Consider the following 113,393-nt stretch of genomic DNA (forward strand, 5'->3'; position numbering starts at 1 on the left):
GGTGGACGTCGCCGCGCTGTTTGGCCATCAGGGTCAGGGCGGCGCTCATGTTGCCGCCGACGGAGTCGCCGGCGACGGCGAGGCGGGTGGCGTCGAGGTTCTTGGTGGCGCCCTGGGTGGTGATCCATTGGGCGACGGTGTAGTTCTGCTCGATGGCGACGGGGTAGCGGGCCTCGGGCGAGAGGTCGTACTCGGGGAAGACCACGGCGGCGTGTGCGCCGGTGGCGAGTTCGCGCACGAGGCGGTCGTGGGTGTGGGCGTTGCCGAAGACCCAGCCGGCGCCGTGCAGGTAGAGGATGACCGGGAGCGGGCCGTGGGTGCCGGCGGGCCGGATGATGCGGGTGCGGACCTGGCCGGTGGGGCCGCCGGGAACGGTGATCCACTCCTCGTCGATCTCGGGCTTGGTGATGTCGCCGGCCTGGACCTCGTCGACGGCCTTGCGGCCCTCGGCGGGCGGCAGGTCGAAGAGGTAGGGCGGGTTCGCGGTCGCCTCGACGAACGCCTGCGCGGCGGGTTCGAGCACCGGCTTGACCGGCGGGGCGACATCGGACATGGGCGTCTCCTGAATCGGTGTGCGGCACGCCGGTGCGTCACCGGCGAAGGCGGTCCGGAGCCCGGGCTCCAGACCTCCGCACGTCACGCTAGATCCGGCTGCCCGGCGTCGATTGCCCCAGCGCGCACCACTGTTGGTCCCACAGCGCACGGGTCCTCGGCCCCGGTCGGAGGCCACCGTCCGCACCGGCATCGACCGGCGTGCGGAATACCCCCGCTGAGTAGGCACGTTGCTTCTACAGGTCGAGGCGTCGCCGGTGAAGGGAACGTGTAGTCGTGGTCGGTCCGCAACCGGACGCGCTGGGCCCCTTGCTGCGCGGCCACAGACACGCGGCAGGGATGACCCTGGAGGAACTCGCCGTCGCCTCCGGTGTCAGCGACCGCGCCATCGGCGACATGGAGCGCGGCCGCAGCCGAGGACCCCAGGCCCGTACCGTCCAGGCCCTCGCCGCCGCCCTCCGGCTCCGCCGGCAGGACACCGACCGACTGCTCACCGCAGCGCGCGACGGCCGCCGCCGCACCCGCCGCGCCCCGCAGGGCCTGTGCGATCTCCCCCCGGCCGTACCGGACTTCGCCGGACGTGACGAGGAGCTCCGCCGGCTCGACTCGGCCGGGACGTCGGGAGCCGCGACTCCGATGATCGTCAGCGGCGCCCCCGGCCTGGGGAAGACGACGCTGGTCGTCCAGGCCGCCCATCGGCAGGCGGCGCGCTACGACGACGGCTGCCTGTTCCTCAACCTGCGCGGCCTGGACCAGGAACCCCTCGACCCGCACGAAGCACTGGCCCGCCTGCTCAAGGCGCTCGGCGTGCCGGAACGCGACCTGCCCGCGGACCTGGAGGAGCGCCAGGTGCTCCATCGGCGCGTCGTCCGGGACAAGAACGTCCTCGTCATCCTCGACAACGCCGCCGACGAGGCCCAACTGCGCCCTCTGCTGCCGGGCGAGGGAAGCTGCGTGTTCTGGGTCACCAGCCGTCGCGCGCTGACCGGCATCGAGCACGCCCGCCGACTCGTGCCGCCCCCGCTCCCGGCCCACGCGGCCACCACCCTGCTGGAGACGATCACCGCCGACCGAACCGACCGACAGGACTCGGCGTCCCTACGACGCATAGCCGATCTCTGCGGCGGGCTGCCGCTGGCTCTGCGCATCGCCGGCAATCGCCTGGTGAGCCGGCCGGCCTGGAGCGCGACCGGTCTGGCCGAGCGGCTCGCGGCCGAGGACCTGCGCCTGGACCGGCTCACCGCCGGAGACCTGCGGGTGAAGTCCGCCTTCACACTCTCCTACGAGCAACTCACCGCCCCCGCACGTCAGTTGTTCCGGCGGCTCTCCCTCGTCCAGGGCCCTGACTTCTCTCCCGCCCACGGCGTCGCTCTCACCTCGTTCACGGCGGCACGTGTCGAGCGGATGACGGACGAGCTCATCGAACTCGGCCTGCTGAACGCCGACAGCGGCGACCGGATCTCCTTCCACGACCTGGTCCGGCTGTACGCCCACCAGCGCCTGTGTGACGAGGAGACGCCCGAGGAACGCGAGGCGGCCCGAGCGGGGTTGGACGGCTGGCTCCTGGACACCGCCCGCGCCGCCGGACAGTGGTTCGAACCCGGTGTCGACCCGCGGCCGGTCTCCGGTCCGCAGGCCGGCCTCCACGACCCGCCCTCCGCGCAGCGCTGGCTCCAGACGGAGAGCGCGCACTGGCTCGCCGCCCTGCGTGCCGCCGCGGCGGCCGGACAGCACCGGCGGGTCGTCGACGTCGCGGAGTCCATGCACTGGTTCTCCGACCGCTGGTCCCACTGGGGCCACTGGCACACCGTCTTCGAGCTGTCGAGGACCGCCGCCCACGCGCTCGGCGACCCCGGCCTCGAAGCCACCCACGCCAACTACCTGTCCTGGGCGGTCGGACACTGCCTCGAACGCCCGGCCGACGCCACGGCGATCGCACTGGAGGCCGCCGAGCTGGCCCGGCAGGCCCACAACCCGGTGCAGGAGGCGTGGTCCCTGACGTATGCCGCGTACGCCGCCCGGGATTCGGGGGAGTTCACGTCGGCCGTGGAACAGACCCGACGGGCGGTCGACCTGTTCGCCGCCGCGGGGGACAAGGAGGGGCACCCGCAGGCGTTGCTGGGTCTCGCCCTCAACCTGCGTGCGGTGGGCCGGCTGGAGGAGGCGGCCGACACCTTCGACGCGGCCGTGGCACGGGTCACCGATCCGGAGACCGCTCCGGCACCACACATCGCCGACTTCACGGCGATGAACGCCCTCAGCGGCAAGGCGCAGGTGCTCCTGGACCTGGAGGACTGGGAGGCCGCGAACACGGTCTGCGACCGTGCCCTGGCGTTCGACGCCCGCGTCGGGGTCGCCCTGAACCGCGGAGTGCCGATGCTGCGCAAGGCCCGGGCCCTGTGGGCCCTGGAGAGGCGGGCGGAGGCGCTCGCGGCGTTGGAGGACGCCCTGCGCTGTTTCACCGGGGCCGGGAGCGACCGATGGCTGGACGAGGCGAAGAGCCTGCGTCGGGAGTGGGCAGCGCCCGACCGCTCGCCAGGGCCGCCGCCTGCCACTCGCGGGGGGAGAGGCCGTACGCGGCCCGGAACACGCGACTGAAGTGCGCGGGACTGACGAAACCCCATCGCTGGGCGATCGCCGCCACGTTGGCTCCCCGGGCGGGCAGCCGGGCGAGGTCGCGCCGGCACCTGGCGAGCCGGCGCGACCGGATCCACTGCGTCAGCGTGGTGTCCTCGGTCTCGAAGAGCTTGTGGAGGTACCGCACCGAGATGTGGTGCGCGGACGCGATCATCCGCGGCGTCAGGCGGGGGTCGGCCAGGTGCTCCAGCGTGAAGCTCTTCACGCGGGCCAGCGTGGCCCGGGCCGCCTCCGGCGCCTCCGGGGCGAGCCGGCCGTGCTGTTCCCGCAGCAGGGTGGCCAGCAGGTCGCAGGCGGTGACACCCAGTTGGTGCGCCGACTCCGGCGCGAGGCCCGCCGCCGAACGGGCCAGCGAGCCCAGGTAGGCCGCCACGACGTCCGCGCACCCGCCGCCGGGCGAGAACACCGTCGCGGTGAGCGCCCGTAACTCCCGGTCGGTGACGTCGAGGGCGGTGCGCGGCAGATGGAACGCCGTGAAACCGAATGTCCCCGGCAGCACCTTCTCGAACGGCCGCGAGGCGTCGGAGAGGGCGAACTGCCCCGGGCCCAGGAACACTTCACGGCGGTCCTGGACGAGCCGTGCCGTCCCGCGGTGCTGGATCGTCAGCGTCAGGTGGCTCTCCCCGTCCCGCGCGATCATCCGGCGATCGCGTACGACGGTCTGCGGCCCCGCCGTGACCGCCGAGACCTGAAGGGGACCGAACCGATGGCTGGTGATGGTCGCCACGGTCGGCTCCCGCTCGTGCAGGACGACGTCCAAGGGGATGAACGTGTGCGACACGGCGTCACGCCAGAACTCCGCACGGTCCGACGGGCGCAGTGGGGAAGTCGACAGGGTCATGCTCACAGATCCATCACACACGGCGCCCATGTCCCGCACCAGGAAGAACACCAGGAAGAACTAGGACCGTCCGGCGGCGGCTCAGGCGGTGGGCGTGAGCAGTTCCCGCAGGGGCTCGGCCGACTCCGCGCCCGAGTGGCCGAAGGGGGCGTCGAAGCTCCACACCAGGAACAGCAGGAAGACGACCAGGGAGCTGAACGCGGTGGCCAGCAGCAACTCGCGTGCCGAGCGCCGGATCTGGAGCGTGAAGAGCAGCCCCAGCGTCACGAAGCCGCCGGCGATCAGACCGAACCACACCACTCCGGGCAGTGTGCTCCCGACACTGTCCAGGCGCTGGTGCCGGGCGTCGTCGGCGGCGGCCACCTGGTCCAGCAGCGGCTGGTAGGCCTGCGCCTGGAGTTCGTCGCCCGGAGCACGGTGGGTGATGTCGGAGCGGATGCCGTCCAGCAGCCGTGCTCCCGTGGCGTCGACGGGCTCGTCGTTCGCCATGGCGGGCCACTCGGAGTCGACGGTGTGGCGGACGTAGGCGTCGATACGTCCCCGCACCTGGTCGCGGAAGACGGCGGGATACACGTCGAGGCGCCGGTCCACCTCGTACAGGGCCTGCGCCTCGCGCTGCACGGTGTCGTCGGCCGCGCCCCGCGCCTCCCACACACCGGCCACCGCCAGACCGAGCACGATGGCGTAGACGACGCCGACCATCATCACCATGTACTCCAGGACATCCGGTGTCTCCGAGGTGTCCTCGTCCTCGGAGACCCGGCGATGCCGCAGCACGGCGATGGTGACGACGAGGGCGCAGACCATCAGCGAGGCCAGCGTGTAGATCATCCATTCGGGCACGACGGAACTCCAGCCATGGGGAGGGTAGGGGTGAGAAAGGGAATCGGGTGAAGGAATGAGAAGGGGCGGCGGCGGCCTCAGCCGCGGCCGCCCCGGCGGCGCGAGCCCGGGCGCAGCGCCGCGGCGGCGAGCACGGCGGGCATCGTCACCACGACCATGGTGAACGTCGTCGGCACACCGCCCGGCGCGGGCCGTTCCGGTCCACCGACGTAGTGGGCGCGCGGCACCCAGCGGAACCCCGGCGGCGCGGGCCGAGGGCGCGGGGCGGGCCGTTCCACCACCGGATTGGCGACCGCACCGCGCGCCACGGGCTCCGGCACCGGCTCCGCGGGGCGCACCGCGGCCGGCCTGACGGGCACCCGGCGGGGCGGCGGCGGGGTCGGCTCGGGACGGCGGGAGGGCGCGGCGACGGGCGCGGGCTTCGTGGACGGCACCGCCGCCCTCGGGGTCAGGGTCGAGGAAGGGGTCGGTGAGACGGACTCCTCGGCGCCGATGGCGATCCAGGCATCGGGAGCACACACCACGACCCGGTCGTGCTCCGGCGCCCTGTCGATCAGGACGGCCGAGCCGCTCAGACCCGGCACCGGACACAGCACGGCCGCCGCCGAAACCCCGATCGTGATCCAGTCGGCCATGAACGCCGCCCCTCTTCCCGATGTCCGGCGCCCCCGCGCACCGGAGCGGGCAGACGCGGGCCGCCAGGACACAGGCGGCACCAGCGAGGCCAACGATCATGCCCCGCCGGGGTCACGGGTCCTGGAGCGCGCCTCGGCCGGACCGTCGGAGTGCGGGCGTCATCCCGTCTCCGGGTTCCCTGTCCCCGCTCCCAGCCGCCCGACTCCGGGGACGAAGCGCCCGGCCGTCGCCCCGTACGCGAGGTAGGCCGGACCGTGCACCGCCCGCAGGTAGGGCTCCTCGACCACCCGCACCTGGAGTTCGACGGCGACGACCAGGGCGGTGAGGGCGGCGAGGGAGAGGGCGTTGGGCACCATCAGCGTGAGTCCGAGGCCGGTGACGCCCATCGCGGTGAACACCGGGTTGCGGACGTGGGCGAAGAGCCCGCCGGTGACCAGGTCGGTGCGCTCGGCGGCGTCCACCCCCACCCGCCAGGACGTTCCCATCGCTCCCTGGGCGGTCAGCGTCGCGGCGATGCCGAGCACGGTGACCGCGGCACCGGCGGCGTGGAGCGCGGGAACGTCCTCGGCGAGGACCGGCAGCCCCAGCAGGGTGGCCACCGGCGCGGCGACGGCACCCAGCAGTGCCGCGGCGAAGAGCACCCCCGCCCACCAGGCGGCCGACCCGGGCCTGCCGGACAGGCCGCGGAACCCGCTGTCACCGGTGCGGCGCAGTTGCAACACGGTGCGCACGCCGAAGGCCGCGAACAGCCACGTCCCGTACAGCGCGAGTGCCGCCCAGGCCCAGCCGGTTATCGTCCGCCCGCCTCCCTCCGTGGCCCACGGCACCAGGAGCCGGGACCACCGTCACGACCGCGCCTCCGCCCGGAGGACGCCTACGACCGGAATAGCGCGGCAACCGCCGACGCGCCATGCCGAGGGGAGCGGGAGACTGCTCAGGGGCGCCGCCGTCCGCTCACCGTTCCGTCGCCCGCAGATACGCGCCCAGACGGGCGATCGCGGACGGGTTGCGCGGGCTCTCGACCAGGTCGACGTAGTCGAGGACGAAGATCCGCCGGTGCTTGACGGCCGAGACGTTCCGCAGCGGCGCGTAGGAGAGCAGGAACTTCTTCTTCTGCTCGGCGCTCACGTCCCCGTAGTCGCAGATCACGATGACGTCCGGGTCCCGCTCGACGACACTCTCCCAGCCGACGGTCGTCCAGGAGTCGTCGACGTCGTGCATGACGTTGACCCCGCCGGCCTCGCTGATGATCTGCTCCGGCGCGGCGTACCGCCCGGACGTGAAGGGCTGGTCCTGCCCGCTGTCGTAGAGGAACACCTTGGGAGGCCGCGCGGGCGCCTTGTCGTGCACGGCGGCGACCTCCTTCCTGAAGCCGGCGATCAGCGCCGCCGCCCGCCGCTCGACACCGAACAGCTTCCCGAGGTTGGTGAGGTCGGTGTAGAGCGCCTCCAGGGGCGGCATGATCCCGCGCGAGGTCTCCGTACGGCCGTTGCGGCAGGACTCGGTGAGCGTGTAGGTGGGGATGCCCAGCTTGTGCAGGGCGGCGGGGGTGAAGCCGCTGTCCTCACGGAAGCCGTAGTTCCAGCCGGCGAAGACCAGGTCGGCGCGCGCGTCGAGGACGTTCTCCTTGGTGAGCTGGTCCTTCGACAGCCACTTCACCTTGTCGTAGCCGTCCTTCCAGGGCACCCCGTTCAGGTCGCCCTTGTCGTCGGGCATCGCGAACCCGGCCATCCGGTTCTCCAGGCCGAGCGCGAACATCAGCTCGGTGATCCCGACGTCGTTGGTGACGACCCGCTCGGGGACCTTGTCGTAGGTGACCTTGCGGCCGCAGTTGGTGAGGGTGACCGCGTGGGACGTCGTGCCCGCGGCCGGCTCGACCGTCGCACCGCAGCCGGAGGCGGTGAGGGTCGCGGCGAGAGCGAGGGCGGCGGAGAGCGGCTTGCGCATGAAGGTCCTTACGGGGTGGGGGTCGGCAGGCGGTCGAAGAGGAGCTGGACGGCACCGGTCTCCGGATGCCGTACGGGGTGCGCGCGGACGCCGAACACCTCGGCCAGCAGGTCCGGTCGGAGCACGTCGTGCGGCGGGCCCGACGCGACGATCCGGCCGGCGGCGAGCACGTACAGCACATCGCAGTGCGCGGCGGCCAGATTGAGGTCGTGCAGGGCCGTCAGCACGGTCAGGCCGCTCGCCCGGACCAGGGACAGCACGTCCAACTGGTGGGCGACGTCGAGGTGGTTGGTGGGCTCGTCGAGGACGAGGACCCGGGGCTGCTGGGCCAGGGCGCGGGCGATGAGGACCCGCTGCCGCTCGCCGCCGGACAGGGCGAGGAACCCGCGCTCCGCCAGGTGCGCGACGCCGGTGCGGTCCATGGCATCGGCGCAGATCTCCCGGTCCGACGCGGCCGTACGGTCCTTGTGGGGCAGCCGTCCCATGGCGACCACCTCGGTGACGGTGAAGTCGAACTCGGCCGACGACTCCTGCGGCAGCGCCGCCAGCACCCGGGCGGCGGCGCGCGGCGGCATCCCCGCGATGTCGTCGCCGTCGAGCCGCACCGCGCCCGCGACCGGCTGCAGCGCGCGGTACACACAGCGCAGCAGGGTCGACTTGCCGCTGCCGTTGGGGCCGACCAGTCCGACGACGGCCCCGCTGTCCACGGTGAGCCGGACTTCGTCCACGAGCCGTGCGCCCGCGGCCTCGACGGACACGCCCTCGATGTGGAGCCGCACGGTCACCGCCCCCCGAAGGCGTAGCCGCCGCGCCGCATCAGCAGCAGGAAGGCCGGCACCCCGACCACCGCGGTGATCACCCCGACGGGTAGTTCGGCGGGCGCGAGGAGCAGCCGGGACAGCAGGTCCGCCCACACCAGCAGGACCGCACCGGCGAGCGGGGCCACGGCCAGCACCCGCCGGTGATCGGAGCCGACCAGCATCCGCACCACGTGCGGCACCATCAGCCCGACGAAGCCGATCGCCCCGCTGACCGCGACCACCGTCCCGGTCACCGCCGCGGTGACGAGGAACAACTCCCTGCGCAGCCGCCCCGGCCGCACCCCCAGCGCGGCCGAGGTCTCGTCGCCCATCGCCAGCGCGTTCAGCGCCTCGGCCCGCCACCGCAGCCACACCCACCCGGCCACCACGGTCACGGCCGCCAGCGGCACCTGGGCCCAGGTGGCGCCCCCGAGGCTGCCCAGCAGCCACATCATGGCCGACCGCGCCGCCTCGCCCCGGGCGGCGCCGAACACCATCACGGTGGTGACGGCCTCGAAGCCGTACGCCAGCGCCGTACCGGTCAGGATCAGCCGCAGCGGGGTCAGCCCGTACGGCGAGCGGGCCACCGCGTACACCAGCGCCATGGCCGTCAGCGCCGAGGCGAAGGCCGACAGGGACAACGCCCACACGCCGAGCCCGGCGAACGCGCCCAGCAGGATGACCGCGTTGGCCCCCACCGCCGCGCCCGAGGAGATGCCCAGCACGAACGGGTCGGCCAGCGCGTTGCGCACCATGGCCTGCACGGCCACACCGACGGAGGCGAGCCCGGCCCCGACGACCGCGCCGAGCACCACCCGCGGCAGCCGGATCTCCCAGACGATGGTGTAGGAGGCTAGGTCGGAGGCCGGCAGGCGCCCGCCGGTCGCCCCGGCCCACAGAAACCCGGCCACCGTACTCGGGCCGATCCCCGCGGCCCCCAGACCCACACCGCCCAGCACCGACACGACGAGCAGCACACCCAGCCCGAGGGCGAGCGGCACAACGGGTATCCGGCCGGGGGGCTTGCTTGGCGGCACCTGGCGGTCCTTCATGTGAGGCCGCCTGAGGAACGCAAGGAGACGGCCCGTACGGCACGAAGACCGCGCGGTCCCCTCTCGCAGTCCACGGCGAGCAGTCGACGGGTCGCAACCTCGCCGTGGGCAATCGGGCTCGCACGAGGGACCACCGGGCCCCTCACGCACACCGCTGCGGGTCAGCGCCGGACTCTCACCGGACTTCCCCCACGGAAGGCTCGGGGAGCGTAGCAAACGCGGCCGCCGGTCATGTCAGGACGGTCTCCCAGGTGTCCACGGCGTAGTGGACGCCCATGCCGTGGCGCGCGTACAGCTCGGGTGCCCCCGTGGCGTTGGAGGTGTCCACGCCGAGCCCGACGGAGTCCCGCCCCCGGGCGGCGAAGGCCGCGAACGCGTGCCGCAGCAGCAGACCGCCGAGCCCGCGGCCGCGGGCCTCGCGCCGGACACCGATGCTCCGGATCCACCCCATGGCCTCGCGGTCGCCACGGGCGATCAGGAAACCGGCATCCCCGAGGTCCTCGGTGGCCACGATCCACACCAGGGACCAGTCGAGCCCGTCCGCGTCCACGTCGTGCAGCCACTGGGGAAGGGCGCGCGGCTGGAAGTCGAAGTGCTCGGCGAAAGAGTCCTGGTACAGCTCGTGCACCCGCGCGCGGTCCGCCGCGTCGACGCAGGGGCGCACCCGCACCCCGGCGGGCACCTCGGGCGCCCGGTCCTCGCCGGGCCGTAGCGCACGCTCCAGCACGTGGTACCGCCGTACGACGGACCAGCCCCGTTCGTGCAGCAGCGCGGTGTCGAGGGTGGGCGCCGCATTGAGCTGGAGGTGCACGACGGCCCTCGCGGCGCCGTTGCCGCGGGCCTTTTCCAGGGCCCGGGCCTCCAGCGCCTCCAGCACGCGCCGGCCGGCCTCCTGGTGGTCGGGGAGCACATAGTGGTCCACGTCGATCCGCTCGCCGTTCGACTCGTCCCACAGCAGCCCGTACGCCACCGGTCGGTCCCCGGCGAAGGCCAGCCAGGAGTCGCGTTCCAAGTCGGTGTCGGGATGCTTCAGGTCGGCCTCGACCGTGGGCAGGTCGGTCTCCGCCCGGCCGATCTCGATCCGGTCGATCTCATTGAGCAGCCCGGTGACGGCCGGCGCGTCGGTGAGGGCGGCGGGGCGCAGGACGTAGGACATGCGGTCAGGGTCGAGGGCGGGGCCCCTCCTCGCAACGTGTTTTCGGCGCGGGGCACCGCTCCGCATGGGATATGCTTGATCCAGAACGCGGCGCCGAACTCCCGGTGGCCGACAGTGCGTTGGTGGTCCAAGGAAAGACGTCCCGCTTCCTGCGGGGAGATGCAGGTGCAAGGCCTGCCCGGCGCTCCAGCGAGAACCCCACCCCGGTGACCCGGGGTGGGGTTCTTCCGTTCCCGGTGCCCGCCGTGTGCCCGGTGTCCGCCGTCAGGGGGCGATCCCCACCCCGTCGATCCGGCTCCACGACCGCTCCTGCCGCGCGGTCATGGCCGGCCAGGACAGGGCGCCGGGCCGGGGCTCGACGCGCGAGGCGTAGGGAGCCGGGCGGAAGTCGGGGGCGTAGAAGCAGCCGGTGGCGTACACGCGGTCGTGGACGGCGCAGGAGGCGGCGATCGAGTGCGGGGTCGGCTTCCTGCCGGTGCGCGCCCAGGTGTCCAGCGCGGCGAGGGAGGTGGCGTACTCGGAGTCGCTCAGCGCGCTGTGCTCGCTCTCCCGGGTGAAGGTCTGCACGAGGTGTCCGTCCCGGCCGGCGCCGCGGAGCGTGGCCCGGTAGGCCGCCTCGTGCTCCACGAACGCGGTCGGGTCGTCGATGGCGTGCAGGGTGAGCACCGGCAGGGACACCTTGCCGGTGAGGTCACTGTCGTACGACAGATCGCGCCGGGCGGCCGGATCGGCGGAGAACCGCTCGACCCCGGCGTTCAGAGCCGCGTCGTCGTGCGAACCGGAGTACCGGACACCGGTGTTGGTGAACGGATTGCGGCCGCCGAGACGGTGGGTGACGATGTCGCGGAACGTGAACGTCGCGAACCGCAGATGCGACTCCAGGCTGCGCTCGGGCACACGCGTGACGGCGAGGATGTCGTCCAGATTGCGCTGCTGCGCCGCCGTGCGGTCCTGCGGGGCCGAGGCGAGGCCGGTGCACTCCTGGAGACGGGCGCGCAGTCCGGCGCTCGTCATCGTCGAATCGGCGCGCAGCCCCTTCCAGAGCGGATACGACGGCTCGGTGGGACGGGGATGGTTGCGGCAGTAGTACTGGTACACCACGCGCAGGTCGACGCGGTAGTCGTAGCCGCGTGAACCGCCGCCGAGCACGCCGTTGGTGAGCAGCACCCCGTCGTACGTGCCGCCCTTCCTGCCGTGGACCTCCGCGACCTTGGCGGCCACGTTCCCGCCCCAGGACTGGCCGTGGACGTAGGTGCGCCGCGGTCTGCCGAACCCGGAGACGAACAGACGGCGTACGGACTCGGTGTCGGCGGCGGCCATGCGGGTGCCGTAGCCGCCGCGGCGGTAGGAGGATCCGGCCCACGCGTAGCCCTCCTCGACCACCACCTTCCACCGGCCGAGGTCCTCCGGGCCGCGGGCGGGGTCGGAGGTGTCGCCGAGGTCGGGGCCGCCGTGGGCGTGCACGACGAGCGAGCCGTTCCAGCGCGTGGGCACGGCGATCGTGTAGAAGGCGCCGTTGGTGTCGCGGCCCGTGTAGCAGGCCGCCTTCCCGGTCAGGGCGGAGGGACACGGGGCAGGCTCCGGCCGGGTGGTGTCCGACCGGGCGGGGGAGGCCTGGGTGAGGGAACCGACCAGCAGGGCGGCCAGACAGGCGGCCACCCCGACCGGGCGGCGCAGGACGCGTGCGGGAGTTCCGGATCTGTACAAGGCGCTCCTCCTCGACCTCGGGCGACGCCACGGTGCGCCGCGGCCGAGATGCTAGGGAGCGGGCCGACCGGGCACCATCGCTGCGATCGTTGCGTTCATAGAGTTCACCGGCTCCGGCACCGGCCGCCCGCACCGGCCGCGGTCCCGACTCCGCTTGCGGGCGTCCGCTCCGGCACGGCAGGGTGCGGGACGTGCCCACTCTGCTGATCGTGCATCACACGCCCTCGCCCCACTGCCAGGCCATGTTCGAGGCCGTCGTCTCCGGCGCGACGGCGCCGGAGATCGAGGGCGTCCAGGTCGTCCGGCGCGCGGCACTGTCCGCGACAGCCTCGGACGTGCTGGCGGCCGACGGCTGTCTCCTCGGTACTCCGGCGAACCTCGGCTACATGTCCGGTGCCCTCAAGCACTTCTTCGACCAGGTGTACTACCCCTGCCTGGACGCCACCCGCGGCAGGCCGTTCGGCTGCTATGTGCACGGCGGGAACGACGTGACCGGCGCCCTGCGCGCGATCGACGCGATCACGACCGGCCTCGGCTGGCGCCGCGCGGCCGAGCCGGTGGCCGTCACCGGTGAACCGTCCAAGGCCGACATCGAGGCGTGCTGGGAACTGGGCGCGACGGTCGCCGCCGGGCTGATGGAGTGACCCGGTCCGCGAGTGACCTGGTCCGCGGGCGACGCGTCACCCCGGGTCGCCCGGGGTGACCAGGCCGGTCTCGTAGGCGAGGACGACGGCCTGCACACGGTCGCGGAGATCCAGCTTCGACAGGATCCGGCCGATGTGTGTCTTGACCGTCGTCGGGCTGAGGAACAGCCGCTCCGCCAACTCGGCGTTGCTCAACCCCGTCCCGAGCAGGCGCAGCACCTCCAGCTCGCGCGGTGTCAGCCCCGACAGATCGCGGTGCGGGGCGGCCGGCCGGGCCTCCTCACGATGGGCGAAGCGCTCGATCAGACGCCGCGTGATCGTGGGCGCGAGCAGGGCGTCGCCGGACCGCACCAGCCGTACGGCGGCCACCAGGTGCTCGGGGGTGACGTCCTTCAGCAGGAAGCCGCTGGCCCCGGCGGTGAGCGCGGCGTACACGTAGTGGTCGAGGTCGTAGGTGGTCAGGATGATGATGCGGGTACCGGCCGACTCCTTGTCGGCGAGGATCCGGCCGGTGGCCTCGATGCCGTCCATGCCGGGCATCCGGATGTCCATCAGGACGACGTCCGGCCGGGTGCGCCGGACCGCGGCGACCGCCTCCGCCCCGTCCGCCGCCTCGGCCGTCACCTCGATGCCGTCCGCGGCGAGGATCATCCCGAAGCCGGTGCGGACCAGGGCCTGGTCGTCGGCGATGACGGCGCGCAGCCCGGGCCCGTTCACTCGCTCCGCCAGGGGACGGTGGCCGCGATCCGGTAGCCGCCGGTGGGCGTCGATCCGGCTGTGAGCTCGCCGCCGTAGACCGCCAGGCGCTCGCGCAGCCCGATCAGCCCGCGGCCGTTGCCGTCCCCCCGCGTGGAACCACGGACCGCGCCGGTGTCGGTGACCTCGATCTCCAGCCGGTCGCCGGAGCAGCCGACGCGGACGCTGGCGTCGGCGCCGGGAGCGTGCTTGATCGTGTTGGTGAGGGCCTCCTGCACCACGCGGTACGCGGCGAGGTCCACACCGGCGGGCAGCCCCTCCGGCGGCAGTGTGATCGTGACGTCGACCGCCGTGCCCGTGGCACGGACCCGCGCGACCAGGGCGTCCAACTGCCCCAGCCCCGGCTGCGGTTCCAGACCGTCGGCGGTGCCGTCGGGCCGCCCGGCGTCCGAGGCCGCCAACAGGCCCATCACATGCCGCAGTTCGGCCATCGCGGCGCGGCCTCCGGCCTCGACCGCCAGCAGTGCCTGCTTGGACCGCTCCGGCGCGGAGTCCATCACCTTGCGGGCCGCGCCCGCCTGAATGACCATCACGCTCACATTGTGGGTGACGACGTCGTGCAACTCGGCCGCGATCCGGGCGCGTTCCTCCTCCACCGCCCGGCGCGTCGCCTCCTCCTGGGCCCGCTCCAACTCCGCGAACCGTTCGCGCCCGGCCGCCAGTCGCCGCCGCCCGAAGCGGACGACGGCCGCCAGCACGCCGGCGACCAGCAGCACCACCGCGGGACTCGACCATCCCGGGAGTACCGGGTCCGTCCGCCGGAACGCGAACCCGGCGAACACGGCGGCCACGACCAACGCGGCCATCGCGCCCACCCGGTGACGGCTGTACATCACCGCGCTGTAGGCCCCGATGACGCAGGTCAGCACATTGATCCAGGAGGCGCGGTCACCGATGCCCAGCGCCCCGACCATCACCACGGCGAACGCGGCCAGCGGATGACGCCGCCGGACGGCGAGCGGCAGCGCCGACAGCACGACCAGCGGCCAGGGCGGGGAGGAGTCCTGCTCCGCCAGGATCACCCCCGGTACCGGGGGACGGGGCACCTCCGGTATCCCGTACTCGACCCTCGGCCCGACGTGGACCGGCCCGTCGCCCGGGAAACGCGCCGCCACGACCAGCGCGACGAACGTCAGCAGCACGGCGAGCACCACGTCGGCCCCCAACGCCCGCCGCGACAGCGGCCCCCTCCTCGCCTCCGGCCGCAGTGTGTCCAGCAACTGCCGGTGCCACCCGCGCCGGTCCTCCGTCTCCATCCGCACATTGTGGGCCGCCCCGCCCTGCCCGGCGTCCGCCTGCGCGGCCGATCCGCCGTCCGTGAGGCGTACGTCGCGGGGAGGACCCCGGCGCTGCCTCCTCCCCGCGAAGGGCCGCAGGTCGGTGTTGCGGCCGACGCGCCTCTCGGGCGTCCGCCCGTACCTTCGCCGGGCCGGCACCGAAACGGGCCCCTCGATCCCCAAGGACGGACCTTCCCATGACGCATGTGATCGAACTGACGGGCGTGGCCAAGCGCTACGACAGTGCCGGCGCCCCCGCGCTCGGACCGCTCGACCTCCGTGTCGCCCAGGGCGAGGCCCTCGCCGTGACCGGGCCCTCCGGCAGCGGCAAGTCCACGCTCCTCAACCTCGTCGCCGGGCTCGACAAGCCGACCGAGGGCGCCGTGACCGTGTCCGGACAGCGGATCGACCGGATGGGCGAGCACGCCCTGGCCCGGTTCCGCCGGGAACGGATCGGCATGGTCTTCCAGTTCTTCAACCTGCTCGACGACCTCACCGTCGCCGACAACATCCGACTCCCCGCCCAACTCACCGGAACCCCACGGCGCCGGGCCGCCGAACGCGCCGGGGAGCTCATGGAACTGCTGGGCATCCACCGGCACGCCCGCGCCTACCCGGGCCGGCTCTCCGGCGGCGAACGCCAGCGGGTCGCCGTGGCCCGGGCCCTGGTCAACCGGCCCGCGCTGCTGCTGGCCGACGAGCCGACCGGGGCCCTCGACAGTGCCTCCGGCCAGGACGTGCGCGAGCTGCTCGTGGACCTGCACCGCGGGGGACAGACCCTCGTGCTGGTCACCCACGACCTGGCGCTGGCCGAGGCGTGCGCGAGCCGCACGATTCATCTGGTCGACGGACGCCTCGCCCTCGACACGCGGACGGAGGCCGTCCGATGAGGGGCTCCGGTGCCGGTGCGCTCGGCCGGGTCGTACGGTCCGGAGTGGGCCGGAGACGGGTGCAGACCGTGGTGATCGCCGTGGCCACGATGATGGCGGTGGCGGCGGCCGTGGTCGCCGGGTCCCTGATGGTCGCCGCGGAAGCTCCCTTCGACCGCGCCTTCGCGCAGCAGCGCGGGGCGCACCTGACCGCCGAGTTGGATCCGGTCAAGGCGAGTACGGCCCGGATCGAGGACACCGCGCGCCTGGACGGTGTGACCGCGACCGCGGGCCCGTACCCCGCGACGCGGATCCATGTGGTCGACGCGGAGGGCAGGCGGACACCGGAACTGCTGCTGGCCGGCAGGTCCGGACCGCGGGCCGACGTGGACCACCTGGACCTGACCGAGGGCCGCTGGGCGACGAAACCCGGCGAGATCGTGCTCGGGACGTCCTTCATCGGACCCGCCTTCGAACTCGGCTCCACACTGAGGATCTCGGAGGCCGCGGACAGCCCGGCCCTGACCCTCGTCGGCTTCGCCACCTCGGTGAGTGAGACGGCCGCGGCCTGGGCGACGCCCGCGCAGGTCAGGTCGCTGGCCTCGAAGGACGCCCCGCTCACGAGCCAGCTGCTCTACCGCTTCGACCCCGCACCCTCGACAGGGGAGATCGGCGCGTACCGGACGGCGCTCGCCGCCGCCCTGCCGTCCGGCGCGCTGCTCGGCACCCAGTCCTACCTGGACGCCAAGCGGTCCGCCGACGAGGGCGCGGCGCCGACCATCCCGTTCCTGATCGCCTTCGGTGTGCTCGGCATCGTCATGTCGGTGATCATCGTCGCCAGTGTGATCAGCGGCGCGGTCGGCGTCGGTCTGCGTCGGATCGGCATCCTCAAGGCCATCGGCTTCACCCCGCGCCAGGTCGTGCGCGCCTATGTCGCCCAGGCCCTGATCCCGGCCGGCGCGGGCATCGCGCTCGGGGTCGTGCTCGGGAACCTGCTGGCCGTACCGCTCCTCGCCGACACCGAGCGGGCGTACGGCACGGCCTCCCTGTCGGTCGCCTGGTGGGTGGACGTCGTGGTGGCGGCCGGCGCGCTGCTCGTCGTCGGGACCGCGGCGCTGATCCCCGCCCTGCGGGCCGGTCGGCTGCGCACGGTCGAGGCCATCGCGGTGGGCCGGGCACCCCGCACCGGACGCGGCCGGTGGGCCCATCGGGCCGCGGGACGACTGCCCCTGCCCCGGGCGGTCACCTACGGCCTCGCCAGCCCCTTCGCCCACCCGGTCCGCGCGCTCGCGATGCTGCTCGCGGTGGCCTTCGGCACGGTCGCGGCGACCTTCGCCGTCGGACTGACCGCCTCCTTGAGCGAGGTCGGCAGCGCCCAGGACCCCGAGGACCGCGCCGCGGTCACCGCCTTCACCGGCATGCCCTCACCCCACGGCGGGCCGCAGCCGACGGGCGGGTCCGAGATACCGTCCGTCGACCCGGCACAGGCACAGGCCGCCATCGAGGCCCGGTCCGGCACCGCTTCCTATTACGGCAAGACCCAGGAGGAGGCCACGGCCGACGGCGTGTCCGGCTCGGTGCGGGCCGCCCTCTACCAGGGCGACTTCCGCCACGGCGCCTACCAGATGATCTCCGGGCACTGGCTCACCGGCCCCGGGCAGGTGGTCGTCCCCTCACGGTTCCTGGAGACGACCGGAGCCGAGGTCGGTGACACCGTGAACGTGACCCTCCGGAAGGACACGCGGACCCTGCGCATCGTCGGGGAGGCCTTCGACACCTCGGACGACTCCCTGGAGATCCACGCGGACCTCGCCGACTTCCCGTCGGCCCGGCCCCAGGTCTACCTCATCGAGGTGGACCACGGCGTCGATCCCGCACAGTACGCCGGGAAGCTGGCCGCGGCGCTGCGTCCGCTGGGCGGCGACGCCATGGCCAACTCCCCTTCCGAACGGGACAACTTCGCCCTGATCCTCCAGTCGATGGCGGCGCTGCTCACCCTCATGCTGGTCTCCGTGGCCGGCTTGGGCGTGCTCAACTCCGTCGTCCTCGACACCCGCGAACGCGTCCACGACCTGGGCGTGTGCAAGGCGCTCGGCATGTCACCCCGGCAGACTGTGGGCCTGGTGCTCGCCTCGGTGGCCGGGATCGGCGTACTAGGCGGTCTCCTCGGCGTGCCCGCCGGGTTCGCGCTGCACGGCTACGTGCTACCGGTGATGGGACACGCCGCCGGCACCGATCTGCCCCCGTCCGTCCTCGACGTGTACGACCTGCCCCAACTGGTGCTGCTCGGCCTGGGCGGGATCCTCATCGCCCTGCTCGGCGCGTTCCTCCCGGCGAGCTGGGCGGCCAGGTCCCGGACGGCGACGGCCCTGCGCACGGAGTAGCGGACCACCTCACCGAAGGCCCCGCTCACCGAGGGTCGTGCTCACCGGAGGTCCCGCAGACCGACGACGAGTTCGCGGGGCAGACCGTGGGTGTCGTGGAGGTGGGCGAAGTCCTCGTCCCTGAGCGGCCCTTGGTACTCGGGCCGGGACAGCAGACGGCGCCCGCGCTCCAGGAGGCCGCGGAAGCGCCGCTCCTCGTCGAGCAGCACGTCACGGACCGGGCCGGTGCCGAGGGACTGGCCGAAGTGGTCCAGCGTGTGGCCGATGAGGTCCGGGGGAAGGTCGGACAGCGTACGGCCGGGGTCGCCGTGCCACAGCGAGGTCAGCAGACGGCGGATCAGCCGACGCGGCACATAGCCGCGTCCGGTGTTGGACGGCCGGACGCCGTCGCCGATGACGGCGACGCACGAGCGCAGATGGTCGCAGAGGAGGTGCAGCGAGCGTTCGTCCAGGTCCCACAGCAGGGGCAGGGCACGGGTCCAGGGCTCGAACAGATCGGTGTCGTAGACCGAGTCGCGGCCCTGGAGGACGGTCACGAGCCGTTCCAGGCCCATACCGGTGTCGATGCTCGGCCGCGGCATCGGGTGGAGGCCGCCGTCCTCGTGGCGGCGGTAGCCCATGAGGACGTGGTTCCAGATCTCGACCCAGCGGGGATCGGTGGTGGGCGTGCCCTGTGGGGGTGTGTCGTCGCCACCGGTCCACACGAAGATCTCCGAGTCGGGGCCGCACGGGCCGACGGGCCCGTTGGACCACCAGTTCTCCTCGCGCGTCAGCTCCACGGGGAGGCCCAACTCCTGCCAGGTGCGCAGGGATTCGTCGTCGGGGCCGATCTGGTCGTCGCCGCCGAAGACCGTGACGTACAGCCGCTCGTGCGGTACGCCGAATCCCTCCCGCAGCAGCTCGTAGCCCCAGCGCAGGCTCTGCGGATGGTCGTAGTCGCCCAGGGACCACGACCCGAGCATCTCGAACACCGTCAGGTGCGTGGAGTCACCGACCTCGTCGATGTCCGTGGTGCGCAGACAGCGCTGGAGGTTGACCAGGCGGCGGCCCAGCGGATGGGGCCGGCCCTCCAGGTACGGGGTGAGCGGATGCATGCCGGAGGTGGTGAACAGCACCGGGTCCGAGGGCGGGGACAGCAGGGTGCCGCCGGTGATCAGGTGGTGGCCGCGGTCGCGGTAGAAGTCGGTGAAGAGGCGGATGACGCGGTCGGTGTCCATGGCGGTGTTCCTTCGGGTCGTGGGACCGGGACGAACCGCCGGAACAGACTGCGACAGAGGTGAGGCACCGCACCGGCGATCCGTTTCCGGCCGCCGGGGGAGAGGAGAGGTCAGGCATCGGCAGCCGGCGAGCTGGTCGCTCGCGCGGCTGCGGTGTGGGTGTGCGGGGTGACCTCCATGAGATCAACAGTAGGGGGTGGCGGTCGGGGGCGTCTCCTGGTTTTCGGCCGGAGGCGTCTGAGATGCGGTGGTGGCGATCGCGGTGCGGTGGCGGCGACTGCGGTGCGGTGGTGGTGATTCCGGCGGATTCTGGGAAGTGCCGGCCGCGGTGGTTCGGGCGGATTCTGGGACGTGCCGGCCGCGGAGGGTCCGGCGGACGAAGGAGGCGACAGGCGTGCGGGAGCTGGCCGTCATCGAGGCGCCGTCGGTGCTGGGGCTGCGGCCCACCGGCGTCGAGCACCTGCCCACCGCGCTGCTGGCGGCCGGGCTGACGCACCGCCTCCCGGTGGCGAGGTCGGCGCGGGTCGAAGCGCCCGCCCACGACCCGCGACGGGACGAGAAGACCGGGGTCCTCAATCCGCACGGCATCGCGCGGTACTCCGTCGAGCTCGCGGACGTGGTCGGCGAGGCGCTGGACGAGGGCTTGTTCCCCCTCGTGCTGGGCGGGGACTGCAGCATCCTGCTCGGCAATCTCCTCGCCCTGCGCCGGCGCGGCCGGTACGGCCTGCTGTTCCTCGACGGGCACACGGACTTCTACCAGCCGTCGGCCGAGCCGAACGGCGAGGTGGCCTCGATGGAACTCGCCCTCGCCACCGGCCGCGGTCCGCGACCGCTCACCGACCTCGAAGGCCGCGGCCCCCTGCTCCATGACGAGGACGTCGTCGCGTTCGGCTTCCGTGACACCGCGGAGTCCGCGCGGGCGGGGATGCAGACCCTGCCGCCCGGCCTGCACACGCTCGACCTGGACGCCGTACGGGCCCTGGGCGCGGCCGAGGCGGCACGACACGCCCTCGGACGGCTCGCCTCGGGGCCGAGCACCGGTCACTGGGTGCATCTCGACGTCGACGTCCTGGACGACGCGGTCATGCCGGCCGTCGACTACCGGCTGCCGGGCGGGCTGACCTGGGCGGAGCTGGAGCGCGTGCTGCGTCTGGCGGTCCTCGACGAGCGGGCGGTCGGCCTCGACGTCACGATCTTCAACCCTCGGCTGGACCCCGACGGGAGGATCGCGGCCCGGCTGGTGGGGTGTCTGCGCGGCGCCCTGGCGGGTCCGGGCGCTTGAACTGGGCGGCTGTGACGGGGAGTTGACCGGGAACGTCCCGGTGCCCCCTCACGACACCCGCCCGGCCCGACGGCGGCCCCGGTGCCGGGCCACGGCGTCGTTGTTGGCGCAGCGCACGGAACAGTAGGTGCGCCGGCCGTTGCGGGAGGTGTCCACGAACGCCAGCCCGCAGCCCTCGCGGGCGCACCGCCCGAGCCGGTCGGCACCCGCGTGGCAGATCACATGGGCGAGCCCGGCCGCGGTGACGGCCCTGACATGGGCGGCGGCGTCCGCGTCGGGCGCGGTGTAGTGCAGGTGCGGAAGGTCCGTGTGCAGGGAGATGTACGGGCTGCTGGAGGCGTCCGCGAGCAGGGCGTTGACCGCCTCGCACCGCCCCTGGAGGTCCTGGGGCCCGAAGCACGGGATCAGACGGCGGCTCCACGCCCACAGCTCCCGCGCCTGCTCCGGCGTGAGAACCGTACGGGTCATCCCGTGTCCGGCGAGCACCGGTCGCAGCTGCTCCGGGGCCGCGGGGGCGGTGAGGTTGGCCAGGTCGGCGGCGAGCCGGGCACCTTCACCGCCGTAATGGTTGAAATGCATAAGGTGATTACATCACCGTGGGGGAGCGGGGTACAGCAGCCGGGACGACCAAGGGGGCGGCGCAGCCATGTCGGCTCAGACCATCCATGCCGCGGGACGCGGTGTCGCGGCGGCGCCCGTGCTGATCCTGGGGCAGGTGCTCAGCCTCCAGGCGGGTGCGGCCGTGGCCAAGAACGCCTACGGGACGGTGGGGCCCACGGCGATGGCCGGGATGCGCCTGGCCTTCGCCGCCGTGATCCTCTGGGTGCTGGTCCGGCCGCGCCCGCGGGCGCTGACGCGTCGGCAGTGGCGGGCGGCGAGCCTGCTCGGTGTCGTGTTCGCCGCCATGAACCTGACGTACTTCCAGGCCATCGAGCACCTGCCGATCGGCGTGGCCGCCACGTTGGAGCTGCTCGGCCCGCTGGCCCTGTCGATCCTGCTCGCCCGCCGGGCGGCGCACGTCCTGGCGGCCGTGCTGGCGCTCACCGGTGTCCTGCTGCTGGCGACCCCCGGCGCCTCCCTGCCGGCCGTGGGCCTGGTGCTGGGCGGCACCGCCGCGCTGTGCCGGGCCGGATACGTGCTGCTGAACCGGCGGGTGGGCCGGCTGTTCCCCGACTGGACCGGGCTGGCCGTTGCGCTGGCCTGCGGTGCCTGTCTGCTGACGCCCGTCGCCGCGCTCACCGGCGGCCGGGAGGTGGCGGCCCACCCCTCGGCCCTGGGGACCGGGCTGGCGGTGGCGGTGCTGTCCTCGCTCGTGCCCTACGCGCTGGACATGACCGTGCTGCGCCGCATCGACACCCGTGCCTTCGGGGTGCTGCTCGCCCTCGGCCCGGCGATGGGCGCGGGGATCGGATACCTCGTGCTGCACGAGGAACTGACGGGACGCCAGATGGCCGCGATGGCCCTGATCGTCCTCGTCGGTGCCTGGTCCACCCGGCACACGGCCGGACCGGTCGACGGCCCCGCCGCGCGGCCTGTCGCTCGGCCCGTCGCGGTGTCGGGCGGAGTGTCCCCGGCCGACGACGACCGTTGCCTTGTCTGCGGTGGCCTGACCGGGGGGGAGTCCTGGCGGTGGACGCTGCTGTCGCGCCACCGCACCTCCGCGGGAGAGGTCGAGTACTGCGTCGCCGGGTGCGGGTGCCAGGTCGTCCTGCTGGACGGTGAGTTGATCAAGACGGTGCGGCGACGGCCGGCCGGGGCGTCCCGTCGGGGACCCGACGCACCAGGGGCCCTGCCGGACTGACCGTGGTGCGCGGGCCGCCGGGGCCGGCCGCCGCCTCGTCTCGGGGGAGAGGGTCAGCCGATGCGGTGGACGTGCTGGGTGGTCAGTTCGTAGCGGGCCCCGACGATGGCCAGCTTCCCGGCCGTCACCTGCGCGGCGAGGTCCGGTTCCGCGGCGAGCCGCGTGCGTACGGCCCGGATGTTGGCGTCGACGGTCGCGTCGACGCGGGCGTCGCCCTCCTTCGTACGGTCGATGGCCGGCCGTATCTGCTCGGCCAAGTACTGGATGTGGGCGGGCAGTTGCTCGCCGGAGACGTCCGCCTCGACGGCGGCGCGGACGGCACCGCACGACTGGTGCCCGAGCACCAGGACCAGCGGTATCGCCAGTTCCAGCACGCCGTAGGCGACGCTGCCGAGCACGGCCTCGTCCAGCACCTCCCCGGCGCTGCGGACGGTGAGCAGATCACCGAGACCCTGGTCGAAGACGAGCTCGGGCGGTACGCGGGAGTCGACACAGCCGAGGACGAGGGCGAAGGGGTGCTGACCGGTCGTCAGGCTGCGGCGCGTGTCGGGGCTTTCGTCCGGGTGCTGCTCGCGGTAGGCGCGCCAGCGGCGGTTGCCGGCCGCCAGTTCGCGCAGCGCCTCCTCGGGGGTGGTGGGCCGGGGGCGAGCGGGCTTGCCGGGAGCGTCGGGCCGGGGTCGCGCGGCGGGGGCCGCGGAGGCGGGCGGGGCGGCGAGGGCGACGCCCGCACCGAGGGCCGTGGCCCCGGTCAGTCCGGCACGCAGGAGTGTGCGGCGGGCGGGGGCGGTCGGCGCGAGACGGACGGATCTGAGGGGGGTGTCTTCAGAGTTCACGCAGAGGAACGTATGACCGGGTCCGTCACCGATCCTTCACGTTGCCGAACCATGGCACGGCAAGGGGCAATCATGACGGGATGTTGGGTTTCCCTTGGTCTCTCCTCGGGGCCTCCTTGACCTTTCTGACGGTCCGTCACCTGTCGTGACGCGCTGAAGTTGTGCACTGCATTTGAGACAACCTCACCGGGGAAAAGGTGCAGACCTATTCCCGGCGTGGGTCTTTTCGCAGGTCGTGGCGCGCCGACCGTGGATCTCGAAGCGTGTGAATGAGTCAGTGTCAGGAAGGGAAATGTCACGCCGGTTGATAGTTCAATGGAGGCGCTGCAACAATCCCCACTCCCGGTCACGTCGTCACCCACCGACGTATCGACCGGTCGCCGAACAGGGCCCACCGTCCCCAGAAATTCAGAACCCGCCCGAATTTCATCTTCACCATTCCCCCACGAAGTCCGCACAGAGCATGACTCCGGCGTATCTTCACGCGCCTGCACGCCGGGAGATCGGCTGCTCGTGAAGAGAACCAGTCGGATGCGCGGCGCGAAGCAGCGAAGAAGGTGCATTGTGTCCCGGCACTCCACGCGGCTCGGCGGGCCGCCGCCGTACGCCGAGAATTCCCCCGAACACATCGAGCGGCCGACGGTGTCGCGCGATCCTGGATATCAGTCCCTCCGGCACGCCCATCGGCGGTTCGGAGTGCGCGCCACGGCCGTTTCCGTCGGCGGATTCCTGACGTATGTCCTGCTGTCCAGTTTTGTTCCCGCTCTGATGAACCAATCCCTCGCCGGTCACCTCACTCTCGGCCTGGCCCTCGGGCTGGGGCAATTCGTGATCATGGGTGTGATCGTCTGGCGTTATCTCGTGCACACCCGTACCCACGTCACGCCGATCGCCCGCGGTCTGCGCGGCCTCGCCCGCCAGCAGGAGGCCGTGGAACAGGTGCGAGCGGCCGAACAGGCGCCCGCGGCCCCGCGCGGCCCCTTCGACCCCCGCGGTGGTGACTTCCGCACATGGTGACCACCGGCGCCGCGGTCGTGGACCGCCTCAGCCTGCAACTCACGCTCCTGCTCTTCCTGTCCGTCGTCGTGGTCACCCTGTTCACCGCGTTGCTGACGGCCCCGCAACGCGACGAGATCAGCGAGTTCTACCTCGGCAACCGCACCATGTCCCCGCTGCGCAACGGGCTGGCGATGTGCGGGGACTACCTGTCGGCCGCCACCCTGCTCGGCAGCACCGGGCTGGTCGCCCTGACCGGCTACGACGGACTGCTCTACCTCTGCGGCACCGCGGTCGCCTGGATGACGGTCCTGCTGCTGATCGCCGAACCCCTGCGCAACTCCGGCAAGTTCACGCTCGGCGACACCCTGGCCCTGCGGCTGTCGCGGATGCAGCGACCGGTACGGATCGCCCTGGCCCTGTGCACACTGACCATCACCACTCTCTACCTGGTGGCCCAACTCGTCGGCAGCGTCGCCCTGTTGACCCAGTTCACCGGTGAGCCCAGCGCCAACACCCGGCTGCTGTGCGTCGTGGTGATCGGCACCATCGTCATCGTGTACGCCGCGATCGGCGGCATGCCCGGCGCCACGTTCATCCAGATCGTCAAGGCGGTCATGCTGATCTCGGGCGTCACCGTGACCGCCGTGATGGTCCTCAACCGCTTCGACTGGAACGTCGGCGCGCTGCTCGGCACCGCGGCGGACAACAGCGGCCTGGGGACCAGGTTCCTGGAACCCGGACTGCGCTACGGCGGCAGCGCCACCAACAAACTGGACTTCTTCAGCCTCCAGTTGGCCATCGTGCTCGGCCTCGCCGCCCTCCCGCACGTGATGATGCGGCTGCTCGCCCCGAAGTCCGGCGCCGTCCTGCGCACCTCGGTGGTCTGGGCCACGGGCCTGGTCAGCCTGGTCTGCCTGGCGGCCGGCATCCTCGGCCTGGGTGCCACCGCCATCGTGGGCCGCGACACCATCGCGGAGACCGACCGCAAGGGCGACGCGGCCGTCCTCCTGCTCGCCCACGACCTGGGCGGTGCCGTCCTGACCGCCCTGCTGTCCTGCCTGGCCTTCGTCACCCTGCTGGCGGTCGCGGCCGGCCTCACCCTGGCCGCCGCCACCTCCCTGGCCCACGACCTCTACGGTGCGGTGATCCGCAAGGGCAGGGCGAAGGAGACGGAGGAACTGGCCGTCGCCCGGCTCGCCGCGGTCGTCATCGGTGTCCTCGGCATGCTGCTCGCCCTGGTCTCCTGGGGCACCAACACCGCCACGCTGGCCTTCCTCGCCTTCGCCATCGCCGCCTCCGCCATCCTGCCGACGCTCGTCTACACCCTGTTCTGGCGGCGCTTCACCGCACAGGGCGCGCTGCTCAGCCTCTGCGGCGGGCTGGCGACCTCGGTCCTGCTGGTCGTGTTCTCGCCCGTCGTGTCCTCCACTCCCGCCTCGTTCTATCCGAACGTCGATTTCGCCTGGTTCCCGTTGCAGAATCCCGGAATCGTCTCGATCCCGGCCGGCTTCCTTCTCGGCTGGCTCGGCTCGGTGCTCGGTCGTCCCGAAGTACCGCAGAACTACGAGGACTTCGAGGTCCGCACCCTCGTCGGAGCGGAGTAGTCGAGCGGATTCGATTCTCAGAACCGGGTGGCGGGAATGTGGAGCTTTCGTTCCGTCATGATGGGGGAGAGGTATGCACATTGTGCCGCGCGGACGCGAAAAGCCTTAATGTCTGATCAAGGCTTGCCGGGGGCAACCGTCGTGCAGTAGTTAGGTGAATCATGAGTTTGTTCAGCCGTGGCACGTTCCGCCGCCCGGAGCCCGCCGTAGTTCCCCGTCCCCCCTCCGGTGCGCCCGGCGCCGCCGCCACCGCGGTCCTGCCGGATCCGGCCCTGGCGGCTCTGACCGGGGAATGGGCCATCGATCCGGCGCACAGCAGGATCGGATTCTCGGTCCGGCACGCGATGGTCACCACGGTGCGCGGTGCCTTCACGGAATACCAGAGCCGTCTCTACTTCGACGGCCGTGACCCGGCCCGCTCGAAGGCCGAGATCATCCTGTCCACCGCCAGTGTCGACACGGGAGTGGAGCAACGCGACGCGCATCTGGTCGGGCGTGACTTCCTGGACGCCAGGAGCTATCCGCGGATGCGCTTCGCGAGCACGTCCGTGGATCTGGCGGGCGCCGATGTCTATCGCATGTCCGGTGACCTCACCATCCGGGACATCACCCGTCCCGTCGTCCTGGAACTGACGTACATAGGCCACGTCACCGACCCCTTCGGATACGAACGGGTCGGCTTCGACGGCACCACCACCATCGACCGCTCCGAATGGGGCCTGACGTACAACTCCCGGCTGGCCGAAGGCGGAGCCATGGTGAGCGAGAAGGTGCGTCTGCAGTTCGACATCGCCGCGATCCGCACGCCCCCCGCGGGCTGAGCTACGCCCGGTGCGCACCGGCGCCGGTGCCGCGGAGCAGGTCGAGCCTGTCCGCGTCATCGGTACCGGTCGCCGCCGTGTAGGCGACCACGCGCAGATCGGCGCCCGGCACCAGGAGCACGTCGCAGTCGAGCAGGATGTCGCCGACGGCCGGGTGCCGGACCGTCTTGCGGTCGGTCGCGTGCGGGGCGGCGCCCGTCGGCGTGGCCCAGTGCCGGGCGAAGGCCTCCGACGTGGCCCTCAGATCCCGCACGAGGGCGTCGAGCCCGGCGTCGGCGGGATACCGGGCGACGGTGTCCTTCAGATCGGCCACGATCGACGCCTCGAAGGCGTCCGGACCGCGCTCCGACCGGACGGCGAGCGTCGCGGCATGGGCGATGCCGTCGCCGAACAGCGCGCGGGCCAGGTTCCGTTCGGAGACCGGGAGCGCGGAGGCGTCGCCGATCAGAGCACTCCACAACGGGTTCCACCACACCAGCGTCCAGTCCGCCGCGAACACCCCGATCGGCACGTCGCCGAGTCGCGCGACGAGCCGCTGCACACCCGGCGGCACATGGGTGTCGACCGTCCCGTCCCGCGGCGGCAGCAGTCCCGCGCTCCGGTACAGCCGGTCGCGCTCATCGCGGGACAACTGGAGCGTCCGCGCCAGGGCGGCCACGACCTGGGCCGAGGGGTTCCTCGCCCGCCCCTGCTCCAGACGCAGCACGTAGTCCACCGACAGGCCGGCCAGTTGAGCCACCTCTTCCCTGCGCAACCCCTGGGCGCGCCGCCCGGGCGTGGCGGTGAACCCGGCGTCGGCGGGGGAGAGGCGGTCGCGCCAGGCGCGCAGCAGCGGCCCGAAGGCGGAGGGGGAAGCAGCCATGGGGTCATTCTCGCCGCTCGGCGCGGGACCAGCCTGGGTACTGCTGGTCCCAGTGACGGGCAGGGCACTGGCTGCGGGGAGTGAAGACGGCGAGCGTGGGGCGCGTTCGACGTCCGACCCCCGAAGGAGCCACCCATGCAGCACGCCCGGTCCACCCGGCATCGCCACCCCGCGCGGCACACCCTCGTGATGACGGGCGCGCGTCGCGGGATCGGCCGCGCCGCCGCAGAACGCATCCTCGCCGCCGCGCCGGACACGCACCTGCTCGTGGTGGCGCGGGCCGACTCGGGCGTACGGCTGTCCGCGGAGCTCGGCGCGGGCGGGCACGCGGTCTCGCACGTCGCGGCCGACCTCGCCTCGCTCGACAGCGTCCGCTCGGCCGCCGCCGACATCCGCGAGCGGCTCGACCGCGGTGAACTCCCGCCCCTGCACGGCTTCGTGGGCAACGCGGGCATCCAGTACACGAACGCGCTGACGCGGGGACCCGAGGGGCTGGAGGCCACCTTCACCGTCAACGTGCTCGCCAACCACCTCTTCGTCCGCCTGCTCCAGGACCGCCTCACGGCTCCCGCCCGTGTCGTGATCACCGTCAGCGACACCCACTTCGGGGACTTCCGGCACAACCTGGGCATGGTGCCCGGCCCGGCCTGGCGGTCCCCGGACGTGCTGGCCCGCACCGGAGCCTTCCCCCGCCCGGACACCACGGTCGCCGGCCGCACCGCGTACTCCACGAGCAAGCTGGCCGCACTCCACCTCGTGCACGAGCTGGCCCGCCGGCTGCCGGCCGGCATCGACGTCGTCGCCCACAACCCGGGCTTCGTCCCCGGCACGGACCTGGCCCGCGACGCCGGTCCCCTCGCCCGGTTCGCGATGCGCCGGATCATGCCGGCACTGACCCTCACCCCGTTCGCGACCGGCCGCGCCGCCGCGGGCCGCCTCCTCGCCGACGTCGTCCTCGGCCGCACCGAGGCGGCGACCGGGTCCTACGTCGACCGCGCTCGCGTGGCCCGTTCGTCCGAGGAGTCCTACGACCCGCGACGCGAAGGCGACCTCTGGGAGGCGGCCGAACGGCTCACCGCGGCCCGCACCGGCTGACTGTCCCGCACCACGGGCGAGAACGCGCCGCAACGATCGTTTGTGGCCGGTAAACGATCGTTGAGAGTTGTGTGCGAGACGCGTAGGGTGCCGCGCAGTCCATAACGGCCCCTGAATCCCGAGGAGTTCATCGGTGGAGCTCTCCGTCCGGCTCCCCGGGACGCTGCAGCGCCTGGAGAGCCTGATCGCGGAGCGGGGACTGGAGCGGTCCGCCGTACTGGATCCGGCCGACCTGGCGGCGCGGACGGCCCTGCCCGAGCACACCGTCCTGACGCTGCTGCGCGGTGGCGCGGTCCCCGAGGACACGGTCAACGACCGGGTGCGGGTGCGCATTCACACGCTGGCCCAGGGCTATCTGGCGCGCAGCGGCAAACGGATGTCCGACCTCGCCGCCGACATCTCCCGGTCCCTCGGCGTCTCCGACTACTGGGCACGCCAGGTGTGCGACGGACGGAAGATGCCCAGCGTCGAGCTCCTGCACGGACTGGTCCGGTTCTTCGACGTCGAGGGCGGGGAGGCGTTCTTCACCGCCTCCGCGGACGAGGCGCTCCACCGCGCCCTGCTGCCCGCCCTGCGCCGCCTCGAACAGAGCGAACAGGACCCGGTGCAGGCGCTGCTCGACCGGTACGGCGTCAGCGGAGCGGACCTGCGGTCGCACGGATCGATCACCCGTGACCAGCTCGAACGGGTCCTCGAGGGAGTACTGCGGTCGGTGCTGCCCGCGGAGGGAGAGACTCACCGATGAGCGCGAAGGCGATGAAGTCCCTACTGGCCGAACTCGGCGCGGAGGCGGCCACCACCGTACGGCGGCCGGCCGAGCCGAAGACCGTCATGGAGGAGTTCTGCCGCGCGATGAGCGTCCGCAAGGGACGCCCGATCCAGCTGGTGTTCCGCGCGTTCCCGCCGGACGTCCCCGTCTCGGGCCTGCGCCTGGACCTGGGGGACCGCTCCGTCGTGGTCGTCGAGCACAGCATGGTCCCCGAGGCCCAGCTCGTCATTCTCGGCCACGAGCTGTGGCACGAGGAACACGGCGACTGCGGGCACCACATCGCCGGCCTGCCCACCGCGGCCCGCGCCCGGCCCGTCGACCAGACCCCCGAGGCGCTGCGGCGGGCCGCCCAACAGGTCCTGGCCGCCGAGCAGGTCCCCGTCGAGGCGATCATGACCGCGGCGGCCCGGGCGGACTCCGCCGACGAGCACGAAGTGCAGGCGGAGACCTTCGGGCTGCTCTTCGGCCGGGAGGTCCGCACCTGGATGACCGGACGCTACGCGCGGGGCCCGGTCAACACGGCGACCGTCGAGGGCCGCATCAACCTCTCGCTCCTGGACCGGGGCGGACGCATCCTCTGATGAGCCTGGACGTCCAGATCCCCTACGCCCTGCCGACCGCCCTGCTGGCCCTCGCGCTCGTCCTGAAGTTCTCCACGCTCGTACGCGCCTGGCGCGACCCCGATGTACGGGCCACCACCCTGCTGCTGACCTGGGCGACCGCCGTCCTCGTCGTCATCACCCCGGTCAACATCGACCGGCTGAACAGGCTCACCGGCGTCCCCAACATCGCCTCCCCCTGGGCCTACTCCTTCCTCACGGCGTTCTGCGCGACCGGCCTCACCATGATCATGCGGTGGCGGGAGGAGCCGTCGGAGCGGCGGCGCCGCCGGATCCGCCGCATCTACTGGATCTACGCCGGGATCGTCGTCGGCCTCTGGGTGACGTTCCTGCCGGCCGACGTGCCCGAGCCGCGCATCTACGACCTGGACACCTACTACGCGAGCACGCCGTGGATGCGCGAGCACATCCTGCTCTACCTCTCCGCCCACATGGTGTCGTCGCTGGTCTCGGCCTGGATGCTGTGGAAGTGGTTCCCCGAGGTCGGCAACCGCTGGCTGAAGACGGGGGTGGTCCTCCTCCAGCTCGGCAACGCCTCCGGTCTCCTCTTCGACGCCGCGAAACTGACCGCCATCGGCGCCCGCTGGTCCGGCGGCGACCTCGACTTCTTCAGCACCCGCGCGGCGCCGCCGTTCGCGCTCCTGGAAGCGATCCTGGTCGCCCTCGGCTTCATCACCCCCCAGGCGGGCCCCTTCCTCATCCGGTGGTTCCGTGACCAGCGGGACTACCGCAGGCTGCGCCCGCTGTGGCGGGCGGTGCGGGTCCTGGGGCCGGCCGCGGCACCGGCCCGCTTCGGCTTCCTGGCCCCGCTGGACCTGCGCCTGTTGCAGCGCCAGCAGCGCATCCACGACGCCCTGCGCCTGCTCGGCCCGTACTACGACCACGGGCTCTACCGGCGCGTGTACACGGCGGCCGCCGACCGGCACCCGGAGGCGAGGGCCCGGGGCATCGCCGGTGCCGTCGCCCTCCAGACGGCCATCGACGCCTTCCGGCGCCGGGCCCCGCACACCGCCGACGGGCCCGCGCAGATCGGTACCGGCGTCAGCGATCACCTCGACGCCATCTCCCAGGCCCTCGTCCGTCCCCGCCGCCTCGACCGGATCCGCCGGCGGGTCACCAGCACAGAAAGCGCGAACGCCCATGCCTGACAGATCCACCACCGGCCGGCCCGTCGCGGTCGTCATAGGCGCGAGCGCCACCGGTCTGCTCACCGCGGCCGCCCTCGCCGAGTTCGCCGACGTCACCCTCGTCGAACGCGACGTCCTGCCCGACGGGCCCCGTCCGCGCCGGGGCGTTCCGCAGGCCCGGCACGCGCACCTGGTGTGGAGCGGCGGCGCCCGCGCCTTCGACGCGTTGCTGCCGGGTCTCGTCGGCGACATCGTCGCCAGCGGCGGCCGGCGCGTCCACATCATGCGCGACATGGTCTCCAGGGCTCCGAACGAGATCTGGTTCCGCCGCTTCACCGCGACCCACCACCGCAACCTGGTGTGCTCGCGCGACCTGCTCGACCACGTCCTGCGCGACCGCGTCCTGGCCGACGAGCGCGTGACCCTGCGCCAGGACACCGCCGTCCTCGGCCTCACCGGTAGCGCCGCCCGTGTCACCGGTGTCCGCATCCGCACCGGAGACACCGAGACCACCCTGAGCGCCGACCTGGTCGTGGACGCCTCCGGCCGCGGCTCGCGCACCCCTCACTGGCTCGCCGATCTCGGCCTGCCCAAGGTCACCGAACGCCAGGTCGACTCCGGGCTCGCCTACGCCACCCGCCTCTTCCGCGCCCCCGGCACCGCCACCGGCATCAGCTTCCCCCTGGTCAACGTGCAGGCCAACCCCGCCAAGGCGCCCGGGCAGGGCGGCATCATCCTGCCCATCGAGGGCGACCGCTGGATCGTCACCCTCGCCGGCACCCGGGGCGGCGAACCCACCCACGACCCCGACGCGTTCATCGCCTTCGCCCTCGGCCTCGGCGACCCCGTCATCGGCGAACTCCTCAAGGACGCCGAGCCGATCGGCGACGTCGCGACCACCCGCTCCACCGCCAACCACCGCCGCTACTACGAGAAGATGAAGCGCTGGCCCGACGGCTTCACCGTCCTCGGCGACGCCGTGGCCGCCTACAACCCGGTCTACGGCCACGGCCTGAGCGTCGCCGCCCAGTGCGCCCTCGCCGTCCGCGACGTCCTGCGCACCACCCTCCTGACCGCCCCCGGCACCGCCCGCCGCCTCCAGCGCGCCGCGGTCCGCCCCGTCGCCGCGGCCTGGGACCTGGCCGTAGGACAGGACGCCTTCTACCCGGGCGCCGCCACCACGCCCCCCACCGCCACCGAGCGGCTCCTCGCCCGCTACGTCGACCACGCCGTCGCCACCGGCGCCCGCAACCCCCGCGCCCTCGGCGCCCTCCTGGACGTGATGAGCCTCGAAAAGCCGGCCACCCGCCTCTTCTCGCCCGACATGCTGATCCCGATGCTCTTCGGCCCGAGGAAACCGCACCTCCAGGGGCCGCCGCTGTCGGAGTCGGAGCGGAAGACGGCCATCTCCTGACCGTCGCCAGGTCCGTCGGGGCGGGAGGCGGCGCCGGAGCGGGTCAGGGAAGCGGGACCGAGCGCAGCACGGGACGGTTCCCGGTTTGCACGACGACATGGCCCGCGTCACCTCCCGGCACCAGGAGCGCGGGGTGCTCGTCGAAGGTCAGCTGTGGATACGACGGCGACAGGCGCGGCGCGGCGGCGCCGGTGCCGGTCGGGCCCACGCGCAGGTCGATCGAGATCACTGGCCACAACCTCTTGCCGCCTGGGACGACCGATCGCCACGCGGGAAGGTTGTACGCGCCCGCGATCCGTCGCCGCCGGCAGGGCCCTCAGCCGTTCGCGGCGCGCGCCAGCACGTCGGTGACCTGCTCGCTCACCGCGTCCCACGCGGTGGAGGGCAGCGTGCCGACCGCCGTGCCGCGCAGGGCGTCGAGCACCTGCCGGGTCCCGCCCTCGGCCGCGACACCGTCGCCGACCACCTCGTAGCCGTCGCGGACGGCGACCCGAAGGCTCCGGGGCCCGCCGTCGTCACCGGCGTGCACGGCGGAGGCGACGACGAGGGGCGGCGGCCCGCCCGCCTCGGCGTCGAGCTTGCGGTATCCGCTGACGATCGGATCGCGCCACCGCAGACTGAGGATGAGGTGACGTTTCGCCAGGACCTCGGCGAAGTCGGTCTCGCGCACCCGGTCGGTCTCCAGCACCGTGGCACGGGCGCCGAGCACGAGGGCGGGGGGCAGCAGACACCGCAGCGTGCTGCCGACGATGTTGCCCCCCACCGTGGCCGTCCGGCGCACGGCACCGGTCCCCACGGTCGCCGCCGCCCGGCGCAGCACCTCCGGCATCCGGTCGTCGAGCTCGTTCAACACCACGGCACCGCCCAGCAGTTCGCGCTCGACGACGGTGGCCTCCGGCAGTTCGCGCAGGGACATCGCCTGCTCCGGGAAGCCGTCCCGTTGCCAGGTGGCCCACACGAGCGTCGCGCCCCCGATCGGCACCGCCCCTTCGGCCAGGCACCGCTGCGCTTCGGACACGGACGTGGGCAGACGCAACAGCACGTCGAGTGACCTGCCTTTCCGGAGAGCCGGCCGAGGGGAGGGGGGCGGGGACACCTCGGCCAGGTGATCACGACATGGCGCATTCTCTCCGGGCGGTCGGGGGCGCGTACAGGGCTCAACTCCTCGTCCCGTGCGCCCCTTACGCGCGGTCGCCTCCCCCGGGGAGCGCCAACGGCCGTCGCGGACGCATCAAGGCCCCGCCGGGTTGTACATAATCGAACGGATTGCTCATGGCGCGGACGGTGCGTTTGAATCCCGGTGCGCTCCGGCGGGGGGTCGGGGCCGGATGTCACTGGGGGAGACATGAGCATCAGTATGCGCGCGGCGACAGGAGCGACCGTCCTGGTCACCGCACTCGTCATGGCGGTGTCACCGACGGCAGGGGCGACGCCGGAGGCACCGGTCACCGAGCGGCTCGGCGTGGCGGCGGACGGCACCCAGGCCGACGCCGCGTCCGTCACCGCCACGGTCAGCCGCAACGGCCGGGTGGCCGCGTTCGTCTCGGACGCCTCGAACCTGGTGCCGGGCGACGCCCCGGGCTCGCGGGACATCTTCGTACGGCAGTTGCGTACGGGGGAACTCCGGCGCGTCGCCGTGGCCGGCGCCCAGTTGGGCTCGCCGACGCTGAGCCGCACGGGCCGGTTCCTCGCCTACACGGCCTACTCCGGCGACGCGGCGCTGACCGGCGTGTACGTCCAGGACCTGCGAACCGGAACCGTCGAGCGTCTCACGGTGCCGGCCGGGGACGACTTCGCGGGCGGTAGGGTCGCTTCTCCGGCGCTGGCCGCCGACGGCCGGCACGTCGCGTTCGTCGTGTCCCGGCCGAGCGGCTCGACCGCGGCCGAAGGGTCACGGGTGTACGTGCACGACCGGACCACCGGCACGACCGAGTGGGTCAGCCGGCCCGACACCGAGCCGGAGGTGTACTACGCGCAGTGGCCGGCCATCAGCGACGACGGACAGCGCATCGCCTACATCGCCACCCGGCAGATCCCCAAGGGGCCGCACATCGGCCATGTGTACCTCCTCGACCGCGCCACGGGCACGGAGCAGATGGTCGACGTGGCGCACGACGGGACCGCGCCCCCGCGGGTGCTGGGCGCCCCCTCCCTCAGCGGCGACGGGCGGCGGGTCCTCTTCGAGACGTACAGCGAAGGGGCCGTCACCCCCGACGACAGGTCGGGCAACACCTTCGTCAGGGACACCGAGACCGGCACCACCGTCGCGGTACCGGGCAACCCGGACCGGCCCGGCACCCGTGCCGGTGTCCTGAGTGCCGACGGCCATCACGTGGCGTACGAGCGGGGCGCCGACGACCCGGCCTCGTCCTTGGGCTGGGCGTGGCCGGCGGTGGTCCTGGACCTGCGCACCGGCGAGTCCCGCCAGGTCAGTTCGGGCACCGACGGCGGGCCCGCGAACGCTTCGGTCGGCCGGGGGGCTCTCTCGGGCGACGGCAAGGTCGTGGTCTTCACCTCTGACGACACCGACCTCGTACCGGAGGACACCAACGGCGTGGGCGACGCCTTCGCGCACCGCGTCCGCTGACCGGAGCGGGACGCGCGCGGCGCCGGGATCACGCCCGGCGCCGTGCGCGCACCCAGCCGTACAGCACCACCGAGCACACGGCCGCGAGCGCGCACCAGGTCGAGACGAACTCCATGCGCCACAACAGCCAACAGACCAGCGCCCCCACGGCCACCAGCACTCCCAGTGCCACCAGGCGGCGGTCACCGGCGAGGAGCAGTGACCCCACGGTCGCCAGCAGGTAGCCGGCGACGAGCAGGGGCGCGTGGGGAAGGTCGAACGCGTAGCCGATCGTGCGGCCGCGGATCTCCGCCGTCATCGGGCCGGTGGCGAGCCCGTACGCGAGCATCGCGGCCGTCCCCGCCCCCACCACGAGCAGCGCGACGAGCCGGCGGCGGGCGTGGGGAGGGGCGGCGCACAGCACCCCGGCCGGCACCCACACGGCCAGCAGTGGAAGCGCGATGACGGCCCAGACGGTGGTGGCGGGTCCGCTGCCGCCGTCCGACTCCCAGACCGCCGCCTCGACGAGCTGGTGGACGCCGAGCAGCAACGGCAGTGCCGCCAGCGGCAGTTCCCGGCCTACGCGCACCCGTGCCACACAGGCCACTCCCACGCCCGCCACGGCGGTGCCCGCCACGAGATCGGCCGTCGCGCTCCAGCACATCACGCCACCAGGGGAATCGCCGTCGGGTGTCACCGGCGCGCCGCCCGCGCCGGTGACCAAGCCATGCCCGGTCACCCCGCCGGTCCCGCGACACGACGGCAGCGTCGCGGGTGACGAACGCGCGGCCCGGCCGGTCGGCCGGGCCGCCGGGTGGGTGAGCCCCGGTCAGCGGCGGCCGCGGAGCTTGCCCAGCAGCCGTTGGGCCTGGGCCCGGCGCCGGGGGTCCGCCGCCGCCCGCCGGGCCTGTTCGATGCTGCGTCGCCCCTGAGGGCTCCTCGCGAACCGTTTGATGCGATCCAGGATGCCTGACATGTGGTTCCTTCTCTCCGGTGCCGCGCGTGTCCCCGCGTGGACTCGACTACCCGCCGTGAGGCCGGATCAGCCCTGTACCGGCCGCCCGCCCCCTCCATGGGCGCACGCGGGTGCCCGTACCGAGGCAGCGGGCGCACCATGGGGGTATGGACAGTCAACGTCCCGTCGACGAGGTCGGTTCCCTGGCCGACGTGAGCCGCCCCGGGCGCGTCGCCGCCCCCGACGAGGCCATCAGTCATGAGGAACTCGCCCTCGCGGCCCGCAACCACGGCCTCCCCCTGGAGGCCCTGCGCTACGACGTGACCCCGCCCGGCCTGCACTACGTCCTGGTCCACTACGACATCCCGCCCGCCGACGCCGGCACCTGGACCCTCACGGTGGGCGGCCACGTGCGCACGCCCCTGGCCCTGGACCTGGCCGCCCTGCGCGCCCTCCCGCCGGTCACCCACCGCGTGACCATGGAGTGCGCCGGCAACGGCCGGGCCCGGCTCACCCCGCGTCCCGTCAGCCAGCCCTGGCTGGTGGAGGCGGTGGGCACGGCGGACTGGACCGGCGTCCCGCTGCGGACGCTGCTCGCCGAGGCCGGGGTCGCACCGGACGCCGTCGAGGCGGTCTTCACGGGGGCCGACCACGGCGTGGAGCGCGGGGTGGAGCAGGACTACCGGCGCAGCCTGTCGCTCGCGGACGCCACGGCGACCGATCCGGAGGTGCTGGTGGCCTACGCGATGAACGGCGCCCCGCTGCCGCCCCAGCACGGCCACCCGCTCCGGCTGGTCGTGCCCGGCTGGTACGGCATGGCCCACGTGAAGTGGCTGCACGACATCACCCTCACCGACACCCCGTTCACCGGATTCCAGCAGGCGGTGGCCTACCGGTACCGACAGGCGTCCGACGAACCGGGCGAACCGGTCACCCGTATCGCGCCCCGCGCCCTGTTGATCCCGCCCGGTTTCCCGGACTTCATGACCCGCACCCGGGTGGTACGCCCCGGCACGCTCCGGCTGGAGGGGCGCGCCTGGTCGGGCCGCGCGCCCGTCACCGAGGTCGAGATCAGCGCGGACGACGGCCACTCCTGGCAGGCCGCCGAACTCTCCGCGCCGGACGGGCACCCCTGGTCGTGGCGGCACTGGCAGGCCGACTGGACGGCGGCGCCGGGCACCCACACCCTGACGGCCCGCGCGACCGACGCCGAGGGCACGGTCCAGCCGCTCACCCAGCCCTGGAACCGGGGCGGCTTCGGCAACAACCTGGTCCAACGCGTCCCGGTGGTCTGCCTGTAGCCGCCGGACGAGATCCGTCAGGCGGCCGCCGCGCCGCGCGGTCGGCGGGTCGTCAGCCACACGCTCGCTCCCGGTACGACACGGACCTCGTGCGGCCGGGAGAACCCGTGGGGCAGCAGCAGGTCCGCGTGGTGGGCGGACAGCGCGATCGCCACGGCGGTCGTGTGCCCGGCGTCCACGGCACGCAGTCCGGGGGCCAGCAACTCGGCCACCACGCGCGGGTCCTGGACCTCCGGCCGGTCGGGCGCGGTGACGGTGACCAGCGTCCAGTGCGGTCCGTCCGGCCCGGCCGCTTGAAGCGCCGTCGACAGGACCGGGTGCTCCGGCGGGCAGACGTCGAGCTCACGGGAGAGCAGGCTCCGCCAGTGCGCGTCGGGAGGCTTGGTACCCGCGCCGATGCCGGGCGGCATCCAGATCCCGGCCGCGACGAGCGCGCCGTCCGTCCCCTCGGCCACCCACACCTGCCCGTCCTCCAGAGCGTGGTGGGCCAGCATCAGCCGCATGGCCCGCTGTGCCTGCTCCCAGTCCACGGCGGCACCGTCGGCCGCGGCGACCGACGGCCCGGACGGGACCGGGGGCGGGGCGAAGAGCCGTACGACAGCGGGTACGTCGACCAGTCCCGCCGCGCGCACGGCGGTCCGGGTGGGGAGGCGAAGGGTCGGGGTCGTCATGTTCGTGTTCGTCCTTTCACAGGGCCCGGCCCGCGCCGACGACGTCGACGGCGGCGGGGGTCAGTGTCTCGGCGGTGGGGCGCGGGACCGGCAGGCGGGGCAGGTCGTCGCCGTCGTACCGGCGCGGGTCGGGCCCGGCGGACCGGGGGCGGCTCAGCAGGGTGACACCGTGCACGGCCGCCACGGCTCCGGCGAGCGCCAGCACGGTACCGGTCTCGCCGTACCGGAAGCCCTCGCCGAGCAGGGCGATCCCGACGGCGGACGCGGTGACCGGATTGAGGAGGGTGAGCAGGGCCAGGGGACCGCCGAGGCCGCTGCGATACGCCTGCTGGGACAGCAGCAGCCCGCCCACGGCGAACCCGACCGTCAGGGCAGCCACCAGGGCCGTGCTCCAGGAGAACGTCGGTCCGACCACCAGCTTCTGCGCCAGTGTGGAGCCGACCCCGGAGGCGACACCGGAGGCCGCCGCGAACGCGAGCCCCTCCAGGGCGGAGTGCCGGGCGGCGAGGCGCACGAGGACGACGACGGCGGCGAGGGCGGCGAGCGCGACCCCGAGCATCTCTGCGGTGTGCAGGGTGTCGTCCGGGGCGCGGCCCGAGGCGGTGACGGTCAGCAGCGCGGTGAGCCCGGCCAGGGTGAGGGCCATGCCGTGCCACTGGGCGCGCGAGGTGCGCCGGCGGGCGACCAGCGAGCCCAGGGGCACGGCCACCACCAGACTCAGCGCCCCGAGCGGCTGCACCAGGGTCAGGGGTCCGTAGCGCAGGGCCACCACGTGCAGCAGCGCGCCCGTGGCGTTGAGGACCACCGACCACCACCACGTGCCGCGGGCCAGCGCGCCGCGCACCCCCGCGGTGTCCGCGGCGGTGCGTTCCTGGACCACGGCGGCCAGGGCGTAGCAGACCGCCGAGACCAGGGACAGGAGCACGGCGAGCAGGACCGGGGACACCACCATCACCCGCACTCCCTTCGATACGAAACGGTTTCGTACCGGTACGCTACGGCGCGCCTGAACGAAACGCAAGCGTTTCTTTGTCGAGGGGCGGGGATGCCGCTGGAGGAGCGGGGGACACCGCTAGAGCAGCGGAGGACGCCTCCACTCCTGGCCGAGGACGTGGTGGTCGAGGAAGTTCAGCATGGTCTCGTACAGGACGCGTATGTGGTTCGGTACGCCGATGTCGTGGCCCTCGTCCGGGAAGTACAGGAAGCGGACGGGCACGCCGAGCCGTCGCAGGTCGTTGTGGAACCCCAGCGCCTGGCCGGTCGGCACCCGGTGGTCCTCGCCCCCGTGCACGATCAGCACCGGTGTCGTCACCTTCGCCGCGTCGAGGTGCGGCGAGTCGGCCTCGTAGCGTTCCCGCTGGGTGCGCGGGTCACCGAAGAGCTTCCGGAAGTAGGCGGACATGTCCGTGTCCATCTGGAAGGCCTCCAGGTTCCACATCCCGCCGTGCGAGACGATCGCCCGGAAGCGGTCGGTCAGCGTCGCGGTGCGGGCGGCCAGGTAGCCCCCGAAGGACCAGCCGGCCATCGCCGTCCGGGCCGCGTCGAGGTCGGCGCGCCCCAGCGCCGCGTCCGTGAGCGCCATGACGTCCCGGTAGGGCACCTCGCCGAACCCGCCCAGCCCCCGTCGCTGCATGCGCTGCCCGTAGCCGGAGGACAGCGCGGGATCGGGCAGCAGTACCGCGTAACCGCGAGCCGTGAACGGCCACGGGTTCCACAGCCACGGCCAGTCGCTCCAGGAGCCCTGCGGTCCGCCGTGCGGGACGACGACCAGCGGTGCCGGGCGCTCGGCGGACGCGCCCTCGGGCAGAGCGAGCCAGGCGCGCAGGGGGCAGCCGTCCTCGGCCTCGGTGCGCACCTCGGTCAGGGTGCCGGGAAGGGGTTCGAGGCCACCGGCGGCCGTGAGGAAGACGGGTTCCTGGTCGGGCGCGGCGACGTCCAGCCGGACCACCCGGGGCGGGCCGTCGACGGCGCCGCGCAGGGCGTAGAGCGTGGTCGCGTCGGGCGTCACGCACAGCGAGCCGTAGGCGCCCAAGGCGGTGAGACGGGTGATCGTGCCGTCCGCGTCGCGGCGGAAGACCGGGCAGTGGCCCTGCTCGTCGCCCGTGAACCACAGGGTGCCGTCCCCGGGGAGCGGCGAGGGGAGCGGCCGGCCCGGCCACGGCCAGTTGTCGAAGCCCGGCAGGAGGTCGGTCTCCGCGCCGGAGGCCAGGTCGAACGCGACGAGCGTGACCCTCCACTCGGTGTCGTGCGTCTCCTCCCGCTGGCGCTGGCAGACGAGCGCCGAGCCGTCGGCGGTGAACACCGGGTGGTAGTACTGGTTTCCGGCCCGGGAGAAGACGTGGCGCTCGGCGCCCGTCACCGCGTCGGCGACCACCACGCAGTTCGTGTCCGGGGCCTGATCGGTCGGGGCCCGGGTGTAGGCCGCCAGCGAACCGTCCGGCGAGAGTGCCGTGTCTCCGTTCCCCGCGAGACCCTGGCCTCCGATGTCCATCGGGGCGCCGTCGGCATGCCGGACGAAGGTGTGCGGCTCGCCGTCGCCCCCGGCACGGACCGGTCCCGCCTCGTACAGCACGGCGTCGACCTTGGCGTCCTTCCGGGCCCGGCGCAGCCTGCCGTGCGACTCGGCATCGGTGGCGCCGGGCAGCAGGGCCGCGGTGTAGGCGACCGTGTCGGCGCCCGCGGCGACGGCGAAGGTGGCGATGCCGCTCGGGTGGTGGGCGATCCGGCGGGCCGCGCCGCGTTCCGGGAGTGCCCACAGCGCCACGTCCCCGGTGCCGCCCCGCTCGCCGGGGTCGCGGCCGGAGAGGAACATCAGGGTGCCGTCGGCGGCGAACGCCGGCGCGAAGTCGCCCGGACCGGACCCGGTGACCGGGCGGATCCCGTCGTCGCCGGCCCGGTCCACCTCCCACAACCCCGGCACGTATCCGGTGCCGTCGGCGTCGCTGGTCTGCCCGGAGGCGATCAGGCGTGTGCCGTCGGGCGCGAGGGCCAGGCCCGTCAGGCGTGGGTGCGTGGCGAACAGGTCATGGAACGCCGGGGTGTTGTGCTGGGCGGGTGTCATGGCGATCATCCTGGACAGCGCGCCCGCTCGGCGACAACCCAATACTCCGGTCGCACGGTATGCCGCCGTGACAGGTCACGAGAACAGGGCGTCCAGGTCCGGCTTCTTGTCGCCGAAGAGACCGTCCTTCTCGCTGAGCGAGGCCAGCTTCTCCAGCGAGGCCATGTCGACCTGTGCCGGCCAGCCGGGCAGCGTCAGCTTCTTCAGGACATCCCCACTGATCTTGGTGTAGGTGGTGAGAACCTGCCGTGCCTCGTCCGGATGGTCGGTGGCGTACCGCAGCGACTCGGTCATCGCCTCGGTGAACCGCTTCACCAGGTCGGGGTTCTGCTCGGTGAGCCGCGTGGAGGTGAAGTAGGTCGCCACTGTGAGCTTTGGGTCCGTCTCGGCGAACGGCGAGGCCACGACACGCGCCCCCTGCGCCTTGGCGATCGTCTGCGCGGGCTCGCCCATCCACGCGGCGTCCACCCGGCCGCCGTCCAGGGCGGCCGGCATCTGGTCGAAGGGGACCTCGACGAACCGCACGTCGGAGGGGTCGCCACCGGCCCGGCGAACCGACTCGCGCACCGTGGTGTCCCCGATGTTCTGAAGGGTGTTGACCGCGACCTTGCGCCCGGCGAGGTCCTTGGCGGACTTCACGGAGCTGTCCTTCTTGACCAGCAGACCGGTGACATCGCCCCCGACCTTGCCGTTGGACGCGGCGCCGTTGGCGACCGACTTGACCGGAATTCCCTTGACCTGGGCGACCATCAGGGACGTGGTGTTGCTGAACCCGAACTGGAACTGCCCGCTCACCACACCGGGGATGATCGCCGCGCCGCCCTGGGCGCTCACCATCTCCAGCTTGATGCCGCGACTTCCGAAGAACCCCTTGCGTTGTCCCAGATAGAGCGGCGCCACGTCGACGATGGGGATGATGCCGACCTTGACGGTGGTGGTTCCGTCGCCGCCCGAGGGTGACGAGGAGGCCGACCCCGAGTCGGACGATCCGCACGCGGTGGCGCCGACGGCGGTGATCAGCACTGCGGCGAGCCCGAGAACGCGTCTCTGCATCGGCTTCTCCACCCGACGGATGTTGTGCAGTTTCCTGACGGCCGCAATCTACACACCTCCCTTCCCGGTGTCAGTACCCCGCGCAAGGCCGGTGCGGCGGCCGCGACTTCACGGAACGCACACCGACCTTCATATGAGCTTTAGATTTCAAGCGCTACGCTCGACGGCAGTTCGAGTGGCGACGAGGCCCCCACGGCACCCGTCACTCGCCCCCCCCACAGGCACAGGAGACGCGCGTGCTCGACGGCGACGTAGTAGTGATCGGCGGCGGCTACGCGGGCGTCCGCGTGGCGAAACGACTGGACGCGACGGCCCGGGTGACGCTCGTGGACCGCAAGGACGTCTTCTTCCACCGCATCGCCTCCCTGCGCGCCGGAGTGCGCCCGGAATGGTCGGTCACCCCCTTCATCCCCTACGACCGGCTGCTGCGCGGCGGACGCGTCGTCACGGGCAAGGCGGTCCGCGTCGACACCGCCGAGCGGCAGGTGGTGCTCGCCACGGGGGAGCGGCTGCCGTACGACGTGGTGGTGATCGCGACCGGTGCCGACTATCCCGAACCCGCCCGCTTCGCCGGCACCATCGCCGAGGAGGCGGTGAAGTCCCTCGCCGGGCACCAGAGCGCCGTCGCCGCCGCCGAGCACGTCCTGGTCGTCGGCGGCGGGCCCTCCGGAGTGGAACTCAGCGCCGAGATCCGCCTGGCCCGGCCGGACGCCCGGGTCACCCTCGCCCACTCCGGGCCCGCGCTGCTCCACTCCACGGGCAGCGAGCGGGCCGGCCGCAAGGCGCGGGCCTGGCTGGAGTCCCACGACGTCGAGGTACGGCTCGACTCGTTCATGTCCCCCGGAAACGACTTCGGCACTTACCGCGACGCGCGCGGCACCGTGATCGCCGCGGACCTCTCCTTCTGGGCGACCGGCACCACGCCCAACACGCTCTGGCTGCGGCTGGGCGGCCACCGCGACTGGCTCAACCCGGCCGGACAGGTCAAGGTCGACCGGATGCTCAGGGTCGACGGATTCCCGAACGTCTTCGCCGTCGGCGACGTCAACGACGCCACCGAACTCAAGATCACCCCCGCCGCGCTCGCCCAGGCCGACCTGGCCGCCTTCAACATCCGCTCCTACCTCCAGAGCCCCGGCAGGCACCGCAAGGAGCCCCGCCTCTACCGGCCGGTCCACCGCACCCCGATCATCGTCCCGTTCGGCCCGGCCGACGGCATCACCCTGCTGCCCGTGCCCGGCGGCGAGAACGCGGTCCTCGGCGGCCGGACGGCCGTCCTGGCCAAGTCCAAGACCCTGATGACCCCGTACATGCGGCGGCAGCTCGGCTACACGGCCACCTGAGGGCTCCCGGCCGGCCCGGGAACCGGCCGCCGCATCGGTCAGGATTCGAGAAGCACCGGCGCCCCGGCCCCGCCTAGCGTGACGGGCATGGACATCACCCTGCACGCGAGCTTCCTCCCGCACGACGATCCCGAGGCCTCCCTCGCCTTCTACCGCGACCTGCTCGGCTTCGAGGTCCGCGGCGACGTCGCCCACGACGGCAAGCGCTGGATCACCGTCGGGCCCGCCGGGCAGCCAGGAACGTCCGTCGTCCTCGAACCACCGGGCACCGACCCGAGCGTCACCGACGTCGAACGCCGCACCATCGCCGAGATGATGGCCAAGGGCACCTTCGCGAGCCTCGTCCTGGCCACCCCCGACCTCGACGCCACCTTCGAACGCCTCCAGGCGGACGCCGAGGTCGTCCAGGAGCCGACGAAGCAACCCTGGGGCGTGCGCGACTGCGCCGTACGCGATCCCGCGGGCAACCTCATCCGCGTGCAGGAGCTGAGCTGACGCCCCGCACGACCGGAATCGGACATACCGCTCGCGCCATGGTTGGATCGAGCCACGCGTCGCCGACGGAGCCCGCGCGTACGGGCTCCGCCCAACCCGATGGAGACACGATGAGCAGGGCCGCGAGAACAGCCGGACAGTCGCCGACGATCCACGTCGCCGACAGTCACGACCTGATCCGTGTGCACGGAGCGCGGGAGAACAACCTCAAGGACGTGAGCATCGAGATCCCCAAGCGCCGGCTGACGGTGTTCACGGGCGTCTCGGGCTCCGGCAAGAGCTCGCTGGTGTTCAACACCATCGCCGCGGAGTCGCAGCGGCTGATCAACGAGACGTACAGCGCCTTCCTGCAGGGCTTCATGCCTACGCTGGCGCGGCCCGAGGTGGACGTCCTCGACGGTCTGACGACCGCGATCATCGTCGACCAGCAGCGGATGAGCGCCGACCCGCGCTCCACGGTCGGCACCGCCACCGACGCCAACGCGATGCTGCGGATCCTCTTCAGCCGCCTCGGCAGGCCGCACATCGGCCCGCCGAGCGCCTACTCCTTCAACACCGCCTCGGTGCGCGCCAGCGGCGCGATCACCGTCCAGCGCGGTGCCAAGACGAAGGCCGAGAGGGCGACCTTCGAACGCACCGGAGGGATGTGCACCCGCTGCGAGGGCCGCGGCACGGTCTCCGACATCGACCTCACCCAGCTCTACGACGACTCCAAGTCGATCGCCGAGGGCGCCTTCACCATCCCCGGCTGGAAGTCCGACAACGTCTGGACCGTCGGTCTGTACGCCCAGTCCGGCTTCCTCGACCCGGACAAGCCGATCCGCCGGTTCACCAAGAAGGAGATGCAGGACTTCCTCTACGGCGAGCCGACCAAGGTCAAGGTCAACGGCGTCAACCTCACCTACGAGGGGTTGATCCCGAAGATCCAGAAGTCGTTCCTGTCCAAGGACAAGGAGGCGATGCAGCCGCACATCCGGGCCTTCGTCGAGCGGGCGGTCACCTTCACCACCTGCCCCGACTGCGACGGCACCCGGCTCAGCGAGGGCGCCCGCACCTCGAAGATCGGCAAGGTCTCCATCGCCGACGCCTGCGCGATGGAGATCAGGGACCTGGCCGAGTGGGTCCGCGGACTGAAGGAGCCGTCGGTGCTGCCGCTGCTCACCGCGCTCCAGCAGACCCTCGACTCCTTCACCGAGATCGGCCTCGGCTACCTCGCGCTCGACCGGCCCTCGGGCTCGCTCTCGGGCGGTGAGGCGCAGCGCGTGAAGATGATCCGCCACCTCGGCTCCTCGCTCACCGACACCACGTACGTCTTCGACGAGCCCACCATCGGTCTGCACCCGCACGACATCCAGCGGATGAACGACCTGCTGCTGCGGCTGCGGGACAAGGGCAACACGGTGCTCGTGGTCGAGCACAAGCCGGAGACGATCGTCATCGCCGACCACGTCGTGGACCTCGGCCCCGGCGCCGGCACGGCGGGCGGCACCGTCTGCTTCGAGGGCACCGTCGAGGGGCTGCGGGCCGCCGGCACCATCACCGGGCGCCACTTCGACGACCGGTCCGCCCTCAAGGAGACGGTGCGCAAGCCCACCGGCGCCCTGGAGATCCGGGGCGCGGCCAAGCACAACCTCCAGAACGTCGACGTCGACATTCCGCTCGGGGTGCTCTGCGTGGTCACCGGTGTCGCCGGTTCCGGCAAGAGCTCGCTCGTCCACGGCTCGGTGCCCGCCTCGGAGGGTGTGGTGGCGGTGGACCAGACACCGATCCGCGGCTCGCGACGGAGCAACCCGGCGACGTACACCGGCCTGCTCGACCCGATCCGCAAGGCCTTCGCCAAGGTCAACGGCGTGAAGCCGGCGCTGTTCAGCGCCAACTCCGAGGGCGCCTGCCCCACCTGCAACGGCGCGGGCGTCATCTACGTCGATCTGGGGATGATGGCCGGCGTCGACACCCCCTGCGAGGACTGCGAGGGCAAGCGGTTCCAGCCCGCAGTCCTCGAGTACCGTCTCGGCGGCCGCGACATCAGCGAGGTGCTGGCGATGTCGGTGACCGAGGCCGAGGCCTTCTTCGCGGACGGCGAGGCGGCCACCCCGGCCGCGCACCGGATCCTCACCCGGCTCTCCGACGTGGGGCTCGGCTACCTCAGCCTCGGCCAGCCGCTCACCACCCTCTCCGGTGGCGAGCGGCAGCGGCTGAAGCTGGCCACCCACATGGCGGAGAAGGGTGGCGTCTACGTCCTGGACGAGCCGACCACGGGTCTGCACCTCGCCGACGTCGAGCATCTGCTCGGGCTGCTCGACCGGCTGGTCGACTCCGGGAAGTCGGTCATCGTCATCGAGCACCACCAGGCCGTCATGGCGCACGCCGACTGGATCATCGACCTCGGCCCCGGTGCCGGTCACGACGGCGGCCGGATCGTCTTCGAGGGCACCCCGGCCGACCTGGTCGCCGCGCGCTCCACCCTCACGGGGGAGCATCTGGCGGATTACGTCGGGGCTTGAGCGAGGACGGGATGGGGTGCCGTACGCCTATGGGGGTGCCTCGTGCGGTCGTAGGGCGGCTGCAGGCCCGTTGTGGCTGGTCGCGCCCGCGCGGCGGAGCCGCAAATCGACACAGCCCCGCGCCCCTTGGGTGAGGCCGTCGGCCGGTGATGGGAGTGGCCGCCCACGGCGGTGAGGGGGCGTGCCGGGGAGAGGGGCCGGTCGCTCCCCGGCATCCGCGGACGCCCTACAGTCCGTCCGCCACCATGGCGGCGACGATCCGGACGTGACGGTCGGCGTTGGTGTTCGAGAACTCGTTGTCGTAGTTCAGGCCGTAGGGCCAGAAGTGCCCGCCGCCGGTGGAGATCTTGGCGCTGGAGCCGTCGTACTGCCGGACCAGTGCCGTGGCCTGCCCGCCGGTCCAGGTGCCGCTGGAGCCGAGGCGTGACCAACCGGAGCTGGTGCCCACGCCGATGGTGTGGGCGATCTCGTGCAGGGCCGTCCGCTCGTTCATGTAGCTGCGGTTGCTGCCGAAGCGGATCGTGCCGTTGATGTTGCCGTCGGCGGTGGGCACGCCCGGGACGTACTGGACGGTGATGCTCTTGCCCAGGTCGCTGAGGTTGTTGTAGCGGGCGACGGCGGCGTTCATGGCCGACGTGATCTGGTTGTACGCCGACTGCTGGTCGGCGGTGGGGTTCGCGGCCCGCTGCAGGGTCCAGGTGATGCTGGCCGCGGCCACCCGGGTCTGCGGCGGGGACGCGGGGGCGGGCTGCGGAGCGGCCTGGGCGATGCCGGGCCCGGCGAGCAGAACGGCTGCCAGCGCGGCCACGGTCGCTGTGTGACGCATGGGTCCTCCTGTGGGGGGTGGGTCGTCGAACGTGGGGTTGACGAGCAAGAGGCGCCAGCCGAAGGATCGCACATCGTTCGAAACCTCGAACGAGCATGACCATGTCACGCCTTGGGCGCTCCTGAAGCCGGTGTCGGCAAGTATCCAGTCGCGAAGTCGGACGTCAAGACTTCTTGCATACAACGCCCTGACGGGGAGGTGTTTTGCCCCCACTCGCTCCTCATCTGCCCATGGACTGCCCGCCGTTGACGACCGGCGCCCCCTTCAGTGGGAAGTGGCACGCGGCCGTGTGAAGTGCGGTTGCGAGCGGGAAGTCAGGAAGGGGTGCGGTTTCGGCGCAGATGTCCTCCGCCCGCCAGCACCGCGTCCGGAACCTGCATCCCGACGGCGGATCGGCCGGTGAGGGGATCTCGCCGGCGAGGACGATCCGCTCCCGCTTCGCCCCGGCGCCGGACACCGGAACGGGGGCCGCCGACAGGAGCGCGGCCGTGTACGGGTGGTACGGCCGCTCGAAGACCTCCTCGGCCGGCCCCGACTCGACGATCCCGCCCAGGTACATCACGGCGACACGGTCGGCCACGTGCCGCACCACGGACAGGTCGTGCGAGATGAACACGTACGACAGACCCAGCTCGTCCCGGAGATCCCCCAGCAGGTTGAGCACCTGGGCCTGCACCGACAGATCCAGCGCGGAGACCGGCTCGTCACAGACGACGACCTCGGGGTCCAGGGCCAGCGCGCGGGCGATCCCGATCCGCTGGCGCTGCCCTCCCGAGAACTCCTGCGGATAGCGGCGCGCGTCGGAGGCGCGCAGCCCGACCATCTCCAGCAACTCGCCCACCCGCGCTGCGCGTTGTCGAGGGGGCACCAGATCGCGGTGGGTGAGCCAGGGCTCCCCGATCAGATCGGCCGCGCACATCCGGGGATTGAGCGAGCCGAACGGATCCTGGAAGACCATCTGCACCTTGCGGCGCCAGGCCAGCAGCCGCGCCCCCGACAGTGTGAAGGGATCGACCCCGTCGAACCGAATCGTGCCCGCGTCGGGACGCTCCAGCATCAGCAGCATTCTGGCCAGCGTGGACTTCCCGCAGCCGGACTCGCCGACCAGGCCGAGGGTCTCCCCGCGCCCCAGCCGCAGGTCGACCCCGTCGACCGCGCGCAGCCTGGTGCCGCCCCTCGCGGTGCGCGGTACCGCGAAGCTCTTGGTCAGGCCGGTGGCCTCCAGCAGCGTTGCGGGCTCAGGCATCGGCGAGCTCCTTCCCGAAGTGACAGGCGGCGGCACGGTCGGCGCCGGTCGGGGACAGCGTCGGCGGACGCGTGGCGCACACCTCGCGTGCCATCGGACAGCGCGTACGGAAGGCGCAACCGGCCGGCACGGACCGGGGATCCGGCGGGCTCCCGGGGATCGAGTTCAGCCGGCCGCCCTTGTGCTGCTCGGCCGGGACCGACTCCAACAGGCCCCGGGTGTAGGGGTGGTTGGGCTTGGCGAACACCCTGGCCACGGGGCCCGTCTCCACGACCGCCCCCGCGTACATCACCGCGACCCGGTCCGCGTGATCGGCGACGAGGCCCAGGTCGTGGGTGATGAGCACCAGGGCCATCCGCTGCTCACCGCGCAGTTCGCCGAGGAGGTCCATGATCTGGGCCTGCACGGTGACGTCCAGTGCCGTCGTCGGCTCGTCCGCGAGCAGCACCCTGGGACGCAGCGCGACCGCCATCGCGATCAGCAGCCGCTGCCGCATCCCTCCGGAGAACTGGTGCGGGTAGGCCCCTGCCCGTGAGCGCGCCTCCGGGATGCCGACCCGCTCCATCAGCCGCACCGCCTCGGCCCGCGCGGCGCGCCGGGACATCCGCTCATGGATGCGGAACGGTTCGGCGAGCTGCGCCCCGACCGTCTGCACGGGGTTGAGCGCGCTGAGGGCGTCCTGGAAGACGATCCCCACGCCGGGTCCGGCGAGCCTGCGCCTGGCCCGTCCGGTCAGCGTGAGCAGGTTCTCACCGCCCAACCGGGCCTGTCCGCCCACGACTTCGGCGGCCGGGTCGAGCAGTCCCGCGACCGCGTGCGCGGTCATGCTCTTGCCGCACCCGGACTCGCCCAGCAGGGCCAGCGTCTCGCCGAACCGCACGGAGAAGCTCACGCCACGCACGACCGCGGCCGGTCCGGCGGGGGTGTGGACGTCGACGCAGAGGCTCTCGACCGCCAGGGCGTCGGACCGCGTGCTCTCGGACGGCGGTGTGACGGTGGCCGTGCCGTCGTGCGTGACGTCCCGGTCGCGGCTGTCGTGCGTGACGTCCCGGTCCCGGTGGCTGTCCTGCGCCACGGCTCGGTCCTGGTCCGGGGCTGGCGACTGGAGCCCCTCGTCCGGGACCGGGGCGTCGGCGACGGCGCCGCCGGCCTTCGCCCGTACGCGCCGCCCGCCGCCGCGCAGTCCGCGCCGCCATCGCTGCCCGGGATCGGTCGACAGCCGGGCCCACGCCGCGAGGACGGTCGCCGACACCGTGGTGACGACGATGGCGAGACCGGGGAAGACCGCGATCCACCACGCGCTGCGCAGTTCCTGCCGCCCCTGGGCCACCATCAACCCCCAGCTCACGTCCGGCGGTTGGATGCCGATGCCCAGGAAGCTCAGCGAGGACTCCGTCAGCATCACGAAGCAGAAGTCGAGCGCGGCGACGGTGAGCAGGGTCGGCAGGACCGAGGGGGCCACATGGCGGCGGATGGACGCCCAGCCGCCGGTGCCGAAGGTGCGCGCCGCGTCCATGAACAACCGGCTGCGCAGCTCGGCGGACTCGGCTCGCGCGGTGCGCAGATAGACGGGGATCCGGGCGACGGCGAGCACCAGGACGAGAGCGGCGACGCTCGGCGAGAAGACGTAGAGCACGACCACGGCCAGCAGCAGCGAGGGGAAGCTGAGGATCACATCGGCCACCCGCAGGGACACGCTCTCGCGCCAACCGCCGTGAAAACCCGCCCACATGCCCCACAGCGAGCCGACGACCAGCGAGCACAGCACGGCGGGCACGGCCACGGACATCGTCGTGCTCGCCGCCGCGATCATCCGCGCCGCGACCGGCCGTCCCAGGGAGTCGCTGCCGAGCACGTAGGCCCAGCCGTGCTCCAGGCTGAACGGCTCGCGTCCGGGATCGCGCAGGTTCTGCCGCGTGGCCAGATCCCCGACGAGCAGGGGACCCAGTACGGCACACAGCGCGACCACGACCAGCACCAGGGCCGCCGCGAAGGCGAACCGGTCCTGGAGGAGCAGCGCGAGCCACCGGTGCCGTGATCCCGGCCGACCGGATGCCACGGCGGTCCCGCGTTCCTTGTCCGTCCCGAGCATGTCGCCTCCTTGACTCACGCCGCCGCCCGCAGTCGCACACGTGGGTCGAGCAGTGCGTGACAGACGTCCACCAGGATGTTGAGCGCGAAGATCGCCAGCGCGGTCACCAGCACGGCGGCCTGGAGCACCGCGAAGTCCCGCTGAAGCACCGAGTCGATCATGAGCTTGCCGATGCCGGGCCAGCCGAAGATGGTCTCCACGACGACGGCGCCGTTGACGAGGCCCACGGCGAGGTCGCCCGCGACGGTGAGCACCGGTGCGGCGGCGTTGCGCAGGGCGTGCCCGAAGACCACCCGCGCCTCCGAGGCGCCCTTGCCGCGCGCCACCTTGACGTAGGGGGCGGACAGCGCGGAGACCATGGCCCCGCGCACCACCTGGACGAGCACGCCGAAGGGGCGGATCAGCAGGGTGGCCACGGGCAGGATCCAGGCCGCGCCGCCGTTCGTGCCGGAGGTGGGCAGCCAGCCCAGCGTCACCGCGAAGACCAGCACGCCCATGATCGCGAACCAGAAGTCGGGGACGCTGGCCGCAGTCGAGGACAGGAAGCTCGCGATCCGGTCGGTCGCCGAGTTGGGGCGGTAGGCCGCCACGCTGCCGATCACCACGGCGCCCACGAGAGCGAGCAGCATCGTCCACCCCGCCAGCTGGAGCGTGGCGGGGAAGGCGCGCAGCACCGCCTCGGCGGCCGGTTGAGCGGTACGCAGCGACTCGCCGAAGTCGAGCCGCGCGACCTGCGCCAGATAGTCCCCGAACTGGGTGACCAGCGGTTGGTCGAAGCCGTTGCGGGCGGCGAAGTCGGCCCGCATCTCGGGGGTCGCGCTGAGCGGGAGGTAGAGGTTGGCGGGATCCCCGGTGAGGCGGGCCAGGAAGAACACCCCGAGGACCACGACCAGCAGGGGGACGACACTGGAGAGCGCGCGGCGGCGCAGCATGGTGAACATCGGCCGGTTCCTCCCTCAGTCCGCGCGGCGCATGTCGGCGAGCCGCATCTCGTCGTTGGTCGCCGAGTCCGGCCGGTAGCGGACACCGGGGGAGAGGGCCAGGATGCCGGTCATGTTGGCCATCACGGCGTCCCGGACGACCTCGTCGTTCTGCAGGGCGAAGGCCCGCGCGAACGCCCTCTGCCGCTCGTCTCCGGAGGCGAGCTGGGCCTTGTCGATCGCCGCGTCCAGCGCGGGCGTGCCGTAGCTGCTCTGGGCGCCCTCGCTGCCGTAGATCTGCTCCATGGTGAAGGCGGCGTCGCCGGCCTGGTTGCCGTGCTGGGCCTGGAGGAGGGTGGGACCCGCGTTCTTGGGGAAGGGCCTGAGCAGGTATTCCAGCCAGGCGTTGACGTCGAGCATCTTGATCTCGACCTTCAGTCCGGCCTTCAGCAGGCCGTCCTGCACGACCTCCATGGCCTCGGCGGCCTTCGGGTAGATGCCGTTGCGGCCGATGATCGTGACGGTGGTGCCGGTCGGCACACCGTCGGCGCGGGCCTGTGCCACCAGCTCCTTGGCCCGCTCCGGGTCGTACCGCCACGGTCCGATCCGCGGGTTGTAGCCCGTGACGCCCTTCGACACGAGCTGTCCGCTGGGCCGGCCCGCGAAGACCGCGGTGACCAGGCCCTCCCTGTCGATGGCGTAGTTGACGGCCTGTCGGATCCTGATGTCGTTCAGGGGCGCCCTGGTGGCGTCCATGCGCAGGTAGGAGACCTCGTTGGTGACGAACTCGACGGCCCGGTCACCCGCTCCGTCCTCGGGGGCGAGCCCGATGGCGACGTCCGCCTCGTCGTTGGTGACCATGGCCGCGCGCACGCTGCCCTCGGCCCGCCACACGTACTTGGCCGCCGCGTAGTCCGGCGCCTCGCCCCAGTAGCCGGCGTAGCGCTTGAGCCGGAGGAAACGGCCCTGGCTCCATTCGTCGATCCGGTACGGACCGGTGCCGACCGGTTCGCGCACCCGGGCCTTCGGGTTGGTGCTCGTCGGCACGACCTCGACGAAGGACAGCCGCAGGGGCAGGATCGGGTCCGGCTCGGCCGTGGTGACCACCAGGGTCGAGTCGTCCACGGCGCGGGCGGTGGCCTCGCTGTCGCTGAAGATGTAGCCGTCGACGTTGCACTCGATGGCCGAATCGGTCGCCCGCCGGATCGAGAACGCGGCCGCGGCGGCCGTGAAGGCCGAACCGTCGTGGAAGGTGACCCCCCGGCGGAGCGTGAAGGTCCATGAAGTGGCCGACGTACGCGTCCACTTGACGGCCAGCGCCGGCTCCAGCCGGCCGGTGGAGGGATCCCGCTCGGTGAGTGCCTCCGTGATGTTGGCCCGGGTCACCCGGCCGGTCGCGGTCAGCGAGGCGTCGCAGGGCTCCAGGGTCGGCGGCTCCTCGGGCAGGACGACGCGCAGGGTGTCCGGACCTTCCCCGATGGGGTCGGCGCCGGCGACCGAACAGGCGGATCCGGCCAGGAGCGCGAGAGCGGACAGGAACACGCCCGTCGCGCGCTTCGGGCGGCGACGGGCGGTCGAACGAGTACGCAGTGGGCCCGGACCTGTCACTGTGCCTCCAGATCGCGTCCATAACGGAGAACCACGTTTAGATATGTGGACGCACTGTCATTATGTGGTCGCCCGGGGCGAGTAGGTCAAGATGCGTGCAGAGGATCAAGTGGTGTGCGGACGAACGACGTCGAGCCGTTCAGTGCCGCCTCGGAAGGCTGCGCGCGAAAGTCGCATCCGTTCACGGCCATGAATGAGCCCACCCGGTCGGCACGACCGGGCGCGGTGTCGGACGTCCTCGCCGATCAGTGCGGCAGCCCGTCTCTGTCGTCGGCCCAGAGCGCTAACTCTGCGTTAGTGCCCCCTGTCGAGTACGGTATGAACATGGCAGTAAGCGATGTGACCCTGGTGGACCAAGTGCGCAGTGCCGACGGTGTCACGATGTGCCCTCATCGGATCGTCATGGAGCACGTCACCAGCCGCTGGGGCACCCTCGTCCTGATCGCGCTGCTGGAACGCTCGTACCGGTTCAGCGAACTGCGTCGGGCGATCGACAAGGTCAGCGAGAAGATGCTGACCCAGACGCTCCAGAACCTGGAGCGCGACGGCCTCGTGCACCGCGACGCCAAGCTCGTGATCCCGCCCCGCGTGGACTACTCCCTGACCGACCTCGGCCGCGAGGCAGCTGAGCAGGTGCGCGGTCTGGCCCAGTGGGTGGACCGGCGGATGGCCGCGGTCGAGGCCGCGCGAGAGGCGTACGACTCCGCGAAGGGCTGAAGGCCCGGCCCCTCGTGGTCGGCCGCCGGACCGGGCGCCGAAAAGGAACGGCGCAGAAAAAACGGCAAGGACGTCATCGACTCCTTGCCACTCTCAACGTATAGCGCACCAGGGGGCTTGCGGCAAGGCCCCGGTCGTCTCGCACAATCACCCGCCGGAGCCACAACTCGCGGCAACCATGGGGGGATTGAGATGATCGACGTCACCATTGCCGGGGGCGGACCGACCGGACTGATGCTGGCGGGCGAACTGCGGCTGGCCGGAGTGCGCGTGGTCGTGCTGGAGAGGCTGACCGAGCGCGCCGTCCAGTCCCGTGGCCGCGGCCTGCACACGCGCAGCGTGGAGATCATGGCCCAGCGGGGCCTGCTGGACCGGTTCCTCGCGGTCAGTGAGAAGTTCCAGGTCGGTGGTCTGTTCGGCGGCATCGTCAAGCCGTGGCCGGACGGGATGGACACGGCCCACCCCTACGGTCTGGCCACCCCGCAGCAGCTCACCGAGCAGCTGCTCGAAGAGCGCGCCCTGGAACTGGGGACCGAGATCCGGCGCGGCTGCGAGCTGGTCGGACTCGGCCAGGACGACGACGGGGTGACCGTCGACCTGGCGGACGGCACACACCTGCGCTCGCGCTACCTCGTCGGGTGCGACGGCGGCCGCAGCACCGTCCGCAAAATGCTCGGCGTCGGCTTCCCCGGGCAGCCCGCCACGGTCGAGACGCTGCTGGGCGACATGGAGGCGACCGAGGACCCGGCGACGATCGCCGCCGTCGTCGAGGAGGTCCGCAAGACCCAACTGCGGTTCGGCGCCATGCCCGACGTCGACGGGAACGCGGGGGTGTACCGCATCGTCGTGCCCGCCGACGGCGTCGCCGAGGACCGTACGGCCGCGCCGACCCTGGACGATTTCAAGCGGCAGCTGCGGGCGGTGGCGGGCACCGACTTCGGCGTGCACTCGCCGCGCTCGATGTCCCGGTTCAGCGACGCCACCCGGCAGGCCGAGCGCTACCGGGTCGGCCGGGTGCTGCTGGCCGGCGACGCGGCGCACATCCACCCGCCGACCGGCGGGCAGGGACTCAACCTCGGGGTGCAGGACGCGTTCAACCTCGGCTGGAAGCTGGCGGCCGCGGTACACGGCCGGGCTCCGGAGGGGCTGCTGGACAGCTACCACGACGAACGGCACCCGGTCGGCGCCGCGGTGCTCGACAACACCCGCGCGCAGATCACGCTGCTGGGAACCGATCCGGGGCCGACCGCGCTGCGGGAGCTGCTCACGAAACTGATGGACTTCGGGGAGGTGAACCGGTACATCACCGAGATGATCACCGCGGTCGGGGTCCGCTACGACGTCGGCGAGGGCCACGACCTGCTCGGCCGGCGGATGCCGGACGTGGCACTGAAGCGCGGCCGCCTCTACGAGCTGATGCACGACGGCCGCGGACTGCTCCTCGACCGCACCGGCCGGCTCTCGACGGCGGGCTGGACCGACCGCGTCGGCCACGTCGTCGACGACGGCGAGGAACCGGACGTGCCGGCGGTGCTGCTGCGGCCGGACGGCCACGTCGCCTGGGTCGGCGACGACCAGCACGACCTGCTCGCCCACCTGCCCCGGTGGTTCGGTCCCGCGTCCGACTGAACCCGGGCCCTTCCGCGCTACGGCTGTTCCCGTCCGGTTGTCCGCCCGTCCGGCCCCGCACTACCGTGCCGGTGTGGATCTCTTCTCACGCTCCTGGGCGGCGTTGCGCACGGCGGTCGCCGAACTCGCCGACGAGGATTTCGCGCGGCCGTCGGGCTGCGCCGGCTGGCTGGTGCGGGACCTGGTCTGCCATCTGGTCATCGACGCGCAGGACGTGCTGATCACCCTGGTCACCCCGGCCGGGACGGAACCGACCGTGAACGCGGTCACCTACTGGAACGTGGGCAACGAGCGGCCCACCGGTGACGATCCGCTCGACGCGCTGATCGTCCGCCTCGCCGCCGCCTACGTGGAACCGCACCTGTTGAAGTTCCACCTCGACGACGTCGGCTCCGCCGCCGGACGCGCGGCCGAACTCGCCGACCCCGCCGCCCGGGTGAGCACCCAGGACATGGTCCTCACCGTGGGGGACTACCTCAGCGCCTACGTCCTGGAGTGGACGCTGCACCATCTCGACCTGATCGCCCACGTTCCCGGCGCCCCGGCACCGCCCGCGGCGGGCCTGGCCCGGTCCCGCGCGATGCTGGAGGAGATCGCCGGTACCGCGTTCCCGGCGTCGTTCGGCGACACGGACGTCCTGTTGGTCGGTACCGGACGCCGGGAACCGACCGCGGCGGAGAAGGCCGAACTCGGCGCACTGGTCGAGAGGTTGCCGTTCGTCATCGGCTGATCCGGCCGTCCGCTCGGGCGACACCGGCGGCCACGCATGCGGCGCGTGCCGACTCCTCGCCGCCGCAGGTCGCCAGACTGCACCAACGGCGGCGCCCGCGCCGGTCCAGGAAGAGCCAGCCGCAGCTCTCACCGGGGCAGGCACGGATCGTGAAGCGCCGCGGATCCGCGAGCAGGTCGGCGGCGCTGCGGGCGACCGCGCGGACCGGCAGCCGCAGGTCGTCGGTGCGGGACGGCAGCCAGCGCGCGAGTCCGTCCTCGTCACGGGTGAACACCGAGGCTTTGACGGCGTCCTCCACGACGGCGGCCACCGCCTTGAACGCCCCGCCGTCGTCCGGATCCGTCAGGCAGGTGTACAGGTGTCCGCGGAACTCCCGTGCCTCGTCCAGGGCTTCGGCGGCCTCCTCGGGATGCCGCCGCGCCCGGTCGAGGAGCCGGGCCACGGTCGCGTCGTCCGCCAGGTCCAGGTGGCCGGCCCACACCGCGAGCGTGGAGTAGGAGCGCAGCCATTCCGAGCCCGGCAGGCGGGGTCCGCGCCAGCCGGCGTAGGTGTTGCAGAACTCCAGGGCCGGGTGCCCGCTGGTGTTCCAGGGCAGCCACTCCTCGCCGACCCGTGCCGCGTAGACCGGCGCGGGGGGCCGGTCCAGACGGGGATCGGCGCGCAGTACACGCTCGTGCAGCGTGCGCAGCCCGGCGCCCGGGTCGACGCCGAACCCGGTCGCCAGCGCCCGGCTGGTGCTGCGGTACAGCTGGAGGGCGTCGGCCTGACGGCCGCCGCGGTGCAGGGCCAGCATCCGGGCGGCGACCAGCCGTTCCCGCTCGGGATGGTCCTGGACCGTCGCCATCAGCTCGGCCGCGACCCGCTCGTGCCGGCCCATGTCGAGCTGGGACTCGGCCCACTGCTCCAGTGTGGACAGGCGCATCTCGTCCAGCCGGCCGCCGAGCCGGTCACGCAGCCGGTCGTCGGCCACGTCGGCGAGCAGCGGGCCGCGCCACAGCGCGAGGGCCTCGTCGTGGAGCCGCGCCCGCTCCGCGGGATCGCCGACGGCGGTCGCCTGCTCGACCAGGCGGACGAACTCCCGGGCGTCGATCCGATGTCCGTCGGCCTCCACGACGTAGCCGTCGGGCCGGGTGTGGATGCGCGGTCCGTGCGGCTGGAGGGCGGTGCGCAGTCTGCCGACGTACGTGTGGACCGTGCCGCGTGCCGAGGGGGGAGCGGCGCCGTTCCAGAGGAGGTCGATGAGGCGCGCGGTGGTCACGGTGTGGCCCGCGTGCAGCAGCAGGATCGCCAGCATGCAGCGCTCCTGGCGGCGGCTGCCCACCAGCATCGGCTGCCCGTCGTGACGGGCGTCGAACGGGCCGAGCAACCGGAACTCCATGATGCGCGCAGCCTAGCGGAGCGCTCGCGCCCGACCGTGCCGACGAGCGTGGTGAGGGTTTGGTGAGCGGGAAGGGCGAGGCTGATTTCGGGCGCCGCTCGCAGGCGCCGCCCGTATCCGAACCGACCTCACCTGGGGGAAGACCCATGCGACGAGCCGTCGTTGCCCTGCCCGCCCTTGCCGCCGTGCTCCTGGGCGCGGTGCCCGCATCAGCCGTGTCCGCATCAGCCGTGCCTGCCTCGGCCGTGTCCGCCGCGACGGCCGAGGGGTGGGAACCGGCGCCCGCCACGCCCTGGGACGTCCCGGCGGGCGCCCGGTGCGACTTCCCCGTCCACGGTGAACCCGTCGTGGACGAGGTGGTGCGACGGGTGCTGGCCGTCGGCCCGGACGGTTCGCCGAAGCGGGTCGCCTACAAGGGGGATCTGGTGGTGCGGGTCACCAACACCGACTCCGGTGCCTCCCATGACGCGGACGCGAGTGGCACGGCCGTCGTCGACTACGGCGCGGACGGTTCCCAGACGTGGTTCGTACGCGGCCCGGTGCTGGTCGGGGTGGGGGAGAACGGCGGCAATCTGCCGCGCGGCCTGTACCTCGTCGACGGGGTGTACACCCTGCACATCGGCCCGACCGGCTACAAGACCGTGGCCATGGCGCACGGCACGGTGGACGAGCTGTGCTCGCACATCGACTGACAGGGCGGCCCCCGCGTGCGGGAGCCGCCCTGTCGGTGGGATGTGCCGTCAGCGGTCGCCGAGGGCGATGACGCCGGTGATCCTCGCGCCGGTGGTGTTGTCGTAGAGGACGTCACCGCCGGACTTCTTCCAGATCCTGACGCGGAAGGTGTCCGGGCCGTCGGTCGCGGTGATCCGGAAGGCGTAGCCACCGACGCCGTTCACCGTGCCGGAACCCTGGTACACGGCCTGGGAGCCGGTGACCACGAGCCAGTCGGAGCCGGTGGAGCGGAACGTCAGCTTGGCGGGGCCGAAGTCGAGGGTGGCCCGGCCGAGCGGGGTGACCGCTCCCTTCGTGTAGGCCGCGGCGAAGGAGAAGGCGGCCTTGCCGGTCAGGGCGGGCTTGGCCGGGTGGGCCCCGGCCGGGGAGGTGAAGACCCCGGCACCGAACACGGGCCCGGCCGAGCGGTCGTACACGATCAGCTCGGGGAGCGTCCTGCTGTCCGAGGCGCCGTCGTCGTCGGTGACGGTGACCACCGGACGGCGGATGCCCGCCTTGGTGTAGGCGTGCTCGGTGCGGCAGCCGGAGGCGGTGACGGTGCCGGCCCGCGGCTCGGTGCCGTCCTTCCAGTCGACCACGCAGGTGTGGCTGTCGCCGCTGCCCGCGTCGGTGAACCCGGCGGTGACGACGGCCCGCCCGCCGACCGAGACCGGGGAGTCCGGGCCCGTGGCGGAGGTGAGGGCCGGTGCCGCGTTGGCCACCGTGACGGTCGCCCGGTCGCTGCTGCCGCCGCCGGTCAGGGTGACCCGGTAGGTGCCGTCGTCGGTGCAGGTGAGCGTAGTCGAGGCGGCACCGGCGTCGGCGAAGGCGCAGGGCGCCCCCTCCTCGGCCGTCCACCGCGCGCCGCCCGCTCCGGAGACCGTGCCGTTCAGCCGGATCGCGTCGCCCTCCGTGCCGCTCGCGTCCGGACCGGCGTGGACGACGGTCACCGGGCCGATGCCCGTCAGCGTCGGCACGACCTTCTTGATCAGGCCGTCGGCGTCGAACTCCAGCTTGTCCAGGGTGGTTTCGCGGTGCGTGCCGTCTCCGCCGGGGATGGCGAACCGGTGGTAGGCGATGTACCAGTCGTCGCTGTTCGGCACCTGCACGACCGAGTGGTGGCCGGGGCCCTTGATGCCGAGGGAGAGGTCCTTCTCCAGGATCACGCCGTGCTTGGTCCACGGGCCGGTGGGGGAGGGGCCGGTGGCGTAGGCGACCCGGTAGTTCTCGTCGCGGGTGTCGTTCTCCGACCACATGAAGTAGTAGGTGCCCTTGCGCTTCACGACGAACGTGCCCTCGTTGTAGCCGCTGGGCGTGATGTCCTTCATCTTCGTGAGGTCGAGGGAGGTCATGTCGTCGTTCAGCGGGGCGACATAGGCGCGGCCGTTGCCCCAGTAGAGGTACTGCTGCCCGTCGTCGTCCGTGAACACGGCCGGGTCGATCATCTGGCCGCTGAACTGGCCCGCCTTCAGCAGCGGCTTGCCCAGCGCGTCCTTGAACGGTCCGGTCGGCGAGTCGGACACCGCGACGCCGATGTTGGCGTCGGCGCAGAAGTAGAAGTAGTACTTCCCGTCCTTCTCCGTCATCGCCGGCGCCCAGGCCCTGCTGTCGGCCCAGGAGACGTCCGGACCGAGGTCGAGGATGACGCCGTGGTCCTTCCAGTGGACCAGGTCGGTGGAGGAGTACGCCTTGAACCGCGTGCCGCTCCAGCCCTCGAAGCCGTCGGTGGTCGGGTACAGGTAGAAGGTGTCGCCGAACCGCACGATGTTCGGGTCGGCGTTGAGCCCGGGCAGGGACGGGGTCCTCATGACCAGCGCGGAGACGGTCCAGGTCCGCTTCTTGCCGTCGGACCCGGTCACCTCGTACGTCACCGGCTTGCCGAAGTCCTGGACGCTGCCGGAGGCGGGGCTGATCGCCGCTCCCTCGGCGAGGGCGAACTCCGGGGCCAGTGCGGTGAGATCGGTGCCCTCCTTCATCGGCAGCGTGATCCTGCTGTTGGCGTTGTCGATGAGCGCGTCGACCTTGAGCGCGGGGTGCGTCGCCCTGGCGATGCCCGCCGTGTTGCCACTGAGCGCCATGACCTCGGCGCCCGACAGGGCCCGGTCGTAGACGCGGAAGTCGTCGACCTCACCGCCGAAGTACGGGTCGGCCGCGTACAGGGACCGGCCGATGTAGCCGCTGTAGTCCTTGGCGGCGTCGTACAGCTCCGAGGGTTTGATGGTGGTCGTCGTCCGGGCCACCTCGACGCCGTCGGCATAGAGGACCATCGTGCCGGTGGCGCCGTCGAGCGTCACCGTGACGTGCCTCCACTGGCCGGGCGTGAGCTGCGAGCCACCCGTCAGCTTCGACTCCGCCGACCAACTAGCCTTCGTGATGGCCGAGTAGAGGCTGGAGCCGCCGTTGGAGGGAGTGGCGAAGAGGTACTTGTCGCTGTCCGGCCCGAGCCCGAACAGCCACTGGAAGCCGCTGCCGCCCTTCCACTTGGCGTACGTCGAGACGGTGATGCTGTCGGCGTCCTTCAGCACGCCGTTCGGGATCTTGACGTAGGGGGAGGTGGTGGCGTCGCCGGACATCTTGAACGAGCCGCCGTGCACGCCGGTCCCGAACTCGGGGGTGCGGACGTAGGTGCCGTGGTGGCCGTGGCCGCTGGAGTCACGGACGATGCTGCCGCCGGTCTCGTCGAAGTCGTAGCGCAGGAGCAGGTCGGCCGGGACGTCGGGGCCCTCCTCCGACACGGTGACCTGGGCCCGGACCGGGATCGCGGTACCGTCCGGCAGGCTGCCGGTCACGGTGAAGGTGCCGGCCTGCGCGTACTGCGATGCCGGTATGTCCTCCCAGGTCACGGCGACGGGGCGCTTGACGCCGTCGGCGTACTCGGCGATCACCGTGACCGGCAGGACCGGCGCCCGGCCGATCTTCGTGCGCACGGTGACGTCCTCGACACTCCGCACGATCTGGTCGGGCTGGTAGGCGCGCAGCAGCCGGTCGTACTCGGCCTGGGTGACCGGCAGCACCGTGCCGTGGCGCGGCTTGGACGGCAGGTCGTAGTCGGTGGACGGCGTCCAGGTCCCCGAGGCGAGGTCCGTCGTCTCGAACGGGATGTAGCCGCGGCCGCCGAACTCGTCCAGGAACGCGTACCACTTCTCCTCGGTGTTCGACTTGAACACCAGCGGGCCTTCGGCGGCGCTCATCGCGCCCTTGCCGATGCCCTCGGCGACCGCGGTCCAGTTCGTGTTCAGGACCGAGTCGCTCTGCTCCTGGAAGATGAACTTGCTGTTGGGGGTGGAGGAGGTGTTGTTCCGCTCGTCCTTGGAGAGGCGGTAGTAGGTGCCGTCGTGCTGGATCATCGTGGAGTCGATGACCGAGTAGCCGCGGTCGATCCACACCTTGGGCTCGCTGAAGGTGTAGAAGTCCCGGGTCGTCGCGTACATCATGCGGTTGTACGTGTCGCCGGAGTGCGCCTCGTTGTCGTACAGCTTCGACGCCCAGAACACCACGTACTCGCCGAGCTTCGCGTCGTAGAACGCCTCCGGCGCCCAGGTGTTGCCCGCGCTGTCGGGCGAGACCTTCACCAGCCGCTGGTTCGTCCAGTGGACCAGGTCGGTGGACTCCCAGACCATGATGGACTTGCTGCCGGTGCGCTGGGAGGCGTCCCAGTCGCCGTTTCCGTAGATCCTCAGGTCGGTGGCGATCTGGTAGAACTTGTCGCCCTCGGGGGAGCGGATGATGAACGGGTCGCGCAGGCCCTTCTCGCCGAGCGTGGACGTCAGGACCGGCTTGCCCTCGTTCAACTCCCGCCATTTCAACGGGTCGTTGCCCTTGCTCAGGGCCGCGTAGAGCTGCTCGCCGTCCGAGGTGCCCTCACCGGTGAAGTAGCTGAACATGTAGCCCTTGAGGGCCTGTTGCGCGGGCAGTTCGGGGACCTTCGCGGAGAAGAGGCGGGTCGCCCTCGCCTCGCCTTTGGTGACGGTGGCGGTCAGCTCGACGGTCGTGGCGCCCTCGCCGTGCGCGGGGCGGTTGACCACGCCGTCGGCGGAGACGACATCGGCGTTCGCGGAGGACCAGGCGACCTCGGTGCCGTACATACCGCGTGCGGGGAGGGTGAGGTTGCCGCGCACGTCGTCGAGGTTGTGGACCGTGAGGGCCTGCGCGGCCTGTTCGGTGGCCGCCCGGTCGTCGAGTTCCGGCAGGACGGTGACGTCGAAGGACTTGGTGTCGGTGACGGTGCCCTTCTTCAGGGTCGCCGTGAGCGTGGCGTGGCCGTCGGGCTCGCCGGCGGCGGGGCGGGTGACCTTGCCGGTGGCGGAGACCACGGCGGTGTTGTCGCTGGCCCAGCCGATGCTGGAGCCGCCCGCCGTCCCGACCTTCGGCAGGTCCAGGTCGCCGGTGACCGCGCCGGTGTCGCCGAGGCTCAGCGCGGACCTGTCGTCGGCGACGCCCTGTGTGGCGACCGGCAGGGCCAGCTGCCCGACCTCGGAGGCATCCAGCGCCCGGTCGTAGACCCGGAAGTCACGGAGCCTGCCCTTGAAGAGCTTGTCGCCCGAATAGACCGACTTGCCGAGGAAGTTGGCGGTGGTGGCGCCGGAGCCGATCGCGCCGGGTGTGATGGTGACCGCTGTGTTGCGGCCGACCTCGACACCGTCCTCGTAGAGCACACCGGTGTTCCCGGTCTGGGTGTAGGTGAGGTGCTTCCACACCGCGCGGGTCAGGTTGTGCGAGTCGGAGGGCCTGGTGGTCTGTTCCGTCGACCAGTTGCCGGTCGCGATCGAGGTGCGCAGGGAGTTGCCGGTGGTGAACAGGTACCCGTCGCCGTTGCTCCCGCTGGAGTTGCCGAAGCCGTAGATGAAGTACGGCGTCGTCTGCGCGGAGTCGATCAGCACGTCCGTCGAGACGGTGATCGCGTCCATGCCCTTCATGACGTCGTCCGGCACCTTCACATAAGTGTCGGAGCCGTTGAAGGCGAGCCCCTGACCGGTGCCCGACCAGTCGGCGGTCCCGTTCACCGTGCCGTCACGGCCGTGGCCGGAGGCGTCGGTGACGGTGCTGCCGGAGGCGCCGTCGAGTTTGTACCAGAGGGCCAGTCCCTCGGTGACGTCCGCGGCCTCGGCCGCCTGGGTGGGAGCGACGGGAGCGGCGAGGCCCAGGAACAACGACGCGACGGTCAGGCCGGCGAGGCGGCCCGCCCAGCGTCTCGCGCGACCGCGCGGACGTGCGATGTACGTCATGTGGGGTTTCCCTGCTGAGGCATGGCTGACGGAGGAAGGGCGGAAGGCAAGCGGAAGGCAAGGGGAAGGCAAGGGGGAAGTGCGCCGAGAACGGGCGCCCTGGCCAGGGGCGCCCTGTCGTTTCGGCTGTGTCACGTCGTGTTGCGAGAGTGTCAATCGCCTGGTGGTGCACCGTCAAGAGGTTTCGAACGATGTCCGGCAGGTCGAACGACCGGCGTCCTCCCGTCCTCCCGTCCTCCCGTCCCGCCGCCCCGCGTCCTCCCGCCCCGCGTCCTCCCGTGCCGTCGGCCGGAGTTGCGCGCCGCCTCGGGTGCCGGGCGTCAGCCCTGCTGCCGGAGGAAGGCGACCAGCGCCGCGGTCAGCTGCGCGGGCGCGTCCTCCTGGACGAGGTGACCGGCACCGGGGATGGGTTCGAAGCGTGCGTCCGGGATGCGGGCGGCGAGCTCGTGGCCCTTCGCCACGGGGATCCAGGCGTCGTCCTCGCCCCAGCACACGAGCGTCGGGACGGCGATCTCGCCGTAGCGTTCCTGCACTTCGTCGGTGTAGCGCTGGTCGGCCTGGGCGATCTGCCGGTAGAAGGCCCCCTGGCCGGGGTCGCCGAGCCAGGGCTCCACGAGCTGGTCGAGGACCGCCGGATGCAGGCCGCGACTGCTCGCCGAGCCCACGTACTCACGCACCAGGGCCCGGTGCAGCGCGGGAGGCAGCTGCTCGAACACCCCGGAGTTCTCGCCGACGAGCCGGAAGAACGGCGAGCCCCACGGCGCCAGTGCCACCGGATCGACCACGGCGAGCGCCCGGTACCGCGCCCCGTGCAGCAGATGCGCCCGCAGGGAGACCGCTCCGCCGAAGTCGTGGGCCACCACCAGCGGTTCATCGAGACCCCAGTGCTCCAGGAGCTGGGTGAAGACCCTGCTCTGGACGGCCAGCGAGACATCCTGACCGACCGACTTCTCCGAGGCCCCGTAGCCGGGCATGTCCCACACGAACACCTGGTGGTGGCCGGCGAGCGCGTGCGCGACGTCGCGCCACACGTACGACGAGAACGGTGTGCCGTGGAGCAGGACCACCGGGTCCCCGCCGGGTCGTCCGAGGGTGCCCCAGCGGACCTCGCCCGCCGCGCTGTGGAAGGTCTCGGTCAGCTGCCATTCGCTCACTGGTGTCGTTCCTCTCGGTCGCCGCGTGGACGGAATGCCACGCCCCCGAGGCACCTGCCCCGGAGCCCCGGTGATGATGTCCACGGCGGACGACCGGGCTGCGCCGACAGGTGCGGGCGAGCCGAAAGGGGAACCAGGTGGATGTCGTGGAGCGCGAAGTGACCCACCCCTGGGAAGGAGTGGTGGTGGCTCCCGCCCACGGGAGCGACGTGGGGGTTCTGGTCCTGGCCGGCTCCAGCGGGCGCGTCGAACGCGAAAGAGCCCACCTCCTCGCCCGGCGGGGCATGACGGCCCTGTCGATCCGCTGGTTCGGCGGGCCGGGGCAGCCCGCGGGGATCTGCGAAATCCCCCTGGAGACCTTCACCGACGCCCTGGACCTCCTCAGGGCGGGCGAGGCGCGACGCCTCGGCATCCTCGGCACGTCCAAGGGTGCCGAGGCCGCACTCCTCACGGCGGCGCGCGATCCGCGCGTCGACGTAGTGGTCGCGGTGTCGCCCACGTCCCGGGTCTGGTGCAACATCGGGCCGGGCAGCGACGGAGAACAGTTCCCCCCTCGGTCGTCGTGGACCTGGCGGGGCCAGGCCGTGCCCTTCGTGCCGATGGACGACTCCTGGACATCGGCTTCCCGGGATCCTGCCGACGGACCGGTCGCCATCCGCGGCTGGTACGAGCTCAGCGAGCGGACCTTCGCCGCACTCCTGCCTCCGGCGGAGATCCCGGTCGAGAAGGCGCGGGCCGACCTGCTGTTGGTCGCGGGCGGAGACGACGAGATGTGGCCGTCCCTGACCTACGCCGAACACCTGGCGCGGCGCCGCCGCTCGGCCGGAACACCGGTACGTCTGATCTCCCGCCGGGACGCCGGCCACCGCCCCCGTTTTCCCGGCGAGAGCCCGGCACCGGCGTCCCCGCGCTTCCGCTACGGCGGCACAGCCGAGGCAGACGCCCTGCTGGGCGCGGCCGCCTGGCCCCATGTGGTGGACCTGCTGCGCGGCGCGGGTGGTGAGGCGCCGCCGTGATCCCGGCCCGGTGCGCCTCCCGCGGCCAGGGGAGGTCAGGGCAGGCGCAGAGCGGACCAGGCCGTGTTGTCGAGCGCCAGATGGCGGTCGAGGGCGTCCCGGACCAGGACCGGGGGGACGTCCTCCCGGGTGCCGAGGGCCGCGGAGGCCAGCAGGTGCCCCAGACGCAGCCCGTCGGAGGTGGTCCGTCCTTCCAGCAGGGCCGCGAGGCAGCCCGCGGCGAAGGCGTCACCGGCACCGACCTGCTCCACGACCTGGCTGGCCGGGGCGGGCACGAAGGTCTCCTCCCCGTCGGCGCCGAACGCCGTGGCGCCGTACCCGGCGTCCTTGACGATCAGCGCCGGACCGGTACCGAGCAGGTCGCGGATCTCCCGCGCCGTACGGGTGCCCCACAGGGTCTCGGCCTCGTCACGCCCGACGAGCACGAGGTCGGCGCCGCGGGCCAGGTCCCGCAGGACCGGGGCGGCGTCGCCCGGCCGGTCCCGCCACAGCGCCGGCCGGTAGTTGACGTCGAAGGAGACGGCCGGGCCGGCGACGGCCCGGCGGCACACGAGGTGGGTGACCAGGTCGGCGCAGCTGTCCGACAGCGCGGCGGTGATGCCGGAGACGTGCAGCACGCGGGCCCCGCGAAGGAGCCGGTGGCCCGCCAGGCCGGGGTCCATGGCGGCGGCCGCCGAGCCCCGGCGGTAGTAGTACGTGCCGGTGCCGTCGGGTCCGGGATCCTTGAAGTAGACGCCGGTCGGCCGGTGCGGGTCCCTCTGGACGGCGGAGACGTCGACGCCCCGGGCCGCCAGGTCGTCCAGCACCCGCCGCCCGAGCGGATCGTCGCCCACCCGGCCCAGCCAGGCGGCGCGGTGTCCGAGGGCGGCCAGAGCGCAGGCCACGTTGGACTCGGCTCCGCCCACGGCGAGGGCCAGCGACCTCTGGTGCGCCAGAGGCCGTGTGTCCGCGGGACTGAGGACGGCCATCGTCTCCCCGACGCACACCACGTCGGCCGTGCTCGCGGAACCGGACGGCGGACGCGGAGGCGGGACGGGCACGAGGGTTTCCTTGAGCGAGCGTCGGTGCGGCGCCGCCGGTGCGGCGGCAGGGGAGCCCTCAGGTGTCGAGGACACGGTGCAGGAACTGCTGGGTGCGCTGTTCGGCGGGGTTGCCGAAGACCTGCTCGGGCGGACCCTGTTCGAGGACGACACCCCCGTCCATGAACACCACGCGGTCGGCGGTGTCCTTGGCGAAGCGCATCTCGTGGGTGACGACGACCATGGTCATGCCGTCCTCGGCGAGGGAGCGCATGACGCCGGTGACCTCGCCGACGAGCTCGGGGTCGAGGGCGGAGGTCGGCTCGTCGAAGAACATGATCGCCGGGTCCATGGCCAGCGCGCGGGCGATGGCGACCCGCTGCTGCTGGCCCCCGGAGAGCTGTGCGGGATAGGCGTCGGCCTTGTCGGCGAGCCCGACCCGGGTCAGGGCGGCCCGGCCGTGCTCCTCCGCCTGCGCCCGGGAGAGCTTCCTGACCTTCAGCAGGGCGAGCGTGACATTGCCCAGCGCGGTCTTGTGGGGGAAGAGGTTGAACTGCTGGAAGACCATCCCGACATGACCGAAGATCTCGGGGGCGCGCTTGCGGTCGTGCAGCGGGACACCGCCCACCCACACCTCGCCGTCGTCCGCTCGTTCCAGGTCGCACATGATGCGCAGCAGGGTGCTCTTGCCGGAGCCGCTGGCGCCGATGAGGACGACGACCTCGCCCGGTTCCACGTCGATGTCGACGCCCTTGAGGACCTCCAGGTCGCCGAAGCGCTTGTGCACGCCGGACAGCGAGATCCGCGAGGTGGTCACCGCCTTCTGCTGGGCGGCGGAATCGGTGATCATCATGCGGTGACAGCCTTTCGCTCCATGTGCCGCACGAGCAGCGACAGCGGGTAGCAGATGACGAAGTACAGGGCGGCTACGGCGATGTAGGACGTACCGGGGTCTCCCACCCGGTCGATGACGGCCTGCCCCTGGCGGACCAGTTCGACGTAGCCGATCACCACGGCGATCGAGGTGTCCTTGATCAGGGAGAGGTACTGGCCGACCAGGGGCGGCAGGACGATCGCCCGGGTCTGAGGGAGGACGACGCTGACGAACGTCCGGGCGCGGGGCAGGCCCAGGACGCGCGCCGCCTCCCACTGCCCCCGGGGCACCGCCTCGATGCCGGCCCGGAAGATCTCCGCGATGTAGGCGCCCTGGTACAGGGTCAGGGCCAGCAGCGCGGCGCCGAAGACGGTGATGCCCACCAGGCCGAGGTAGGCCGCGCCGAAGTAGATGAACAGCATCTGGATCAGCAGCGGTGTGCCGCGGAAGACCTCCAGATAGGCCCGCGCGAGCTGGGCCAGGACCGGGACGCGGCTGGTGCGCACGGCCGCGACGACCAGCCCGAGGAGCGTTCCGGTGCCGATCGCCGCGAGCGACAGCAGCACCGTGGCCCACAGACCGGAGACGTACAGCTCACGGTTGGACCAGATGACCGACCAGTCCATCAGGCCTCCTTCCGGACGGGACCCGGGGCACGGGCCGGCAGCAGACGGCGTACGGCGCTCAGTGGACCGGGCCGTGCGGGGGTGCGCAGCGGCGGCTTGAACGCGGCGCGGCCGACGAACCCGGCCACCAGGACGACCGCGTTGGTGAGGATCAGGTAGAGCACCGCGGCAATACCGAAGACCTGCACGGTCAGCAGCGTGCGGGAGTTGATGACCATGGCGGTGCCCGTCAGCTCGGGCACGGAGATGGCGGACAGCAGTGACGAGCCCAGGATGATCTGGACCAACTGGTTCACCACGGCGGGGTAGACGTTGCGCAGGGCCTGCGGGAGCACCACGTGCGCGAAGGTGCGCACCGGGCTCAGGGCCAGCACCCGGGCCGCCTCGCGCTGTCCGCGGGGGACGGCCTGGATGCCGGCGCGGAAGATCTCGGTGAGATACGCGCCGACGTTCACACCGAGGGCCAGCACGCCCGCCTGCACCGGGCTCAGCCGAAGACCCGCCGAGGGCAGGGCGAAGTAGGCGACGAACATCTGGAGCAGCACAGGGGTGTTGCGGATGACCTCGACGTAGACGGCCGCGGGCGCCCGCAGCACGGCGTGGCGCGATCTGCGGGCGAGCGCTCCGAGCAGGCCGAGGGCGAAGGCGAGCACGAACGCTTCGAGCGACAGCTTCAGGGACAGCCAGGCCGCGTCGAGATAGGTGGTCCAGTCCCGGAGGGCATAGGTCCAGTCGACGAACATGGGACTCCTCCACAGGGCGGCGGCACCCGGCCGCCGCCCCACCGGAACTCAGTAGGACGGGGTGAGCGGGTAGACGCGGTCCACGCCGAACCACTTCTTGTAGAGGGCGCCGGCCTGACCGGAGGTGTTGAACTCCCGCAGCCAGGTGTCGACCCACTGGAGCCAGGTGGCGTCGCCCAGCGGCACGCCGATGCCGTTGTACTCCAGCGGCACCACGGAGTCCTTGGTGACCTTGAGCGAAGGGTCCGTCTTGGCCTGGAAGTTGAGGAAGTTGGAGTCCTCGACCATGGCGTCGGCCTGGCCCTGCTTGACGGCGAGGACGGCGGCGGAGGAGGTGTCGTACTCCTGGATCTTCGCCTTCGGATTGCCGGCCTTGACCGCGTCGCCGTTGGTCGAGCCCTTCGTCACGGCGACCGTCCTGCCGCTGAGGTCCTTCAGCGTCGCGATGCCGCTGGACTTCTTCACCAGCATCACCTCGCCCGCCACGATGTAGGGGTCGCTGAAGGCGACCTGCTTCGCCCGCTCGGCCGTGGTCGTGAAGTTGCAGACCACCGCGTCGACCTTCTTGGTCTGGAGGTTGGGGATGCGGTTGGCCGACGTGGTGTCGACGATCTTGACCTTGACACCGAGCGCCGTGGCCATGGCGGTGGCGACGTCGACGTCGAATCCCTGCGGCTTGTTGTTCGCGTCCATCGAGCCGAACGGCGGGAACGTCAGGCAGCTGGCGACGTTGAGGGTGCCGCGCTTGATGACGTCCTGCAGCGTCGAGCCCTGCTGGCCCGCGGCCGAGGTGCCGCTGGCGGAGGTGCAGGCGGCGAGCGATGCGACGGCGGTCACACCGATACAAATCGACATCAAAGTGCGAGTACCGTGACGAGGTCTCATCACATGTGTTCCCTTCCGGGAGGGGTGAGGGTGGGCCGGGGCGGCCGAAGAGGGGGAGGGCGGGCGAACGCCATCGATCGCCGAAGAGATTTTGCAATGCAGAACCGCGTTTCGCATTGCGTTGCGCAGAAGTTAGCCCGACAGTCCGAGGGCGTCAACGGTCGATTTCAATATGTGATATTCGGTTTTGCAATGCAGTCCGCTAGGGTTCGGGTCGGGTCCCGGTAGCGGACCTGCGGGGACCGACCCTCCCCGCTCGGCATCCCCACGGGAGGAACCGGCGTGGCTACGTCCGACAGCGCGGACCAGACTCCTGACGTACCCGGCGCCCGTCGCAACGCCTCGTCGTCCCTGCGTCGAGCGCTGAGCATCCTGATGTACCTCGCCCAGGACGACGCCCACCCGCACGGCACCTCGCTCACCGACCTCGCCACCGGGCTCGCGATGAGCAAGAGCACCGTGCTGCGGCTTGTCGGCCCGCTACGGGAGGAGCGGTTGGTCGACCAGGACCCGGAGAGCGGCCATTACCGGCTCGGACCGCAGAACGCCCTGCTCGGTCAGCTCTACCTGGAGCGGCTCGACATCCGGCGCACGGCCTCGCCCCTGCTGCACCAGCTCGCCCAGGACGTGCGCGAGGCGGTGCACCTGGTCAGCTTCGATCCCCCCGAGATCATCTACATCGACAAGGTCGAGAGCGCTCAGGCGGTCCGCATGCACTCCCGGGTCGGCGGCCGTCAGCCGGCCTACTGCACGGCCACCGGCAAGGCCTTCCTCGCCCATGCCGGGGACGACGTCCTCGGCAGGGTGACGGCGGCGGGCATGCCCGCCCGCACGCCGGCGACCATCACCTCCCCCGAGGAACTGCGCGCCGAACTCGCCCGCATCCGTGAGCGCGGCTACGCCATCGACGACGTGGAGAACGAACTCGACATCCGCTGTGTGGCCGCGCCGGTCTTCGACCACGGCGGGAGTGTCGTCACGGCGGTCAGCATCTCCGGCCCGGCCTCCCGCGTGACGCACGACCGCCTCGCGGAGATCGGACGGCGGGTGACGGAGACGGCGCAGGCCCTCACCGACCGCCTGGGAGGAGTCGTGCCGACGGCGCGGTGACACCGTCATCGGCCATCGGTTCTCGGCCGTCGGTCATCGGTCCGACACCGGTCCGTGTGGACGTATCGAGAGCGCCGCCTACTGTGCCGCTGCGGGGTTTTCGTTCCTGGAGGCGTGGAAGCGCGCCTTCTTCTGGCGGTTCCCGCATGTGTTCATGTCGCACCATCTGCGGGTGCGGCTTCGGCTGGTGTCGAAGAAGGCGGCTCGGCAGGTCGGTGATGCGCACAGGGCCAGTCGTCCGTCCCGTTCGCCCGCGATGACGCTGATCGCGTCGGCGGCGATCACGCCCAGGGCATCCTCCACGGGGGAGGCCGGGCTCAGGCGCCACTGCCGGGTGCCCTCGGGTGTCAGGACGGCCGCGGCCCGACCCTCAGTGCTGCGGTCGTTGATGACCTGGACGGCGGCTGCCGGGAGCGGGTCCTGGCGCGCGGCCGCCGTCGCGGCGGCGTGAATCGACTCCCTCAGCTCCCAGGCCCGTTCGAGCTGGGCGGTGGTGCAGGACTCCACGGCGAGGCCACTGACCGTCAGCCAGTCGACGAGCCGGTGCGGCGTGGGGATGCGCTCCACGGTGTCGCCGTGACGCTCCGACAGCGTCCCCGTGAAGCTGGTCGCCAGCACCTTGCCGAGGCGGAAGTCAGGGAACTGAGCACGCATGGAACCACCATAGCCGGTTGCACCCCGCCATCGAGACCTGTTAGAACCGTCATAGCCGGTTCCGACGGGCGTCGGGCCGGTTCCGTCGATGACCGGGAGGTCTCATGTCCACACGCTGGTGCGTCACCGACACCGCGGTCGCCGTCGATCCCGGCGCTGCCATCACCTCGGCCCACCGCGAAGGAGGCGTCTGATGAGCCGTCGGACCGGCGACGTGCAGGCGTTCGAGACCCCCGCTGCCGACCCCGACCTCGCCGACCTGCGCGCGCGACTGGCCGCGGCACGGCTGCCGGAGGCCGAGACGGTCCGCCGCGCCGCGCCCGACCCGCGCCGCTGGGATCAGGGCGTCCCCCTCGTCGACCTCGTCGATGTCGTGGACTACTGGCGCACCGGGTACGACTGGCGGTCGTTCGCGGCACGCCTCGACCAGATCGGCCAGTTCCGTACGACCATCGACGGTCTGGGAATCCATTTCCTGCACCGCCGGTCCACCCGGGCGGACGCCACCCCTCTGCTCCTGACGCACGGATGGCCGGGCAGCATCGCCGAGTTCACCCATGTCATGGACGACCTGGCGGATCCGGAGAGCGCGGACGCACCGGCGTTCCACGTCGTGGCCCCGTCGCTGCCGGGCTTCGGTTACAGCGACAAGCCGGCCACCACCGGGTGGGGAACCGAGAAGATCGCCGCCACCTGGGTGGAACTGATGGAAAGGCTCGGCTACAGCAGGTTTGTGGCCCACGGCGGCGACTGGGGAGGCGTGATCACCACCATCCTCGGCGGCCGGTTCCCGCAGCAGGTGCTCGGCATCCACACGACGACCGCACAGGCACCGCCCGGGCTGACCACGGACGGGCTGACCTCGGCCGAGCGTGAATGGACCGAGGAGACCCGCGACTTCTGGCTCCACCGCGCGGCGTACGCGAAGCAGCAGGCGACCCGGCCGCAGACCATCGGCTACTCGCTCGTCGACTCACCGGTGGGTCTTCTCGCCTGGATTCTCGACAAGTTCGCGGAGTGGACGGACACCGAGGACAGCCCGTTCGAGAGGCTCTCCCGAGACAAGGTCCTCGACAACGTCACCCTGTACTGGCTGACACGGACCGGCGCGTCGGCGGCCCGCATCTACTACGAAAGCCACAACTCGCTCGACCCCGGCCTTCGGGCCGACGTCCCGTCGGCCATCAGCGTGTATCCCCGCGACATCGAGAAGTGTCCGCGCCCCTGGGCCGAGGAGCGGTTCCGGCGGATCGTCCGATGGAGCTCGCCCGAGACCGGGGGACACTTCCCGTCGCTGGAGGTTCCCGAGTACTTCGTCAGGGATCTGCGGGAAGGCCTCGCGGCGGTGCTGGCCGCCTAGTACGGCGCCTTCCGGTCCGGATCGGCTCCCTCGGAGGCCGCGGCACCGCGCCGCGTGTACCAGGTGAGGGCCCACAGGACGAGGCCGATCAGCAGCAGGACGCCGGCGATGCGGTACTGGTCGCCGGGACGGCCGGAGGACCAGGGCAGGACCAGGTAGAGACAGGTCACCGCGCCCACGACGGGCAGGACCCGGCCGGCCCGGAAGTGCTCCACGTCCACCACGTCCTTGCGCAGCACGAGCACCGACACGTTGACGACCGCGAAGACCGTGAGCAGGAGCAGTGACGTCGTCCCGCCCAGCAGCGCCACCACGGGGCTGTCGGGGCTCAGGGAGACGTAGGTGATCAGACCGAACGCGACGCAGGTGGTGAACACGATCGCCGCCGTCGGGGTGCGGCGTACGGCGTGCACCGTGGACAGGAACGGCGGCAGTACGCCCTGCTTGCCCATCCCGTACAGCAGCCGGCTGGCCATCATCATGTTGATCAGCGCGGAGTTCGCGACGGCGAACATCGAGATGAACGGCAGCAGGTCGGAGATCGGGAAGTCGGGCGCGGCGGTCTGCACCACCGTGGCCAACGGGGTCTCGCTGTCGGCGAGTCGGCCGACCGGGACCACCGCCACGGCACAGATGGACACCAGCACGTAGATCAGTCCCGTGATGCCGAGGCCGGTGAACATCATGCGGGGGAAGATCCGGGCCGGATCCCTGGTCTCCTCCGCCATGTTGACCGAGTCCTCGAAGCCGACCATGGCGAAGAAGGCCAGCGAGGTCGCGGTGCTCACCGCCAGGAAGACGTTCTTGTCGGAGGCGGTCTCGAAGGCGACGACCCGGGAGAAGTCGGCGTCCCCGCCCGCGATGAACCAGCCGCTGATCAGGATGACGAGGAGCAGACCGCTCAGCTCCACCGTGGTCAGCAGCACATTGACCTTGAGGCTCTCCGCCACACCCCGGAGGTTGACCAGCAGCACCAGGGTCATGAAACCCAGGGCGATCAGCAGGATGACGCCGTTGCCGACGTCGAGATCGAAGCCGGTGGCCAGGTTCGCGGCGAAGGCCCGCGAGGCCGCCGACGCGGAGGTGATGCCCGAGCACATCACGGCGAAGCACACCAGGAAGGTCAGGAAGTGCTTGCCGAACGCCTTGTGCGTGTACAGCGCGGCGCCCGCGGCCTGCGGGTACTTGGTGACCAGCTCCAGATACGAACAGGCGGTCACCAGAGCGACCGCGAAGGCGATCAGGAACGGCAGCCACGCCGCGCCCCCGACCTCTCCGGCGACCTGTCCGGTCAGCGCGTAGACGCCGGTTCCGAGGATGTCGCCGACGATGAACAGCAACAACAGGCCCGGCCCCATCACCCGCTTCAGCTCGGGCTGGTCACCGCCGGTGGTCGCGGTCGGACTCGATGAACTCGTAGGGGACATGGCTGATCCTTGTCGTCGTCGCCGGCTGTTCACCTGCGTCGCGCGAGCGCTGCGCCTCGGTCGGCATACCCGGCACGGCCGCCGCGATACCCTCCGTCACTCAAACGGTGAGCAGGTTGATACCAAGGCCCAACAGTGCCGCGACCGCGCCGACTTCGACGCCGCACGGGACAACGGCCCACAGGACAACGTCAGACAGGGAAACGCCGCACAGGACACGTGGGCGCGGGATCGAGGAGTCGCTCATCGGGGTCACCCGGCGTCCCCGCCCGTCGTCACCGCCTTGAGGTCCGCCAGCGACTCCCGCATCACCTGCGCCATCGGCCGCTCCTCGGCCGCCGTGACCCAGCGCTCGAACCCCACCTTGAACACGGCGATCCCCGCCTCGGCGGTCAGGCTCGCGGTCGACTCGGCGATCCCGCGCCGGTGCAGCGCCGCCGCGAGCGCGGCCGAGAGGGAGGCGAGTTTGATCAGCTCGCGCTCGTGGAGTTCCGCGTTCGTCAGGACGACGGCCTGGCGCCGCCGGGCGAACTCCCGGCGGTCGGCGAACATCGCGGAGGCCGCGTCGAGCCCCGCCGCCACCGCGTCGATGGGCGCCGCGGACTTTGGAGCCGCGGCGACCGCGTCCACGATCAGGTTCTGCAGCGCGTGGGAGCCGTCGAACAGCACCTCCCGCTTGTCGGCGTAGTGCCGGAAGAAGGTCCGCTCGGTCAGGCCGGCCCGCCTGGCGATCTCCGCCACCGTCGTCTGCTCGTAGCCGCGTTCGCTGTAGAGCTCCAGCGCCGCCGCCGCCAGCCGTTCGCGCGCGTTCGGCTCCCATCTGCCCATGCGGCAGATCCTACGTGATGACAGGGGCTGACATCAGAGTCTCCTGGGTGTTAGCGTCGATGTCAGTCACTGACATCGACAGGTTTGGAGCTCTCCCATGCGCATCTTCGTGACCGGGGCATCCGGCTGGATCGGTTCCGCCCTCGTTCCCGAACTCCTCGACGCGGGCCACGAGGTCGTGGGTCTCGCCCGCTCCGACGCCTCCGCCGCCGCCCTCACCGCCGCCGGGGCGGAGGTGGTGCGCGGCACCGTCGACGACCTCGACGTCCTCGGCACCACCGCCGCCGCGTCGGACGGAGTCGTCCACCTCGCCTTCAAGCACGACATCGCCTTCAGCGGCGATTTCCGGGGCGCCGCCGAGGCCGACCGCCGTGCCGCCGACACCCTCGGCGACGCCCTGGCCGGTACCGACCGCCCCTTCGTCCTCGCGTCCGGCTTCGCGGGCCTCGACCAGGGCCGGGTGTCGACCGAACGGGACATGCCGACCACCAACGACTCGCCGACAACCATCCGCGCCGTGACCGCCAGGTCCGTACTGGACCTCGCCGCGCGCGGTGTGCGCTCATCCGTGGTCCGGCTGTCCGCGACCTGCCACGGCGAGGGCGACCACGGGTTCATGGCGACACTCGTGGCCATAGCCCGCGCCAAGGGCGTCTCCGGATACCTGGGCGACGGCGCCAACCGCTGGCCGGCCGTCCACCGGCTCGACGCCGCACGGCTGTTCCGCCTGACGGTCGAGAAGGCCCCCGCGGGATCGGTGCTGCACGGTGTCGCGGAGGAAGGCATCGCCCTGCGTGACGTGGCCGAGGTGATCGGCCGTCACCTCGATGTGCCGGTGGTGGCCGTGGCCCCCGAGGACGCGGCCGAACACTTCGGCTGGCTGGGCGACTTCCTCGGACTCGACATCCCCGCGTCGAGTGCCCTGACCCGCGACCTGCTCGGCTGGTGGCCGAGCCGTCCCGGCCTCCTCGAAGACCTCGACAAGGGTCACTACTTCGGCAGGTGAGCGTGAGCGGACGCGGCGCTCAGCGCCCGTCAGGCGCCCGGCAGCCCCCACCGCGGCGCGTCCTGATTCGGGCGTACCGGTGCGACCGTCAGGTCCGGTCGATCACCCTCGGCGGTGATGAGAACCGACTCACCCCTGCGCAGGGCGACCCGGATCGTGCCGTCGCCGTCGTCGGAGTACCGCAGCGGACGACCGCGAGCGTCCCGTACGTCGACCGGCCCCGCGATCCCATGCCGTACCGCACAGGGAGCCCCGGCCTCGCTGACCAGCCGCACCCAGCGCGTGGTGCCGTCCTGGCGGCGCGCGCCGAGCAGGAAGGCGCCCTGCGTGCGGAAGTCGTGCACGACCAGGTCCTTCCAGGCGGCGGGCAGCGCGGGAAACACCCGGATGACGCCGCCCCAGGACTGGCACACCATGTCGTGCAGTGACTGGGCCGCCGACAGAGGCGTCTCGATGACCGGCCCCGACTCCTGGTACATGGTGTTGGGCCGGACGAAGCGGCTCATCAGCTCACCGAGATACCGCAGCGCGTCCTCCCCCTTGCCCAACAGCGCCGACATCGAGGCGGCACCCGTGAACGTGTAGCCCTGGAGGGCGCCCTCGAAACCCACCCAGTGCGCCAACGACCGCTCGATCAGGGCACGTTCGTCGGGCGTGCGGCCCGTCACCTCGTACAGCGGGTACACCGCGAGCAGGTGGGAGTAGTGGCGGTGCGACTTCGCGAAGGGGATGTCCGCGCCGATCATGAACCCGTTCGCGTCCGTCGGATACGGCACCCGCTTCGCCAGCACCTCGCGCCAGCGGGGCACCAACGGAGCGTCGACGCCCAGGAGGTCGGCGGATTCCAGGAGGGTGCGGCAGCCCCAGGTCAGCAGCATCAGGTCGTAGTTGCAGTCGCGCGAGTTGCCGCCGTACTCGGGGGAGAAGGTGGCGGGCAGGTGCAGCTTGCCGTCCGGGCCGGGTTCGAGGAAATGGAGGTAGTAGGTGATCGCTCTGCGGAGGAGGGGATGGAGGACGTCGCGGAGGACCGACTCGTCCATCGTGTGGCGGTAGGTGAGCCAGACGTTGTGCAACGCCCAGGTCAGATTGCCGACTTCGGGGGTGGGCGGGTCCTGGCCGGGGATGCCGACGCCGTAGCCCATGAGGGCACTGGCCGCGCCGTTGACCAGCCGGGCGTCGGTGGTGCGGGGGATGCCGAGGGAGTCGGAGCGGTACGGCGCCGGCGTCTCCTGGGTGAGGTTGTCCCGGAACTCGCTCAACGCCCGTGTGACCGCGTCGAGTTCGAGGTGGTTGGAGCCGTGGATGAGCCAGTACTCCAACTGCGCGTTCAGGTTCCACCAGGTGTTGGGCCACGGCGTGGGTTCCAGCCAGGGACCGTTCGTCGCCATCACCGGGGCGTCCCGGCGGGCGGCGGAGGCGGTCTTGTACAGCTGGATCCAGTAGAAGCGCTGGATACGGGCGTCGGGCAGGGACAGGAAGCTCTTGCGGTAGAAGGCGTGCCACCAGGCGCGGTGATCGACCGTGAGGGCCGGGTACGGCAGTCGGGCGGCGGCCCGGACCGCCTTGAGGGCCCGGCCGAGTGCCGTGGCCCTCGGGTGCGAGTGCGCGACGTGCACGTACAGCGTCCGTGTCCGCCCACTGCCCCGTTCCTGCCAGGCGGTGACGTGCTGTCCGCCCGCCAGCAGCGGCTGTACGGCGGCACTGACACCGTCGTGGTGGGCGACCCGGGCGGGCGGGTTGCCCTCGTAGCCGTCCGGCAGGGGCTTGAACGCGGCCCGCGGACTGATCGCCTCCGCCGGGTGGAACACCCACCGGAAGTCGCGCTCGCCCGCGCTCGCCGTCACCTCCACGGCGAGGACGGAGCGGTCGTTGTGGACCAGGGCGCGCAGGGCCAGCGTGCCCTTCTCGGTGGTCAGCGTGCCGGTCAACTCGGCGTCTTGGAGGGACAGTCGCCAGTCGAGCCCGGTGATCGCGCCCACCGGCTCCAGCGTGAAGTGCCCGATCGGCAGCCGGGCCAGGCCGAAGAGTGAGCCGAACTCCGGGCGGTGGTCCTGCACTTCGGAGTGCTGGACGTTGAAGCGCACGGCCGTCGACGCGGCGCCCGGCTCGGCGTAGATCCCGGAACCGAGGAAGCCGTTGCCCAGGAAGGGGCCCTCGTACCAGGTCGTCGGCATCCGCTGCCAGACCAGGTCGGCGTCGTCGAGGACGGTCCGCCAGGGGTCGGCGGTCCGCGCGGTGTCGTCCGCGCGGTCGGCCGCGGCCGCCTGTGCGGGAGCGGCCGGGGCCAGGCCCGGAGTCAGGCCCTCGGTCAGGAGGGTGCCGCCCAGGGCGGATCCGGTGGCGAGGACGGTACGTCTGGACGGAGAGGACACGCGGCCTCCAGGCGGGCTCGGCGAATCATCGGAGCTATCCCGGCATGCAACATAGAGATGGGGTTAGTGCGCGTCAATGGAACGGGATAGATCCGATGTGTGGAGGGGGTGATGGCGTCAGCCGTACCGCATCCACGCCCGGGTGCCGAACGACGCGCACGCCCGCGACGCCACCACGGCCGCTCCCCGCAGGGCCTCCGCGAACGAGGCCGAGGTCACCTCGCCCCGGAGCGCGAGGTGATGGCAGAGCGCCCCGTGCAGGACGTCCCCCGCGCCCAGCGTGTCCGCCACCCGGACGGCGGGCACGTCCACCGTGCCGCCGCCCTCGGGGCCGGCCCAGACGAGGGGCCGCTCCCCCCGGCTCACCGCCGACCGGACGACACCGTGCTCCCGAAGGAACCGCAGGGTGTCCACCGGGGTCCTCGTGCCGGGCGGACGGAAGTCCTCCGAGCAGACGGCCACGTCGACCGACGGCAGCAGTTTCTCCGTGCCGTCCTTCCAACTGCCCCCGTCGAGCACGGTGAGGCGTCCGGCGGTCCGCGCGGCGTGAGCGGCGGCCACCGCCAACTCCATGTGGTGGCCGTCGAGTTCGACCACGTCACAGTCGGCGACCAGGTCGCCGAGATGCGCGGGCGCGGAGAGCCGGTACCCGGTGGCGTTGGTCGAGGCGACGGCACGGTCCCCGCTCGACGCGGTCACGAGAACGGAGGACACGGGAGGCGGATCGACCGAGTCCGCCGCCAGATCCACCACTCTCACGCCCAGCCGCTCCAGGTCGGCCGTGACCGTGACACCCAGCGGATGGGAGCCGATCGCGGTGAGCAGCGTGGCGCGGCCGCCCAGGTGGGCGAAGGCCACGGCCGCGTTCGCCGCCGGACCGCCCGCGGCCACCACCTGATCACGAGCTGTCAGTTTCTCGTTGCCGTCCGGCACATGGTCCACGAGCTGGATGACGTCGAGGGTGCTCAGACCGACGAACAGGCCCGCGGGACGACAGCTCACGGACACCGCCGCAGACCCGGCCGCGTCCGGCTCCGCGGCGTCCGGCACGGCCGCGTTCGCCCCCGCGGCGTCCGGCTCCGCAGTATCCGGCACCGCCGCGTCCGCCGTCGCATCAGTCGACCGGCCACGTGTGAGCGGGAACGTTGAGATGCATGTAGTCGATGTACAGCTGCGTCATCCGCCGCAGCGCCTCGTGACGGCCGCAGTGTGTGGCGTCGTGGATGCGGTGGAACATCTCCTTCTGCCAGACGGCCCCGTTGCGGCCCGTGACGCACCGCTGCTCGATGACGCCGAGCAGCGGCTCGCGCCAGGTCGCGTCCATGCCGGACAGCTCCAGCCCGCGGTGCGCCAGCGGCAGCAGCCGCCGCAGGACGAGTTCGGGCACCGGTACCTCACCCATGCCGGGCCAGTACAGCCGTGCCTCGATGCCGTGCCGGGCCGCGGCGTGCAGGTTGTCCTCCGCGGCCTGGAACGACATCCGTGACCAGACCGGGCGTTCCTCCTCCACCAGGGCCCGGGTGAGACCGTAGTAGAAGGCGCCGTTGGCGAGGGTGTCGGCGACGGTCGGACCGGCGGGCAGGACGCGGTTCTCCACCCGGAGGTGCGGCTTGTCGTGGGCGACGGCGTAGACCGGGCGGTTCCAGCGGTAGACGGTGCCGTTGTGCAGGGTGAGCTCGGACAGCTCCGGAACGTCCCCGCGGTCCAGCGTCTCGACGGGATCCTCCGCGTCGCACAGGGGCAGCAGCGCCGGGAAGTAGCGCAGGTTCTCCTCGAAGAGGTCGAAGACGCTGGTGATCCACCGCTCCCCGAACCACACCCGGGGCCGCACCCCCTGCACCTTGATCTCCTGCGGCCGGGTGTCGGTGGCCTGCTCGAACAGCGGGATGCGGGTCTCGTGCCACAGTTCCTTGCCGAACAGGAACGGCGAGTTGGCCGCCAGCGCCACCTGGACCCCGGCGATGGCCTGCGCCGCGTTCCAGTAGTCGGCGAACTCCTCGGGGGAGACCTGGAGATGGAACTGGGTGCTGGTGCAGGCGGCCTCCGGCGTGATCGTGTCCGCGTAGGTCCGCAGCCGGTCGACGCCGTCCACCTCGATGTGCAGATCCTCGCCGCGGGCGGCGAAGACCTGGTCGTTGAGCAGCCGGTAGCGCGGATTCTCCGACAGCGCCGCCTCCCCGACGTCCGTCTGACGGAGCGTCGGCAGGATCCCCGTCATGATCAGCCGGGCGTCGACCGACCGGGCGCGCTCGTCGGCGTGGTTGAGCGCCTCCCGGATCTCCGTCTCCCAGGAGCCGGGGCCGCCGGCGGTCAGCCGGCGCGGCGGAATGTTGATCTCCAGGTTGAACCGGCCCAGCTCGGTGGCCCACGCCGGATCCGCGATCGCCTCCAGCACATCGCTGTTGCGCATCGCCGGCTCCGCCGCGCCGTCGACCAGATTCAGCTCGATCTCCAGCCCGACCTGCGGACGCTCGGACTCGAAGCGTGCCTCGCGCAGCATCTGCGCGAGCGCCTCCAGACACTGGTGGATCTTGATCCGGTAGCGGCGGCGGTCCTCGCGGGTGAACACCATCGCCGGGACGTCGCGACCCATCGGCCCTCCCGGGTTCTCCTCCTCGGACGGCTCTCGTTTCAGCCTCGCACCATCTCTCGCCCCTGACCAGGCGGGACGAGGTAACGAACACCGGCCCCCAGCAAGCCCGCCACGGCGTCACCGTATGCTCCGACCGTGGCTGACACCGACCTCCTGCGGCTGCCCGACATGCCGTTGCACGATCCCTTCGTGGTCGCCGACACCGGGAACCGCAACTACCACCTCTACACGTCCAACGACCCCACGGTGTCGGGCGTGCCCGGCACCGGCACGATGGTCTACCGCAGCCACGACCTGCGCGAGTGGACCCGTCCCGTCGTGGTCTTCCGCGCCGCCGGACAGGAGGGACTGTGGGCCACCGACGGCGGATGGGCGCCGGAGGTGCACGCCTGGAACGGCAGGTACTACCTGTTCACGACCCTCCACAACGAGGACAGGCCGCTCGCCGTGCCCCCGGCCGGCCCCTACGGCACCCCGTTCCAGCTCCGCACCCACATGCGCGGCACCGTCATCGCCGTGGCCGACTCCCTGCTGGGTCCCTTCACCGTCCTCGACCCCACCCGCCCCACCCCGCCCGAGAACCTCATGACCCTCGACGGCACACTTCACGTCGACCGGGCCGGACAGCCCTGGATGGTCTACGCGCACGAGTGGCTCCAGACCATCGACGGCACCATGGAGGCCGTCCGCCTGACTCCGGACCTCTCGGGCACCGTCGGAACACCCGTCCACCTGTTCAAGGCCTCGGACGCGCCCTGGCTCGGCGAGCAGATCCCCGGCGGGCTGCCGCACCAGCTCCCGCCCTACGTCACCGACGGACCGCAACTGCACCGCGCTCCCGACGGGTCCCTGCTCATGCTGTGGTCGACGTACGAGAAGAACGTGCCCGGCACCGACGGCACGCTCGGCGGCGGCTATGTGCAGACCTACGCCGTCTCGGACTCCGGGGACCTCACGGGACCGTGGCGGCAGCGCCGTCCGCTGGTCCGTGACGACAGCGGCCACGGCATGCTGTTCTCCGCGTTCGACGGCCGTCTGATGATGATCCTGCACCGCCCGTTCGACAACGCCCGGGGCAAGCTCTACGAGATGCGGCTCGACGGCGACGAGCTGCGGGTGCTGCGTCAGTGCACCGACCTCGACGGCGGCGGCTGACCCGGCACGGGGGTCACCGCGGGGTGAGCCGGACCACCGGGTACTCCCGGTCGGTCTTGCGCTGGTACTTCTCGTAGCGGGGCTGGGCGGCGACGATCCGCCGCCAGGCCCGCTCGCGCTCGGCGCCGTCCAGCACCCGCGGCGTCACCGGGACGGCCGGGCGGCCGGGCAGTTCGACCGAGGCACGGTCGGGACACGCGAGGAGATTGAGGTGCCAGTCCGGGTGCCGGGTCGTACCGCCCGACGCGACCACCAGCCAGGCGTCCTCGCCGTCGGCGAACCACGCCACCGGCGTCTGCCGGGCCTGCCCGCTCCGGCGGCCCACCGTGTGCAGGATCAGCACCTCCATGCCCATGAACGTCCCACGGCCGCCTCGGATCCTGCGGTTCGTCCGGGCGTTCATGCGGTGCTGCATCCACCGCGAGAAGGCCGACGGCGAGCCGTTCTCGCGCCTCGTCCCGTCGTCCGTCCGCTGGTTGTGTGTCATGACTGCCTCCGGTTGTCGATGCGTCACCGGCGTGGTGCGCCGGGTTCCTGACCGCGCGCCCTCACGGCGGGCGAGAAGTCCCGGCCCCGGGCGGCGCGTCCGCGCACACCGCCCGGGACCGGCACCCCTCATCCCCACGCGCCGGCGATCTGCCGGGTCGTGGCGTTGAGCCGGTTGAACATGTTGGTGACGCCGATCATCAGGACGATCGCCGCGAGCTGCTTCTCGTCGAAGTAGGTGGCGGCCGTGTCCCAGACCTCGTCGCCCACCGCGTCGGGACGGTCGGCCAGCCGCGTCGCGGCCTCGGCCAGTTCGAGCGCCGCCCGCTCCTCCTCGGTGAAGTACGGGGCCTCCCGCCAGGCGGCGACCGTGGCCAGCCGCTCGTCGCTCATCCCGGCCTTGCGGGCGGACTTGGCGCCCCCGTCGACGCAGGCGCTGCATCCGTTGATCTGGCTGATCCGCAGATGCACCAGCTCCAGCGTCTGCCCCTCGACGCCACCGGACTGCACGGCCTTGATGATCTCCTGGATGGGCTGCATCGCACCGGACAGGACGACTGCGGGGCTCTGCATACGGGACTGCATCATCGGGACTCTCTCCTCCGGTCGGTGCCCCCGACCTCGGGGGCGTGACTCCATGACAGCCGCGAGGGCTTGCCACGGCGACGGCCGTGGGACACCGTGGGACAGCCGAAACGGCTCTGAACAGCGACGACCCGCCCCGGACAGTTCGTGCCGGCGTGGGACAGGTCAAGGCGGGGGAACAGGGATGGCACAGCAAGAGGCGAGGACGACGGACCCGCAGGACGAACTGGCCGCCCGGCTGCGCCTGCTCCAGGAGCTGTCCGGGCTCGGCGTCCGGGCCCTCGCGCGGGACGCCGGTCTCAGCTCCTCGTCGCTGTCGCGCTACCTCAGCGGCCGGACGGTGCCGCCCTGGCCCGCCGTGATCGCCCTGTGCCGCCTCGTCACACGCGACCCGCGCCCGCTGCGCCCCCTGTGGGAACACGCCTCCCACCCCCTGCCGGCGCCCCCGAGAACCAGCCGCCAGGTCCCGCCCCCGTCCCCGCCCGCCGGCGCCCCGCGCCCGCCCCGCAACGATCTCCCGCGCGACGTCCCCGACTTCACCGGACGCGAGGCACAACTCGCCGCCGTGCTCGCCGCGGTGGCCGCCGGCCGCGTGGTCGCCGTGGACGGCATGGCCGGCGTCGGCAAGACCTGCCTGGCCGTGCACGCCGCCCACCGGCTCGCCGCCGACCACCCCGACGCCCAGCTCTACCTGGACCTGCGCGGATTCACCGAGGGACGCCGCCCGCTCGACCACGACAGCGCGCTGCGCACCTTGCTCGCCGCCCTGGACGTCCCCTCCGAGAAGGTCCCGCAGGACGGCGGCGTCGAGCGACTCGCCGCCTGCTGGCGCGCGGAACTGGCAGGCCGACGAGCCGTCCTGGTCCTCGACAACGCCGCCGACGCCGACCAGGTCCGCCCCCTGCTGCCCGGTGCCGGATCGTCCGTCGCCCTGATCACCAGCCGCAACCGCCTGCTCGGCCTGGACGACGTGCCACCGGTGTCGCTCGACGTACTGACCGAGCGGGAGAGCGCCCAGCTGCTGGCCCGCGCCAGCGGCGACCCCGACGGTCCCGAGGGGCGCCTCGCCCGCGATCCGGAGGCCACCGCCGAGGTGCTGCGCCTGTGCGGACGCCTGCCGCTGGCCCTGCGTCTGGCCGCCGCCCGGCTGCGCCACCGGCCCGGCTGGACCGTGGGCATCCTCGTCGAACGGATGGCGGAGGGCGCGAGCGAGTTCGACACCGTCTTCGACATGTCCGTACGACAGCTGGACCGGCCCCGAAGACGTCTGTTCCGCCTGCTCGGCCTGCTGCCCGGGGCGACCTTCGACGCGTACGTGGCGGCGGCCCTGGCGGACGTGCCGCTGCGCGACGCACGGGCGATGCTGGAGGACCTCCTCGACGCGCACCTCGTCCAGCAGCCGTCGGCCGGCCGCTACCGCCTGCACGACCTGGTCCACCAGCACGCCCGCCGCGCCACCCTGGAACAGGACCCGCCGGCCGACCGGGACCGGGCGCTGCGCCGGGTGCTCGACTACTACGTCCACGCGGCGGCCGCCGCCGACACCGCGATGCCGTTCCTGTCCGTCAGCCGCGCGTCCCGCGTCGGCCAACTCCCGCCCGCACTGCCGCGGTTCACCGACAAGATCGCGGCCCTGATCTGGTTCGGCACCGAGTACACCAACCTGCTCGCCGCCTTCGAAGCGGCGGACGCGGCCGGGGCCGACACCCACGTGTGCGAACTGCCGCGGTTCATGCGGGCGTACTTCGCGCGGCGCTGCGGAACGACCATGCTCAACGCCCTGTTCGAGCGCTCACTGGCCGCCGCGCAGCGCCTGGACGATCCGCTCCAACTGGCCGAGGCCCACAGCGACCTGGGCTTCGCCCGGTACAACGCGGGCCGCCTGGCGGATGCCGACGCCGCGTACGAGACGGCGGCCACGCTGCTCACCGGCGCGGGAGACACCCTCGCCGAGGCCGAGCTGACGCTGCGCCGCGGCTACCTGGCCTGGGACCAGGGGCACGTCGAGGAGCCGCTCGAACTCTTCCGTCTCGCGGGCAAGTTGTACGCGGACGCCGACCGCCCGATGGGAACCGCCCACGCCACCGCCTACGAGGCGTGGGCGATGCTGCAACTGGGACACCGCGAGGAGGCGGCACGGCTGGCTCGTACGGTACTGGAGGCCCCGCACGCCGACCCCGCGTGGCCGCCCACCCTCACGGCCCGGATCACCCTCGGCGTGGCCGTCGCCCACGAGGACCCCGACGAGGCCCTGCGACACCTGGACCAGGCCCTCGCCCTGGCCCGCGAGGACGGGCACCGGCACAACGAGGCGTGGTGCCTCAACTGCCGGGGCGTCGCACTGCGGCAGATGAGCCGTCACGAGGAGGCACTGGCCGCCCACCGAGAGGCCTTCGCCCTGCTCGACGAACTCTTCGAGGAACACTGGAAGATCCACTTCCTCAACGGCTACGGCGAGACCTGCCGCCTGGCGGGCCTGCCCGACCAGGCCCTGCACCTGCATCGCGAGGCCCTGCGACTCGCCCGCCGGCTGGCCAACCGGCACGAGGAGGCGCTCGCCCACGAGGGCATCGCCGCCGTGCTCGACGGAACGGACCCGGCCGCGGCCGCCGACCACCGGGCCGCGGGCCGGGCCGTCCTGCCGGACAGCTGACGGCAGGCAAGTCACCCCCGCGGCGCGTCGCCGAAGACCAGGCGATGCCCGCGGGCGGTGTCCACGTACTCGCGGACGCGGTGGATCAGCCCCTCCCGCAGTTCGAAGACGAAGCAGTAGTCGTTGGCGTAGGGGCGGCCGTCGGCGAGCGTCGCCGTCACGGTCGCCTCCACGACCACCCGGTCGCCGTCGGTGTGGAGGTGGTGGAAGGCGGCGGAGAGATCGCGGGCGAACAGGCGGGGCAGGTCCTTGGCGAAGAAACGCACGATCGCGTTCCTGCCCACCATGTGAGGGGTCGCCCCCAGCGCCACGGCGGTGGCGTTGCCGGGCGGCGAGAGCCATTCGGCGTCCTCGGTGAGGACCGCGGAGATCCGGGCGGGGTCGTGTGCGGCGAGCGCCTGGAAGGCGTCCTGGATGACGGTGTGATGCATGACCTCACTGTCACCGCCGCCACGCGTCACCGTCTTGGACGAATGTTCCGGTCGATCCCGTCCTATCCTGGGACGATGCGATCCACCGTGCACGAGCGCGGAACCGCGGCCGCGTGGGACGTCGTGAGACCGCCGGGGCCGAGCCGGTTGGCGGGCGTCAGCATGGCGGGGTTCCGCGCCGCGAGCACCGCGGGCCGGGTCGACGTACGCGTGGTTCCGCATCCGGCCGTCACCGTGGTGCTGGAGTTCGGTGCCGGCCCGCTCGTCGTGGACACCGCCAATGGGCACAGGCAGCGGGGGGACCTCGTCGCCGGGTTCCTGCACGGCTCGCTGCGCGTGCGGGGTGAGAGCGTCGAGTGTGTGCAGGTGCGCCTGTCACCGGTGGTCGCGCACACCGTGCTGGACGCCTCGCCCGCCGAGCTGGACCACACCGTGGTCGGGCTGGAGGACCTGTGGGGCCGGGACGCGGCACGCCTGCGACAGCGGCTCGGTGAAACCACGTCCTGGCAGGACCGGTTCGCGCTGGCGGAGGCACTGCTCACCCGCCGGGCCGAGTCCGGGCCGCCGGTGGACCGCCAGGTGGCCTGGGCCTGGCACCGGATCACGGCCGGCCGAGGCCGGGTCAGGATCGAGGAGTTGGCGGCCGAACTCGGCTGGAGCCGCACACGCCTGTGGAGCCGCTTCCGCTCACAGATCGGCCTTCCGCCCAAGCGCGCCGCGAAGTTGGTCCGCTTCGATCACGCCGCCCACCGCCTCGCGACGGGCGAGAGCCCGGCCCGGGTCGCGGCGGACAGCGGCTACGTCGACCAGTCCCACCTGCACCGGGACGTTCTCGCGTTCACGGGAGCGACGCCGGCGACGGTCGCCGGGGGCCAGTGGCTGGCGGTGGACGCCATGGCGTGGGACTGACGGCGTAGGCGGCGGGGCCCGACGCGCACGCGAACGGCCGGCCCCTCGTCAGGGCTCGTCGGTCTCCGCTTCCAGCGACGCCCGCGTCGCCGCTCCGTACACGCCCGGCTGGTCCCCGCCGACGAGCCGGGTGAGCTGGTAGCTGCGGACCGAGTTCTCCACCTGGCGGTCGTAGACCCCGTCGGACGCGCCACCGTAGAGACCGACCTGGCTCAGCCGGAGCTGCAGTTCGGTGACCTCCGGACCGGTGTCGCCGAGGCCGAGGACCGGGGCCGGTCGGGCCGAGCCGCTGGGGCCGGCCGTCGTGGCGGTCGGGGTGGGAGACGTGCTGCCCTCGGGTGGGGCGGCCGAGGCGGAGGGCGTGGCCGTACTCGTCGAGGTCGGCCCGGCGGACGTGGACGGCGTGGCGGACGGCCCGGCCGAGGAGGGGCTGACGGACGGCTCCACGGCGGCCGGCGTGCCCGTGGGGGAGCTGGTGCGGTCCGGCACGGGCGCCCTCGTCCCCTCGGGCAGGGCCGTGTCGCGGGCGGGGCTCTGGTAGAGGAGGATGCCCGCGGTGATGCCCACCGCGAAGAGCGAGACCGCGACTCCCGCGAGGAGCAGTGCGGCGCGGTGACGAGCCGGGTTCCCCTCGGTGGGGGAGGGAACCGAGGCGGGCGGAGCGTCGGGACCACGCGACACCGTTGTCACCGGGAGCGTCGTGTCGGGTGTCCCGATGCCGGGGGAGTCGTCGGTCTCGGCCGGGGCGCCGACATGGGGCTCGCGGGCCGCGTGATCGGCCTCGCCGCCACCGTCGACCGCCTCGGCCTCGGCGTCGTCCTCGCTCTCGTCCTCGACGCTTTCGTCCTCGACCGCGACGAAGGGCCGGATGCGCACCGGGTCGAAGTCCTCGGCGGCGGCCGCCTGCGCGGCACGGTCCTCGCGGTGGGCGTCGGACGCGAGACGGCCGCAGGCACAGGACGGTGTGCCGTTGGCCGCTCGGGGCGCACCGCACAACGGGCAGACGTGGGGGGTCTGTTCACTCACTCGGGGGTCCCTCTCCGTACGGGCTCCAGAGTTTATTCAGATCTTCCGCACACAATCTCCCAGGGGTGGGTCCGACCCGGACGGGCCCCGCGAGGCAGCGCGCGGCAAGCAGGTACCTGCGCGGGCACCTACTAGGTACCATCACGTGTATGCCATCCCTGAACGTGTCCTTCACCGACGAGGAACTCGAGGGCGTCCGGGCCGCCGCCGCCGCCGAGGGCAAGAGCCTCAAGCAGTACCTCCACGACCTCGGCGTCCGCGAGATGCAGCGTCAGCGGTTCATCGCCGGTGCCGGCGGCTGGGCCGACCGGCTCCGCGACGAGTTCGACCAGGCGTTCCCCGACGAGGTGCCCCCCGGCCGGCCCGGCAACGGAGTCACGGCCGCCTGATGCCCCTGACCATCGACGTCTCCTGGCTGCTCGACGTCCAGGAGACCGCGCTCGGGCACGACGACCTCACCGTCTCGGACTACTCCGCCCTGGTCGCCGCGGTGGCCCGCCACCGGACCCGCCTTCCCACGCTCGCGGCCGCCGACCCGGACGCGGCCTGGCGCGCGGCCGCCCTGATGCACACCATCGTCCGCCTGGAACCCCTGCCGCACCGCAACAGCCTGTACGCCGCGTTCATCGCCGCCCAGTACATGGACCAGTCCGGCGAAGGCATCGACCCTCCGTACGGGGCGCTCTCCGACCTCGTCCGCAAGATCCGCGACACCCGCGTCGGCGTCCAGGCCGTGGCCGACCAACTGCGCGCCTGGAAGCTTTAGCGTTCATATCCGCGACCCCCTTGATTCAGATCCGATTCAGGTCTGATTGAGATCCGATTAAGGGCGAGGAAACCTACCGTATTCCTCCCCGGCGAGGCCCCGTTCCGTAATGCCCGCACGGTGATCCGGAATTACCTCCCTTCTTTCCGCCCCGGCACAACCATTCGGAACAACTCCTCGTCTACATCGGCGAATCGATGCCGTTCGGGGAGATGACCACCCCCGGCGTGACGGCATGCGTCCACATACTCGGGGGGCTTTCCGTGCCTGGTTTGTACGACCCTGCACGCGACCTTTGCGTCGTTCGAATCGGCCGAGGAGGAAATGCGCACCGCACGGTTCGCCCCGCAGCCACGGGAGGCCGCGCGTGATATCCGGAGCCGGCTCCGCCCCGGCGACCGCGGCGGCACCCGACGCCGAAGCCCTGCCCGGGAGCGGCGCGGCGCGGCCCGCCGAACCGTCGTCGGTCCGGGCGCGTATACAGAAGCGGCTGCGGCTGTCGAGGCCGACCGGCCCGCGTCCGACCGCCGCCCTCCTCGCGGCGGCCATCACGCTCACGGCGCTCTGCGCCGCCGGAGCCGTCGCCCGCACCTACCCCTTCGGACCGCGCACCCGCAGCATCAACGACCTCGGCAACCAGTACCTGCCGTACCACGCCCACCTGTGGGACCTGCTGCACGGTCGGGCCGACGGGGGCCTCCTCGTCAACTGGCAGTCCGGATTCGGCACCGGCTTCCTGCCCGACCTCGGCACCTACCTCAGCAGCCCGTTCGCCCTGCTCGTAGGGGTGTTCCCACGGGACGAGATCGACCTCGCGGTCTATGTGATCACCCTGCTGAAGTCGGCGTGCGCCGGCGCGGCCATGGCCTGGCTGCTGCTCACCCTGCGCTCCGGCCGCTGGTGGGCGGCGGGACTGCTGGGCGCGTCCTACGCCCTGTGCGGCTGGAGCGTGGCCGACGCCGCCTACAACCCGATGTGGCTCGACGGCCTGATCGCCCTGCCGCTGCTGTGCCTGGTGGGGGAGTGGACCCGGCACGACCGGCACCGGACCCTCGGCGTACTGGTCGTGGCCCTCGCCTGGATCGCCAACTTCTACACCGCGTACATGGCCACGGCCGCCGCCTGTCCGGTGCTGCTGCTCCGGCTGCTGCTCGCCGGTCTGCCGCGCCGCCGGGCGCTCGCCGCGGTGGGCCGGACGGGCGCGACCTTCGCCCTCGGAATCGGCCTGGCCGCGCCGCTGGTGACGGTGGTCTACTTCGGCACCACGCACGCCTCACCCGGCCGGTTCACCTGGTTCGCCCCGGTGACGGGGGAGGACCTGCTGGCCCGGCTGCTGCCCGCGACGTACAGCTTCGGATCGCCGGCCGTCTTCGTCGGCACCACGGCCCTCCTGCTCGCCCTCGCCCTGCCCTTCCACCGCGCGGCGCCCCGGCAGGTACGCATCGCGTGGCCGGTGCTCGTGCTCGCGGTGACCTTGTCGATGCAGTGGCAGCCCACCCACCTGGCCTGGCACGCCTTCACCACGCCCCAGGGCAGCTCCTACCGCCAGGCCTTCGTCCTGTGCGCGCTGCTGGTGATCGCCGCCTGGCACACGCTCTCCTACGGCCCGCCCGACCGGCGTGCGCTGGGCGCGGCCGCCGGACTGCTCGTGCTGATCGCGGCCGTCGCGAGCCGCAGCGGCCTGATCCGCCCGTTCGTCTGGCCGATCCTGCTGGTCGCCGTCACCGCGGCGCTCGTCGGCCTGCTCCTGCTCGGCCGCACCGCCGATGCCCGAGGGGCCGATCCCCGGCGGACCGGTGTTCGCCGCGGTGCCGTCCTGACCGGATGCGCTGCGGTGCTGCTCATCGGTGCCCAACTCGGCGAGGCCACCGCCACCTCGGCCGTGGCCGCCCGACTGCGGCTCGGCGGCATGGACGACTACGCCCCCTGGGGACCCCGGCAGGATCAGCAGACGGAGGCGATCGCGCACGCCGACGGCTGGCCCCGCTACCGCACCGACCCCGGCCGCGAACAGACCGTCGGCAACGACCCCCTGATGGTGGGAGGCCAGGGCGCCCAGTACTACAGCAGCCACACCTCCGACGTCCTCAGCAGCACCCTCACCGCGCTCGGAGGCGGCTGGACCTCGGGAGGCCGGAGCCTTCAGAGCCTGGACAACGCCGTCACCGACGTGATCTTCTCCGTCGGCGCCCGGGTGCACACCCCGCCGGATCCACACCAGAACTGGTTCCCCCAGGACGGCACCGGCGTGACGGTCACCCGCCAGGACGTCCCGCCGCTGGTCACGGTGCGGCCCGCCGACCCACCCGGCGGCGGTTCCGCCTACGGCCCTTCGCCCTACCGCAACCAGGAACTGCTGCTGGGCACCCGCGTCTACACCCTGCCCCGCTTCACCCTGGACACCGGCACCGGACAGCCGCCGGCCCGCGCGCACGGAAAGCGTCCGGGACTGCGCCTCGACGCCCCGCCCGCCACCGGCACCGCCCCCGAGCCGACGCTCACCGCGCGCTGCACGCCCGGCGACGAGGTCTACCTCTGGGCCCCGCACTTCGCCGGCACCGCACGCCTGAGCGGGGCCGCCGCCGACGGCCTCACCGGGCGGTTCCGCTCCGACCCCAGCACCAAGATCGCCGCCATGCAGCGCCTCGGCACGGTCCCGGCCACCGGCCGTCTCGTGATCGACCTGTCCCCGAACCGGCCGAGCCTGATCCCCGACGGCGCCGTCGGCTGCCTGGACACCGCCCGGCTGCGCAGGACCGCCGACCGTCTGAAGGCCACCGGCGCCACCGAGGTGACCGTCTCCGACGGCACCCTCCGGGCGCGGCTCCCGTCCGGCAGCAAGGGCATCGCGGTCGTCGCGGCCCCGCGGATCGCCGGCTGGCGCTGCTCCACGGGCACCGCTGCCGCCGTCCCCGCCTCGGACCACCACGGCCTCCTCGCAGTCCCCCTCGACGGCTCGTCGACCAGCCTGACCTGCACCTTCCATCCTCCCGGCCTACGACTGGGCACGACCGTCGGCGCGGCGTCGCTGCTCGCCCTGCTCCTGTGGGCCGCTGCCACGGCACTCCACCGGCGGAGACGGCCGTGACGCTCCGGAGCCCCCGTCTACCGCACCCGGCAGTGCGCCGGAGCCGTCACCGGGTCGCACTCCACGGCCGCCCCGCTCGGCAGCTCCGCCGTGTAGTCGCTGCCGTAGCGGGCGGCGAGGCCGGGTGCGGGGAAGTCGGTGCTGATGATCTGGGCACCGGAGGCGAGGGCGGCGTCCAGCCGGGCGGTGCTGCCGCTGGAGGCCTCGGTGAACGGCACGTCGGACCTCGTGCGGACGTAGTAGCCGCGCCGGACCAGGTCCTGGATCACGGCGGTGTTGTCCGCGGTGGGATCGTTCCAGCCGATGAACGCCGCGTCGGCGCGCCCGGGGCGGGAGTTGGTGAACAGCACCCGGCCCTGGAGGCTGTCGCGGCCGCCGGCCCGGTAGGCGCTCTGCAGGACCGGATCCTGGTTGTCCATGAGGAACATGACCTGGCCGCGGACGCGGTCGACGGTGGGCCAGCCATGGGTGAGGACGGACTGCTCCAGCGTCAGGCCGGGCCGGCGCAGATCGTCCGGGGTGACCGTGCGACGGTCGCCGAAGACGCTTCTGATCTCCGCGTCGAGGGCGTCGAGAAGCCGTGTCGTCCAGGCGGGGCTCTTGGCTCCCCCGCGGGCCTCCATCTTGGGATCCGTGCTCTTCAGCTCCAACAGGACGGGCACGGTCGTGTGCGCGGGGTGGGCGTCGGACCACGCCTTGACCTGGCGCAGGCAGGTGGTGAGCCGTACACACCCGGTGTTGTAGTCGTGGTCGGCCCAGTGGAGCACCTTGAAGCCCGGCTCGGCGTAGTCGGGATCGGTGAGCGGGCCGAGGCCGGCGGCGGTGCGCACCAACGGCCTGCCGTAGAGGCCGCCTTCGGGGTCGGGGAAGACGTCGAGCTCGATGCTGCGGACCTTCTGCCGTTCGAACTGCACGGGCAGGGAGGCGTGGCTGTACTCGAGGTTCCAGAAGTTGGCGTCGGTGGTGCGCTGGGCCACTTTCTCGGCGAAGCTCACTTCGCGGTGGTAGCTGTTGTGGGTGGCGATCATCCGGATCTGGTTGAGCCGCAACGGGGTTGTGTCGGGGCTCTGGGCCCTCGCCGCGGTGACGGTGGACGCCAGCGCGGCCAGGACCGACACAACGGCCGCGGTACGTCGGTGGGTTCGGCTGATCGTGGGCACAGCACCTCCAGGCGGACGGACGGCGAGCGGTGCCGACCCTGCCGGGTCGGATTGACGGGAGCATGCCCGAAAGGTGGCGCCCGGATGACGGATGGCGTCGGACGGGGCGTCGGCGTGAAGGACGGCCGCCGCAGGGCCAAGAGCGGCCACGTAGGCTCGTGTTCATGGACGCGCTCCTACCGTTCCTGATCCTGCTCGGGGCCCTCGCCGTGGTCCTGGGCTTCTTCGCGTGGCTCGCGGTACGCGTTCGCCGCCGCGGCCTGGCGGGCGGGGCGATGAGCGCCGCCCTGGCCTCGTACGAGGAGGCGTTCCGCGTCACGTCCCACGAAGCCCACATCGAGATCCGCGCCCAGGCGGAACGCAAGGCGCCGATCCTCTTGCCCGACGGCCCGTGGGCGCGGAGCCTCGGCGATGCCGGAAACCTCAACGGGGCCGGGCGTGGACCGCTCCAGCCCCGCCCACGCCGCACACGCGGCAGGCTCGCCCGCTGGACCGATCGCCTCAGGCGACCCGGCCGCTGACCGGTGAGTCTCTGCCTGAAGGTCCGTCACATCTGAAGAACGTCAAGCGCGGCAGTGCAACTGCCCCACCGCTCGGGCCATTTGGCCCGTGGCGGCCATGTCGCGGCCTCAGACGCGGAGTTCGGCCGGGAAGCCGGTCCAGCGCAGGTCGTCGGGAAGATGGCTCGTGTCGTTGTAGACGAGGACGGAAGCCGGCCGGTCCGGTGCGTACCGGATGACGGTCAGCGCGGCGTTGGCATGGTTGAGGCCCACCCAGCGCCACTTCGGTGCGTCCAGGGCTGCACGCACGATCCAGCCGATGAGGAAGGTGTGGGTGACGACGAGCTCGTGGCGGGGTTCGTCACCGGCGACCGGTCCCGTGAACCGCGTGAGGGCCGCCTCGGCCAGCTCGGGTCCCCGTTCACGCTCCTCGGCGGGGAACCGGGACAGACGGTCGAGCATGGCGTCGGCCGACTGCGGCGGCAGCTCTTCTCGCCGGGGCAGGTAGGGGACGTAATCACCGGCCGGCTCGGATGCCCGCGCGAGGGGAACGTCGTCGAGTTGCCCGCAGATCAGCCGGGCGGTCTGCGCCGCGCGCGGCAGCGGTCCGTGGTGGACGGCGGTGAGAGGGGCGTGCCGGAGCCGCTCACCGAGCAGGACGGCCTGGCGGCGGCCCGTGTCCGTCAGCGTGCTCTCGTCCGCCGAGGCCTCACCGTGCCGTGCGAGATAGAGATAGCGCGCGGCCGTTGCCGTCATGGTCCAGTCCTCCGCCGGAGTTCCTGATCTTGCGAACGTCTGAACGGACGTCGGCACGCACCCCGCGGTTCCGCAGGGGCGGCCGCGTTGTCAGTGCCGCGCCGTACTCTCCCGCGAGTGACAGACCACCTGATCGAGCCCCGCGCCCTCGATGCCGCGCTCTGTGACGCGCGCGAGGCCATGGCCGCGTACGACAACGCCCTGGAGTGGTTGCAGTGCCCCGACGCGGCGCAGAAGGGACCGCTCGCGACCGAGGTATGGGCCTTCGACAGCACGCTGACGCACGTCCTGCTGGTGGACCACCGCTGGCGTGGGTGGGTGCCACCGGGCGGCAAGGTGGATCCCGGGGAGACACCGCGCGAGGCGGCCCGTCGGGAGCTGTTCGAGGAGACCGGTGTGCGGGCGGAGCTTCTCGGGACGCCGGCGGCCGCCACCGTGCGCTCCTACCACCCGGACTGGCCGGCCACCATGGGCGTGACCTACCTGGCGGTCCTCGACCGGCGGACCCCGCTGACCCCCGAGGAAGGACAGCCCGCCGCCTGGCGCCGGCTGGACGAGCCATGGCGGGGCTGGTTCCCCGAAGACCGTCTCCGGATGCGGCGGTGCGCCGCGTGGCTCGCCCGGCGGGCCTGACCGCGGCGATCGATGGCGTCGACACCCAAGTACGCCCGTCGTCCCAGCGGCTTACCCCGCGGGCCGCCGCGTACTGCGTTCTCAGTAGCCGGGAATGTCGGCAGGCGCACGACGACAGGAGATCCCCTCTCCGGGGAGTCTGGGCGGACAGTCGGCACCAGATGTGGAGATCCCCTGCCGTGGCTACTTTCCTTTACCGAGTGGGCCGGATGGCCTTCCGGCGACGTTGGTACGTCGCCCTGGTCTGGGCGGCCGTCCTGGCCGCCGTCGGACTGGGCGCCCTCAAGGCCCCGGGAGCCTCCGACGAGGAGTTCTCCATGCCGGGCATCGAATCCCAGAAGGCGTTCGACCTGATGGAACAGCGCTTCCCGGGGGCCTCGGCCGACGGGGCGACCGCCCGGGTCGTCTTCGTGGCGCCGAGCGGTGAGAAGGTCACCGCCACCGAGAACAGGAAGGCGGTCGAGGACGCCGTCGCCGACCTGGCCGACGGCACGCAGGTGGCGAGCGCGACCGACCCGTTCCGGGCGAAGGCGGTCAGCAAGGACGGGACGACGGCGTACGCGACCGTCACCTACAAGGTCACCGCCACCGACCTCACCGACGCCAGCAGGACGCAGCTGGAGCACGTCCTCGACGAGGCCCGGGGGAGCGGGCTGAGCGTCGACGCCGGCGGCAGCGCGATGGACGAGGGCGGCGGTGCGGGCGGCATGGCCGAGGTGATAGGCGTCGCGATCGCCGCGGTCGTGCTCCTGGTCACCTTCGGCTCACTGGCCGCCGCCGGTCTGCCGCTGCTCACCGCGCTCATCGGCGTCGGCGTGAGCATGGCCACCATCCTGGCGCTGGCCAGCGCCCTCGGCCTGTCCACCACGACCGGCACCCTGGCGATGATGCTGGGCCTGGCCGTCGGCATCGACTACGCCCTGTTCGTCGTCTCCCGCTACCGCGAGGAACGGAGCAGGGGCCGCACTCCCCAGGAGGCGACCGCGATGGCGGTCGGCACCGCCGGGTCGGCCGTGGTGTTCGCCGGGCTCACCGTCGTCATCGCCCTGGCCGGGCTCGCGGTGGTCGGCATCCCGATGCTCACGAAGATGGGCCTGGCCGCGGCCGGCGCGGTCGTCGTCGCCGTGTTCATCGCGCTGACGCTCGTCCCGGCCTTCCTCGGCTTCTGGCCCAACGCAGTGCTCGCGCGCCGCACCCGCAAGCGCGGCCGTGTCGAGGAGAGCGTCACGGACAACGGCGGCACCCGCTGGGCGCGGTTCGTGCTGCGCCGTCCCGTGCCCGTGCTGCTGCTCGGCGTGGTCGGCCTCGGCGCCCTGGCGATCCCGATGACAAGCCTCCAGCTCGGCATGCCCGGCGACGAGGCCAAGTCCACCTCCACCACCGAACGCCGGGCCTACGACGCGCTCGCCGAGGGCTTCGGGCCCGGGTTCAACGGGCCGCTGACCGTCGTCGTGGACGCCAGGGGCACCGACGACGCGAAGACCGCCGCCGGCACGATCGCGAAGGAGATCGGCGGCACCGAGGGAGTCGTCTCCGTCTCCCCGTCCCGCTTCAACGAGGCCGGGGACACCGCGGTCTTCTCGGTCGTCCCCTCCACCGCGCCGACCGACGAGAAGACCAAGGACCTGGTCACGACCATCCGCGGTGAGCGTCCGGGCGTGGAGTCCGAGACCGGGGCGACCTTCGAGGTCACCGGCACCACCGCGCTGAACATCGACATCTCCGACAAGGTGCAGGCCGCGCTGGTCCCGTATCTGATCGTGGTGGTGGGTCTGGCGATCGTGCTGCTGCTGGTGGTCTTCCGGTCCCTCCTCGTCCCGCTCAAGGCGGCCCTCGGCTTCCTGCTCTCGGTGCTGGCCGCCCTCGGCGTGGTCGTCCTGGTCTTCCAGCAGGGCCACGGCGCCGAACTCCTGGGTGTGGAGACCAGCGGGCCGATCATGAGCATGATGCCGATCTTCCTGGTGGGCATCGTCTTCGGTCTGGCGATGGACTACGAGGTGTTCCTCGTCTCGCGGATGCGGGAGGCGTACGTCCACGGCGAACGGCCCGCCCAGGCGATCACGTCCGGCTTCCGGCACAGCGCCCGCGTGGTGGTGGCCGCCGCCCTGATCATGATCGCGGTGTTCGCCGGGTTCATCGGCGAGAGCGACTCCATGATCAAGATGATCGGTTTCGGACTCGCCTCCGCCGTCCTGTTCGACGCCTTCGTCGTCCGCATGGCGATCGTGCCCGCCGTGCTGGCCCTGCTCGGCGACAAGGCATGGTGGCTGCCCAGGTGGCTGGACCGGCTGCTGCCCAACGTCGACGTGGAGGGTGAGGCCCTCACCCGCCGCCCGGAGGCGGATCCGGCTCCCGCCGAGACGACCGACCTGGAAGTGGCGCGCACCTGACGCCCGCCCGACCCACCCCCCACAGGGGCCGCCCGTGACGTACACCACGGGCGGCCCCGTCGGGCACGTCCGCCCGAGGTCGACCACGATGGTCCCAGCCCACCCACCGGAGAAGACGAGAAGACGATGAGTATCGGCCTGGACCGCTACACGGTTCGCCTGGAGGATTTCGCCGACCGCCACCCCTTCGTCGTCGATCTGGTACTGGTCCTGCCCCTGATGGGTTCGGCCGTGCTCGGTGCCTCGCTCACCCTGCCCCGCGCCGACCCGCCGGACCAGGACACCACCGCCGTCGTCCTCATGGGCGTGTCCTGCCTGGCCCTGCTCAAGCACCGCAGCCACCCGCGCACGGCCGTCGTCGTGAACGCCGTCTGCAGCGTGATCGTGATCGCGATGGGGTACCTCCTCACCCCCCTGCTGCTGGCACCGGTCATGGCGGCGCTGTACTGGCTGGCCACCCAGGCCGACCGCGCGACCATCCGCGTCTACGGCATCACCACCATGGTGGCGCTGATGCTCGCGGCGGCCTTCTCCGACTCCATGGATCACCTGTCGCTGCTGCTCAGGACCATCGGCCCGCTCTTCTGGCTGCTGCTGCCCCTGGCCGCCGGCACCATGACCCGGCTGCGGCGCGCCTATCTCCAGGCCGCCCAGGCACGGGCCGAACACGCCGAGCGCACCCGTGAGGAGGAGGCGAGGCTGCGGGTCACCGAGGAGCGCATGCGCATCGCCCGCGAACTGCACGACGTCGTCGCCCACCACCTGGCCCTCGCCAACGCCCAGGCAGGCACCGCCGCCCACCTCGCCCTCACCAACCCCCAGCAGACGAAGACGATCCTCACCGGCCTGACCGACACCACCTCCTCGGCGCTGCGTGAGCTGAAGGCCACCCTCGGCCTGCTCCGCCAGAGCGACGACCCGGCCTCCTCCCCCCTGGAACCGTCCCCGGGCCTGGCCCGCCTCCCCGAGCTGGTCACCGCCTGCGCGTCGGCCGGACTCGCCGTCGAGGTCACCACCCAGGGCGAACCCCGGGCCCTCTCACCGGGTGTGGACCTGACCGCCTTCCGGATCGTCCAGGAAGCCCTCACCAACGTCACCAAGCACGCCACCGCGGAGACCGCGCGTGTCCAGATGCGCTACGGCTGCTCGGAGTTGCTCATCACCATCGGCAACGACGGCCCGTCCGCATCCCCCGGCGTCGCCACGGGCCGCGGCTTCGGCGTCATGGGCATGCGCGAACGAGCCCACTCCGTCGGCGGTGAACTGCGGGCGGGCCCCCGATCCCAGGGCGGCTTCGAGGTGACCGTCACGCTGCCCCTGACGCCGCGCACCGACGAGGCCGACACAACACCCTGAGCCTCCGGCGAAGTTGGCGATGCCCCCGGGGTGTCGGTGCTGGACCGGTCCTTCGGGATGCGGTCATCATGGTCGTCGCCCTCGGCCCGGCCACGCCACGGGGGAGTAGATCCTTGGCCATAGGGTGACGTGCTGTCATAGGATTTCGCCCATGGAGAGGTATGGAGGACGGGTCCAGGTTGGTGGTGACCTGCGGTACTACAAGTGCGATTGAATGGGTAAATACCACCGCGCGGGCGACTTCAATCGTGGCGATGATCATGATGTCGCGAGCGGAACGCTCGGCTACGTTTCCGGTGTGAGCACCTCTCAACTTCCTGGCTTGTCCGCACCGTTGGCTACCCCCGACGCACTCAGGCGTCTGCTCTTCGACGCACAGGCCGAGACCCACGAACTGTGGCGGCGCCTGTTCAGCACCCCCGCGTTCTCCTTCCGTGAGGGGCTGACCCATGAGCAGCGCACCGAACTCTCCTATCGCCGGCTCCGGTGGCTGAACGCCGCCATACGAGACGTACCGGCCCTGATCCGAGATCCCGTCGCCCTGAGCACCCTGCACGAATGGGCGGGGGTGGCGGACGCCGGGATGGCCACGATCGCCTCCATCCACTACAACCTCTTCCTCGGCAGCCTCCTCGACCACGACCAGGGGGGCCGGGATCTGGGGCCTTATCTGCGGATGGAGAAGATCGGTGTCTTCCTGACCACCGAGAAGGCGCACGGAAACGACGCGACCAACCTGGAGACCACCGCGACACTGGACCGCGCCACAGGCGAGTTCGTCCTCACCACCCCGACGCCGGCGGCCGCGAAGTGGATGCCGAACACATCTCTCATCGGCGGCCCCAAGGACGCCGTCGTGGCGGCGCGGCTGATGATCGACGGCACGGATCACGGCGTCTTCCTGTTCCTGACGCCGCTGTCCGACGCGAGCGGACGGCACCTGCCGGGAGTGGACGTGCGGCCGCTGCCCGAAACGGTCAGTGCTCCGGTCGACCACTGCGCCACGTCCTTCCACGACGTGCGACTGCCGCTCACGGCCCTGCTCCAGGGCCCCCACGGCCGCCTCAGTTCCACCGGCGAGTTCAGCTCCGACCGGGGCAACGCGCGAAAACGATTCCTCCGCAGCGTCGGCCGTGTCACCCCGGGCAAGCTGTGCATGAGCGCCTACAGCCTCGGCACCATGCGCCACGCCATGGCCGTCGCCGTGACGTACGCCCACCAGCGGCACACCTCGGACCTGACCGGTGGCGGGAAGCGGGTACCCCTGTGGGCGCACCGCACGCACCACGCCCCGCTCGTCGAGGGCCTGGCGACGACCTACGCCGCCACCCTGCTCCAGCGCCGCGTCGTCCAGCAGTGGACCGACGTGGAGAAGGCCGGCGGCGGGGACGCCGAACGGCAGGACGCCGAGCGTATGACGGCCGTCGCCAAGAGCTGGATCACCTGGTCGGCGCGGGAGGTGATGACGATGTGCCGGGAGCGGTGCGGGGCGCAGGGCCTGGCACTGGCCAACGGGATCGCCGGCCAACTCGTCGCCAACGAGGGCACGATCACCGCCGAGGGCGACAACCTGGTCGTCCGGCTCGTGGCCGCGGCCGAGATGCTGATGGGCGCGTCCGTACCGCGCCCGCATTCCGCGGTGCCGCCCGGCGACCGCTCGTTGGCGGACCCGGAGCATCTGCACGACCTCCTGGCGGACCTGGAGCGCATACGCTACACGCGGGCCAGGACCCGGGTCCGCCTTCCCGGGGCCAAGTCGCCCCTGGCCCGGTGGAACAGGGCCTCGGCCGCGGCCACCTCCCGGGTGGAGGCCCACGCGTACCGGTTGGCCGCCGAAGCCCTCGCGGACACGGCCGCCCGGTCGGACGACCCGCAGGCCCGGATCGTCCTGCACGACCTGCACCGGCTGTTCGTCCTGGGGTACGTCTCCCGGCACAGCGGCGAACTGCTCGCCCACGGGCGGCTGACCGCGGATCAGGTCATGCACCTGCCCGACGAGATCGAGGCCACCGTAGACGCGCTCGCCCCGCACGCCCTGATGCTGGTCGAGGCGTTCGACGTACCGGAGGAGGTGCGGCAGCGCCACCCCATGCTGAGGTCCGAAGTGCCCGGCGACGCGGTGCTGGTGTGACGCGGCCGGGCGGTCAGTCCCGCCGGCGACCGGGTCAGCACGGCTGACCCCGCTCCCGCACCCCGCCCGCGTGATGCCAGTGATGAGGGATCACGCGGGCGGGGTGCGGGAGCCGCCGGGGCAGCGGCGTTACTGCCGAAGGGATGTGGCAGCGCCTCTCGACTGCGAGTACCCGCCGGACGGCCGGACACCGGGCCCGACCGGCTGCACGGCCCTGCCGGATCGGGACGCGGGGTGACCGGGTAGCGGCCGGCGGCACGAGAGAGGCGCCGCGGCGAGAGCAGGCCACCGGTTGCGCAGGTCACCGGATTCGCGGGCCGCTGGTCACCAGGCGCTGATGACGGGCGGAGCGTCGGGCTCGTGCCGGCGCCAGACCTCGTTCAGGCGTGTGAGCTGGTCCGCGGCGGCGATGCCGCGCAGGGTCGCGACCTTGCCGTCGCTGATGCCGAACACCACGACGCCCACGACCCGGTCCTCGACCACGGCGAGGACGGCCGGGGAGCCGTTGAGCAGGACGATGTGGAGAGCCGGGGAGCCGCCGGCCAGCCGCCGCTTCGCCGGGGTGGGCTTGAAGCCGGCCCGCACGTAGGTGACGACGCGCTCGCGTGTCTCGTACCGCAGCAGCCGCCCGGCCAGTCCGGCGCCGTCCGACACCGCGGTCGCGTCGGCGGTGAGCATCGCCACCAGCCGCTCGGTGCGCCCCGACGTGGCGGCGGCGAGGAACTCCTCGACGATCCGGCGTGCGGAGGCGGGGTCCACAGCGTCGCCGCCACGGCGTTCGGCGGTGATCCGGCGGCGGGCCCGGTGGACGTGCTGCTGGCTCGCGGACTCGGTGATGTCGAGGATCCCGGCGATCTCGGCATGGGAGTACGAGAAGGCCTCACGCAGGACGTACGCGGCCCGCTCGACCGGCGAGAGACGTTCCATGAGGGTCAGTACGGCCAAGGACACCGATTCGCGCTGCTCGAAGGTGTCGGCCGGGCCGAGCATCGGATCGCCCTCCAGGAGCGGCTCGGGCAGCCAGGCGCCGGCCGCGCGCTCGTGGCGCGCCCGCGCCGAGCGGAGCCGGTCGAGGCAGAGATTGGTGACGACCTTGGTCAGCCACGCCTCCGGCACCTCGATCCGTGCTCGGTCCGCGGCCTGCCAGCGCAGGAACGTGTCCTGCACGGCATCCTCGGCGTCCGCGGCCGAGCCGAGCAGACGGTACGCGAGCGAGGCCAGCCGGTGCCGGCCGGCCTCGAACCGATCGATGGCGGCGGTGTCCACGCGAACAGCCTAGGCGGTGGCCCTCACGCCGACCTGGTCCTCCCGCACGGCGGCCAGGCGGCGCCTGCGCTTCGGCATGCCGAAGGTCGGGTGGGCGATGCCCCACCCAGCCCCTTGGAGCACGCCCGACTTGAGCCGCGCGGCGGTCCGGCCGCCCAGGTACCAGGACTTGGACCGGACCTCCCCGTCCACCATCTGGAAGATCGCGTCCCGCCGCCCGAGGCTGATGTGGTTGCCGTGGTACTTCAGCCCGGTGACCGGGACCTCGCCGCCCGTCAGGCGCGCGATGATCGCGGCGGTCGCCTGCATGTTGGTGAAGCCGGCCGAGGCGCAGGACATCGGCAGGGGTCGGCCGTTCTCGCCGATGGCGTAGGCGCAGTCACCGGCGGCGTAGACGTCCGGGTGCGAGACCGAGCGCATGCTGCGGTCGACGACGATCTGGCCGGTCTCGGCGACCTCCAGGCCGCCGGCGGCCGCGATGGGGTGCACGGCGAACCCGGCCGCCCACACGGTCACGTCGGCGGGGACGGACCTGCCGTCGGCGGCGATCGCCCGCGTCGGCTCGACGGCGTCGATGCGTGTGTGCTCGTAAACGGTCACGCCGAGCCGCTCGCATGCCCGGCGCAGGTGGTGGCGCGCCTTCGGGGTGAGCCAGGCGCCCAGTTCGCCGCGGGCGGCCAGTGCCACGGACAGGTCGGGCCGTGACTCGGCGAACTCGGTGGCCGTCTCGATACCGGTCAGTCCCTCGCCGACGACCAGAACGCTGCCACCCTCGCCCAGACCGGCCAGCCGCTCCCGCAGTCGCAGCGCCGAGGACCGGCCGGTCACGTCGAAGGCGTGCTCGGCCACGCCGGGGACGCCGTGGTGGGCGACGGAGCTGCCGAGCGCGTAGAGGAGTGTGTCGTACGCGATGTCGCCGACGGTGTCCTCGCGGTCCTCGCCGGTCAGCGCGACGGTCCTGCGCTCGGGGTCGATGCCGGTGACACGCGCCAGGCGCAGCCGCACCCCGGTGCCCGCGAACACGTCGGCCAGTTTGCGGACCGGGAGATCCTGGCCGATCGCCAGCTGGTGGAGCCGCATCCGCTCGACGAAGACGGGCGCGGCATTGACGACGGTGATCTCGATGTCGACGGGCGAAAGCCGGCGGGCCAGGTTTCCGGCGGCGAAGGCCCCGGCGTATCCGGCGCCGAGGACGACGATGCGGTGCTTCATGGCGTTGCTCCTGTCTCGTTCGCGTGCCCCCTGAACGAGATGGCGCTCCGGTTGCTGACAGGAGTTGAGTGTGATCCAGGTCACCAATTCGTGGCCGTCTGGCCGTCTGGCCGTCCGTCGCGGGTCGCTCTCAGGCGACCTCGAGCACGATCTTGCCCTGGACGTGTCCTCGGGAGGCGCGCTCGTGTGCCGCCCGGGCCTCCGCGAGCGGGAACGTGCTGTCGATCGCGACACGGACCGTGCCCGCGTCGAGCAGGCGTCCCAGCTCGGCGAGTTGCGCTCCGTTCGAGCGGACCTGGGTGATCGAGACGGTGACGCCCAGTTTCGCGGTCTCGTCCTCGTCGAAGTCCCCCGGAAACACCGGGAACTGGGAGCCGCCGCGCTTGAGCGTGCGCAGGAAGCGCCTGCTGTCGGGGCCGCCGACGGTGTCCAGGACGAGGTCGAGGTCACGCACGAGTTCCTCGGGACGACTCCTCGTGTAGTCGATGACCTGGTCGGCGCCGAGCTCGCGCAGGAACGAGTCGTGCGCGCCCGACGCCACGGCGATGACCCGTGCGCCCTTCCACTTCGCCAGCTGGAGCGCGAAGTGCCCGACACCGCCCGCGGCGCCGTTGACGAGCACCGTCGTGTCGGTGCCGAGCGCTGTCGGGCGATGCCGTGCCGGCTGGAAGGGGGAGGGGTGATCGTGTCCGAGCTCGATCAGGAACTGCCACGCGGTGAGCCCGGCCATGGGCGCCCCGGCGGCCCGCACATGATCGATGCCGGCCGGCTTGCGGGCGAGATCCGAGGCGGGCGCGGCCACGTACTCGGCGTACGCGCTGCCGTCGAAGCCGGGAAACCGCAGCAGTCCGAAGACCTCGTCGCCCACGGCGAGGCCGTCCACGTCCGCGGCGACGGCCTCGACGACGCCCGACACGTCCGTCCCCGGAATCACCGGCAGGCCGACCGTCGATTCCGTCTTCCCGGGGATTCTGGTCAGCCCGTCGCGCAGGTACCGATCCGGGGGATTGACGCCGGCCGCGTGAACACGAACGAGCACCTCGCCCGGCCCCACGTCGGGGACCGGCACCTCCTCGTAACGCAGCACTTCGGGACCGCCGTGCTCATGGAGCCGGACCGCTCTCATCGTCCGTGTCGGCATCGTCTTCTCCTGCCCCCGCTGCGGGATACGCTTATCCGGATCGGCGATCCATATAAACGGATCGCTGATCCAAATATATGGACCACTGATCCGGATAGTCAAGAGGGGCCGATGCGTGCCGACGCCAGGAAGAACCGCGACCACCTGCTCGCCGTAGCGGGCACCGCCATCAGCGAGCAGGGCGTCGAGGTGTCACTGCGCGACATCGCGCGCAGGGCCGACGTCGGACTCGCCACGCTGCTGCGGCACTTCCCGACACGTGAGGCGCTGCTCGACGCCCTGCTCCGCACGAGCTTCGACCAACTGACGGCAAAGGCAGGCGAGTTGGAGACCTCCAGCTCGCCCGAGGACGCTCTCGTCTCATGGCTTCGTGACTGTGTCGCGTGGACGACCGAGTACCGGGGCGCGACCGTGCTGATGGCAGCCGCCATCGAGGACCCCGAATCCGCCCTCCACGCCTCGTGCGTCACCCTGCGCGCGGCCGGCGCACGGCTGCTCACCCGCGCCCAGGACGCGGGCCTGGCCCGCGACGACATCGATGGCACCGACGTGTTCGCCCTGGTGGCCATGCTCGCCTGGCTCGGCGACCAACCCTCACTCGCACCACGCGCCGACCACCTCTTCGGGGTCGTCGCGAACGCGATTCTGACGAGCGCCGGGGAGGACGGTCCGTGAGGTCTTCGGCAGACCGTCAGGGCGGGCACCGGAAGAACCTTGGGGAGGGTCAGGTAGTCCAGAGGCCCTGCTGAGCGGCGGTGTCGGCGTACGTGGAGAAGTCCCGGGGGGCCCGGCCGAGCGCACGCTGTACGCCGTCACCGAGCGAGGCCAGACCGCCGGAACGGACGTGGTCGTAGAGGCCGACCGACAGCCGCACCCACTCCTCGGGTACGCCGTCGGCGCGCTGCTCGTCCGCGTACGCCTCGGGCGTCAGCGGCACGTAGCGGATGTCGCGGCCGGTGGCCCGGGCGATCTCCGCGACCGCGTCCCCGAAGGTCATCAGCCGCGGCCCGCTGAGCTCGTAGCACCACCCGGCATGACCGTCCTCGGTGAGAGCGGCGACCGCCACCTCGGCGATGTCCTCGGCGTCCACGAACGCCTCCTTGCCCTCCCCGGCCGGCAGCCTCACGTCACCGCTCATGACGGGGTCGTACAGGAAGTCCTCGCTGAAGTTCTGGCAGAACCAACGAGGCCGCAGCACGGTCCAGTCCAGGCCCGCGTGCTCCAACGCCCGCTCCGCAGCCAGGACATGCTCCTGGTCCGGACTCCCACCCTCGGGCATCGACAGCAGCACCGCGTGCCGAGTGCCGGCGGCCACCGCCTGCCGGGCGAACGCGCCGACGGCCTCCGCGGCCTGCGGGCTCCCGAGAGCAGGGACCACCAAGTACGTCCCCGTCACACCCCGCAGCGCCGGCTCCCAGGTGGAGCGGTCCGTCCAGTCGAAGGACGGCGTACCGGAACGGGACCCCGCGCGGACCGCCACACCGCGCTCCTTCAGCAGTCGCGCGACCCGGCCGCCGGTCTTCCCCGTCGCCCCTGTCACCAGAATCATCTCGTCGTTCATGGGCTCAACCGAACCAGCCGGCACGCGCTCCGACCATGCCGAGCCGACTCACTTCCCTATGCGTTCGTCTACGCTGATCCGCATGGATCCACCAGGAGTGACCAGCGCGGATCCGCTGACAGATCTCCTGAACGGGGTACGGACCAGCGGCGCCCTCTTCAACCAGTCCTCCCTGACCGGCTCCTGGGCGGCACGCTTCGAGGACCGCTCACCGCTGGCCCTCGCAGTCCTCCTGCGCGGCTCCGCGTGGATCACGCCCGAGGGCGGCGCCCCGGTCCGGCTCGGCCCCGGAGACGTCGCGGTGCTGAGCGGCGGCGCACCGTACGTGATCGCGGACGACCCGGCCACCGAGCCGGACGTGGTGATCCATCCGGAGGGCCGCTGCACGACCGTGCAGGGCGGGGAACCGATCCGGGCCCGAATTCCGGGCACCGGAAGCCGGGACGGGGGAGGGGCTGACAGCACGCTCCTGCTGAGCGGTCTGTACACCGTGGCCGGCGGCACTCCGGGCAGGCTGCTCGCCGCCCTGCCGGCCCTGGCCGTCATCGAGGCGGATGTCGGCGCCTGTCCCGTCAGCCGGACGACCTTCGAGGAGATCACCCGCGAGGAGCCCGGGCAGCAGATCCTCCTGGACCGGACGCTGGACCTGATGCTCATCACCGCCCTGCGCGCCTGGTTCACCCGCCCCGGCGCCCAGGTCCCCACCTGGTACCGGGCCCATGGCGACCCCGTGGTCGGCTCCGCCCTGCGCCTCCTCCGAGCCGACCCCGCACACCCGTGGACCCTGCCGGCCCTGGCGGCCAGGACCGGCGTGTCACGCGCCGGCCTGGCCCGACGCTTCACCGCCCTCGTCGGACAGCCACCCATGACCTACCTGCGGCAACAGCGCCTCGCCCTCGCCGCCGACCTGCTCCGGGCGCCCGACGTCACACTCGCCACGGTGGCCGAGCGCGTCGGATTCTCCAACGCCTTCGCCCTCAGCGCCGCGTTCAAGCGCGAGCACGGCATGAGCCCCAGCGCGTACCGGGCAGGTGCGACGCGTACGCAGCGGTGACAGCCTCCACGGTCGCGAGGACCGCAACTCCCCGCGGAACAGCGACCCATGGCCCGACTTCGCACCGCCGCCGGTTGCCCGGTGGGCTACGCTGTGCGGCCATGAATACCGGGACGGCGTTGCGCCACACACGGTTTGGTGACCCGGTGCCCTTCTGAGCGCTGTACGGGCCGGTGCGGGCCCGTTGTTCGGTCGCACATGTCGCGCTGTCGCGCGGGCTCCGCCTCCGTCGTGTTGATCACAAGCTCGGCACATCAACCACGACAGGAGAACACATGTCCACCAAGACGCTGCGGATACCCACCACGGACGGACAGGCCGACGCCTTCGCCGTCTTCCCGGACCACGGTGAGCGGCATCCCGGGGTGCTGATGTACGCGGACGGCTTCGGCATCCGGCCCGTGCTGCGGGAGATGGCCCGCGAACTGGCCGGGCACGGGTACTACGTGCTCGTCCCCCACGTCTTCTACCGGCACGGCCCGGCACCGCTGATCCCACTGCCCGAGCACATCGGCGAAGAGGGCCGGCCCGCGCTCATGGCCCGGCTCATGCCGTTGATCGAGGCGCACACCGCCGAACGCGGACAGCGGGACGCCGACGCCTACCTCAGGTTCCTCACCGCCCAGCCCGAGGTCTGCGCCGGACCGGTCGCGGTGACCGGCTACTGCATCGGCGGCCTGCTGGCGATGCGCACCGCCGCGGCCCACCCGGGCCAGGTGGCCGCCGTCGCCGCGTTCCACGGTCCCGTGGGCGCGGACGGGCCAGGCGTCCTCGCCAGGATCACCGCCCAGGTCCACTTCGGCCACGCCGAAAGCGACCTGACTCCCGAAGCCCTGGACGAGCTCAACCGTGCCCTGGATGCCGCGAACATCGACTACACCTCCGAGATCTACCCCGGCACCGTCCACGGCTTCACCATGTCCGACACCGACGCCTTCGACCCCGCCGGACTGCAGCGCCACTGGAACCGCCTGCTCCCCCTCCTCGACCGCACACTGCCCGGCCGCCCGGACCGCCGTGGCCGGAAAGGGTTTGAGGGAGGAGATGCCCCGCTGCTACGGTCCTGACGGATCGTGAAGTCGTCGTAGGGAGGTGAGACCCGTGAACACAGTCACCCATGGGTGCTCCCTCATTCCGTCACGGTCCGGCGGCTGACGTTCGGTGTCGCCAGGAGCGCCTGAGATCGAGGCACTCCTGGAAGGGAGACTCCGATGAACACGAAGCCTTTCTCATCCGGCCTGAGCGAGAACGCGGTCATGATCACGCGCGTCGCGGACAGGCAATGGCATGCACTGCAGGACGACCTGGTGGTCGGCCGCGGGCATGCGGCGCACCGGCCCGACGGACGCTTGTTCGTCAGCATCGACGCCTGGCACGACACCACCTTCGACCGGCTCGCCGAAGCGATGCTGGCCCAGCTGCCGGCGCCGCTGCACACGGTGGTCGACGAGGCCGACGTCGAGCTGACGGCCGCCTGGCGGCGGGCCGGGTTCACGGTCCGGCGCCGCGAGTGGGAGTACGTGGTGCCGACCGACCCGCGGGTCACAGGGCTCCACGACGTCCTGCCGCCTTCGGGCGTGACGATCGTTCCCGCCGGTGCGGCGGACGAACGCCTGCTGCGGGCGGTGGACCGCGCGATCCGAGAGGAGGTCGAGGCGACCGTCGGGTGGCAGTCGATGCCCGCGGAGGTGATCGCGCTCCCCGAGGGCGAGACCATCGTCGACCCGTCGAAGTACGCGGTCGCCGCGACGCCGGACCGCTACCTGGGGCTGATCCGGGTGGTGACGGCGATCCGGCCGCGCATCGGGCTGATCGCGGTCCGGGCCGGCGAGCAACGCCGCGGCATCGGGCGGGCGTTGCTCGCCCACGCGCTGGGGACACTGCACCGCTCCGGGTTCACCGAGGCCTGGGCCGAGGTCCACGAATCCAATCGAGCGGCCTCGGCACTGTTCGAGGGCGTCGGCGCCCGGCCGGCGAGCAGCAACCTGGAGCTGGTGCGATGACGAAGAACAAGAACGTCATCGAGGTCGAGGGCAGGGTCGTCGAGTGCCTTCGCAGCGCCATGTTCACCGTGGAGCTCGAGAACGGCCACCAGGTGCTCGCGCACATCAGCGGGAAGATCCGCAAGAACTACATCAAGATCATGCTGGAGGATCGGGTACTGGTCGAGCTCCCGCCGTACGACCTGACGCGCGGCCGGATCGTGTTCCGGTACCGGAACTAGCGGAGGTCGCCGCCGTCCGCGGCGGCTGACCCTGGGGCCCTGGTCACGGCGTTTGCGTGGCCAGGGCCCGCCCTCCCCGAGACGGGCCGGTCAGGACCGTACGTAGCGCCGGAACGTGATTCCGGAGGCGAAGCAACGGTGCTCGGCCAGGTGCAGCCGCAGTTGTTTGCCCACGGGAAGGTACGGCTTGCCGCCCCCGAGGATCACGGGGAACGCGTACACCCAGAACTCGTCGATCAGGTCCAGCAAGGAGGTGGCCAGCTCGGGGCCGCCGAGTTGGAAGGTGCCGTCGGTCTCCCGCTTGAGGCGCGTCACCGTGGACGCGGCGTCCTCGCGTCGGACGAGCGTGACCCCTTCGGGGACGGTCTGGAGGGTGTCGGAGAAGACGTACCTCGGTGTCTCCTTGTACAGCTGGGCGAACTCCCGCTCAAGAGGCGGGGCGCCTTCCTTGCCGAGGTCCTGCGTCCAGGGCTTCTCCATCGCCTCGTACAGCCGCCTCCCGAACAGGAACGCCGCGGTCCGGCGAACGTGGTCGTTCGCCGCCTGACGAAAGTCCTCGGTCGGCTCCGGGAAGTCCAAACCGCCCTCGGGATCCTCGATGTAGCCGTCGATCGAGGTGTTCATCCAGTAGATGACCCTGCCCATGAAAGTCCTCCTTGGCCGTAGCGGTGGTCCGGAAGGGAGACCTGATGAAGCGCCGGAACTCATCGCTCGCCGGGGGGACTCCTGCGGTGCTCCTCACGGCAGGGAACGAGTGAGCCACACCAGTTCGCCACGGTCGTCCGTCGAGACATGGTCCCGCTCGAACCCGAGTTTTTCGAGGACACGAAACGACGGCGTGTTCCAGGGACGCACGGTCGACCAGAGACGCTTCCGCCCGGTCGTGATCGCGGAGTCGACTACGGCCGAGGCGGCCTCCGTCGCATAGCCCTGTCCGTGCACACGCTGAAACAACTCGTACGCGATCTCGGGCTCCTCCAGGGAAGCCCGGCCGACGGTGAGGCCGCAGTACCCGATGAAGTCGCCCACATCGCGGCGGGTAACGGCCAGCAGGGTAATTCCTGTCAGTGTCGACGCGGCGCGCTGTTTCTCGATCATTTGCCGGTTGTGCTCGACCGACGGCATGCCGTCGCCTCGTTCGGCGACGAGCATGCGATGGGCATCGACATCGGACTCGGTCCACGGCCCCAACGTCAGTCGCGCGGTGGCGAGTTGAAGGGGCATCGGCACAAACGTCACGGCCCCACTCTACGCCGAAGGCGTGGTCAAGGACTTTCCGGCCGCTTACGGGGCCGGCGAGGTGCCGGGCCCCGGTCCGCCGTCAGCGTGGTGCTCGGATGCTGTCGATGATGCGGGTCCAGTTGTCGCCGCCGTGTCCGTCCTCGATCGCGCGCTGATAGTGGGTCTGCACGGCGCGAGGGAGGGCGAGATCGAGTCCGAGCGACGCGCTGGTCTCGACGATGTGGTCGGACGTCGCCCCCATCATGGTGACCGTGCTGAGATCGCCGGGATGCTCTCCGGCGTCGAGTGCGGCACCGACGTTCTCCTCACCGGCCCGCAACATCTCGCCGATCGAGTCGGAGGTGGAGAGCAACTCCGGCAGCACCTCCCTGGCCTTCATTCCGGCGCTGCCCAGCATCGCGGTGGCCTGCATCAGGCCCGACAAGGTGGTGAGGAACACCGCGAGTTGGGCTTGGTACATCAGCTGGGCGAGACCCTGGTCCTCCCCCAGATACTTGGGTGTGCCGATCAGTGCCAGCACCGCCCGGTGCTTCTCCATCAACTCACCGGGGCCGCTGTAATAGACATATGCCGCCTCCGTACCGACCATCGGCGCCGGGACCATGACCCCACCGCTGAGGAAGGCGGAGCCGTGGCCCGCCGCCCAGGAGGCCGCCTCGCGTGTGCGGTCGGGGGTGTCGGAACTCAGGTTGACCAGCGTCCGGCCGGCGAGCGACGGCGCGGCGCTGTCGAGGATGTCGTACATCGCCTGGTAGTCGGTGAGGCTGAGGATCACGAGGTCACTCGCTTCGATCGCCTCACCGGGTGTCGCCGCGAGCGTCGCTCCGTCGGCGACGACGCCGTCGGCCCGGGCGGCGGTGCGGTTCCAGACGGTGACCGGGTGGCCGGCGGCGAGGAGGGTGCGGGTCATCGCCTGGCCCATGGGGCCGAGCCCGATCACGGTGACAGTGCTGTTCTGCCTGGTGGGGTTGTGCTGTTGTTCGTTCACGTCTCCATGCTCGGAGAGCGCCACTACTCTTGGAAGTACCCACTATTTTCTTCGGTACTTACCAATTAGTAAGGGGATGAGTGATGGCCAAGGCGCCGAGATGCGGGCCTTACATCTGCGGCATCGACGCCGCGCTCGACGTGGTGAGCGGCAAGTGGAAGGGACTGATCCTCTGGGAGCTCGACGCCCATGGTGTGCGCCGCTTCGCCGAACTCCGCCGCGGTCTGCCCGGAGTCAGCGAGAAGATGCTGACCCAGCACCTGCGTGAGATGGAGGCGGACGGACTGGTGCACCGGGAGGTCTACGCCGAGGTGCCGCCACGGGTGGAGTATTCCCTGACCGAGCACGGGCACACGCTCAACAAGGCGCTCGAACCGCTCGGCGTCTGGGGAAGCGACCGGATACTCCGCGAAGGCGCCGAGAAGGTCGACGTGGCCGAGACCTCACACGGCTAGGCATTCCCCGGCCGCCGGCCCCGCGTGCGCGCGCCCCGCCCGAGGGATGGCGAGGGACGACGGCGGGTGGGCCCCCGTCGCTCCCAGGGCCCACGTGGTCTCTCCGACTCTGCCCGGTGTTCACCCCCGACGCAGCGCGGAGCGGCCCGCGAAGCGCGCCGCGTCGCCCAACTCCTCTTCGATGCGGATGAGTTGGTTGTACTTCGCGGTGCGGTCGGAGCGGGAGAGCGAGCCGGTCTTGATCTGGCCGCAGCCGGTGGCCACCGCCAGATCCGCGATGGTGGTGTCCTCCGTCTCGCCCGAGCGGTGCGACATGACAGCCGTCCAGCCCGCCTCGTGGGCCGTGGCCACCGCGGACAGCGCCTCGGTCAGGGTCCCGATCTGGTTGACCTTGACCAGGACCGAGTTGCCGACGCCGGTGCGGATGCCCTCGCGCAGCAGTGTCTCGTTGGTGCAGAACACGTCGTCGCCGGTGAGCTGACAGCGGTCGCCGACGCGGGCGGTCAGCTCGCGCCAGCCGTCCAGGTCGTCCTCCGCCATCGGGTCCTCCATGGAGAGGATCGGGTAGGCGTCGATGAGCTTGGCCAGGTAGTCGGCGTGCTCGGAGGGGGTGCGGCGCACACCCTCGCCCGCGTAGTCGTACACCCCGTCGCGGAAGAACTCCGAGGAGGCCGGGTCCATGACCAGGCCGATGTCCGTGCCGGGCCGGTATCCGGTGCGCTCGACGGCGGCCATCACGAAGTCGAGGGCCTCCTCGGCGGTACGCAGCGCGGGCGCGAAGCCGCCCTCGTCGCCGACGCCCGTGGAGTGCCCGGCGGCCAGCAGATCGCGGCGCAGGGTGTGGAAGACCTCGCTGCCCATGCGGACGGCTTCGGCGAAGGTGTCGGCGCCCACGGGCGCGATCATGAACTCCTGGAAGTCCAGCGGATTGTCGGCGTGGGCACCGCCGTTGACGATGTTCATCATCGGCAGCGGCAGGAGA

At 72.0% G+C, this 113,393-nt stretch carries 100 protein-coding genes and 1 pseudogene (1 of these 101 running past the window's edge); 44 read left to right on the plus strand and 57 right to left on the minus strand.

Annotated features, from left to right (window positions below; genetic code table 11):
• A partial coding sequence (locus K4B79_RS03590) for an alpha/beta hydrolase (protein ID WP_232024762.1) occupies positions 1 to 553 on the minus strand: 553 nt, incomplete at its 3' end.
• Positions 554 to 828: 275 nt separating this feature from the next.
• On the opposite strand from K4B79_RS03590, the pseudogene K4B79_RS03595 reads away from it, so the two are divergent.
• Positions 829 to 1,710, plus strand: a pseudogene (locus K4B79_RS03595) (helix-turn-helix domain-containing protein); the annotation flags it as partial.
• A 1,300-nt stretch (positions 1,711 to 3,010) separates the two neighbouring features.
• Here the strand turns inward: K4B79_RS03595 and K4B79_RS03600 are convergent.
• From K4B79_RS03600 to K4B79_RS03640, 9 genes are all read right to left on the minus strand, one after another.
• Positions 3,011 to 4,030, minus strand: a complete 1,020-nt coding sequence (locus K4B79_RS03600; protein ID WP_232024763.1) for an AraC-like ligand-binding domain-containing protein — start codon at positions 4,028 to 4,030, stop codon at positions 3,011 to 3,013.
• A gap of 81 nt (positions 4,031 to 4,111) precedes the next feature.
• Positions 4,112 to 4,873 carry a bestrophin-like domain gene (locus K4B79_RS03605; protein ID WP_232024764.1) on the minus strand — a complete coding sequence of 254 codons (762 nt, stop codon included), beginning with the start codon at positions 4,871 to 4,873 and terminating at the stop codon, positions 4,112 to 4,114.
• 77 nt (positions 4,874 to 4,950) lie between these two features.
• On the minus strand, positions 4,951 to 5,508 hold the full coding sequence (locus K4B79_RS03610) for a hypothetical protein (protein WP_232024765.1): 558 nt from the start codon (positions 5,506 to 5,508) through the stop codon (positions 4,951 to 4,953).
• A gap of 159 nt (positions 5,509 to 5,667) precedes the next feature.
• Complete coding sequence (locus tag K4B79_RS03615) at positions 5,668 to 6,336, minus strand: methyltransferase family protein (protein WP_232024766.1); 669 nt, start codon at positions 6,334 to 6,336, stop codon at positions 5,668 to 5,670.
• A 127-nt stretch (positions 6,337 to 6,463) separates the two neighbouring features.
• Positions 6,464 to 7,456, minus strand: a complete 993-nt coding sequence (locus tag K4B79_RS03620; protein ID WP_232024767.1) for an ABC transporter substrate-binding protein — start codon at positions 7,454 to 7,456, stop codon at positions 6,464 to 6,466.
• Between the two features lie 8 nt (positions 7,457 to 7,464).
• Positions 7,465 to 8,235 carry an ABC transporter ATP-binding protein gene (locus tag K4B79_RS03625; RefSeq protein ID WP_232025407.1) on the minus strand — a complete coding sequence of 257 codons (771 nt, stop codon included), beginning with the start codon at positions 8,233 to 8,235 and terminating at the stop codon, positions 7,465 to 7,467.
• Positions 8,236 to 8,237: 2 nt separating this feature from the next.
• Entirely contained in the window at positions 8,238 to 9,308 is a 1,071-nt protein-coding gene (locus tag K4B79_RS03630; protein WP_232024768.1) for a FecCD family ABC transporter permease, read from the minus strand.
• 229 nt (positions 9,309 to 9,537) lie between these two features.
• A complete protein-coding gene (locus tag K4B79_RS03635; protein ID WP_232024769.1) occupies positions 9,538 to 10,464 on the minus strand; it encodes a GNAT family N-acetyltransferase in 927 nt (308 codons plus the stop codon).
• Between the two features lie 264 nt (positions 10,465 to 10,728).
• On the minus strand, positions 10,729 to 12,171 hold the full coding sequence (locus K4B79_RS03640) for a hypothetical protein (RefSeq protein ID WP_232024770.1): 1,443 nt from the start codon (positions 12,169 to 12,171) through the stop codon (positions 10,729 to 10,731).
• A gap of 191 nt (positions 12,172 to 12,362) precedes the next feature.
• Here K4B79_RS03640 and K4B79_RS03645 point away from each other — a divergent pair, with 191 nt between their 5' ends.
• Complete coding sequence (locus tag K4B79_RS03645; RefSeq protein WP_232024771.1) at positions 12,363 to 12,815, plus strand: flavodoxin family protein; 453 nt, start codon at positions 12,363 to 12,365, stop codon at positions 12,813 to 12,815.
• A gap of 36 nt (positions 12,816 to 12,851) precedes the next feature.
• On the opposite strand, the gene K4B79_RS03650 is transcribed toward K4B79_RS03645, so the two are convergent.
• Both K4B79_RS03650 and K4B79_RS03655 read right to left on the minus strand, forming a co-directional pair.
• Positions 12,852 to 13,532: a response regulator gene (locus K4B79_RS03650; RefSeq protein WP_374208416.1), complete on the minus strand. Its 681-nt coding sequence runs from the start codon at positions 13,530 to 13,532 to the stop codon at positions 12,852 to 12,854.
• Positions 13,529 to 14,827, minus strand: coding sequence for a sensor histidine kinase (locus K4B79_RS03655; protein ID WP_232024772.1), 1,299 nt, complete (start codon positions 14,825 to 14,827; stop codon positions 13,529 to 13,531). Before K4B79_RS03655 ends, K4B79_RS03650 begins: the two co-directional genes overlap by 4 nt.
• A gap of 218 nt (positions 14,828 to 15,045) precedes the next feature.
• Here K4B79_RS03655 and K4B79_RS03660 point away from each other — a divergent pair, with 218 nt between their 5' ends.
• Both K4B79_RS03660 and K4B79_RS03665 read left to right on the plus strand, forming a co-directional pair.
• Positions 15,046 to 15,738 (plus strand): ABC transporter ATP-binding protein, encoded by a 693-nt coding sequence (locus tag K4B79_RS03660; RefSeq protein WP_232024773.1) that lies wholly within the window; start codon positions 15,046 to 15,048, stop codon positions 15,736 to 15,738.
• Complete coding sequence (locus K4B79_RS03665) at positions 15,735 to 18,101, plus strand: ABC transporter permease (protein WP_232024774.1); 2,367 nt, start codon at positions 15,735 to 15,737, stop codon at positions 18,099 to 18,101. Before K4B79_RS03660 ends, K4B79_RS03665 begins: the two co-directional genes overlap by 4 nt.
• Before the next feature lie 41 nt (positions 18,102 to 18,142).
• Here K4B79_RS03665 and K4B79_RS03670 read toward each other — a convergent pair whose 3' ends face one another.
• Positions 18,143 to 19,318 (minus strand): alanine--tRNA ligase-related protein, encoded by a 1,176-nt coding sequence (locus K4B79_RS03670; RefSeq protein WP_232024775.1) that lies wholly within the window; start codon positions 19,316 to 19,318, stop codon positions 18,143 to 18,145.
• Positions 19,319 to 19,712: 394 nt separating this feature from the next.
• Between K4B79_RS03670 and K4B79_RS03675 the strand changes: the two genes are divergently transcribed.
• A complete protein-coding gene (locus K4B79_RS03675) occupies positions 19,713 to 20,600 on the plus strand; it encodes an arginase family protein (RefSeq protein WP_232024776.1) in 888 nt (295 codons plus the stop codon).
• A gap of 48 nt (positions 20,601 to 20,648) precedes the next feature.
• Here K4B79_RS03675 and K4B79_RS03680 read toward each other — a convergent pair whose 3' ends face one another.
• Positions 20,649 to 21,179, minus strand: a complete 531-nt coding sequence (locus K4B79_RS03680; protein WP_232024777.1) for a CGNR zinc finger domain-containing protein — start codon at positions 21,177 to 21,179, stop codon at positions 20,649 to 20,651.
• Positions 21,180 to 21,246: 67 nt separating this feature from the next.
• Here K4B79_RS03680 and K4B79_RS03685 point away from each other — a divergent pair, with 67 nt between their 5' ends.
• The gene (locus K4B79_RS03685; protein WP_232024778.1) at positions 21,247 to 22,401 is read left to right on the plus strand and encodes an EamA family transporter; all 1,155 of its coding nucleotides are present in this window, start codon (positions 21,247 to 21,249) and stop codon (positions 22,399 to 22,401) included.
• Positions 22,402 to 22,454: 53 nt separating this feature from the next.
• On the opposite strand, the gene K4B79_RS03690 is transcribed toward K4B79_RS03685, so the two are convergent.
• The gene (locus K4B79_RS03690) at positions 22,455 to 23,234 is read right to left on the minus strand and encodes a carbonic anhydrase (RefSeq protein ID WP_232024779.1); all 780 of its coding nucleotides are present in this window, start codon (positions 23,232 to 23,234) and stop codon (positions 22,455 to 22,457) included.
• Between the two features lie 564 nt (positions 23,235 to 23,798).
• Between K4B79_RS03690 and K4B79_RS03695 the strand changes: the two genes are divergently transcribed.
• From K4B79_RS03695 to K4B79_RS03705, 3 genes are all read left to right on the plus strand, one after another.
• Entirely contained in the window at positions 23,799 to 24,251 is a 453-nt protein-coding gene (locus K4B79_RS03695) for a DUF485 domain-containing protein (RefSeq protein WP_232024780.1), read from the plus strand.
• Positions 24,245 to 25,837, plus strand: coding sequence for a solute symporter family protein (locus K4B79_RS03700; RefSeq protein ID WP_232024781.1), 1,593 nt, complete (start codon positions 24,245 to 24,247; stop codon positions 25,835 to 25,837). Before K4B79_RS03695 ends, K4B79_RS03700 begins: the two co-directional genes overlap by 7 nt.
• Before the next feature lie 161 nt (positions 25,838 to 25,998).
• Positions 25,999 to 26,658, plus strand: coding sequence for a YceI family protein (locus tag K4B79_RS03705; protein ID WP_232024782.1), 660 nt, complete (start codon positions 25,999 to 26,001; stop codon positions 26,656 to 26,658).
• Between the two features lies 1 nt (position 26,659).
• Here the strand turns inward: K4B79_RS03705 and K4B79_RS03710 are convergent, their stop codons facing one another.
• Positions 26,660 to 27,520 carry a helix-turn-helix domain-containing protein gene (locus K4B79_RS03710; RefSeq protein WP_232024783.1) on the minus strand — a complete coding sequence of 287 codons (861 nt, stop codon included), beginning with the start codon at positions 27,518 to 27,520 and terminating at the stop codon, positions 26,660 to 26,662.
• 135 nt (positions 27,521 to 27,655) lie between these two features.
• Between K4B79_RS03710 and K4B79_RS03715 the strand changes: the two genes are divergently transcribed.
• The 5 genes from K4B79_RS03715 to K4B79_RS03735 all read left to right on the plus strand — a co-directional run bounded on the left by K4B79_RS03715 (position 27,656) and on the right by K4B79_RS03735 (position 32,545).
• The gene (locus K4B79_RS03715; protein WP_232024784.1) at positions 27,656 to 28,615 is read left to right on the plus strand and encodes an SDR family NAD(P)-dependent oxidoreductase; all 960 of its coding nucleotides are present in this window, start codon (positions 27,656 to 27,658) and stop codon (positions 28,613 to 28,615) included.
• 133 nt (positions 28,616 to 28,748) lie between these two features.
• Positions 28,749 to 29,360 (plus strand): hypothetical protein, encoded by a 612-nt coding sequence (locus K4B79_RS03720; protein WP_232024785.1) that lies wholly within the window; start codon positions 28,749 to 28,751, stop codon positions 29,358 to 29,360.
• Positions 29,357 to 29,965: a toxin gene (locus K4B79_RS03725; protein WP_232024786.1), complete on the plus strand. Its 609-nt coding sequence runs from the start codon at positions 29,357 to 29,359 to the stop codon at positions 29,963 to 29,965. The genes K4B79_RS03720 and K4B79_RS03725 overlap by 4 nt, the downstream gene beginning before the upstream one ends.
• The gene (locus K4B79_RS03730; protein ID WP_232024787.1) at positions 29,965 to 31,152 is read left to right on the plus strand and encodes an MAB_1171c family putative transporter; all 1,188 of its coding nucleotides are present in this window, start codon (positions 29,965 to 29,967) and stop codon (positions 31,150 to 31,152) included. Before K4B79_RS03725 ends, K4B79_RS03730 begins: the two co-directional genes overlap by 1 nt.
• Positions 31,145 to 32,545, plus strand: a complete 1,401-nt coding sequence (locus K4B79_RS03735) for an FAD-dependent monooxygenase (protein WP_232024788.1) — start codon at positions 31,145 to 31,147, stop codon at positions 32,543 to 32,545. The genes K4B79_RS03730 and K4B79_RS03735 overlap by 8 nt, the downstream gene beginning before the upstream one ends.
• 43 nt (positions 32,546 to 32,588) lie before the next feature.
• Here the strand turns inward: K4B79_RS03735 and K4B79_RS03740 are convergent, their stop codons facing one another.
• Together K4B79_RS03740 and K4B79_RS03745 are read right to left on the minus strand one after the other, a co-directional pair.
• Positions 32,589 to 32,774: a hypothetical protein gene (locus K4B79_RS03740; protein ID WP_232024789.1), complete on the minus strand. Its 186-nt coding sequence runs from the start codon at positions 32,772 to 32,774 to the stop codon at positions 32,589 to 32,591.
• An 87-nt stretch (positions 32,775 to 32,861) separates the two neighbouring features.
• Complete coding sequence (locus K4B79_RS03745; protein WP_232024790.1) at positions 32,862 to 33,587, minus strand: FAD binding domain-containing protein; 726 nt, start codon at positions 33,585 to 33,587, stop codon at positions 32,862 to 32,864.
• Positions 33,588 to 33,890: 303 nt separating this feature from the next.
• On the opposite strand from K4B79_RS03745, the gene K4B79_RS03750 reads away from it, so the two are divergent.
• Positions 33,891 to 35,132, plus strand: a complete 1,242-nt coding sequence (locus K4B79_RS03750; protein ID WP_232024791.1) for a hypothetical protein — start codon at positions 33,891 to 33,893, stop codon at positions 35,130 to 35,132.
• Positions 35,133 to 35,160: 28 nt separating this feature from the next.
• On the opposite strand, the gene K4B79_RS03755 is transcribed toward K4B79_RS03750, so the two are convergent.
• Together K4B79_RS03755 and K4B79_RS03760 are read right to left on the minus strand one after the other, a co-directional pair.
• A complete protein-coding gene (locus K4B79_RS03755; RefSeq protein WP_232025409.1) occupies positions 35,161 to 35,775 on the minus strand; it encodes a DUF6629 family protein in 615 nt (204 codons plus the stop codon).
• A gap of 165 nt (positions 35,776 to 35,940) precedes the next feature.
• Positions 35,941 to 36,087, minus strand: coding sequence for a hypothetical protein (locus tag K4B79_RS03760; protein WP_232024792.1), 147 nt, complete (start codon positions 36,085 to 36,087; stop codon positions 35,941 to 35,943).
• A gap of 146 nt (positions 36,088 to 36,233) precedes the next feature.
• On the opposite strand from K4B79_RS03760, the gene K4B79_RS03765 reads away from it, so the two are divergent.
• Complete coding sequence (locus K4B79_RS03765; RefSeq protein WP_232024793.1) at positions 36,234 to 37,367, plus strand: sulfite oxidase; 1,134 nt, start codon at positions 36,234 to 36,236, stop codon at positions 37,365 to 37,367.
• A gap of 17 nt (positions 37,368 to 37,384) precedes the next feature.
• Here the strand turns inward: K4B79_RS03765 and K4B79_RS03770 are convergent, their stop codons facing one another.
• The 4 genes from K4B79_RS03770 to K4B79_RS03785 form a co-directional block, all read right to left on the minus strand.
• Positions 37,385 to 38,038, minus strand: coding sequence for a hypothetical protein (locus tag K4B79_RS03770; RefSeq protein WP_232024794.1), 654 nt, complete (start codon positions 38,036 to 38,038; stop codon positions 37,385 to 37,387).
• A 16-nt stretch (positions 38,039 to 38,054) separates the two neighbouring features.
• Complete coding sequence (locus K4B79_RS03775) at positions 38,055 to 38,990, minus strand: DMT family transporter (RefSeq protein WP_269463083.1); 936 nt, start codon at positions 38,988 to 38,990, stop codon at positions 38,055 to 38,057.
• Positions 38,991 to 39,110: 120 nt separating this feature from the next.
• The gene (locus K4B79_RS03780) at positions 39,111 to 41,099 is read right to left on the minus strand and encodes a S9 family peptidase (protein ID WP_232024795.1); all 1,989 of its coding nucleotides are present in this window, start codon (positions 41,097 to 41,099) and stop codon (positions 39,111 to 39,113) included.
• A gap of 75 nt (positions 41,100 to 41,174) precedes the next feature.
• Positions 41,175 to 42,152: an ABC transporter substrate-binding protein gene (locus K4B79_RS03785; protein WP_232024796.1), complete on the minus strand. Its 978-nt coding sequence runs from the start codon at positions 42,150 to 42,152 to the stop codon at positions 41,175 to 41,177.
• A gap of 236 nt (positions 42,153 to 42,388) precedes the next feature.
• Between K4B79_RS03785 and K4B79_RS03790 the strand changes: the two genes are divergently transcribed.
• The 3 genes from K4B79_RS03790 (at position 42,389) to K4B79_RS03800 (ending at position 46,494) form a co-directional block, all read left to right on the plus strand.
• Positions 42,389 to 43,495 carry an NAD(P)/FAD-dependent oxidoreductase gene (locus K4B79_RS03790; RefSeq protein WP_232024797.1) on the plus strand — a complete coding sequence of 369 codons (1,107 nt, stop codon included), beginning with the start codon at positions 42,389 to 42,391 and terminating at the stop codon, positions 43,493 to 43,495.
• Between the two features lie 87 nt (positions 43,496 to 43,582).
• Complete coding sequence (locus K4B79_RS03795) at positions 43,583 to 43,990, plus strand: VOC family protein (RefSeq protein ID WP_232024798.1); 408 nt, start codon at positions 43,583 to 43,585, stop codon at positions 43,988 to 43,990.
• 110 nt (positions 43,991 to 44,100) lie between these two features.
• Positions 44,101 to 46,494, plus strand: a complete 2,394-nt coding sequence (locus K4B79_RS03800; RefSeq protein ID WP_232024799.1) for an ATP-binding cassette domain-containing protein — start codon at positions 44,101 to 44,103, stop codon at positions 46,492 to 46,494.
• 226 nt (positions 46,495 to 46,720) lie between these two features.
• Here K4B79_RS03800 and K4B79_RS03805 read toward each other — a convergent pair whose 3' ends face one another.
• The 5 genes from K4B79_RS03805 to K4B79_RS03825 form a co-directional block, all read right to left on the minus strand.
• Positions 46,721 to 47,320, minus strand: coding sequence for a hypothetical protein (locus tag K4B79_RS03805; RefSeq protein ID WP_232024800.1), 600 nt, complete (start codon positions 47,318 to 47,320; stop codon positions 46,721 to 46,723).
• Positions 47,321 to 47,540: 220 nt separating this feature from the next.
• Positions 47,541 to 48,566 carry an ABC transporter ATP-binding protein gene (locus tag K4B79_RS03810; RefSeq protein ID WP_232024801.1) on the minus strand — a complete coding sequence of 342 codons (1,026 nt, stop codon included), beginning with the start codon at positions 48,564 to 48,566 and terminating at the stop codon, positions 47,541 to 47,543.
• Positions 48,559 to 50,658: a dipeptide/oligopeptide/nickel ABC transporter permease/ATP-binding protein gene (locus tag K4B79_RS03815; RefSeq protein ID WP_232024802.1), complete on the minus strand. Its 2,100-nt coding sequence runs from the start codon at positions 50,656 to 50,658 to the stop codon at positions 48,559 to 48,561. The genes K4B79_RS03810 and K4B79_RS03815 overlap by 8 nt, the downstream gene beginning before the upstream one ends.
• A 14-nt stretch (positions 50,659 to 50,672) precedes the next feature.
• On the minus strand, positions 50,673 to 51,599 hold the full coding sequence (locus K4B79_RS03820) for an ABC transporter permease (RefSeq protein WP_232024803.1): 927 nt from the start codon (positions 51,597 to 51,599) through the stop codon (positions 50,673 to 50,675).
• 15 nt (positions 51,600 to 51,614) lie between these two features.
• Positions 51,615 to 53,120, minus strand: a complete 1,506-nt coding sequence (locus K4B79_RS03825) for an ABC transporter substrate-binding protein (protein WP_232024804.1) — start codon at positions 53,118 to 53,120, stop codon at positions 51,615 to 51,617.
• A 390-nt stretch (positions 53,121 to 53,510) separates the two neighbouring features.
• Here K4B79_RS03825 and K4B79_RS03830 point away from each other — a divergent pair, with 390 nt between their 5' ends.
• The 3 genes from K4B79_RS03830 (at position 53,511) to K4B79_RS03840 (ending at position 56,262) form a co-directional block, all read left to right on the plus strand.
• Positions 53,511 to 53,903 (plus strand): winged helix-turn-helix transcriptional regulator, encoded by a 393-nt coding sequence (locus tag K4B79_RS03830; RefSeq protein WP_232024805.1) that lies wholly within the window; start codon positions 53,511 to 53,513, stop codon positions 53,901 to 53,903.
• Positions 53,904 to 54,095: 192 nt separating this feature from the next.
• Entirely contained in the window at positions 54,096 to 55,532 is a 1,437-nt protein-coding gene (gene rox, locus K4B79_RS03835; protein ID WP_232024806.1) for a rifampin monooxygenase, read from the plus strand.
• Positions 55,533 to 55,605: 73 nt separating this feature from the next.
• Positions 55,606 to 56,262, plus strand: a complete 657-nt coding sequence (locus K4B79_RS03840) for a maleylpyruvate isomerase N-terminal domain-containing protein (protein WP_232024807.1) — start codon at positions 55,606 to 55,608, stop codon at positions 56,260 to 56,262.
• Here the strand turns inward: K4B79_RS03840 and K4B79_RS03845 are convergent.
• Positions 56,252 to 57,640, minus strand: coding sequence for a BTAD domain-containing putative transcriptional regulator (locus tag K4B79_RS03845; RefSeq protein ID WP_232024808.1), 1,389 nt, complete (start codon positions 57,638 to 57,640; stop codon positions 56,252 to 56,254). The genes K4B79_RS03840 and K4B79_RS03845 overlap by 11 nt on opposite strands.
• A 146-nt stretch (positions 57,641 to 57,786) precedes the next feature.
• Between K4B79_RS03845 and K4B79_RS03850 the strand changes: the two genes are divergently transcribed.
• Entirely contained in the window at positions 57,787 to 58,332 is a 546-nt protein-coding gene (locus tag K4B79_RS03850; RefSeq protein ID WP_232024809.1) for a hypothetical protein, read from the plus strand.
• Between the two features lie 48 nt (positions 58,333 to 58,380).
• Here the strand turns inward: K4B79_RS03850 and K4B79_RS03855 are convergent, their stop codons facing one another.
• The gene (locus K4B79_RS03855; protein WP_232024810.1) at positions 58,381 to 63,576 is read right to left on the minus strand and encodes a family 43 glycosylhydrolase; all 5,196 of its coding nucleotides are present in this window, start codon (positions 63,574 to 63,576) and stop codon (positions 58,381 to 58,383) included.
• A 320-nt stretch (positions 63,577 to 63,896) separates the two neighbouring features.
• On the minus strand, positions 63,897 to 64,730 hold the full coding sequence (locus tag K4B79_RS03860; RefSeq protein WP_232024811.1) for an alpha/beta fold hydrolase: 834 nt from the start codon (positions 64,728 to 64,730) through the stop codon (positions 63,897 to 63,899).
• A gap of 146 nt (positions 64,731 to 64,876) precedes the next feature.
• On the opposite strand from K4B79_RS03860, the gene K4B79_RS03865 reads away from it, so the two are divergent.
• Entirely contained in the window at positions 64,877 to 65,746 is an 870-nt protein-coding gene (locus K4B79_RS03865) for an acyl-CoA thioester hydrolase/BAAT C-terminal domain-containing protein (RefSeq protein WP_232024812.1), read from the plus strand.
• A 35-nt stretch (positions 65,747 to 65,781) separates the two neighbouring features.
• On the opposite strand, the gene K4B79_RS03870 is transcribed toward K4B79_RS03865, so the two are convergent.
• Genes K4B79_RS03870 through K4B79_RS03890 form a run of 5 tightly spaced genes read right to left on the minus strand, consistent with a single transcriptional unit; the run spans position 65,782 to position 69,845 of the window.
• Positions 65,782 to 66,786, minus strand: coding sequence for a sugar kinase (locus tag K4B79_RS03870; RefSeq protein WP_232024813.1), 1,005 nt, complete (start codon positions 66,784 to 66,786; stop codon positions 65,782 to 65,784).
• 58 nt (positions 66,787 to 66,844) lie between these two features.
• Entirely contained in the window at positions 66,845 to 67,615 is a 771-nt protein-coding gene (locus K4B79_RS03875; RefSeq protein WP_232025411.1) for an amino acid ABC transporter ATP-binding protein, read from the minus strand.
• Positions 67,615 to 68,265: an amino acid ABC transporter permease gene (locus K4B79_RS03880; RefSeq protein ID WP_232024814.1), complete on the minus strand. Its 651-nt coding sequence runs from the start codon at positions 68,263 to 68,265 to the stop codon at positions 67,615 to 67,617. Before K4B79_RS03880 ends, K4B79_RS03875 begins: the two co-directional genes overlap by 1 nt.
• Entirely contained in the window at positions 68,265 to 69,008 is a 744-nt protein-coding gene (locus K4B79_RS03885; protein WP_232024815.1) for an amino acid ABC transporter permease, read from the minus strand. The genes K4B79_RS03880 and K4B79_RS03885 overlap by 1 nt, the downstream gene beginning before the upstream one ends.
• A 48-nt stretch (positions 69,009 to 69,056) precedes the next feature.
• Positions 69,057 to 69,845 carry an ABC transporter substrate-binding protein gene (locus K4B79_RS03890; RefSeq protein WP_232024816.1) on the minus strand — a complete coding sequence of 263 codons (789 nt, stop codon included), beginning with the start codon at positions 69,843 to 69,845 and terminating at the stop codon, positions 69,057 to 69,059.
• A 330-nt stretch (positions 69,846 to 70,175) separates the two neighbouring features.
• Between K4B79_RS03890 and K4B79_RS03895 the strand changes: the two genes are divergently transcribed.
• Positions 70,176 to 71,003 (plus strand): IclR family transcriptional regulator, encoded by an 828-nt coding sequence (locus tag K4B79_RS03895; RefSeq protein WP_232024817.1) that lies wholly within the window; start codon positions 70,176 to 70,178, stop codon positions 71,001 to 71,003.
• A gap of 78 nt (positions 71,004 to 71,081) precedes the next feature.
• On the opposite strand, the gene K4B79_RS03900 is transcribed toward K4B79_RS03895, so the two are convergent.
• A complete protein-coding gene (locus tag K4B79_RS03900; protein WP_232024818.1) occupies positions 71,082 to 71,657 on the minus strand; it encodes a CGNR zinc finger domain-containing protein in 576 nt (191 codons plus the stop codon).
• A gap of 193 nt (positions 71,658 to 71,850) precedes the next feature.
• Here K4B79_RS03900 and K4B79_RS03905 point away from each other — a divergent pair, with 193 nt between their 5' ends.
• Entirely contained in the window at positions 71,851 to 73,017 is a 1,167-nt protein-coding gene (locus K4B79_RS03905) for an epoxide hydrolase family protein (RefSeq protein WP_232024819.1), read from the plus strand.
• On the opposite strand, the gene K4B79_RS03910 is transcribed toward K4B79_RS03905, so the two are convergent.
• Both K4B79_RS03910 and K4B79_RS03915 read right to left on the minus strand, forming a co-directional pair.
• Positions 73,014 to 74,444, minus strand: a complete 1,431-nt coding sequence (locus tag K4B79_RS03910) for an APC family permease (protein WP_232024820.1) — start codon at positions 74,442 to 74,444, stop codon at positions 73,014 to 73,016. The two genes, K4B79_RS03905 and K4B79_RS03910, sit on opposite strands and share 4 nt — an antisense overlap.
• Before the next feature lie 252 nt (positions 74,445 to 74,696).
• A complete protein-coding gene (locus K4B79_RS03915) occupies positions 74,697 to 75,272 on the minus strand; it encodes a TetR/AcrR family transcriptional regulator (RefSeq protein WP_232024821.1) in 576 nt (191 codons plus the stop codon).
• A 97-nt stretch (positions 75,273 to 75,369) separates the two neighbouring features.
• Here K4B79_RS03915 and K4B79_RS03920 point away from each other — a divergent pair, with 97 nt between their 5' ends.
• On the plus strand, positions 75,370 to 76,278 hold the full coding sequence (locus K4B79_RS03920) for an SDR family oxidoreductase (RefSeq protein ID WP_232024822.1): 909 nt from the start codon (positions 75,370 to 75,372) through the stop codon (positions 76,276 to 76,278).
• Between the two features lie 29 nt (positions 76,279 to 76,307).
• On the opposite strand, the gene K4B79_RS03925 is transcribed toward K4B79_RS03920, so the two are convergent.
• The 3 genes from K4B79_RS03925 to K4B79_RS03935 form a co-directional block, all read right to left on the minus strand.
• A complete protein-coding gene (locus tag K4B79_RS03925; RefSeq protein ID WP_232024823.1) occupies positions 76,308 to 78,650 on the minus strand; it encodes a glycosyl hydrolase family 95 catalytic domain-containing protein in 2,343 nt (780 codons plus the stop codon).
• 117 nt (positions 78,651 to 78,767) lie between these two features.
• Complete coding sequence (locus K4B79_RS03930; RefSeq protein WP_232025412.1) at positions 78,768 to 79,652, minus strand: PfkB family carbohydrate kinase; 885 nt, start codon at positions 79,650 to 79,652, stop codon at positions 78,768 to 78,770.
• 112 nt (positions 79,653 to 79,764) lie between these two features.
• Positions 79,765 to 81,243: a glutamate-cysteine ligase family protein gene (locus tag K4B79_RS03935; protein ID WP_232024824.1), complete on the minus strand. Its 1,479-nt coding sequence runs from the start codon at positions 81,241 to 81,243 to the stop codon at positions 79,765 to 79,767.
• Positions 81,244 to 81,411: 168 nt separating this feature from the next.
• Between K4B79_RS03935 and K4B79_RS03940 the strand changes: the two genes are divergently transcribed.
• Positions 81,412 to 82,398, plus strand: coding sequence for a glycoside hydrolase family 43 protein (locus K4B79_RS03940; RefSeq protein WP_232025413.1), 987 nt, complete (start codon positions 81,412 to 81,414; stop codon positions 82,396 to 82,398).
• A 13-nt stretch (positions 82,399 to 82,411) separates the two neighbouring features.
• Here K4B79_RS03940 and K4B79_RS03945 read toward each other — a convergent pair whose 3' ends face one another.
• Positions 82,412 to 82,885 carry a nitroreductase family deazaflavin-dependent oxidoreductase gene (locus tag K4B79_RS03945; RefSeq protein ID WP_232024825.1) on the minus strand — a complete coding sequence of 158 codons (474 nt, stop codon included), beginning with the start codon at positions 82,883 to 82,885 and terminating at the stop codon, positions 82,412 to 82,414.
• A gap of 128 nt (positions 82,886 to 83,013) precedes the next feature.
• Entirely contained in the window at positions 83,014 to 83,469 is a 456-nt protein-coding gene (locus tag K4B79_RS03950) for a carboxymuconolactone decarboxylase family protein (RefSeq protein ID WP_232025414.1), read from the minus strand.
• A 184-nt stretch (positions 83,470 to 83,653) separates the two neighbouring features.
• Here K4B79_RS03950 and K4B79_RS03955 point away from each other — a divergent pair, with 184 nt between their 5' ends.
• A complete protein-coding gene (locus K4B79_RS03955) occupies positions 83,654 to 86,122 on the plus strand; it encodes a tetratricopeptide repeat protein (RefSeq protein ID WP_232024826.1) in 2,469 nt (822 codons plus the stop codon).
• Positions 86,123 to 86,133: 11 nt separating this feature from the next.
• Here K4B79_RS03955 and K4B79_RS03960 read toward each other — a convergent pair whose 3' ends face one another.
• Entirely contained in the window at positions 86,134 to 86,553 is a 420-nt protein-coding gene (locus K4B79_RS03960) for a nuclear transport factor 2 family protein (RefSeq protein ID WP_232024827.1), read from the minus strand.
• Positions 86,554 to 86,628: 75 nt separating this feature from the next.
• On the opposite strand from K4B79_RS03960, the gene K4B79_RS03965 reads away from it, so the two are divergent.
• Positions 86,629 to 87,462 carry a helix-turn-helix domain-containing protein gene (locus K4B79_RS03965; protein ID WP_232024828.1) on the plus strand — a complete coding sequence of 278 codons (834 nt, stop codon included), beginning with the start codon at positions 86,629 to 86,631 and terminating at the stop codon, positions 87,460 to 87,462.
• A 48-nt stretch (positions 87,463 to 87,510) separates the two neighbouring features.
• Here the strand turns inward: K4B79_RS03965 and K4B79_RS03970 are convergent, their stop codons facing one another.
• Positions 87,511 to 88,488, minus strand: a complete 978-nt coding sequence (locus K4B79_RS03970) for a peptidoglycan-binding domain-containing protein (protein WP_232024829.1) — start codon at positions 88,486 to 88,488, stop codon at positions 87,511 to 87,513.
• A gap of 149 nt (positions 88,489 to 88,637) precedes the next feature.
• Between K4B79_RS03970 and K4B79_RS03975 the strand changes: the two genes are divergently transcribed.
• The 3 genes from K4B79_RS03975 to K4B79_RS03985 all read left to right on the plus strand — a co-directional run bounded on the left by K4B79_RS03975 (position 88,638) and on the right by K4B79_RS03985 (position 92,342).
• Positions 88,638 to 88,877 (plus strand): hypothetical protein, encoded by a 240-nt coding sequence (locus K4B79_RS03975; protein WP_232024830.1) that lies wholly within the window; start codon positions 88,638 to 88,640, stop codon positions 88,875 to 88,877.
• Entirely contained in the window at positions 88,877 to 89,254 is a 378-nt protein-coding gene (locus K4B79_RS03980) for a toxin Doc (protein WP_232024831.1), read from the plus strand. Before K4B79_RS03975 ends, K4B79_RS03980 begins: the two co-directional genes overlap by 1 nt.
• A gap of 490 nt (positions 89,255 to 89,744) precedes the next feature.
• A complete protein-coding gene (locus K4B79_RS03985; RefSeq protein ID WP_374208429.1) occupies positions 89,745 to 92,342 on the plus strand; it encodes a YfhO family protein in 2,598 nt (865 codons plus the stop codon).
• A 17-nt stretch (positions 92,343 to 92,359) separates the two neighbouring features.
• Here K4B79_RS03985 and K4B79_RS03990 read toward each other — a convergent pair whose 3' ends face one another.
• On the minus strand, positions 92,360 to 93,502 hold the full coding sequence (locus tag K4B79_RS03990; protein ID WP_232024832.1) for a phosphatidylinositol-specific phospholipase C1-like protein: 1,143 nt from the start codon (positions 93,500 to 93,502) through the stop codon (positions 92,360 to 92,362).
• Between the two features lie 164 nt (positions 93,503 to 93,666).
• Between K4B79_RS03990 and K4B79_RS03995 the strand changes: the two genes are divergently transcribed.
• The gene (locus K4B79_RS03995; protein WP_232024833.1) at positions 93,667 to 94,023 is read left to right on the plus strand and encodes a hypothetical protein; all 357 of its coding nucleotides are present in this window, start codon (positions 93,667 to 93,669) and stop codon (positions 94,021 to 94,023) included.
• A gap of 108 nt (positions 94,024 to 94,131) precedes the next feature.
• Here K4B79_RS03995 and K4B79_RS04000 read toward each other — a convergent pair whose 3' ends face one another.
• Positions 94,132 to 94,758 carry a histidine phosphatase family protein gene (locus tag K4B79_RS04000; protein ID WP_232024834.1) on the minus strand — a complete coding sequence of 209 codons (627 nt, stop codon included), beginning with the start codon at positions 94,756 to 94,758 and terminating at the stop codon, positions 94,132 to 94,134.
• Between the two features lie 117 nt (positions 94,759 to 94,875).
• Between K4B79_RS04000 and K4B79_RS04005 the strand changes: the two genes are divergently transcribed.
• The 4 genes from K4B79_RS04005 to K4B79_RS04020 all read left to right on the plus strand — a co-directional run bounded on the left by K4B79_RS04005 (position 94,876) and on the right by K4B79_RS04020 (position 101,268).
• Positions 94,876 to 95,391: an NUDIX domain-containing protein gene (locus K4B79_RS04005; protein WP_232024835.1), complete on the plus strand. Its 516-nt coding sequence runs from the start codon at positions 94,876 to 94,878 to the stop codon at positions 95,389 to 95,391.
• 179 nt (positions 95,392 to 95,570) lie between these two features.
• Positions 95,571 to 97,781, plus strand: coding sequence for an MMPL family transporter (locus tag K4B79_RS04010; RefSeq protein ID WP_232024836.1), 2,211 nt, complete (start codon positions 95,571 to 95,573; stop codon positions 97,779 to 97,781).
• A 126-nt stretch (positions 97,782 to 97,907) separates the two neighbouring features.
• The gene (locus K4B79_RS04015) at positions 97,908 to 99,137 is read left to right on the plus strand and encodes a sensor histidine kinase (protein ID WP_232024837.1); all 1,230 of its coding nucleotides are present in this window, start codon (positions 97,908 to 97,910) and stop codon (positions 99,135 to 99,137) included.
• A gap of 298 nt (positions 99,138 to 99,435) precedes the next feature.
• Entirely contained in the window at positions 99,436 to 101,268 is a 1,833-nt protein-coding gene (locus K4B79_RS04020; RefSeq protein ID WP_232024838.1) for an acyl-CoA dehydrogenase family protein, read from the plus strand.
• Positions 101,269 to 101,592: 324 nt separating this feature from the next.
• On the opposite strand, the gene K4B79_RS04025 is transcribed toward K4B79_RS04020, so the two are convergent.
• The 3 genes from K4B79_RS04025 to K4B79_RS04035 all read right to left on the minus strand — a co-directional run bounded on the left by K4B79_RS04025 (position 101,593) and on the right by K4B79_RS04035 (position 104,887).
• Positions 101,593 to 102,534 (minus strand): sigma-70 family RNA polymerase sigma factor, encoded by a 942-nt coding sequence (locus tag K4B79_RS04025; RefSeq protein ID WP_232024839.1) that lies wholly within the window; start codon positions 102,532 to 102,534, stop codon positions 101,593 to 101,595.
• A gap of 9 nt (positions 102,535 to 102,543) precedes the next feature.
• Positions 102,544 to 103,746 (minus strand): NAD(P)/FAD-dependent oxidoreductase, encoded by a 1,203-nt coding sequence (locus K4B79_RS04030; RefSeq protein WP_232024840.1) that lies wholly within the window; start codon positions 103,744 to 103,746, stop codon positions 102,544 to 102,546.
• A gap of 130 nt (positions 103,747 to 103,876) precedes the next feature.
• The gene (locus tag K4B79_RS04035) at positions 103,877 to 104,887 is read right to left on the minus strand and encodes an NADP-dependent oxidoreductase (protein ID WP_232024841.1); all 1,011 of its coding nucleotides are present in this window, start codon (positions 104,885 to 104,887) and stop codon (positions 103,877 to 103,879) included.
• A gap of 111 nt (positions 104,888 to 104,998) precedes the next feature.
• Between K4B79_RS04035 and K4B79_RS04040 the strand changes: the two genes are divergently transcribed.
• Positions 104,999 to 105,562, plus strand: coding sequence for a TetR/AcrR family transcriptional regulator (locus K4B79_RS04040; RefSeq protein WP_232024842.1), 564 nt, complete (start codon positions 104,999 to 105,001; stop codon positions 105,560 to 105,562).
• Between the two features lie 49 nt (positions 105,563 to 105,611).
• Here K4B79_RS04040 and K4B79_RS04045 read toward each other — a convergent pair whose 3' ends face one another.
• On the minus strand, positions 105,612 to 106,448 hold the full coding sequence (locus K4B79_RS04045; RefSeq protein ID WP_232024843.1) for an NAD(P)H-binding protein: 837 nt from the start codon (positions 106,446 to 106,448) through the stop codon (positions 105,612 to 105,614).
• A gap of 82 nt (positions 106,449 to 106,530) precedes the next feature.
• Here K4B79_RS04045 and K4B79_RS04050 point away from each other — a divergent pair, with 82 nt between their 5' ends.
• The 4 genes from K4B79_RS04050 (at position 106,531) to infA (ending at position 109,726) form a co-directional block, all read left to right on the plus strand.
• Positions 106,531 to 107,502 (plus strand): AraC family transcriptional regulator, encoded by a 972-nt coding sequence (locus K4B79_RS04050; protein ID WP_232024844.1) that lies wholly within the window; start codon positions 106,531 to 106,533, stop codon positions 107,500 to 107,502.
• 275 nt (positions 107,503 to 107,777) lie between these two features.
• Positions 107,778 to 108,569 carry a dienelactone hydrolase family protein gene (locus K4B79_RS04055; RefSeq protein WP_232024845.1) on the plus strand — a complete coding sequence of 264 codons (792 nt, stop codon included), beginning with the start codon at positions 107,778 to 107,780 and terminating at the stop codon, positions 108,567 to 108,569.
• Positions 108,570 to 108,713: 144 nt separating this feature from the next.
• Positions 108,714 to 109,505 carry a GNAT family N-acetyltransferase gene (locus tag K4B79_RS04060; protein WP_232024846.1) on the plus strand — a complete coding sequence of 264 codons (792 nt, stop codon included), beginning with the start codon at positions 108,714 to 108,716 and terminating at the stop codon, positions 109,503 to 109,505.
• Positions 109,502 to 109,726, plus strand: a complete 225-nt coding sequence (gene infA / locus K4B79_RS04065) for a translation initiation factor IF-1 (RefSeq protein WP_232024847.1) — start codon at positions 109,502 to 109,504, stop codon at positions 109,724 to 109,726. Before K4B79_RS04060 ends, infA begins: the two co-directional genes overlap by 4 nt.
• 90 nt (positions 109,727 to 109,816) lie before the next feature.
• Here infA and K4B79_RS04070 read toward each other — a convergent pair whose 3' ends face one another.
• The 3 genes from K4B79_RS04070 to K4B79_RS04080 form a co-directional block, all read right to left on the minus strand.
• Positions 109,817 to 110,371: a dihydrofolate reductase family protein gene (locus K4B79_RS04070; RefSeq protein WP_232024848.1), complete on the minus strand. Its 555-nt coding sequence runs from the start codon at positions 110,369 to 110,371 to the stop codon at positions 109,817 to 109,819.
• A gap of 93 nt (positions 110,372 to 110,464) precedes the next feature.
• Positions 110,465 to 110,950 carry a GNAT family N-acetyltransferase gene (locus K4B79_RS04075; protein WP_232025416.1) on the minus strand — a complete coding sequence of 162 codons (486 nt, stop codon included), beginning with the start codon at positions 110,948 to 110,950 and terminating at the stop codon, positions 110,465 to 110,467.
• A 97-nt stretch (positions 110,951 to 111,047) separates the two neighbouring features.
• Positions 111,048 to 111,956, minus strand: a complete 909-nt coding sequence (locus K4B79_RS04080) for an NAD(P)-dependent oxidoreductase (protein WP_232024849.1) — start codon at positions 111,954 to 111,956, stop codon at positions 111,048 to 111,050.
• Positions 111,957 to 112,039: 83 nt separating this feature from the next.
• Here K4B79_RS04080 and K4B79_RS04085 point away from each other — a divergent pair, with 83 nt between their 5' ends.
• Positions 112,040 to 112,411 (plus strand): winged helix-turn-helix transcriptional regulator, encoded by a 372-nt coding sequence (locus tag K4B79_RS04085; RefSeq protein ID WP_232024850.1) that lies wholly within the window; start codon positions 112,040 to 112,042, stop codon positions 112,409 to 112,411.
• Positions 112,412 to 112,531: 120 nt separating this feature from the next.
• On the opposite strand, the gene eno is transcribed toward K4B79_RS04085, so the two are convergent.
• A protein-coding gene (gene eno / locus K4B79_RS04090; protein ID WP_232024851.1) for a phosphopyruvate hydratase crosses the window boundary here: on the minus strand, positions 112,532 to 113,393 show its 3' portion. It continues 446 nt past the right edge of the window; only the last 862 of its 1,308 coding nucleotides appear in the window; its start codon lies off the right edge, out of view — the gene reads right to left on this strand; the stop codon is at positions 112,532 to 112,534.

The organism is Streptomyces lincolnensis, from assembly GCF_021173675.1.
In the GTDB taxonomy this organism is placed as follows: Bacteria; Actinomycetota; Actinomycetes; order Streptomycetales; family Streptomycetaceae; genus Streptomyces; species Streptomyces lincolnensis_B.

What these genes read in the sequence shown, in the direction of transcription:
- K4B79_RS03600 (WP_232024763.1), bottom strand. Translation starts at nt 4,030, where the DNA reads ATGACCCTGTCGACTTCCCCACTGCGCCCGTCGGACCGTGCGGAGTTC.
- K4B79_RS03610 (WP_232024765.1), bottom strand. Translation starts at nt 5,508, where the DNA reads ATGGCCGACTGGATCACGATCGGGGTTTCGGCGGCGGCCGTGCTGTGT.
- K4B79_RS03620 (WP_232024767.1), bottom strand. Translation starts at nt 7,456, where the DNA reads ATGCGCAAGCCGCTCTCCGCCGCCCTCGCTCTCGCCGCGACCCTCACC.
- K4B79_RS03630 (WP_232024768.1), bottom strand. Translation starts at nt 9,308, where the DNA reads ATGAAGGACCGCCAGGTGCCGCCAAGCAAGCCCCCCGGCCGGATACCC.
- K4B79_RS03635 (WP_232024769.1), bottom strand. Translation starts at nt 10,464, where the DNA reads ATGTCCTACGTCCTGCGCCCCGCCGCCCTCACCGACGCGCCGGCCGTC.
- K4B79_RS03655 (WP_232024772.1), bottom strand. Translation starts at nt 14,827, where the DNA reads ATGGAGACGGAGGACCGGCGCGGGTGGCACCGGCAGTTGCTGGACACA.
- K4B79_RS03660 (WP_232024773.1), top strand. Translation starts at nt 15,046, where the DNA reads ATGACGCATGTGATCGAACTGACGGGCGTGGCCAAGCGCTACGACAGT.
- K4B79_RS03665 (WP_232024774.1), top strand. Translation starts at nt 15,735, where the DNA reads ATGAGGGGCTCCGGTGCCGGTGCGCTCGGCCGGGTCGTACGGTCCGGA.
- K4B79_RS03670 (WP_232024775.1), bottom strand. Translation starts at nt 19,318, where the DNA reads ATGGACACCGACCGCGTCATCCGCCTCTTCACCGACTTCTACCGCGAC.
- K4B79_RS03680 (WP_232024777.1), bottom strand. Translation starts at nt 21,179, where the DNA reads ATGCATTTCAACCATTACGGCGGTGAAGGTGCCCGGCTCGCCGCCGAC.
- K4B79_RS03685 (WP_232024778.1), top strand. Translation starts at nt 21,247, where the DNA reads ATGTCGGCTCAGACCATCCATGCCGCGGGACGCGGTGTCGCGGCGGCG.
- K4B79_RS03700 (WP_232024781.1), top strand. Translation starts at nt 24,245, where the DNA reads ATGGTGACCACCGGCGCCGCGGTCGTGGACCGCCTCAGCCTGCAACTC.
- K4B79_RS03705 (WP_232024782.1), top strand. Translation starts at nt 25,999, where the DNA reads ATGAGTTTGTTCAGCCGTGGCACGTTCCGCCGCCCGGAGCCCGCCGTA.
- K4B79_RS03710 (WP_232024783.1), bottom strand. Translation starts at nt 27,520, where the DNA reads ATGGCTGCTTCCCCCTCCGCCTTCGGGCCGCTGCTGCGCGCCTGGCGC.
- K4B79_RS03715 (WP_232024784.1), top strand. Translation starts at nt 27,656, where the DNA reads ATGCAGCACGCCCGGTCCACCCGGCATCGCCACCCCGCGCGGCACACC.
- K4B79_RS03725 (WP_232024786.1), top strand. Translation starts at nt 29,357, where the DNA reads ATGAGCGCGAAGGCGATGAAGTCCCTACTGGCCGAACTCGGCGCGGAG.
- K4B79_RS03730 (WP_232024787.1), top strand. Translation starts at nt 29,965, where the DNA reads ATGAGCCTGGACGTCCAGATCCCCTACGCCCTGCCGACCGCCCTGCTG.
- K4B79_RS03735 (WP_232024788.1), top strand. Translation starts at nt 31,145, where the DNA reads ATGCCTGACAGATCCACCACCGGCCGGCCCGTCGCGGTCGTCATAGGC.
- K4B79_RS03750 (WP_232024791.1), top strand. Translation starts at nt 33,891, where the DNA reads ATGAGCATCAGTATGCGCGCGGCGACAGGAGCGACCGTCCTGGTCACC.
- K4B79_RS03755 (WP_232025409.1), bottom strand. Translation starts at nt 35,775, where the DNA reads ATGTGCTGGAGCGCGACGGCCGATCTCGTGGCGGGCACCGCCGTGGCG.
- K4B79_RS03760 (WP_232024792.1), bottom strand. Translation starts at nt 36,087, where the DNA reads ATGTCAGGCATCCTGGATCGCATCAAACGGTTCGCGAGGAGCCCTCAG.
- K4B79_RS03765 (WP_232024793.1), top strand. Translation starts at nt 36,234, where the DNA reads ATGGACAGTCAACGTCCCGTCGACGAGGTCGGTTCCCTGGCCGACGTG.
- K4B79_RS03770 (WP_232024794.1), bottom strand. Translation starts at nt 38,038, where the DNA reads ATGACGACCCCGACCCTTCGCCTCCCCACCCGGACCGCCGTGCGCGCG.
- K4B79_RS03775 (WP_269463083.1), bottom strand. Translation starts at nt 38,990, where the DNA reads ATGGTGGTGTCCCCGGTCCTGCTCGCCGTGCTCCTGTCCCTGGTCTCG.
- K4B79_RS03780 (WP_232024795.1), bottom strand. Translation starts at nt 41,099, where the DNA reads ATGACACCCGCCCAGCACAACACCCCGGCGTTCCATGACCTGTTCGCC.
- K4B79_RS03785 (WP_232024796.1), bottom strand. Translation starts at nt 42,152, where the DNA reads ATGCAGAGACGCGTTCTCGGGCTCGCCGCAGTGCTGATCACCGCCGTC.
- K4B79_RS03795 (WP_232024798.1), top strand. Translation starts at nt 43,583, where the DNA reads ATGGACATCACCCTGCACGCGAGCTTCCTCCCGCACGACGATCCCGAG.
- K4B79_RS03800 (WP_232024799.1), top strand. Translation starts at nt 44,101, where the DNA reads ATGAGCAGGGCCGCGAGAACAGCCGGACAGTCGCCGACGATCCACGTC.
- K4B79_RS03805 (WP_232024800.1), bottom strand. Translation starts at nt 47,320, where the DNA reads ATGCGTCACACAGCGACCGTGGCCGCGCTGGCAGCCGTTCTGCTCGCC.
- K4B79_RS03810 (WP_232024801.1), bottom strand. Translation starts at nt 48,566, where the DNA reads ATGCCTGAGCCCGCAACGCTGCTGGAGGCCACCGGCCTGACCAAGAGC.
- K4B79_RS03815 (WP_232024802.1), bottom strand. Translation starts at nt 50,658, where the DNA reads ATGCTCGGGACGGACAAGGAACGCGGGACCGCCGTGGCATCCGGTCGG.
- K4B79_RS03820 (WP_232024803.1), bottom strand. Translation starts at nt 51,599, where the DNA reads ATGTTCACCATGCTGCGCCGCCGCGCGCTCTCCAGTGTCGTCCCCCTG.
- K4B79_RS03830 (WP_232024805.1), top strand. Translation starts at nt 53,511, where the DNA reads ATGGCAGTAAGCGATGTGACCCTGGTGGACCAAGTGCGCAGTGCCGAC.
- rox (WP_232024806.1), top strand. Translation starts at nt 54,096, where the DNA reads ATGATCGACGTCACCATTGCCGGGGGCGGACCGACCGGACTGATGCTG.
- K4B79_RS03845 (WP_232024808.1), bottom strand. Translation starts at nt 57,640, where the DNA reads ATGGAGTTCCGGTTGCTCGGCCCGTTCGACGCCCGTCACGACGGGCAG.
- K4B79_RS03850 (WP_232024809.1), top strand. Translation starts at nt 57,787, where the DNA reads ATGCGACGAGCCGTCGTTGCCCTGCCCGCCCTTGCCGCCGTGCTCCTG.
- K4B79_RS03855 (WP_232024810.1), bottom strand. Translation starts at nt 63,576, where the DNA reads ATGACGTACATCGCACGTCCGCGCGGTCGCGCGAGACGCTGGGCGGGC.
- K4B79_RS03875 (WP_232025411.1), bottom strand. Translation starts at nt 67,615, where the DNA reads ATGATCACCGATTCCGCCGCCCAGCAGAAGGCGGTGACCACCTCGCGG.
- K4B79_RS03880 (WP_232024814.1), bottom strand. Translation starts at nt 68,265, where the DNA reads ATGGACTGGTCGGTCATCTGGTCCAACCGTGAGCTGTACGTCTCCGGT.
- K4B79_RS03885 (WP_232024815.1), bottom strand. Translation starts at nt 69,008, where the DNA reads ATGTTCGTCGACTGGACCTATGCCCTCCGGGACTGGACCACCTATCTC.
- K4B79_RS03900 (WP_232024818.1), bottom strand. Translation starts at nt 71,657, where the DNA reads ATGCGTGCTCAGTTCCCTGACTTCCGCCTCGGCAAGGTGCTGGCGACC.
- K4B79_RS03905 (WP_232024819.1), top strand. Translation starts at nt 71,851, where the DNA reads ATGAGCCGTCGGACCGGCGACGTGCAGGCGTTCGAGACCCCCGCTGCC.
- K4B79_RS03910 (WP_232024820.1), bottom strand. Translation starts at nt 74,444, where the DNA reads ATGTCCCCTACGAGTTCATCGAGTCCGACCGCGACCACCGGCGGTGAC.
- K4B79_RS03915 (WP_232024821.1), bottom strand. Translation starts at nt 75,272, where the DNA reads ATGGGCAGATGGGAGCCGAACGCGCGCGAACGGCTGGCGGCGGCGGCG.
- K4B79_RS03920 (WP_232024822.1), top strand. Translation starts at nt 75,370, where the DNA reads ATGCGCATCTTCGTGACCGGGGCATCCGGCTGGATCGGTTCCGCCCTC.
- K4B79_RS03935 (WP_232024824.1), bottom strand. Translation starts at nt 81,243, where the DNA reads ATGGGTCGCGACGTCCCGGCGATGGTGTTCACCCGCGAGGACCGCCGC.
- K4B79_RS03940 (WP_232025413.1), top strand. Translation starts at nt 81,412, where the DNA reads ATGCCGTTGCACGATCCCTTCGTGGTCGCCGACACCGGGAACCGCAAC.
- K4B79_RS03945 (WP_232024825.1), bottom strand. Translation starts at nt 82,885, where the DNA reads ATGACACACAACCAGCGGACGGACGACGGGACGAGGCGCGAGAACGGC.
- K4B79_RS03950 (WP_232025414.1), bottom strand. Translation starts at nt 83,469, where the DNA reads ATGCAGTCCCGTATGCAGAGCCCCGCAGTCGTCCTGTCCGGTGCGATG.
- K4B79_RS03955 (WP_232024826.1), top strand. Translation starts at nt 83,654, where the DNA reads ATGGCACAGCAAGAGGCGAGGACGACGGACCCGCAGGACGAACTGGCC.
- K4B79_RS03960 (WP_232024827.1), bottom strand. Translation starts at nt 86,553, where the DNA reads ATGCATCACACCGTCATCCAGGACGCCTTCCAGGCGCTCGCCGCACAC.
- K4B79_RS03965 (WP_232024828.1), top strand. Translation starts at nt 86,629, where the DNA reads ATGCGATCCACCGTGCACGAGCGCGGAACCGCGGCCGCGTGGGACGTC.
- K4B79_RS03975 (WP_232024830.1), top strand. Translation starts at nt 88,638, where the DNA reads ATGCCATCCCTGAACGTGTCCTTCACCGACGAGGAACTCGAGGGCGTC.
- K4B79_RS03980 (WP_232024831.1), top strand. Translation starts at nt 88,877, where the DNA reads ATGCCCCTGACCATCGACGTCTCCTGGCTGCTCGACGTCCAGGAGACC.
- K4B79_RS03995 (WP_232024833.1), top strand. Translation starts at nt 93,667, where the DNA reads ATGGACGCGCTCCTACCGTTCCTGATCCTGCTCGGGGCCCTCGCCGTG.
- K4B79_RS04000 (WP_232024834.1), bottom strand. Translation starts at nt 94,758, where the DNA reads ATGACGGCAACGGCCGCGCGCTATCTCTATCTCGCACGGCACGGTGAG.
- K4B79_RS04015 (WP_232024837.1), top strand. Translation starts at nt 97,908, where the DNA reads ATGAGTATCGGCCTGGACCGCTACACGGTTCGCCTGGAGGATTTCGCC.
- K4B79_RS04030 (WP_232024840.1), bottom strand. Translation starts at nt 103,746, where the DNA reads ATGAAGCACCGCATCGTCGTCCTCGGCGCCGGATACGCCGGGGCCTTC.
- K4B79_RS04035 (WP_232024841.1), bottom strand. Translation starts at nt 104,887, where the DNA reads ATGCCGACACGGACGATGAGAGCGGTCCGGCTCCATGAGCACGGCGGT.
- K4B79_RS04040 (WP_232024842.1), top strand. Translation starts at nt 104,999, where the DNA reads ATGCGTGCCGACGCCAGGAAGAACCGCGACCACCTGCTCGCCGTAGCG.
- K4B79_RS04045 (WP_232024843.1), bottom strand. Translation starts at nt 106,448, where the DNA reads ATGAACGACGAGATGATTCTGGTGACAGGGGCGACGGGGAAGACCGGC.
- K4B79_RS04050 (WP_232024844.1), top strand. Translation starts at nt 106,531, where the DNA reads ATGGATCCACCAGGAGTGACCAGCGCGGATCCGCTGACAGATCTCCTG.
- K4B79_RS04055 (WP_232024845.1), top strand. Translation starts at nt 107,778, where the DNA reads ATGTCCACCAAGACGCTGCGGATACCCACCACGGACGGACAGGCCGAC.
- K4B79_RS04060 (WP_232024846.1), top strand. Translation starts at nt 108,714, where the DNA reads ATGAACACGAAGCCTTTCTCATCCGGCCTGAGCGAGAACGCGGTCATG.
- infA (WP_232024847.1), top strand. Translation starts at nt 109,502, where the DNA reads ATGACGAAGAACAAGAACGTCATCGAGGTCGAGGGCAGGGTCGTCGAG.
- K4B79_RS04070 (WP_232024848.1), bottom strand. Translation starts at nt 110,371, where the DNA reads ATGGGCAGGGTCATCTACTGGATGAACACCTCGATCGACGGCTACATC.
- K4B79_RS04075 (WP_232025416.1), bottom strand. Translation starts at nt 110,950, where the DNA reads ATGCCCCTTCAACTCGCCACCGCGCGACTGACGTTGGGGCCGTGGACC.
- K4B79_RS04085 (WP_232024850.1), top strand. Translation starts at nt 112,040, where the DNA reads ATGGCCAAGGCGCCGAGATGCGGGCCTTACATCTGCGGCATCGACGCC.